The organism is Stenotrophomonas sp. ATCM1_4 (genome assembly GCF_004348115.1).
GTDB classification, from domain to species: domain Bacteria; phylum Pseudomonadota; class Gammaproteobacteria; order Xanthomonadales; family Xanthomonadaceae; genus Stenotrophomonas; species Stenotrophomonas capsici.
Genome location: NZ_QPFB01000001.1, coordinates 1257476 through 1371252 on the forward strand (window position 1 = coordinate 1257476; position 113777 = coordinate 1371252).

105 protein-coding genes, 2 pseudogenes and 2 riboswitches (1 of these 109 cut by a window edge) are annotated in these 113777 nt (G+C 67.7%); of the genes and pseudogenes, 30 read left to right on the top strand and 77 right to left on the bottom strand.

Annotated features, from left to right (window positions below; translation table 11 throughout):
* From ATCM_RS06020 to trxC, 5 genes are all read right to left on the bottom strand, one after another.
* Positions 1-772, bottom strand: partial view of an acetyl-CoA acetyltransferase gene (locus tag ATCM_RS06020; RefSeq protein ID WP_132863401.1) — the 5' portion only. Its footprint begins 734 nt before the window's first position; the window shows 772 of its 1506 coding nt (coding positions 1-772); it begins with the start codon at positions 770-772; its stop codon lies beyond the left edge, outside the window.
* Positions 769-2904, bottom strand: a complete 2136-nt coding sequence (locus ATCM_RS06025) for an acetate--CoA ligase family protein (RefSeq protein WP_132863403.1) — start codon at positions 2902-2904, stop codon at positions 769-771. Before ATCM_RS06025 ends, ATCM_RS06020 begins: the two co-directional genes overlap by 4 nt.
* Positions 2905-3211: 307 nt before the next feature.
* Positions 3212-4117: a LysR family transcriptional regulator gene (locus tag ATCM_RS06030; protein WP_165931130.1), complete on the bottom strand. Its 906-nt coding sequence runs from the start codon at positions 4115-4117 to the stop codon at positions 3212-3214.
* A 295-nt stretch (positions 4118-4412) separates the two neighbouring features.
* On the bottom strand, positions 4413-4790 hold the full coding sequence (locus ATCM_RS06035; protein WP_132863405.1) for a DUF1232 domain-containing protein: 378 nt from the start codon (positions 4788-4790) through the stop codon (positions 4413-4415).
* An 18-nt stretch (positions 4791-4808) separates the two neighbouring features.
* Positions 4809-5249 (bottom strand): thioredoxin TrxC, encoded by a 441-nt coding sequence (gene trxC, locus ATCM_RS06040; RefSeq protein ID WP_132863407.1) that lies wholly within the window; start codon positions 5247-5249, stop codon positions 4809-4811.
* Positions 5250-5605: 356 nt separating this feature from the next.
* On the opposite strand from trxC, the gene ATCM_RS06045 reads away from it, so the two are divergent.
* The 4 genes from ATCM_RS06045 to ATCM_RS06060 all read left to right on the top strand — a co-directional run bounded on the left by ATCM_RS06045 (position 5606) and on the right by ATCM_RS06060 (position 8017).
* Entirely contained in the window at positions 5606-6679 is a 1074-nt protein-coding gene (locus ATCM_RS06045) for a 3-deoxy-7-phosphoheptulonate synthase (protein ID WP_132863409.1), read from the top strand.
* A 154-nt stretch (positions 6680-6833) separates the two neighbouring features.
* Positions 6834-7277 (top strand): hypothetical protein, encoded by a 444-nt coding sequence (locus ATCM_RS06050; protein WP_132863410.1) that lies wholly within the window; start codon positions 6834-6836, stop codon positions 7275-7277.
* Positions 7278-7295: 18 nt separating this feature from the next.
* On the top strand, positions 7296-7556 hold the full coding sequence (locus tag ATCM_RS06055) for a GIY-YIG nuclease family protein (RefSeq protein ID WP_132863412.1): 261 nt from the start codon (positions 7296-7298) through the stop codon (positions 7554-7556).
* Positions 7557-7678: 122 nt separating this feature from the next.
* Complete coding sequence (locus ATCM_RS06060; protein WP_132863414.1) at positions 7679-8017, top strand: YegP family protein; 339 nt, start codon at positions 7679-7681, stop codon at positions 8015-8017.
* A 148-nt stretch (positions 8018-8165) separates the two neighbouring features.
* Here the strand turns inward: ATCM_RS06060 and ATCM_RS06065 are convergent, their stop codons facing one another.
* Together ATCM_RS06065 and ATCM_RS06070 are read right to left on the bottom strand one after the other, a co-directional pair.
* On the bottom strand, positions 8166-8783 hold the full coding sequence (locus ATCM_RS06065) for a trimeric intracellular cation channel family protein (protein WP_132863415.1): 618 nt from the start codon (positions 8781-8783) through the stop codon (positions 8166-8168).
* Positions 8784-8871: 88 nt separating this feature from the next.
* Positions 8872-8976: riboswitch (glycine riboswitch) on the bottom strand.
* A 13-nt stretch (positions 8977-8989) separates the two neighbouring features.
* Positions 8990-9079, bottom strand: a riboswitch (glycine riboswitch).
* Positions 9080-9227: 148 nt separating this feature from the next.
* Entirely contained in the window at positions 9228-10742 is a 1515-nt protein-coding gene (locus ATCM_RS06070) for an acetyl-CoA hydrolase/transferase family protein (RefSeq protein WP_132863417.1), read from the bottom strand.
* Positions 10743-11025: 283 nt separating this feature from the next.
* On the opposite strand from ATCM_RS06070, the gene glnE reads away from it, so the two are divergent.
* The gene (gene glnE, locus ATCM_RS06075) at positions 11026-13848 is read left to right on the top strand and encodes a bifunctional [glutamate--ammonia ligase]-adenylyl-L-tyrosine phosphorylase/[glutamate--ammonia-ligase] adenylyltransferase (RefSeq protein WP_132863418.1); all 2823 of its coding nucleotides are present in this window, start codon (positions 11026-11028) and stop codon (positions 13846-13848) included.
* Positions 13849-13876: 28 nt separating this feature from the next.
* Here glnE and ATCM_RS06080 read toward each other — a convergent pair whose 3' ends face one another.
* From ATCM_RS06080 to ATCM_RS06100, 5 genes are all read right to left on the bottom strand, one after another.
* Entirely contained in the window at positions 13877-14431 is a 555-nt protein-coding gene (locus ATCM_RS06080; protein ID WP_132863419.1) for a queuosine precursor transporter, read from the bottom strand.
* 371 nt (positions 14432-14802) lie between these two features.
* On the bottom strand, positions 14803-15318 hold the full coding sequence (locus ATCM_RS06085) for a hypothetical protein (RefSeq protein WP_132863420.1): 516 nt from the start codon (positions 15316-15318) through the stop codon (positions 14803-14805).
* 31 nt (positions 15319-15349) lie between these two features.
* Complete coding sequence (locus ATCM_RS06090; RefSeq protein ID WP_132863422.1) at positions 15350-15883, bottom strand: hypothetical protein; 534 nt, start codon at positions 15881-15883, stop codon at positions 15350-15352.
* Positions 15880-16749: a DUF2145 domain-containing protein gene (locus ATCM_RS06095; RefSeq protein WP_132863423.1), complete on the bottom strand. Its 870-nt coding sequence runs from the start codon at positions 16747-16749 to the stop codon at positions 15880-15882. Before ATCM_RS06095 ends, ATCM_RS06090 begins: the two co-directional genes overlap by 4 nt.
* 118 nt (positions 16750-16867) lie before the next feature.
* Positions 16868-17836, bottom strand: a complete 969-nt coding sequence (locus ATCM_RS06100) for a mitochondrial fission ELM1 family protein (RefSeq protein ID WP_132863424.1) — start codon at positions 17834-17836, stop codon at positions 16868-16870.
* Between the two features lie 131 nt (positions 17837-17967).
* Here ATCM_RS06100 and ATCM_RS06105 point away from each other — a divergent pair, with 131 nt between their 5' ends.
* Both ATCM_RS06105 and ATCM_RS06110 read left to right on the top strand, forming a co-directional pair.
* Complete coding sequence (locus ATCM_RS06105; RefSeq protein WP_132863426.1) at positions 17968-18558, top strand: malonic semialdehyde reductase; 591 nt, start codon at positions 17968-17970, stop codon at positions 18556-18558.
* A 90-nt stretch (positions 18559-18648) separates the two neighbouring features.
* Positions 18649-19359 carry a YceI family protein gene (locus tag ATCM_RS06110; RefSeq protein WP_132863428.1) on the top strand — a complete coding sequence of 237 codons (711 nt, stop codon included), beginning with the start codon at positions 18649-18651 and terminating at the stop codon, positions 19357-19359.
* A 134-nt stretch (positions 19360-19493) separates the two neighbouring features.
* On the opposite strand, the gene ATCM_RS06115 is transcribed toward ATCM_RS06110, so the two are convergent.
* A complete protein-coding gene (locus ATCM_RS06115; protein WP_132863429.1) occupies positions 19494-19814 on the bottom strand; it encodes a hypothetical protein in 321 nt (106 codons plus the stop codon).
* A 77-nt stretch (positions 19815-19891) separates the two neighbouring features.
* Complete coding sequence (locus ATCM_RS06120) at positions 19892-20203, bottom strand: I78 family peptidase inhibitor (protein ID WP_132863431.1); 312 nt, start codon at positions 20201-20203, stop codon at positions 19892-19894.
* Positions 20204-20467: 264 nt separating this feature from the next.
* Here ATCM_RS06120 and ATCM_RS06125 point away from each other — a divergent pair, with 264 nt between their 5' ends.
* Both ATCM_RS06125 and ATCM_RS06130 read left to right on the top strand, forming a co-directional pair.
* Positions 20468-21529 (top strand): linear amide C-N hydrolase, encoded by a 1062-nt coding sequence (locus ATCM_RS06125; protein WP_132863432.1) that lies wholly within the window; start codon positions 20468-20470, stop codon positions 21527-21529.
* Positions 21530-21571: 42 nt separating this feature from the next.
* Positions 21572-22354: a hypothetical protein gene (locus ATCM_RS06130; RefSeq protein WP_132863433.1), complete on the top strand. Its 783-nt coding sequence runs from the start codon at positions 21572-21574 to the stop codon at positions 22352-22354.
* A gap of 118 nt (positions 22355-22472) precedes the next feature.
* On the opposite strand, the gene ATCM_RS06135 is transcribed toward ATCM_RS06130, so the two are convergent.
* Complete coding sequence (locus ATCM_RS06135) at positions 22473-23264, bottom strand: siderophore-interacting protein (protein WP_132863435.1); 792 nt, start codon at positions 23262-23264, stop codon at positions 22473-22475.
* A gap of 85 nt (positions 23265-23349) precedes the next feature.
* Complete coding sequence (locus ATCM_RS06140; RefSeq protein ID WP_132863436.1) at positions 23350-23844, bottom strand: PadR family transcriptional regulator; 495 nt, start codon at positions 23842-23844, stop codon at positions 23350-23352.
* Positions 23845-24251: 407 nt separating this feature from the next.
* Here ATCM_RS06140 and aceE point away from each other — a divergent pair, with 407 nt between their 5' ends.
* Positions 24252-26939 (top strand): pyruvate dehydrogenase (acetyl-transferring), homodimeric type, encoded by a 2688-nt coding sequence (aceE, locus tag ATCM_RS06145; RefSeq protein WP_132863438.1) that lies wholly within the window; start codon positions 24252-24254, stop codon positions 26937-26939.
* 103 nt (positions 26940-27042) lie between these two features.
* Positions 27043-27507 (top strand): DarT ssDNA thymidine ADP-ribosyltransferase family protein, encoded by a 465-nt coding sequence (locus ATCM_RS06150; RefSeq protein WP_165931131.1) that lies wholly within the window; start codon positions 27043-27045, stop codon positions 27505-27507.
* A 407-nt stretch (positions 27508-27914) separates the two neighbouring features.
* Here ATCM_RS06150 and fliP read toward each other — a convergent pair whose 3' ends face one another.
* The 43 genes and pseudogenes from fliP to ATCM_RS06365 form a co-directional block, all read right to left on the bottom strand.
* Entirely contained in the window at positions 27915-28697 is a 783-nt protein-coding gene (gene fliP, locus ATCM_RS06155) for a flagellar type III secretion system pore protein FliP (protein WP_132863441.1), read from the bottom strand.
* Between the two features lie 2 nt (positions 28698-28699).
* A complete protein-coding gene (gene fliO / locus ATCM_RS06160) occupies positions 28700-29110 on the bottom strand; it encodes a flagellar biosynthetic protein FliO (protein ID WP_132863442.1) in 411 nt (136 codons plus the stop codon).
* Positions 29107-29454 carry a flagellar motor switch protein FliN gene (gene fliN, locus ATCM_RS06165; RefSeq protein ID WP_132863443.1) on the bottom strand — a complete coding sequence of 116 codons (348 nt, stop codon included), beginning with the start codon at positions 29452-29454 and terminating at the stop codon, positions 29107-29109. Before fliN ends, fliO begins: the two co-directional genes overlap by 4 nt.
* The gene (fliM, locus tag ATCM_RS06170) at positions 29447-30463 is read right to left on the bottom strand and encodes a flagellar motor switch protein FliM (protein WP_132863445.1); all 1017 of its coding nucleotides are present in this window, start codon (positions 30461-30463) and stop codon (positions 29447-29449) included. The genes fliN and fliM overlap by 8 nt, the downstream gene beginning before the upstream one ends.
* A 9-nt stretch (positions 30464-30472) precedes the next feature.
* Complete coding sequence (locus tag ATCM_RS06175; RefSeq protein ID WP_132863447.1) at positions 30473-30988, bottom strand: flagellar basal body-associated FliL family protein; 516 nt, start codon at positions 30986-30988, stop codon at positions 30473-30475.
* 172 nt (positions 30989-31160) lie between these two features.
* Entirely contained in the window at positions 31161-31628 is a 468-nt protein-coding gene (locus tag ATCM_RS06180) for a transposase (protein WP_132863448.1), read from the bottom strand.
* 111 nt (positions 31629-31739) lie between these two features.
* Positions 31740-32801: a flagellar hook-length control protein FliK gene (locus ATCM_RS06185; RefSeq protein ID WP_132863450.1), complete on the bottom strand. Its 1062-nt coding sequence runs from the start codon at positions 32799-32801 to the stop codon at positions 31740-31742.
* Positions 32798-33250, bottom strand: a complete 453-nt coding sequence (gene fliJ, locus ATCM_RS06190; protein WP_132863452.1) for a flagellar export protein FliJ — start codon at positions 33248-33250, stop codon at positions 32798-32800. The genes ATCM_RS06185 and fliJ overlap by 4 nt, the downstream gene beginning before the upstream one ends.
* Positions 33247-34632, bottom strand: a complete 1386-nt coding sequence (gene fliI / locus ATCM_RS06195) for a flagellar protein export ATPase FliI (RefSeq protein ID WP_132863454.1) — start codon at positions 34630-34632, stop codon at positions 33247-33249. Before fliI ends, fliJ begins: the two co-directional genes overlap by 4 nt.
* A pseudogene (locus tag ATCM_RS06200) lies at positions 34629-35168 on the bottom strand (FliH/SctL family protein); the annotation flags it as partial. The gene fliI and the pseudogene ATCM_RS06200, both read right to left, overlap by 4 nt.
* Before the next feature lie 104 nt (positions 35169-35272).
* Positions 35273-36259 carry a flagellar motor switch protein FliG gene (gene fliG / locus ATCM_RS06205; RefSeq protein WP_132866087.1) on the bottom strand — a complete coding sequence of 329 codons (987 nt, stop codon included), beginning with the start codon at positions 36257-36259 and terminating at the stop codon, positions 35273-35275.
* Positions 36260-36269: 10 nt separating this feature from the next.
* Positions 36270-37916 (bottom strand): flagellar basal-body MS-ring/collar protein FliF, encoded by a 1647-nt coding sequence (fliF, locus tag ATCM_RS06210; RefSeq protein WP_132863456.1) that lies wholly within the window; start codon positions 37914-37916, stop codon positions 36270-36272.
* 12 nt (positions 37917-37928) lie between these two features.
* On the bottom strand, positions 37929-38285 hold the full coding sequence (fliE, locus tag ATCM_RS06215) for a flagellar hook-basal body complex protein FliE (RefSeq protein WP_132863458.1): 357 nt from the start codon (positions 38283-38285) through the stop codon (positions 37929-37931).
* A gap of 226 nt (positions 38286-38511) precedes the next feature.
* Positions 38512-41982 (bottom strand): glycosyltransferase, encoded by a 3471-nt coding sequence (locus tag ATCM_RS06220; RefSeq protein WP_165931235.1) that lies wholly within the window; start codon positions 41980-41982, stop codon positions 38512-38514.
* 38 nt (positions 41983-42020) lie between these two features.
* Positions 42021-43292: a CDP-glycerol glycerophosphotransferase family protein gene (locus tag ATCM_RS06225; protein ID WP_207911781.1), complete on the bottom strand. Its 1272-nt coding sequence runs from the start codon at positions 43290-43292 to the stop codon at positions 42021-42023.
* 16 nt (positions 43293-43308) lie between these two features.
* Positions 43309-44439, bottom strand: coding sequence for a DegT/DnrJ/EryC1/StrS family aminotransferase (locus ATCM_RS06230; RefSeq protein WP_192285830.1), 1131 nt, complete (start codon positions 44437-44439; stop codon positions 43309-43311).
* An 84-nt stretch (positions 44440-44523) separates the two neighbouring features.
* Positions 44524-46038 (bottom strand): glycosyltransferase, encoded by a 1515-nt coding sequence (locus ATCM_RS06235; RefSeq protein WP_165931132.1) that lies wholly within the window; start codon positions 46036-46038, stop codon positions 44524-44526.
* On the bottom strand, positions 46035-47315 hold the full coding sequence (locus ATCM_RS06240) for an ATP-grasp domain-containing protein (protein ID WP_132863465.1): 1281 nt from the start codon (positions 47313-47315) through the stop codon (positions 46035-46037). The genes ATCM_RS06235 and ATCM_RS06240 overlap by 4 nt, the downstream gene beginning before the upstream one ends.
* Positions 47312-49822: an FkbM family methyltransferase gene (locus tag ATCM_RS06245; RefSeq protein WP_132863466.1), complete on the bottom strand. Its 2511-nt coding sequence runs from the start codon at positions 49820-49822 to the stop codon at positions 47312-47314. Before ATCM_RS06245 ends, ATCM_RS06240 begins: the two co-directional genes overlap by 4 nt.
* Entirely contained in the window at positions 49822-50274 is a 453-nt protein-coding gene (locus ATCM_RS06250) for an adenylyltransferase/cytidyltransferase family protein (protein ID WP_132863468.1), read from the bottom strand. The genes ATCM_RS06245 and ATCM_RS06250 overlap by 1 nt, the downstream gene beginning before the upstream one ends.
* 60 nt (positions 50275-50334) lie before the next feature.
* Positions 50335-51039: an acyltransferase gene (locus ATCM_RS06255; RefSeq protein WP_132863469.1), complete on the bottom strand. Its 705-nt coding sequence runs from the start codon at positions 51037-51039 to the stop codon at positions 50335-50337.
* Between the two features lie 5 nt (positions 51040-51044).
* Positions 51045-52502: a sigma-54 dependent transcriptional regulator gene (locus tag ATCM_RS06260; protein WP_132863470.1), complete on the bottom strand. Its 1458-nt coding sequence runs from the start codon at positions 52500-52502 to the stop codon at positions 51045-51047.
* Complete coding sequence (locus ATCM_RS06265) at positions 52495-52875, bottom strand: response regulator transcription factor (RefSeq protein WP_132863472.1); 381 nt, start codon at positions 52873-52875, stop codon at positions 52495-52497. Before ATCM_RS06265 ends, ATCM_RS06260 begins: the two co-directional genes overlap by 8 nt.
* 13 nt (positions 52876-52888) lie before the next feature.
* Positions 52889-54298 carry an RNA polymerase factor sigma-54 gene (gene rpoN, locus ATCM_RS06270; RefSeq protein WP_132863473.1) on the bottom strand — a complete coding sequence of 470 codons (1410 nt, stop codon included), beginning with the start codon at positions 54296-54298 and terminating at the stop codon, positions 52889-52891.
* A gap of 263 nt (positions 54299-54561) precedes the next feature.
* Entirely contained in the window at positions 54562-55194 is a 633-nt protein-coding gene (locus ATCM_RS06275; RefSeq protein WP_132863474.1) for a response regulator transcription factor, read from the bottom strand.
* 78 nt (positions 55195-55272) lie between these two features.
* A complete protein-coding gene (locus tag ATCM_RS06280; RefSeq protein ID WP_132863476.1) occupies positions 55273-55839 on the bottom strand; it encodes a PilZ domain-containing protein in 567 nt (188 codons plus the stop codon).
* A complete protein-coding gene (locus tag ATCM_RS06285; RefSeq protein WP_132863477.1) occupies positions 55836-56147 on the bottom strand; it encodes a hypothetical protein in 312 nt (103 codons plus the stop codon). The genes ATCM_RS06280 and ATCM_RS06285 overlap by 4 nt, the downstream gene beginning before the upstream one ends.
* A 4-nt stretch (positions 56148-56151) precedes the next feature.
* Positions 56152-56571: a flagellar export chaperone FliS gene (gene fliS, locus ATCM_RS06290; RefSeq protein WP_132863479.1), complete on the bottom strand. Its 420-nt coding sequence runs from the start codon at positions 56569-56571 to the stop codon at positions 56152-56154.
* Between the two features lie 89 nt (positions 56572-56660).
* On the bottom strand, positions 56661-58025 hold the full coding sequence (gene fliD, locus ATCM_RS06295; protein WP_132863480.1) for a flagellar filament capping protein FliD: 1365 nt from the start codon (positions 58023-58025) through the stop codon (positions 56661-56663).
* 230 nt (positions 58026-58255) lie between these two features.
* Positions 58256-59488: a flagellin gene (locus ATCM_RS06300; protein WP_132863482.1), complete on the bottom strand. Its 1233-nt coding sequence runs from the start codon at positions 59486-59488 to the stop codon at positions 58256-58258.
* A 275-nt stretch (positions 59489-59763) separates the two neighbouring features.
* Positions 59764-60978 (bottom strand): flagellin, encoded by a 1215-nt coding sequence (locus ATCM_RS06305; RefSeq protein WP_132863483.1) that lies wholly within the window; start codon positions 60976-60978, stop codon positions 59764-59766.
* Positions 60979-61057: 79 nt separating this feature from the next.
* Positions 61058-62260, bottom strand: coding sequence for a flagellar hook-associated protein FlgL (gene flgL / locus ATCM_RS06310; protein ID WP_132863484.1), 1203 nt, complete (start codon positions 62258-62260; stop codon positions 61058-61060).
* The gene (gene flgK, locus ATCM_RS06315; RefSeq protein WP_132863485.1) at positions 62260-64137 is read right to left on the bottom strand and encodes a flagellar hook-associated protein FlgK; all 1878 of its coding nucleotides are present in this window, start codon (positions 64135-64137) and stop codon (positions 62260-62262) included. Before flgK ends, flgL begins: the two co-directional genes overlap by 1 nt.
* A gap of 11 nt (positions 64138-64148) precedes the next feature.
* The gene (flgJ, locus tag ATCM_RS06320; RefSeq protein WP_132863487.1) at positions 64149-65339 is read right to left on the bottom strand and encodes a flagellar assembly peptidoglycan hydrolase FlgJ; all 1191 of its coding nucleotides are present in this window, start codon (positions 65337-65339) and stop codon (positions 64149-64151) included.
* A 1-nt stretch (position 65340) separates the two neighbouring features.
* A complete protein-coding gene (locus ATCM_RS06325; protein WP_225591547.1) occupies positions 65341-66453 on the bottom strand; it encodes a flagellar basal body P-ring protein FlgI in 1113 nt (370 codons plus the stop codon).
* Positions 66454-66461: 8 nt separating this feature from the next.
* Positions 66462-67151 carry a flagellar basal body L-ring protein FlgH gene (gene flgH / locus ATCM_RS06330; RefSeq protein WP_132863489.1) on the bottom strand — a complete coding sequence of 230 codons (690 nt, stop codon included), beginning with the start codon at positions 67149-67151 and terminating at the stop codon, positions 66462-66464.
* Positions 67152-67174: 23 nt separating this feature from the next.
* Positions 67175-67960 (bottom strand): flagellar basal-body rod protein FlgG, encoded by a 786-nt coding sequence (gene flgG, locus ATCM_RS06335; RefSeq protein ID WP_132863491.1) that lies wholly within the window; start codon positions 67958-67960, stop codon positions 67175-67177.
* A gap of 258 nt (positions 67961-68218) precedes the next feature.
* Positions 68219-68968, bottom strand: coding sequence for a flagellar basal body rod protein FlgF (locus ATCM_RS06340; protein ID WP_132863492.1), 750 nt, complete (start codon positions 68966-68968; stop codon positions 68219-68221).
* Between the two features lie 134 nt (positions 68969-69102).
* Entirely contained in the window at positions 69103-70323 is a 1221-nt protein-coding gene (gene flgE, locus ATCM_RS06345; RefSeq protein ID WP_132863494.1) for a flagellar hook protein FlgE, read from the bottom strand.
* Positions 70324-70352: 29 nt separating this feature from the next.
* Positions 70353-71024: a flagellar hook capping FlgD N-terminal domain-containing protein gene (locus ATCM_RS06350; protein WP_132863495.1), complete on the bottom strand. Its 672-nt coding sequence runs from the start codon at positions 71022-71024 to the stop codon at positions 70353-70355.
* Between the two features lie 26 nt (positions 71025-71050).
* The gene (flgC, locus tag ATCM_RS06355; RefSeq protein WP_132863497.1) at positions 71051-71458 is read right to left on the bottom strand and encodes a flagellar basal body rod protein FlgC; all 408 of its coding nucleotides are present in this window, start codon (positions 71456-71458) and stop codon (positions 71051-71053) included.
* Positions 71459-71469: 11 nt separating this feature from the next.
* Positions 71470-71868 carry a flagellar basal body rod protein FlgB gene (flgB, locus tag ATCM_RS06360; RefSeq protein ID WP_132863498.1) on the bottom strand — a complete coding sequence of 133 codons (399 nt, stop codon included), beginning with the start codon at positions 71866-71868 and terminating at the stop codon, positions 71470-71472.
* Between the two features lie 207 nt (positions 71869-72075).
* Complete coding sequence (locus tag ATCM_RS06365; protein ID WP_132863500.1) at positions 72076-73020, bottom strand: chemotaxis protein; 945 nt, start codon at positions 73018-73020, stop codon at positions 72076-72078.
* A 110-nt stretch (positions 73021-73130) separates the two neighbouring features.
* Between ATCM_RS06365 and flgA the strand changes: the two genes are divergently transcribed.
* The 4 genes from flgA to ATCM_RS06385 all read left to right on the top strand — a co-directional run bounded on the left by flgA (position 73131) and on the right by ATCM_RS06385 (position 75809).
* Positions 73131-73775, top strand: coding sequence for a flagellar basal body P-ring formation chaperone FlgA (gene flgA / locus ATCM_RS06370; RefSeq protein WP_132863502.1), 645 nt, complete (start codon positions 73131-73133; stop codon positions 73773-73775).
* A 65-nt stretch (positions 73776-73840) separates the two neighbouring features.
* On the top strand, positions 73841-74143 hold the full coding sequence (gene flgM / locus ATCM_RS06375) for a flagellar biosynthesis anti-sigma factor FlgM (protein WP_132863503.1): 303 nt from the start codon (positions 73841-73843) through the stop codon (positions 74141-74143).
* Complete coding sequence (locus tag ATCM_RS06380) at positions 74140-74478, top strand: flagellar protein FlgN (protein WP_132863504.1); 339 nt, start codon at positions 74140-74142, stop codon at positions 74476-74478. Before flgM ends, ATCM_RS06380 begins: the two co-directional genes overlap by 4 nt.
* A gap of 110 nt (positions 74479-74588) precedes the next feature.
* Complete coding sequence (locus ATCM_RS06385; RefSeq protein WP_132863506.1) at positions 74589-75809, top strand: ATP-binding protein; 1221 nt, start codon at positions 74589-74591, stop codon at positions 75807-75809.
* 44 nt (positions 75810-75853) lie between these two features.
* Here the strand turns inward: ATCM_RS06385 and ATCM_RS06390 are convergent, their stop codons facing one another.
* Both ATCM_RS06390 and ATCM_RS06395 read right to left on the bottom strand, forming a co-directional pair.
* Positions 75854-77584 (bottom strand): EAL domain-containing protein, encoded by a 1731-nt coding sequence (locus ATCM_RS06390; protein WP_132863507.1) that lies wholly within the window; start codon positions 77582-77584, stop codon positions 75854-75856.
* A gap of 23 nt (positions 77585-77607) precedes the next feature.
* Positions 77608-78573: pseudogene (locus tag ATCM_RS06395) on the bottom strand (sensor histidine kinase); the annotation flags it as partial.
* A gap of 395 nt (positions 78574-78968) precedes the next feature.
* Between ATCM_RS06395 and ATCM_RS06400 the strand changes: the two are divergent.
* Positions 78969-81728: an EAL domain-containing protein gene (locus tag ATCM_RS06400; RefSeq protein ID WP_132863510.1), complete on the top strand. Its 2760-nt coding sequence runs from the start codon at positions 78969-78971 to the stop codon at positions 81726-81728.
* Positions 81729-82001: 273 nt separating this feature from the next.
* Here ATCM_RS06400 and ATCM_RS06405 read toward each other — a convergent pair whose 3' ends face one another.
* The 6 genes from ATCM_RS06405 to ATCM_RS06430 all read right to left on the bottom strand — a co-directional run bounded on the left by ATCM_RS06405 (position 82002) and on the right by ATCM_RS06430 (position 86276).
* Positions 82002-82193 (bottom strand): hypothetical protein, encoded by a 192-nt coding sequence (locus ATCM_RS06405; protein WP_132863512.1) that lies wholly within the window; start codon positions 82191-82193, stop codon positions 82002-82004.
* A gap of 85 nt (positions 82194-82278) precedes the next feature.
* Positions 82279-83469: a methyl-accepting chemotaxis protein gene (locus ATCM_RS06410; protein WP_132863514.1), complete on the bottom strand. Its 1191-nt coding sequence runs from the start codon at positions 83467-83469 to the stop codon at positions 82279-82281.
* A gap of 124 nt (positions 83470-83593) precedes the next feature.
* The gene (hflD, locus tag ATCM_RS06415; protein ID WP_132863515.1) at positions 83594-84208 is read right to left on the bottom strand and encodes a high frequency lysogenization protein HflD; all 615 of its coding nucleotides are present in this window, start codon (positions 84206-84208) and stop codon (positions 83594-83596) included.
* Positions 84209-84217: 9 nt separating this feature from the next.
* The gene (gene mnmA, locus ATCM_RS06420; protein WP_132863516.1) at positions 84218-85339 is read right to left on the bottom strand and encodes a tRNA 2-thiouridine(34) synthase MnmA; all 1122 of its coding nucleotides are present in this window, start codon (positions 85337-85339) and stop codon (positions 84218-84220) included.
* Positions 85336-85803, bottom strand: coding sequence for an NUDIX hydrolase (locus ATCM_RS06425; RefSeq protein ID WP_132866088.1), 468 nt, complete (start codon positions 85801-85803; stop codon positions 85336-85338). Before ATCM_RS06425 ends, mnmA begins: the two co-directional genes overlap by 4 nt.
* Positions 85800-86276 carry a YbjN domain-containing protein gene (locus tag ATCM_RS06430; protein ID WP_132863518.1) on the bottom strand — a complete coding sequence of 159 codons (477 nt, stop codon included), beginning with the start codon at positions 86274-86276 and terminating at the stop codon, positions 85800-85802. The genes ATCM_RS06425 and ATCM_RS06430 overlap by 4 nt, the downstream gene beginning before the upstream one ends.
* A gap of 103 nt (positions 86277-86379) precedes the next feature.
* Between ATCM_RS06430 and clpS the strand changes: the two genes are divergently transcribed.
* Positions 86380-86700, top strand: a complete 321-nt coding sequence (clpS, locus tag ATCM_RS06435) for an ATP-dependent Clp protease adapter ClpS (protein ID WP_132863519.1) — start codon at positions 86380-86382, stop codon at positions 86698-86700.
* Between the two features lie 277 nt (positions 86701-86977).
* Positions 86978-89260, top strand: coding sequence for an ATP-dependent Clp protease ATP-binding subunit ClpA (gene clpA / locus ATCM_RS06440; protein WP_132863520.1), 2283 nt, complete (start codon positions 86978-86980; stop codon positions 89258-89260).
* 270 nt (positions 89261-89530) lie between these two features.
* Here clpA and infA read toward each other — a convergent pair whose 3' ends face one another.
* The 5 genes from infA to trxB form a co-directional block, all read right to left on the bottom strand.
* Entirely contained in the window at positions 89531-89749 is a 219-nt protein-coding gene (infA, locus tag ATCM_RS06445) for a translation initiation factor IF-1 (RefSeq protein WP_005409596.1), read from the bottom strand.
* A gap of 85 nt (positions 89750-89834) precedes the next feature.
* Positions 89835-90584 (bottom strand): leucyl/phenylalanyl-tRNA--protein transferase, encoded by a 750-nt coding sequence (aat, locus tag ATCM_RS06450; RefSeq protein WP_132863522.1) that lies wholly within the window; start codon positions 90582-90584, stop codon positions 89835-89837.
* A complete protein-coding gene (locus tag ATCM_RS06455; protein WP_132863524.1) occupies positions 90581-91717 on the bottom strand; it encodes a GNAT family N-acetyltransferase in 1137 nt (378 codons plus the stop codon). The genes aat and ATCM_RS06455 overlap by 4 nt, the downstream gene beginning before the upstream one ends.
* A complete protein-coding gene (locus ATCM_RS06460; protein ID WP_132863525.1) occupies positions 91714-92607 on the bottom strand; it encodes a metallophosphoesterase in 894 nt (297 codons plus the stop codon). The genes ATCM_RS06455 and ATCM_RS06460 overlap by 4 nt, the downstream gene beginning before the upstream one ends.
* A gap of 24 nt (positions 92608-92631) precedes the next feature.
* A complete protein-coding gene (gene trxB / locus ATCM_RS06465; RefSeq protein WP_132863527.1) occupies positions 92632-93609 on the bottom strand; it encodes a thioredoxin-disulfide reductase in 978 nt (325 codons plus the stop codon).
* A gap of 279 nt (positions 93610-93888) precedes the next feature.
* Here trxB and ATCM_RS06470 point away from each other — a divergent pair, with 279 nt between their 5' ends.
* Positions 93889-96246, top strand: a complete 2358-nt coding sequence (locus ATCM_RS06470; RefSeq protein WP_132863529.1) for a DNA translocase FtsK — start codon at positions 93889-93891, stop codon at positions 96244-96246.
* Positions 96247-96295: 49 nt separating this feature from the next.
* Here the strand turns inward: ATCM_RS06470 and ATCM_RS06475 are convergent, their stop codons facing one another.
* Together ATCM_RS06475 and ATCM_RS06480 are read right to left on the bottom strand one after the other, a co-directional pair.
* Positions 96296-96907 (bottom strand): hypothetical protein, encoded by a 612-nt coding sequence (locus ATCM_RS06475; RefSeq protein WP_132863530.1) that lies wholly within the window; start codon positions 96905-96907, stop codon positions 96296-96298.
* Positions 96908-96920: 13 nt separating this feature from the next.
* Positions 96921-99137, bottom strand: a complete 2217-nt coding sequence (locus tag ATCM_RS06480) for a M23 family metallopeptidase (protein WP_132863532.1) — start codon at positions 99135-99137, stop codon at positions 96921-96923.
* A gap of 281 nt (positions 99138-99418) precedes the next feature.
* Between ATCM_RS06480 and lolA the strand changes: the two genes are divergently transcribed.
* The 10 genes from lolA (at position 99419) to ATCM_RS06530 (ending at position 109882) form a co-directional block, all read left to right on the top strand.
* Positions 99419-100060: an outer membrane lipoprotein chaperone LolA gene (gene lolA, locus ATCM_RS06485; protein ID WP_132863534.1), complete on the top strand. Its 642-nt coding sequence runs from the start codon at positions 99419-99421 to the stop codon at positions 100058-100060.
* Between the two features lie 119 nt (positions 100061-100179).
* The gene (locus tag ATCM_RS06490) at positions 100180-101490 is read left to right on the top strand and encodes a replication-associated recombination protein A (RefSeq protein WP_132866089.1); all 1311 of its coding nucleotides are present in this window, start codon (positions 100180-100182) and stop codon (positions 101488-101490) included.
* Between the two features lie 39 nt (positions 101491-101529).
* Positions 101530-101916 (top strand): fluoride efflux transporter CrcB, encoded by a 387-nt coding sequence (gene crcB / locus ATCM_RS06495; RefSeq protein WP_132863536.1) that lies wholly within the window; start codon positions 101530-101532, stop codon positions 101914-101916.
* A 90-nt stretch (positions 101917-102006) separates the two neighbouring features.
* Positions 102007-103050, top strand: a complete 1044-nt coding sequence (locus ATCM_RS06500; protein ID WP_132863538.1) for a glucokinase — start codon at positions 102007-102009, stop codon at positions 103048-103050.
* A gap of 28 nt (positions 103051-103078) precedes the next feature.
* Positions 103079-104083: a N(4)-(beta-N-acetylglucosaminyl)-L-asparaginase gene (locus ATCM_RS06505; protein WP_132863540.1), complete on the top strand. Its 1005-nt coding sequence runs from the start codon at positions 103079-103081 to the stop codon at positions 104081-104083.
* The gene (locus tag ATCM_RS06510; RefSeq protein ID WP_132863542.1) at positions 104080-104817 is read left to right on the top strand and encodes a copper homeostasis protein CutC; all 738 of its coding nucleotides are present in this window, start codon (positions 104080-104082) and stop codon (positions 104815-104817) included. The genes ATCM_RS06505 and ATCM_RS06510 overlap by 4 nt, the downstream gene beginning before the upstream one ends.
* A gap of 363 nt (positions 104818-105180) precedes the next feature.
* A complete protein-coding gene (locus ATCM_RS06515; protein WP_165931133.1) occupies positions 105181-105474 on the top strand; it encodes a hypothetical protein in 294 nt (97 codons plus the stop codon).
* Positions 105474-106523, top strand: a complete 1050-nt coding sequence (gene mdtN, locus ATCM_RS06520) for a multidrug transporter subunit MdtN (RefSeq protein ID WP_132863545.1) — start codon at positions 105474-105476, stop codon at positions 106521-106523. Before ATCM_RS06515 ends, mdtN begins: the two co-directional genes overlap by 1 nt.
* Complete coding sequence (locus ATCM_RS06525; protein ID WP_132863547.1) at positions 106504-108369, top strand: FUSC family protein; 1866 nt, start codon at positions 106504-106506, stop codon at positions 108367-108369. The genes mdtN and ATCM_RS06525 overlap by 20 nt, the downstream gene beginning before the upstream one ends.
* Positions 108370-108478: 109 nt before the next feature.
* Positions 108479-109882: a TolC family protein gene (locus ATCM_RS06530; protein WP_165931134.1), complete on the top strand. Its 1404-nt coding sequence runs from the start codon at positions 108479-108481 to the stop codon at positions 109880-109882.
* Between the two features lie 67 nt (positions 109883-109949).
* Here the strand turns inward: ATCM_RS06530 and ATCM_RS06535 are convergent, their stop codons facing one another.
* Positions 109950-111302, bottom strand: coding sequence for a GntP family permease (locus ATCM_RS06535; protein ID WP_132863550.1), 1353 nt, complete (start codon positions 111300-111302; stop codon positions 109950-109952).
* 81 nt (positions 111303-111383) lie between these two features.
* Positions 111384-111962, bottom strand: a complete 579-nt coding sequence (locus tag ATCM_RS06540) for a gluconokinase (protein WP_243693967.1) — start codon at positions 111960-111962, stop codon at positions 111384-111386.
* 151 nt (positions 111963-112113) lie between these two features.
* Between ATCM_RS06540 and ATCM_RS06545 the strand changes: the two genes are divergently transcribed.
* Entirely contained in the window at positions 112114-113157 is a 1044-nt protein-coding gene (locus tag ATCM_RS06545) for a LacI family DNA-binding transcriptional regulator (RefSeq protein ID WP_132863552.1), read from the top strand.
* 219 nt (positions 113158-113376) lie between these two features.
* Here the strand turns inward: ATCM_RS06545 and ATCM_RS06550 are convergent, their stop codons facing one another.
* Positions 113377-113745, bottom strand: a complete 369-nt coding sequence (locus ATCM_RS06550; protein ID WP_132863554.1) for a hypothetical protein — start codon at positions 113743-113745, stop codon at positions 113377-113379.
* Between the last annotated feature and the right edge of the window lie 32 nt (positions 113746-113777).

Below are 113777 nucleotides of genomic sequence, written 5' to 3' on the forward strand. Positions count from 1 at the left end.
GGCGTGCGAGCGCCAGGCTGGTCACCAGCACGGCCGCCCCCTGGTTGACCTGCGGATTGGCGGTCATGCGCTTGGTGTACGGCCAGGCGATCCAGCGGTTCTGTTCCGATGGCGTGGTGACGTCGGCCGGGCTGTACGGCTCGCGCAGCCACGCGCAGGGATTGCCGGCGGCATGCCGCGCGTAGCGGCTCCACAGCTCGCCGCTCTCGCGCTGCGCCGCGGACGGAGCCTGTCCCCAGTGGGCCGTGCTGGCCGTTTCATAGAATGGATAGACCGTGGTGGGCCGGTCGCAGCCGAGCGCGGCGGCCAGCGGATGCACCAGCGTGTGACCGCGCAGCGGCGCCGGTCCATCCTCGGCCCAGTGCGTCCAAGGCAGCGTGATTCCCTGCGCGGCGGCCTTGCCGACGGTGGACTGGGATTCGGCGCCACAGATCAGCGCGACCCGGCTCTGGCCATCGATGATGCGTTCGGCAGCCTCCTGGATCAGCCGCAACGGGCTCTCGCCGCCCACCGCGCCATACGCGCGATGCGACGGGTCAATGCCCAGGCATTCGGCCAACAGGCCCGGCGCATCGCGGTAGCGCCAACTGGACAGGTTGACCACGTCCAGTGAATCGACCTGCTGCAGCAGCGGTGCACGTGCATCGTTCTCGGCCACGCGCGCGGCACGCAGCATCAGGTCGACCGGCTCCAGTCCGTCGCGTGGGTCGGCCGGGCGGTCCAGCCATTCGCCGATGCCGACGATCACCGGTTGGGTGGCAGGGCTGCTCACTGGGCCGGCTCCACTGGGGTATTCCAGACCACCAGGCCGTCCAGTGCCTCGATCCGCCCGCCGCTGGCCAGCAGCGGATTGACCTCCAGTGAGGCCAAGTCCGGCCCCAGGGCGAGGGCGGCATCCCCGATGCGCGCGATCACTTCGGCCAGCCAACGACGGTCCACGACCGGCCCGCCGCGATACCCATCCAGCAGCGCCGAGCAGCGCAGCTCGTCCAGCATTGCCAGCACATCCTCGGCGCTGACCGGCAACAGGCGCAGGCTGCTGTCCTTGAACAGTTCGACCCAGACCCCGCCCAGGCCGACCGCCAGTGTTGGCCCCCACTGTGGGTCGCGCACCACGCCCACCAGCAGCTCGATGCCGTGGCGGCGCATCGGCGAAACGAGCACGCCATCGATGCGTGCATCGGGCCGCGCGGACGCAACCGCATGGCGCAGCTGCTGGTATGCATCGGCGGCTTCTTCGACGGCCACGTCCAGGCACACGCCGCCGACGTCGCTCTTGTGGGCGATGTCGGGCGAAGCGATCTTCAGCACCACCGGGCCGTTGAAGCTGGCGGCATGGCCCTGCGCCTGCACCGGGTCGGTCGCCATCCGCGCCGGCACCACCGGCACGCCCTGGGTCACCAGGAAATCCAGCGTCTCCCGCTCCGACCGCGGGCGTTGCACGTCTTCGCCGGCCGGCAACGCGGTGCGGGATGGCTGCGGGGAAAGAGGATGTTGTCGTGCCCACCACTGGGCCTGGGCGATGGCGGCCACGCCGCGGTCCAGGCCCACGCCCAGATAGACCAGGCCATGGTGCTCGGCCAGCATCCGGCTGAAATCCGGCACCGGTCGCGGTGCGATGCTGAGCAGCACGCCGGGCGTGCTGGCGGCGGAGAACGCCTGCCCGACCTGCTGGATCACCTGCTGGCTGTAGCCATGGCGGGGCTCGGTGGGCAGGTCGTACAGGCAGGCGATCAGCCCGATGTCGGGGTCCTGGTCGAGCACCTCGATGCTGCGCGCGAACAGCGCCGGGTCGAGGATGGCCGCGCCGGTGAGATCCAGCGGGTTGTGCGGTGTGCCGAAGGACGGCATCACGTCGCCCAGCGCATCACGGCTGCGCACGGACAGCTCGGGCAGTGCCAGGCCGCTGGCTTCGGCGCGGTCGGCGGCGATCTCGCAGATACCGCCGGAAATGGCGATGGCGGCGACGTTGCCGCCACCGCGCGAACGCAGGCGCGACAGCAATGCGGCGGTGGCCACCAGGTCGTCGATCGAATGTACGCGGATGATGCCCAGCTGCCGGCAGGCGGCGTCGAACACCCGGTCATCGCCGACCAGCGAGCCGGTGTGCGCCTGCGCGGCTTTTGCCGTGACCGCGCTGGTGCCGATCTTCAACGCCACCACCGGCTTGCCGGCGGCCAACGCGCGCCGCGCGGCGGCTGCCAGCGTCGCGGTGTCGCGCGTGGTTTCCAGGAACAGGCAGATGACCCGGGTGGCTTCGTCATCGACCAGGTAGTCGACCAGGCGTGCCACGCTGAGGTCGGCTTCATTGCCGGTGGAGACGATGTAGCTCAGGCCCACGCCCTGGCGGCCGGCATGGTCAGCGATGTAGCTGGCGGTGGCACCGCTTTGCGAGATCAGCGCGACATTGCCGGTCAGGCGGGTAGGCAGGCCGATCGTCCACAGCGCGATGCGGTCGATGTAGTTGATCAGCCCCAGGCAGTTCGGCCCGAGCAGGTTGACCTGATGCTGCCGTGCCAGGCCCGCCAGCGCGGCCTGGCGTCGTGCGCCATCCTCGCCGGTCTCGGCGAAACCGGAGGTCAGGATCACCGCATTGGCGATGCCCGCCTCGTGCAGGTCGCCGAAGGTATCCTCGATGGCGTGCGCCGGCACCATCAGCAGTGCCGCGTCCACCGGTTCGCCGATCGCCCGGCAGGAGGCGGCGGCACGCAGTCCGTGGATATGGCCGCCGCGCGGGTTGACCACGTGTACTTGGCCTGCGTAGCCGAGTTCGCCGAGGTTGGCGAATGCCCCGTTGGACCAGCGGGAGCGTTCGGTGGCGCCGACCAGCGCGATGGCGCGGGGGCGCAGCAGCCCATCGAGCGAGGCAGGCGCATCGGCGTGTGCATTCAATCGTGCATTCATGGGGGAGTTCTCGTGCAATCGGGCGCCGCCGGCACGCGACGGTTGTTGCCCGCGCGGGAACGGACGCGCGTGCCACGTGCGGTAGCGGATGAGGTCAGGACACCTGAGGGGGCGCACGCCATGCGCCGGCTTGAAGCTGTTCACGCGCCTGGGCGGCATGCGTCCGGCCCGTTGTTCGGACGTGTCCGTGCAGGACGTGAACAGGTTCAAGAAGACGCGGCATGCAATGCACTATCGGAAACGGCGGGGGACGCGTCCAATACGAAAAGCATGGCCATCCAGACGTGTTTGCTCTTGCCCGCGGCGCTCAGCCGGCATCGGCGATGCCCTCGAACGCCAATGCCATGCGCCAGCACAGTTCCGTGGCCGGATGGGGAGTGCCGCGGCGGCGCGCCAGCCGCAGCAGCACCGGGCGCTGGTCGATCAACGGCCGTGCGCAGAGCTGCTCCTGCAACTGCGCGGGGGGGCGGCGGATGAAGTTCAGGCCCAGCGCCCGGTTGGCCAGGATGTGCTCCAGCCACAGGTCGCTCATCATTTCGTGGTCCACGCGCAACACCGCGCCGGCGCGTTTGGGACCGTTGAACAACTGGTCGTACAGCGGTGGGTTCAGGGCACGCTCGAAGACCAGCACCGTCCTGTCGTGCAGGTCGCGGTCGCTGACCACGTCGAGCTGTGCCAGTGGGTCGTCCCGGCGGCACAGCAGTTCGCAGCTGGACTGGGCCACGACCCGGTACTCCAGTGCCGGATCGATCACCTCGCCAACGACGAATGCCATGTCCAGCTTCTCGTCGGCCACCTTCTCGACCAGCTCCGGGCTCCAGCCGACCACGGTCTCGATGCGCAGCCGTGGATGGATCTGCGCGAAACGTTCCAGCAGCACCACGCGTTCGGCGAACAGGTGCGAATACGGTGGCAGCCCGATCCGCAGCAGCGGCCACTCCTGCTGCCGGCGCAGCAGCAGCGCGCCGGCGTTGAACGCATCCAGTGCCTGCATCACCGCCCGTGCCGGCGCGAGCAGCGCGGCCCCCTGTTCGCTCAGTGCGACGCGCCGGCTGTCGCGGATGAACAGCTCGAAGCCCAACTGCCGTTCGAGCTTGCGGATCTGCGCGGACAGCCATGGCTGGGCAACGTGCAGGGCGTCGGCCGCGCGGGTGAAGGACAGCGCGTCGGCCACGGCGACGAACATCTGGAGCAACCGGGATTCGGTACGCATGCGCGTGGCGGAGTGGCGATGGGGCAGTCCAGTATGGGGAGTCGCCCGGCAGCTGTAATGCGCGGCATCGCCAACCTCGCGTGGCCCGCATTCCTGCGTGGTTTCCACCGTTCTGTTTCGGGACAACGGGGTTACAGTCGCCATTGTTCCGTCAGGAAACAACGCCACACAAACGGCCTTGCCACGGCGTACTGCGGCAACAGCCGGACGCCAACGACCGTGGTCCGCTCCAACGATGAACGCACGGCATCGCCTGGATCAGGTTGCTACGCGCGAACGCACGTCCAGGCAGGAATCAGGCCGGCATCGACCGCCAGAGCCATGCCCCCAGCGCCGTCAGCGATGCGATCCAGACGACCAGGATGATGGCGGCCATGGCGCGGCTGACCGGCCGTGTCGCCGCGGCCGCAGCCCGCTGCCGGGCGTCATCGAGTACTTCTGCCGGCACCCGGCGCAGCACCAGCAGCAGACCGAGCGGCACGATCACCAGGTCGTCGAGATAGCCCAGGAGCGGGATGACGTCCGGGATGAGATCGATGGGGCTCAGCGCGTACGCCGCGATCCCGAGGGCGAGCAGGCGCAGCGGCCATGGCGTGCGCGGGTCGCGCGCCACGAAGTAGACGACCAGCGTCTGTCGCTTCAGCTCCTTGGCCCATTGGCGCAGACCTACCATGTGTGTTCGATGCCGTCGTCAGCGACGGGCCCACTGCACGATCTGGCTGGCCGACATCGCGCCGGGCTGGCGCGCGATCTCGCGTCCGCCCTGCAGCAGCACCATGGTCGGGATGCTGCGGATGGCAAAGCGCGCGGCCAGCGCCGGCTGCGCCTCGGTGTCGACCTTGGCCAGCCGCATGTGTGGTTCCAGCTGCGCGGCAGCCTTGGCGAACTCCGGTGCCATCTGCCGGCAGGGGCCACACCATGCCGCCCAGAAGTCGATCAGCAGCGGAATCTGCGAGCGCTGCGCATGTGCCTGGAAGGCTGCCTCATCTAGGGCGATCGGCACGGCGGTGAACAGGGCCTGGTGGCAGCGGCCGCACGCAGGCGACTGCGCCAGCCGCGTGCCCGGCACGCGGTTGATGGCATTGCAGTGCGGGCAGGCGATCTGCAGCAGGTCGGGGCTCGGGGTGCTCATCGGCATGTGGGACAGGAGTGGACTGCGCTGCAGTATGTGGCCGCCGGGGTGAAGCGCGGGCGACCGGGGGCGGCCCACGACGGCGCTGGATGAACGAAACCACCGCCGCGTCCGTTGCGGCTGTAACTGTCGCATTGCACAAAAAAGCGTGTTATCAATGCATCCCATGAACGCAGCCCGCGCCAGCTTTTACTTTTGGTATTACTTTCCGAAGCCGCTGGCGGAGGAAGGACTGCGCTCACCCTGAAGAAACCTTCAGACGCATTCCCGAAAAGCCGCCAGCGAACCTGGCGGCTTTTTTCATGCCGCCAACGCTGGGGCCACACCCTTCACGATCTGGATTGGAGACCCCCGCAATGCCCCCCCACACCGACGACCTGCGCATCCGCAAACTTGAACCGCTGACCCCGCCGGCCCAGCTGCTGTCGCTGCTGCCCTGCGACGAGGAGGCCTCGCAGACCGTGGCCGATGCCCGCGCCGCGCTGCACCGCATCCTGCACGGCCAGGACGACCGCCTGGCCGTGGTGGTCGGCCCGTGTTCCATCCACGACCCGGTCGCGGCGATGGAGTACGCCCAGCGCCTGCGCCCGCTGCGCGATGCGCTCGGCGGCGAGCTGGAGATCGTCATGCGCGTGTACTTCGAGAAGCCGCGCACCACAGTCGGCTGGAAGGGCCTGATCAACGACCCGGACCTGGACGGCAGCTTCAACATCAACAAGGGCCTGCGCGTGGCGCGCGGCCTGCTGCGCGACATCAACCGCCTCGGCCTGCCGGCGGGCGTGGAGTTCCTGGACGTGATCTCGCCGCAGTACATCGCCGACCTGGTGGCCTGGGGCGCGATCGGCGCGCGCACCACCGAAAGCCAGGTGCACCGCGAGCTGGCCTCCGGGCTGTCGTGCCCGGTGGGCTTCAAGAACGGCACCACCGGTGACGTGAAGATCGCCGCCGACGCGGTCGGCGCGGCCTCGCACCCGCACCACTTCCTGTCGGTGACCAAGGAGGGCGGCACCGCCATCGTGGCCACCCAGGGCAACCCGGACTGCCACGTGATCCTGCGTGGCGGCAAGGCGCCCAACTACGACGCGGCCAGCGTGCAGGCGGCCAGCGAGGTGCTGGGCAAGTCGCAGCTGCCGGCACGGCTGATGATCGATGCCAGCCACGCCAACAGCAGCAAGAAGCCGGAGAACCAGCCGCGCGTGATCGAGGACATCGCCGGCCAGCTGGAGGGCGGTGAGCAGCGCATCGTCGGGGTGATGATCGAGAGCCACCTGGTGGCCGGCCGCCAGGAGCTGGTCCAGGGCCAGCCGCTGGTCTACGGGCAGAGCATCACCGATGGCTGCATCGACTGGGACAGCACCGTGCAGGTGCTTGAGCGGCTGGCCGAGGCCGTGCGTGGGCGCCGCCAGGCACAGCTGGAAGCGGCCGCCTGACTGGGCCAAGCGTGACAGCCACACTGGCACGCACCGGCCAGTCCAAGTAATTTACGCGGCGGGAGGCGCAACGCCTCCCGCCTGCTGTGGTCTCAGGGGAGAGCGCCTCACGCGGCAGGAAGCCTAGAAATCACCGCTTATGGAGAAGGAAGTGATGCGTATCCGTACGTGCAGTATGGTGCTGGCAATGATGCTGGTGCCGACCGTGGCGATGGCCAAGAGGGAAGTCGTGGATTCGGGCAGTGGCTGCCTGCAGAACCTGGCGGTGAGCGGTGGCTTCACCACCGGCAAGCAGTTCCTGGCCTCCACCGACCACGAAGGCATCAGCTACCCCGAGGCTTTCCGCAAGACCGTGGCCGCGATCGAGGCCGAGGGGCTGGTGGGTGTCTCGCCGAACGAGCAGACCGGCTACATCGCCGCCGAGCAGACGGTGCGCGGTGGTGGTGGCTCCACCGTGCCGCTGCGCACCACCGTGCGCCGCCAGAACGACGGGTCCATCCGCGTTGAAGTGCGTTTCAGCATCAAGGGCGGCCAGCTGACCTCCAACAAGGCGGTGGGTGAAGGCCTGTGCAAGATCGCCGACGCGGCGAGCCTGTAACAGCGGGCGGGAGCGCGCGTGGGTAACGGTGCCTGGTTCCTGTACCTGCTGGAATGCCGCGATGGCAGCTACTACGCGGGTATCAGCACCGATGTACAGGCGCGCTTCCAGGCCCATCTGGCCGGCAAGGGCGCGCGTTACACGCGCGCGCACCCGCCACTGCGGGTACTGGGCATGCGCCCGTACGCCGACCGTGCCGCCGCCTCGCGCGCGGAATGGCAGATCAAACAGCTCCCCCGCCAGCACAAGCTGGCGTGGCTGGAGCGGGCCGGGGATTGAGGTAGAGTCTGGCTTGCAGCCGCCGTTCCGGGCGGCGCCAACGCCCGGGCAGCCGGGCACCACAGCCACGCATGCGGCTGTCCAGCGGCATGTCGGCATCGTCCTCAAGCGGAGGGTTCGTGATGGCAGGTTGGTACGAGTTGGAGAAGAGCAAGGACGGGCAGTTCTACTTCGTGCTCAAGGCAGGCAACGCGGAGGTGATCCTCACCAGCGAGCGCTACACCACGCGCGCGTCGGCCGAGAACGGCATCGCCTCGGTGCAGAAGAACAGCCCCGATGAAGCGCATTACGAGCGCAAGACCAGCAGCGATGGTCGACACCATTTCAATCTCAAGGCCGCCAACCACCAGGTGATTGGCAGCAGCCAGCTGTACGCATCGCAGGCCGCGCGCGAGGCCGGCATCACCAGCGTCAAGGGCAATGGGCCGAGCACAACGGTGAAGGACAAGACGGCGGGGTAGTTGGGTTTTGCCCTCACCCCAACCCCTCTCCCGCGTGCGGGAGAGGGGCTTTGAAACTGCAGTTGCGCCGATCACTTCAAACTGTCGTGAACCTGGCCCCTCTCCCGCACGCGGGAGAGGGGTTGGGGTGAGGGCAGCACCAGCCAGCTCAATGCACCTCGTCCTGGTACACGAACTTGGGCATCTCCCAGCGGTAGCGGATGGCCAGCAGGCGCAGTGCGAAACCGCCCACCAGGCAGCACACGATCGCGGTGTCGTCGGCCACCTGCCAGTGCAGCAACAGCAGGTAAGCCGCACCGGTGAGCAGCGAGATGATCGCGTACAGCTCCTTCTGGAAGATCAGCGGCACCTCGTTGCAGAGGATGTCGCGCAGCACGCCGCCGAACGCGCCGGTCAGCATCCCGGCGATCAGCACGATCTGCGGCGCATGCCCGGCCTCGCGCGCGATGGCGCAGCCGATCAGGGTGAAGGCGATCAGGCCCAGCCCGTCCAGCACCAGGAAGGTGCTGCGGAAGTGGTGCATCCAGCGCGCCAGCCAGGTGGCGACCAGCGCCGCGCAGACGGTGAAGCCCAGGTACTCGGGGTGTTTCACCCAACCCAGCGGGTAGTGGCCGAGCAGGATGTCGCGCAGCGAGCCGCCGCCCAGGGCGGTGACGCAGGCGATCATGACCACGCCGAACAGGTCCATGCGGCGCCGGCCGGCGGCCAGCGCGCCGGTCATGGCTTCGGCGGAAATGGCGATCAGGTAGATGAGGGAAAGCAGCATGCTGTGGGTTCCTGGCAGAGCGGTGGGGCCGGCCACGTGCCTGCCGCCACCCTTGCCTGGGCAAGGATGGGACTGCGTTGACCGGTGCCGCTCCCGCTGTCCCTTGTGCCTGAGAGTTCAGCGGCGATGGCCGCGTGCCCCTTCGGCGGATCGCGCGGACGGTGTCCGGCGACCTCTCTCCAGCTCGGCGTGTCGGATGCATGGTTGGTGGGATTCCAGCCCACCGGCCTGAGCGATCATGGGAGCCTGCGCCTTCGGCGGGCACCAGCGTGGCGCCTCTCTCCTGCATCCGGGTGCCAGTGTAACTGCTGCGTTGCAGCATGAACTGGCCGGATCTGGCAGTCCGCGCCTGTCGGTGCCCCCGCTCCCACATGAAAACAGCCGGCGGCGGGGCCGTCGGCTGCTCCGGTGCTGCGACTGCATGCCCGCTGCCGCGGGCGTTGCTCAGGCCTTCATGCTGCCCGTGTCGATGTAGCGCTGGTGCCAGGACAGCGCTTCGGGCAGCAGGTGCGGGGTGTGCTTGCCGTAGCTGTCGCGGCAGGCGCGGTCGAAGTAGTCGTTGAGCTGGTCGCGGTAGCCCGGGTGCGCGCAGTTGTCGATCACCTGGCGGGCGCGGGCACGCGGCGGCAGGCCGCGCAGGTCGGCCAGGCCCTGCTCGGTGACGATGATCGAGACGTCGTGCTCGGTGTGGTCGACGTGGCTGACCATCGGCACGATCGCCGAGATGCTGCCGCCCTTGGCCATCGACGGGCTCAGGAAGGTGGACAGGAAGCCGTTGCGGGTGAAGTCGCCCGAACCGCCGATGCCGTTCATGATGCGGCTGCCCATGACGTGGGTGGAGTTCACGTTGCCGTAGATGTCCACCTCGATCATGCCGTTCATGCCGATGCAGCCCAGCCGGCGCACCAGCTCCGGGTGGTTCGACATTTCCTGCGTGCGCATGATGATGCGGTCGCGGTAGAACCGGATGTTGCGCTTGAACTCCTCGTTCGCCTCCGGGCTCAGCGCGAAGCCGGTGCACGAGGCGTACTCGAGCACGCCGGACTTGAGCAGGTCCAGCATGCCGTCCTGGATCACCTCGGTGAACGCACTGAGTCCGCGCAGGCCACTGTCGGCCAGGCCGGCGAGCACGGCGTTGGGGATGTTGCCCACGCCCGACTGCAGCGGCAGCAGGTTGTGCGGCAGGCGGCCCTTGGCCACTTCGTGCTTGAGGAACTCGATCAGGTGGCCGGCGATCAGGCGGCTGTCCTCGTCGATCGGCTTGAACGGGCTGTTGCGGTCCGGGCCATTGGTACGCACCACCGCCACGATCTTGTCCGGGTCCACGTCCAGCGTGGTCTGGCCAATGCGGTCGTTGGCGTGGATCAGCGGGATCGGCTTGCGGTGCGGCGGCAGCGCGGTGCCGTAGTAGATGTCGTGCATGCCCTCGATGTCGGCGGGCTGCCACTCGTTGACCTCGATGATCACCTTCTTGGCCAGGTCCAGCCAGGTCTTGTTGTTGCCGACCGAGGTGGACGGCACCAGCGCGCCGTCGGCGCGGATGGCCGAAACCTCGACCACCGCGGTATCGATCTCGCCATAGAAGCCGAACCAGACATGCTGGGCGACGTGCGAGAGGTGGATGTCGATGTAGTCCAGCTTGCCGTCGTTGATGCGCTTGCGGGCATCGGGGTCGGTCTGGAACGGCATGCGCATGGCGATGCCGTCGGCCTTGGCCAGCGCGCCGTCCAGTTCGGGCGCGGTGGAGGCACCGGTCATCAGCTTGATCTGGAACGGCAGGCCCTGCGCATGCACGTCCTCGATGCGCTTGGCCAGCGCCATCGGCACCGCCTTGGGGTAGCCCGAACCGGTGAAGCCGCTCATGGCGACGGTTTCGCCCGGCTGGATCAGCGCCGCGGCTTGTTCGGCGGAGACGATGCGGTCGCGCAGGCGCGCGTCCAGGATGCGTTCGACAGACATGACGACTACGGGTTGTTGTGGGGACCGTGGATTATCGCCCTTCCCGCGGGGCAGGGGGGTTCTACCTTGGTGGGATGGTTTTTGTGGCCCGCAGGCTCTTGTACCGCCAAGTACTGTTTTGCACTGCAGCGTGCAAGTTGCTTCCGCAGGCCGCACGATCGCCCTGCATCCCGACGTGGGGGAGGGAGCAAAGCCCGCTGACAGTTCGCTGTCAGCGGGCTTTTTTAATGGCCGATCGCCGCAGATGGCGACCGCTGGCATGCGCAGATGCCAGAATCGGAGGATGGAAAATTCCCCCGCCGTAGTTCCTGAATACGTTGCCCCGGTGATTGACCGGGCCTTGGCCCGCCTCAAGCTGGCGTTGCCGGACCCGGCGCGCTGGCCGCCGTCGCAGGACGTCGAGGCGGGGCTGCGCCGGCTGGCCATCGCCAGCGACTTCGCCATCGACACGCTGTGCCGGCAGCCGGAGCTGCTGGAGTGGCTGGCCGCCCCCGATCCGGCCCCGGTCCCGTTGCCCGGACTGGACCCGCTGCAGCCCACCGCCTGGCCCACCCAGCTGCGCCGCTACCGCGCGGCGGCCTCCACCCGGTTGATCTGGCGCGACCTGCAGGGGCTGGATGACGTGGACGCCACCCTGGCCGGGGCCACCCGGCTGGCCGAGGACTGCCTGCAGCTGGCGCTGGCCGCGCTGGAGCAGGAATTCGCCAGCCGCCACGGCGTGGTGCGCAGCGCCGACGGTGGCGTGCAGCGGTTGGTGGTGTTCGGGCTGGGCAAGCTCGGCGGCGGTGAGCTGAATTTCTCCTCCGACATCGACCTGGTCTACGCCTACCCGGAAGGCGGCGAGTCCGATGGCGCGCGTCCGCTGGCGGCCGAGGAGTACTTCGCGCGGTTGGGCCAACGCTTGGCCCGGCTGCTGGATGAAACCACCGCCGAAGGCTTCTGCCACCGCGTCGACCTGCGCCTGCGCCCATTCGGCACCGCCGGGCGGGTGGCCTTGTCGTTCGCCGGCATGGACCAGTACTTCCAGCGCGAGGGCCGCGACTGGGAGCGCTATGCCTGGATCAAGGCGCGCGCGGTGGCCGGTGACATCGCCGCCGGCGAGGCCTGGCTGGAAACGCTGCGGCCGTTCGTCTACCGCCGCTACCTGGATTTCACCGCACTCGATGGCCTGCGCGAGATGAAGGCGGCCATCACCGCCGAGGTCGCGCGCAAGGACCGCGTGGACGACATCAAGCGCGGCCCCGGTGGCATCCGCGAGATCGAGTTCCTGGCCCAGGCGCTGCAGTTGATCCGCGGCGGCCGCGAGGCGGCGCTGCGCGAGCGGCGCCTGCTGCCGGCACTGCGCGCGCTGATGGATGCCGGGCAGATGGCCAAGCAGGATGGCCAGGACCTGATCAGCGCCTACCGTTTCCTGCGGCGCGTGGAAAACCGCCTGCAGATGCTGCGCGATGCGCAGACCCACAGCCTGCCGACCGACCCGCTGGACCGCGAGCGCATCGCGCTGGGCCTGGACTACGCCAACTGGGAGGCGCTGCTGCGGGCGCTGGATGCGCAGCGCCAGCGCGTGGGCACCGAGTTCGGCGCGTTGCTGGCCCCGCGCCAGGGCCAGGCCGCGCCCGATGCGCTGGCCAGCTACTGGCGCGTGCTGCCCGGTGGCGGCAGCGCCGAGGTGCTGGCCGAGGCCGGTTTCGCCGATGCGGCCGGTGCCGACCAGTCGCTGCGTGAGTTCGCCCAGTCGCTGGGCGTGAAGTCGCTCTCGGACAACGCGCGCGCGCGGCTGGACCGGGTGCTGCCGGCGCTGCTGCATGCGGCCACCCGCTCACCGCAGCCGGACGCCGCGCTGCGGCGCGTGCTCGGGCTGCTGCAGTCGATCCTGCGGCGCACCAGCTACCTGGCACTGCTGGACGAACAGCCCAGCGCGCTGACCCGCCTGGTCAACGTGCTGGCGCGCAGCGCGCTGTTGTCCGAACGGTTGGTGGCGTTCCCGCTGTTGCTGGACGAACTGCTGGACACGCGCGTGGCCGGGCCGATGCCCGGGGCGCAGGAAATGCAGGACGCCTGTTCGGCCGCGCTGGTCATCGACGACCCGGAAGCGGCGCTGCGCGCGCTCAATGAAGTGCGCCTGGCGCTGAGCTTCCGTATGGCGCTGGCCTTCCACGATGGCCGCCAGCGTGCGGTGGACTGCACGTTGCAGTTGGCGCAGCTGGCCGATGCCGTGGTGGTCACCGTGCTGGAGATGGCGCGCGCGGACATGCGCCATGCACACGGTGAGGTGCCGGGCGGGCGCTTCGCGATCATCGGCTACGGCAGCCTGGGCGGCGAGGAGCTGGGCTTCGGCTCGGACTTGGACCTGGTGTTCCTGTATGACCATCCGGCCGAGGCCGAGGAGAGCGATGGCAAGCGACCGCTGGAAAGCGGGCGCTGGTTCGCACGCCTGGCGCAGAAGGTGATGGCGCTGCTGTCGGCGGTGACCGCCGCCGGGCGCCTGTATGACATCGACGTGCGGCTGCGCCCGGACGGTGGCAAGGGCGCGCTGGTGTCTTCGCTGGCCAGCTACACCGAGTACCAGCGCGAGCGTGCCTGGACCTGGGAACACCAGGCGCTGGTACGCGCGCGCGGGGTTGCCGGCACCGGGTCGCTGCTGGCCGATTTCGAGCAGGTGCGCGATGCCACGCTGGGCCGGGCGCGCGACGCGGAAACCCTGTTCGGCGACGTGATGAAGATGCGCGGCCGCATGCGCGCCGAACTGGACCGCAGCGATGCCGGACGGCTGGACCTGAAGCAGGGTGCGGGCGGGCTGGTCGACCTGGAGTTCGTGCTGCAGACCGGGGTGCTGTCGCAGGCCGCGGAGCATCACGCGCTGTGCGGGCCCCGCCAGACCCCACGCCTGATCACCGCCCTGGCCGGCGTCGGTTGGCTGCAGGAAGACACCGCGGCGGCGCTGCACGATGCGCACGCGACGCTGCTGGACGTGGGGCTGGGCTGCACGTTGGACCGGCGCCCGCGCATGGCGGTGCCGACGGCGGAGATCCAGGCCGCCTGTGCGGCGATCACCGCCGCGGCGGTGGACAAGGGCCTGGTGTTCCCGGGTGGCGCCGGGGAGTGAGGCACGCCGGCGGCGAGGCGCCTGGCGGTTACTGCTTCACCGGTGCCATCTTCCACAGCAGGGCACGGAACGGCGCCAGCAGGCACAGGCCGATGCCGAGCTTGACCAGCCAGTCGCCGACCGCCCAGCTGACCCACGGCAACTGCGAACCGGCGAAGGCGATCGACCAGAAGATGGCCGTGTCCAGCGTGGCGCTGCAGGTGGTGGCCACCATTGGCGCGCGCCACCAGTTGCCCACGCGCAGGCGGTCGAACACGGTGATGTCCAGCAGCTGCGCGCAGATGAAGGCCAGGCACGAGGCCACCGCGATGCGCGGGGTGGCGATCCAGACCGACAGCACCACCGCCACCGCGAAACCGGCCCAGGCCACGCGGCGCGCGGCCTGCGGGCCGAAGCGGCGGTTGATCAGGTTGCTGACCAGGAACGCGACCGGGTAGCTGAAGGCACCCCAGGTCAACCAGTCATTGATCGGGTACTGCACCAGCACATTCGAGCCCAGCACCACGGCGCCCATCGCCAGCACTGCCAGCAGCAGCGAGGTGGGGGTGAGCGGGGCGAAGCGGATGGACGGATGTGGGGACATGGGTACTACGGGCAGCACCGTGAGGCGCCGTATCGACAAGGGAGAGGAGGGCAGCCGCGCCCGGACGGGCAGCAAGGCAGGCGCGCATTGTACCCGCAGGTTGCTGGCCACCATGTAAAGGCGGCCCAGACCTCGTCGCCAGGGGATGCGCACAAAGCCCCTCTCCCGCCTGCGGGAGAGGGGTTGGGGTGAGGGCAGCTTGAGCAGGGGGCCGCCGGGGGTCAAACCCCTCCCCAACCCTCCCCTCCGCCTACGGCGCAAGGGTGGGGGCCAAAGCGGCTTTTGCCGCAATCTGAAAGACCATGCGGAACCACCCCCTCCCTTGCGCCGCAGGCGGAGGGGAGGGCCGGGGAGGGGTAAGCCTTCCCCCGTCAAAGCACCTGCGTGCGGCTGTCGTCGGAGGCTTCGACGGTCGGCACGAAGGTCAGCACCGCGCCGTCCTCGGCGCGCAGCATCCAGCCGGCGCCCTGCGGGCTGGGGGTGAAGGCGACCCGTTGGCCGACGTTGAAGTTGGCGGCCGGGTTGTCCTCGCGCTGCGGCCAATGCAGTTGCGCGGTGTTCTCCGCGTTGCTCGGGTCTTCCAGCGCGACGGTGCGGCCGCCATCGGCTGCTTCGGTGATCGACTTCACCTGCATGTCCGGCAGCGGGCCGGCGGTCAGGCGCCGTGCCTGGCGGTCATTGCGCGCCCGGGTGGACGACTCGCCGGCCTTGCCGCTCACGCCGGCGGCAAGGAACAGCGGCGCCGATACCAGCATCGAGGCGCCCGCAGACACCACCAGCGTGCTGATCTCGGACTTGTTCATGCCTTCGCCGGCGCGTGCCGGCGCCACCGCCAGCAGGCAGGTCACGGCGACGCTGGCGACAAACAGGGTAAGCGGGGTCTTCATGGGAATTCCTGGGGAAAGAAAAACGACGGGTTCACAACGTGCGGGTGCGGCTTTCATCCACCGCCTCGATGCTCGGCACGAACGCCAGCGCCGTGCCCTCGGTATCACGCAGCATCCAGCCGGCGCCCTGCGGGCTGGGCTGGAAGGCGATCATCGCCCCCACGCGGAAGCCGGCCGCGGGGTCGTCCTCGCGCTTGGGCCATTCCAGCGTGGCGCGGTTCTCGGGATTGCCGGGGTCTTCCAGCGCCACCCGGCGGCCGCCATCGGCCGCGGTCTCGATCGACTTGACCTCCAGGTCCGGCAGGTGCCCGGCCCTGAGGCGGCGCTTCTCCCCGCGGCGCTCGCGCGATGCCTTGGACATGTCGGCCGCGCCGCGCACGCCGGCGGCCGACAGGAACATCGGCCCGGACACCACCATCACCGCGCTGAAGCCGGCCACCAGCACCGAGCCCTGCGAGCCGTTGAGGTTCAGTCCGTCCATGCCCGCCTGTGCGGGGGCGCTGGCCAGGCCCAGGCTGGCGACGACGGCGAAGGCGAGTGCGCTGCTGCGGATCAGGTGCTTCATGGGGAGGACGCCTGTCGTGGGGACGCCATGCCGGTCACCGCCGGCACCGGGGTCTGGTGGGGGATGGACAACTCGCGTTCCAGCGCGCCGCTGCGGTGCAGGAAGTCGAACACCGACTCCACCGTCACCACCGAATAGTTGCCGGAGATGCGTTCGCTGGCCGGATGGTCGGTGACGGCCACGTTGTCGGCGAAGAACCGCGCACCCAGGCGCTTGCCGATGCCGATGTGCATGCGGCTGGGCGTGTAGCCACGCTGCTTGAGCCAATCCAGGGTGCGCTTGCGGTCGTCCAGCACGGTGCCGTCGCCGGACTGCGCCATCGCCGCGGCGGTGACCTCCAGGATCCACTGGTTGGAATTCTGGTACTCGGTGCTGCCGGGGTAGGCCAGCATGCTGTAGCGCGGCTCATGCAACGCACGGGCCTGCGGCGCCGCGCCGGCCAGCAGCGCCTTCAATGCGCCGCGCACCGCCGGCGTCGGGACGCCCACGCGCAGGTCGGTGGTGATCGAGCTTTCGCCGACCAGGTTGACCAGGCCTTCGCGGTACAGGTCGGAGTGGTCGGTCTTGCAGCGGTTGAGCAGGTGCACCACGTCCCAGCTGCCCTGGTCATTGCGGACCAGGAAGGCCAGGTGGCTGTGGCGCAGGCCGTACTTGCTCAGGTCCTGGCCGCCGCGCGCGGCCAGCACCACGTCCACGTCGGGCAGGGCATCGAGCGTGTCCGCGGTGACCGCGGCCATGTCGAACATCGCCGCGATGGTGGTCGGCGGCGGATAGCGCGGTGCGCAGGCCTGCTGGGCAAAGGCCGGTGCGGTGAGGGCGGACAACCCGATGCAGGCGGTCAGCAGGCGTGTTCTGCAATGTTTCATTGGCGCGCATCCTTGCATGGCATTCGAAAAGGAATCGTTAGTTCAGGGGCTGCCGGCACGGCCGCCTTGCGTTCGCGCAGACCGTGGCACCGGGCCACGTGCGGTGGGGCATGGCCGGTTACAGGCCCAGCCGTGCGCGGACGTCGGCCGCGATCCGTGCCGTCTCCCGCAATGGCTCGACGTCCTGTGCGGGCGGATCAAGCACCGCCAGGCCGTCCAGCAACCGCCCGCGTTCGCGCAACGCGGCCTGGAAATGCGCCATCCGCCCCTGCGCGCGCTGTCCCAGCAGCACGCCTACCGGCACCCGCGTGGCGCAGGCCTCGGACAGCAGGTTCACCGAGTCCGGCGTGCACACGATGCGGTCGGCCCAGCCCAGCAGCCCCGCATAGGGGTTGGACCCATCGCCGCCATCGCTCCAGATCACCCCGGGCACGTCGTCGAAGGCTCGCAGCAGGGCCTGTGTGGTCGCCCGCGGGGTGCGCCGCGAGGTGGTCGCCAGCACGCTGCCGCCGTCGGCGCGGATGCGCGCGGCCAGTTGCGCGAACAGCGGCTGCAGGTCGGCGTCCTGCCACGGCGCATGGTCGGTGGGGCCACCGACGAGCAGCGCGGTGCGCGGGCCGGGCAGTTGTTCGAAGCTGGAGAACGCCGCGCGGCCCCAGGCCAGCCAGTCGTCGTTGACCGGGTTGAGGCTGCCCAGCAGGGTGAGCACGTTGTCGCCGCGCAGGCGGTCATGCTCGGGCACCACCACCAGGTCCCAGTGGCGCGCGCCGATGCGCGGGTCCAGGATCTGCACGGTGCGGGTGCCGCGGCGGCCCAGCAGCCGCAGCGCCGCTGCGGCCTGCCGGCCACAGCCGATGGCCAGCCCCGGCGGGTTGCCGGCCAGCTCGGCGAAGGTGGGGCCAAAGCCGTGCGCGGCGCCGGGCAGCAGCCGCGGCGACAGCCAGCGCCAGGGCGCCTGCGGCTGCAATGCCAGCCGTTGTTGGCCACCCAGGCGCAGCGTCGATGCCAACGCCACGGCCTGGCGCACGTTGCCGGCGCGGCCGTCGGTGATCGTCCAGGGAAGCGTCGATCGTTTCGCGTATGGCATTAATTCGTTTCAGTAAGTCTGGGTGTTGCAACAGTCGGGGCGTTCTACACTGCGTCCTTGCATCGACGTTGCCATTGTCCGGGGCTTTCCGGCGCAATGCACGACCGTAGCCCTTTCACCACGGAGTTTCCATGTCCGACATCTTCAACGATGCCGCGCTTGACCAGCTGTTCCGCACCGCCCGTACCCAGAACGCCTTCCAGGACCGCCCGGTCGAGGACAGCCAGCTGCGTGCCCTGTACGACCTGCTGAAGTGGGCGCCGACCTCGGCCAACTCGAGCCCGGCACGCTTCGTGTTCGTGAAGTCCGCCGAGGCCAAGCAGAAGCTGGCGCCGGCCCTGTCCGAGGGCAACCTGGCCAAGACCCTGGCCGCGCCGGTCACGGCGATCATCGGTTTCGACCAGGATTTCCACGAGAAGCTGCCGTACCTGTTCCCGCACGCCGACGCCAAGTCCTGGTTCGACGGCCCGCGCGAAGGCCGCCACGAGGCGGCGTTCCGCAACGGCACCCTGCAGGGTGCCTACCTGATCCTGGCCGCCCGCACGCTGGGCCTGGATGCCGGCCCGATGTCCGGCTTCGACCCGGCCAAGGTGGACGAAGCGTTCTTCGCCGGCACTGCCATCAAGTCCAATTTCCTCGTCAACCTGGGCTATGGCGACCCGTCCGGCGTGTTCCCGCGCCTGCCGCGGCTGTCTTTCGACGAAGCCGCGCGCATCGAGTAAGTGTTGCACCGGCGGCGTCCCTCACATCGGGCAACGCCGGGTATGTTGAAACTGCCTGCATTCCCCATTCCCGTCCTCAAGGAGAGTTCCATGTCCAACCTGTCCAAGCTGTTGCTCCCGCTGGCGCTGGCCGCCGCCATCACCGCCTGCTCCAAGCCGGCCGACCAGGCCGCCGCACCGGCCGCCACCCCGGCTGAAACCGCTGCGCCGGCCGAAGCCGCCGCCGCTGCCCCGGCCGCCCCGGAAGCGGCCGCCATCCAGGTTGCCGCCGGCACCTACAAGCTCGACCCGACCCACACCGACGTGCTGGTGCAGTGGAACCACCTGGGCTTCTCCAACCCGACCGCGCACTTCGGCAACGCCGACGGCACCCTGGTGTACGACGCCGCCGACGTGACCAAGTCGACCGTGGAAGTGACCCTGCCGCTGTCGGGCCTGAACAGCTTCACCGCCAAGTTCGACGAGCACCTGCGCAGCGCCGATTTCTTCGACGCCGCCAAGTTCCCGACCGCCACCTTCAAGAGCACCAAGGTGGAAGCGGCCGGCACCAACAAGCTGACCGTCACCGGTGACCTGACCGTCAAGGGCGTGACCAAGCCGGTCGTGCTGGACGTGACCGTCAACGGTGCCGGCGAGCACCCGATGGCCAAGGTGCCGGCCGTCGGCTTCGACGCCACCGCCACCCTGAAGCGCAGCGATTTCGGCATGGGTGCCTACGTGCCGAACGTCGGCGACGAGATCAAGGTGCGCATCACCACCGAAGCCCTGATCCCGAAGGCTGAAGAAGCCAAGGCCGAGTAATCGGCTCCGGCCCCGGCCGGCATGCGACATGACAAAGGCCCGCCAGCAATGGCGGGCCTTTGTTCTGGATGGGAGCAGTGCCGCTGCCGTCCCTTTGCCGCAGGCAGGGCGAGGGCCGGGGATAGGTAACGCGCTTACTCGCAGCGCACCGCGGTGATCATATTCCCCGCATCCACGTACACCCGCAGGCGGTCCTGGCGGATGTCGCGCGAGACGATGGTGCCCGGGCCGATCGGGTTGACCAGGCCGGCGCCACTTTCCTGCTTCAGGCGGCGGATGGTGGGTTCGTCGTTGGTCTTGCCCACGGCCCACTGCACGCCGGCATCGCTGCAGCGACCGAAGTCGGTGTCGCGCGCGGCCGACGGGGTGGGCGTGCTCTGGCAGGCACTCAGGCCGGCTGCCAGCACAGCGGCAACCAGCAGCGTACGAAGGGAAGTGGCGCGCTCCATGGGCATTCCAATGGCAACAGGGGCGCTGAGCATAGCAGCGCCATTTTGTACGGATGCCGTCCGGCGCGGCGGCCGGGCGGCGATTACTCGCAGCGCACGGCGGTGATCACGTTCCCGGCGTCCAGGTACACCCGCAGGCGGTCCTGGCGGATGTCGCGCGAGACGATGGTGGTCGGCGTGATCGGGTTGACCAGGCCGGCGCCGCTTTCACGCGAAAGCCGGCGCATGGTGGCCTCGTCGCCCGGCTGCCCCACCGCCCATTGCAGGTCGGTCGCGCTGCAGCGGCCATCGCCGGCGATGGTCGGCCCGGGCGTGGTCAGGCAGCCACCCAATGCCGCAGCGAACACGATGGAAGCGGCGGGCAACAACGCCTTGTGGATGCGGAACAGGTTCATGCGTGGACCCGGGAGTCTGCGGCCGGAGGTGGTTGGGCCGAGCATACCAGCCGGCAATGGCCGCACGATTGATCCGAAACAATGTGTGCGTGCGTGAGATTCCCCACCATCCCGAACGACGCCGCTTCTGCGGTTTCAACCTGCACGCGGCAACGGGTTGCGAAGCCGATCACACCCGCGCATTCGGCGCCGCCTGCGCGCAACACATTGGTGGCATGATCCGGCCTGCATGCAATGTGCTGTTCAACTTTAGGGGAGTGATCCATGAAGCGCATCAGACGATCCATTGCCGCTGCCTGTGCCACGTTCCTGTGTGGTGCACTGGCCCTTCCGCAGGCCGAAGCCTGCACACGTTTCGTCTATCACGGTGCCAACGGTGAAGTGATCACCGGGCGCTCGATGGACTACAAGATCGACACCGGCACGCACCTGTGGACCTTCCCGCGCGGCATGAAGCGCAGTGGCGAAGCCGGGCCCAACTCGCTGCAGTGGACCTCACGCTACGGCAGCGTCATCGCCAGTGCCTACGACATCTCCACCACCGACGGCATGAACGAAGCCGGGCTGGTCGCCAACCTGTTGTGGCTGGCCGAATCGGAATACCCCGAGCGCACCACCGGCAAGCCGGGCCTGAGCATCGCGGCGTGGACGCAGTACGTGCTGGACAACTTCGGCAGCGTCGACGAAGCGGTGAAGGCGCTCTCACGCGAGCCGTTCCTGCTGGTCTCCGACAGCCCGCCCGGCGAGCAGCGCATGGCCACGCTGCACCTGTCCATCTCCGATGCCAGCGGCGACAGCGCCATCATCGAGTACATCAAGGGCAAGCAGGTCATCCACCACAGCCGCGACTACCAGGTGATGACCAACTCGCCGATCTTCGAGGAGCAGCTGGCGCTGGAAAGCTACTGGCGGCAGATCGGCGGCACCGTGATGTTGCCCGGCACCAACCGCGCCTCCGATCGCTTCGCGCGTGCGTCGTTTTACGTCAACGCCATTCCCAAGGCCGAGGACCCGGTGGAATCCATCGCCAGCGTGTTCAGCGTGATCCGCAACGTGTCGGTGCCGTACGGCATCACCACGCCGGACCAGCCCAACATCTCCTCCACGCGCTGGCGCACCGTGGCCGACCAGAAGCGCCTGCTGTACTTTTTCGAATCGGCACTCACGCCCAACGTGTTCTGGGTGGACATGAAGAAGCTCGATTTCAGCGAGGCCAGCGGCAAGGTACGGCGGCTGGACCTGGGCGAGTTCCAGCGCACCACCTACGCCGGTGAGGCGAATGACCAGTTCAAGGAAACGCCCGCGTTCCGCTTCCTGGGGATCTGAGCGGCGGTGGCCACGGATGTGTTTCGACAAGGAGGGCATGGCATGCGGCATCTGGCCGTTCATCGTTGCATTGCAGTGGCGCTGTTGGCCGCAGGCGCGCTGCCTGCGGTGCAGGCGCAGGAGGCCGCGCAGGACGGCCGCTGGCGTTTCCAGGCCACGCCGTATGTGTGGATGAGTGGCCTGGAAGGCCAGGTGCGGCCGTTCCGCAGTGCGCCGGCCGCCGACGTGGACAAGTCGTTCGCGGAGTTGTTCGAGAGCCTGGATGCGGCGGCCTTCGTCACCGCCACCGCGCGGCGCGACCGCTTCGTGCTGCAGGCCGACCTCACCCACGCCTCCACGTCCGACTCGGCCGTACTGCCGATGGGCCTGTCGGCGCGGGCGAAGGTGCGCCAGACCTCGGCCTCGCTGACCGCCGGCTATGCCTTCGCCCCGACCGAGGCGGCCGGAGTGGACCTGATGGCGGGACTGCGGCATTGGGATGTCAGCACCGCGGTGGACGTGACCGGCATCGGTTCGGCACGGTCGAAGTTTTCCTTCGTTGACCCGGTCATCGCCGCGCGCTGGCGGCAGGCCGTGGCACCGCGCTGGTCAACGTTGGTGTACGCCGATACCGGCGGTTTCGGCGTGGGATCGGACGCGACCTGGCAGGTGCTGGCGCTGGCCAACTACCAGGCCCGTGACAACCTGTTCCTGTCGATGGGCTACCGCCACCTGAGCGTGGATTACCGCGAGCACGGGCGGCGGCTGGACGTGGACCTGTCCGGCCCGATGCTGGGCCTGACCTTCCTGTTCGGCAAAGGACACGGCGCGGCCGCCTTGCCGTGAGGCAAGGCCGCACATGACTGCCCCCTCCCTTGCGCCGAAGGCGCAGGGGAGGGCTGGGGAGGGGGCTTCTGACGAAGCAGCCGAACACGCCGGCCGGAAGGTGCCCGCGCTGCGCCCCTTACTCCACGTCGCTCGGGTCCGCCTTCCAGTAACCGGTGGCGCGGATCCAGTCCTTCGGCACCTGCAGGTGGCCTTCCACGAACTTGCGCATCATCCGTGCGCGCTTGGACTCGGTGGCAATCCAGTAGAACGCGTCGCCGTCGGGCTGTTCGAAATCCACCAGCGCGTCTTCCAGCAGCGTGCTGCTGGCCGCATCGAAGCCATTGCGCTCGAACCACGACACAGTGACCTGCGCAGCGCTGTGCAGCGGCTGGCGGTCGCCCTCTTCCGGAATCTCGATGAACACCTCGGCCACTGCACCTTCGGGCAACTCCTCCAGGCGGCGAGCAATGGCGGGCAGGGCGGTTTCGTCGCCAATCAGCACATAGGCGTCGTAGTCATCGGCGATGACGTGCGAGCCACGCGGGCCGGCCACCACCAGTGCATCGCCGGCCTTGGCATGCGCGGCCCACTGTGTGGCCGGGCCGTCGCCGTGCAGCACGAAGTCCAGCACCAGCTCGCCGGCGTCGGCGTCGTACAGCCGCGGGGTGTAGTCGCGGGCCGGCGAGGGCAGCTGGCCTTCCGGGTAACGCGGGCCCTGCTCGGTCAGCACCGGCAGCACGAACTGGCCTTCGGCGTTGGGGAAGAACAGCTTGACGTGGTCGTCCGGTGCGCGGCTGTCGAAGCCTTCCAGCGCATCGCCTCCCACCACGATGCGCTGCATGTTCGGGGTCAGGCGTTCGCTGCGCAGCACCTGCAGGTGGCGGAAGCGGGGAGTGAAGCGGATCAACTGGGTTTCATGCGAGGACATGGCAGTACCTGGGGTCAATGACGGCATGGGCCGGGGTGACCTGGCTGGATCGCTCTGGCTGGGTCGTAACGAAAGGGGGGAGGGCTTACTCGGGCGGGGTATCGCGCACCAGCGCGGTGGCCTCGTCCAGCAGTGCGGTGATGCGTTCGACGTCGGCACCCTGCCAGCGGCCATGGCGCTGCATCATCGAATGGGTGAGTTCGCGCATGGCTTCGCGCACCGACGGCGGCAGGTTGGCCTTGGTGATCACGCGCGCGCTGTGGCGCGCGCGCAGCAGGGCGTCGTCCACCTCGCCCTGGCGCAGCTTCAGCTGGGCCTGGCCGACAGCGGTGATGTGGTAGCGCTTGCGGCCGCCTTCCTCCTCGGCCTGTACCCAGCGCTGGTTCTCGAAGTCGGCCAGCAGCGGGTACACCGAGCCGGCGCTGGGCGTGTACACGCGCATGAACATCTCGCTGACCTGCTGGATCAGCTCGTAGCCATGGCGCGGCGCCTGGCCGATCAGCGACAGCAGCAGCAGGCGCAGGTCGCCCCGGCCCAAGGGGCGGGGGGAAGGGCGGCGACGGGGTTCGGTGGCGCTCATTGGGTCTTTTCGATATATCGAAACGTGCGAAACGATATATCGAAAACTCCGGCCGGGCAACACCCGGCGCCTGCGGGCGGCCAGACAGAGCGTTTCGCCAGCGGGATGCAGCACGCTGGTCGGAAATTGCTGCGATGCAGCATGGCCGCGCCTGTCACGCCGCTGACCCGCTGCGCTGCCAGCCTGCAGCCGCGTCGCTGCCTTGGTTCTGCCGCAAGGCCCTCCCGGGGTTGTCCCGTGGTGTCCCTGATCCAGCTGCATCGCTGTCGTCATCTGTCTTGCGGACACTGGCTTTTACGCCTCCATACGTATGCGTAGCCCGCTTGGCAAGGGGTCGGGTGCGCTACACTTTGGAGTTCAAAACAACGAACAAGCGCGCGTGTGCGTGCAGCAACTTGGGAGCGCTAATGAACTGGTTGAATGAGGTGCTGAACAACGACCCGAACCCCCTGGAGACCCAGGAGTGGATCGAGTCGTTGAAGGCCGTTATCGATGTCGAGGGCCCCGAGCGCGCGCATCAGTTGCTGGAAGGCATGGTTGAACTGACCCGTCGTTCGGGTGCGTTCCTGCCGTTCTCGCCCACCACCGAATACGTCAACACCATCGAGCCGCAGCTGGAGGCCAAGAGCCCCGGCAACGCCGAGCTGGAATGGCGCATCCGCTCCATCATCCGCTGGAACGCGATGGCCACCGTGGTGCGCGCCAACCGCAAGCCGGGTGACCTGGGCGGCCACATCGCCTCGTTCGCCTCCGGCGCGACGCTGTACGACGTGGGCTTCAACCACTTCTGGCGCGCCCCGAGCGACACCCATCCGGGCGACCTGCTGTTCATCCAGGGCCACAGCGCCCCGGGCATCTACGCGCGCGCGTTCCTGGAAGGCCGCATCGACGAGCAGCAGCTGGACAAGTTCCGCATGGAAGTGGACGGCGGTGGCCTGTCCTCCTACCCGCACCCGTGGCTGATGCCGGACTTCTGGCAGACCCCGACCGTGTCGATGGGCCTGGGCCCGCTGGCCGCCATCTACCAGGCGCAGTTCATGCGCTACCTGGAAAACCGCGGCCTGATCGAGAAGAGCGACCGCAAGGTATGGTGCTTCATCGGTGACGGCGAGTCGGACGAGCCGGAAACCCTGGGCGCCATCGCCCTGGCCGGCCGCGAAGGCCTGGACAACCTGATCTTCGTGGTCAACTGCAACCTGCAGCGCCTGGACGGCCCGGTGCGCGGCAACGGCAAGATCATCCAGGAACTGGAAGGCGTGTTCCGTGGCGGCGGCTGGAACGTCATCAAGTTGCTGTGGGGCTCGTACTGGGATCCGCTTCTGGCCAAGGACACCAACGGCGTCCTGAAGAAGCTGATGATGGAAACCGTCGACGGCGAGTACCAGAACTGCAAGGCCTTCGGCGGCGCGTATACGCGCGAGCATTTCTTCGGCAAGTACCCGGAAACCGCCGCGATGGTGGCCAGCCTGTCCGACGACGACATCTGGCGCCTGAACCGTGGTGGCCACGACCCGCACAAGGTATACGCCGCCTACCACCAGGCCGTGAACACCAAGGGCATGCCGACCGTGATCCTGGCCAAGACGGTCAAGGGCTACGGCATGGGCAGCGCCGGCGAGGCACTGAACCCCACCCACCAGACCAAGAAGCTGGACGACGAAGCGGTGCGTCACTTCCGCGACCGCTTCAACATCCCGGTTACAGACGAGCAGCTCAAGGACGGCCAGGTGCCGTTCTACCACCCGGGCCCGGATTCGCCGGAAGTGAAGTACCTGCAGGAGCGTCGTGCTTCGCTGGGTGGCTACCTGCCGCAGCGTCGCCAGAAGGCCGACAAGTCCTTCACCGCCCCGAAGCTGGAAACCTACGAGCGCCTGCTCAAGGAATCCGGCGAGCGCACCTACTCCACCACCATGGCCTTCGTGCAGACGCTGAACATCAGCCTGCGTGACAAGGAGCTGGGCCCGCGCCTGGTGCCGATCGTCGCCGACGAGGCGCGCACCTTCGGCATGGAAGGCCTGTTCCGCCAGATCGGCATCTACGCCCCGTACGGCCAGAAGTACAAGCCGGTCGACGCGGACCAGCTGATGTACTACCGCGAGGACCAGAGCGGCCAGGTGCTGCAGCAGGGCATCAGCGAGCCGGGCGCGATCGCCTCGTGGATGGCGGCCGGTACCAGCTACTCGGTCAGCAACGTGCCGATGCTGCCGTTCTACATCTACTACTCGATGTTCGGCTTCCAGCGCGTGGGCGACCTGGCCTGGCAGGCGGCGGACATGCGTACCCGCGGCTTCCTGCTCGGCGGCACCGCCGGCCGCACCACGCTCAACGGCGAAGGCCTGCAGCACGAGGACGGCTTCAGCCACATCGTGGCCGGCGGCATCCCGAACGTGCGCAGCTACGACCCGACCTTCGGCTACGAAGTCACCGTGATCCTCCAGCATGGCACCAAGGCCATGATGGAAGACCAGATCGACGAGTACTACTACATCACCCTGATGAACGAGAACTACACCCACCCGGCCATGCCGGAAGGTGCAGCCGAGGGCATCATCAAGGGCATGTACCTGCTCACCGACGCCGGCAAGCCGAAGAAGGGCGAGCTGCGCGTGCAGCTGCTGGGCAGCGGCACCATCCTGCGCGAGGCCATTGCAGCGGCCGAGCTGCTGGACAAGGATTTCGGCGTCACCGCCGACATCTGGAGCTGCCCGAGCTTCAACGAACTGCGTCGCGACGGTTTCGACGCCGAGCGTTGGAACCGCCTGCACCCGGAAGCCGAACAGCGCAAGCCGTACGTCACCCAGCTGCTGGAAGGCCGCCAGGGCCCGGTCATCGCCGCCACCGACTACGTGCGCGCCTACACCGACCAGATCCGCGCCTTCGTGCCGGGCACCTACTCGGTCCTGGGCACCGACGGCTTCGGCCGTTCGGACACCCGCGCCAACCTGCGTCGCTTCTTCGAGGTTGACCGTTACTACATCGCGCATGCGGCGATTGCCGCGTTGGCGAAGGATGGGAAGATGACGGCTAAGGATGTTGCGAGGGCGATCAAGCAGTATGGGATTGATCCGGAGAAGAGTAATCCTGTTGGGGTTTGATTAATTAAGAGAGCGGCCATAGGCCGCTCTTTTTTCTATGGCCTTGGGCAGCACGCGCAAGGGAATTGCATCGAGTCGAATTGAACGAGCTCAGGGGGAGCCAATGCCCGACCGTTTTGCATTTAGGCAAGTGGATCAACGCGATCTTGCGACTTTCTTCAGAGATGGTGAGGTTCGCGCGAAGCTTCATGAGGATCCACAAGCATGCCATCAAACGAGCTACGGCAACATCGTCCAAAGGCGGAGCTCAAATTTGGTGGAAATGCCTCATGGCGGGGTGGTTAATAATTACGTTGCCTTCTATCTATCTCCCGTGACGGCGTTTACGTACGCAATCCATCAAGGCAGGGTGGAGGTCAGATCGCCATCCGATCATTTACTCGGTATGTCTGAGCTTTCTCAACGCGCATTTCTCGTCGCAAGCGTGTCAACGCTCTTCAGGAACTATCCGCATGTTTGCTTTAGTAATTACGCGCTGAATACCAATGTGCCTTTGCCTGTGGTAATGGCTGATCAGAATCAATTTGAAACACATGTAAACTGGTCGGGTAATCCCCCCGCAGATTAGCTGACGCCAAAAGTGGAATTTTCTCGTACCCTTGAGCCACCTTTCTTTGCTTGTGCAAAGAAACCTGGCGCAAAGAAAGCACACCCTGTCTACGCGCCTTCCGCGCTGCGCGCTCCAGGTCCACTGCGCTGTCGGGATTTTTCGACGGGACGTCCCTGTCCCGTCGAAAAACGACGTGCATCCATGCACGTCGCCCCTGCGGGGTCTTGTCCGTCAGCTCCGTCGCTACGGAAGGGAACCCGGCACGTCAAAATCCACGGCAACGGCAACGGCAACGGCAACGGCAACGGCAACGGCAACCGCCGAAACCAAACTCAAACCCAAGAAGCCGCCGTCGGTTGCTGGGCCGGAAACAACGAAGCCGCGAGGTGATCGCGGCTTCGTGCAATGACTCCATGAGCGGTGGCTCAAACGGCGTTGAAGCTCGCAGCAAGCGTGCCGACCACCAGCACCCAACCGTCCACCAGCACGAACAGCAGGATCTTGAACGGCGCCGACACCAGCATCGGCGAGAGCATCATCATGCCCATCGACATCAGCACGCTGGACACCACCAGGTCGATGATCACGAACGGGATGAAGATCAGGAAGCCGATCTCGAAGGCGGTCTTCAGCTCACTGGTCACGAACGAGGCGACCAGCACCGGGAACGGGATCGCATCCGGGCTGGCATAGGCGCCATGACCAGCCAGGCCGGCGAAGGTCAACAGGTCGGTTTCGCGGATCTGCGCCAGCATGAAGGCGCGCAGCGGCTCGGTGGTCAGCGTCCAGGCGGTCTGGAAGTCGATCTGGCCATCCAGGTACGGCGCCATGCCGGTGGACCACGCTTTGTCCCAGACCGGCATCATGATCATCGCGGTCAGGAACAGCGACAGGCCGAGCAGGATCTGGTTGGATGGCGTCTGCCCGGTGCCCAGCGCCTGGCGCAGCAGGCCCAGCACGATGATGATGCGGGTGAAGGCGGTCAGCACCAGCAGCATTGACGGCAGCAGGGTGATCGCCGTCATCAGCAGCAGCGTCTGCAGCGGCAGGCTGACCGGCGCGCCGCCGACCTTGCCGACGTTCACGTCCGGAAGCGACGGCAGCTGCGGCGCGGCGGGCGCTGCCCAGGCGAACAACGGCAGTGCCAGCAGCGCCAGCAGCGCGAACAGTTGCCAGCAGGTGCGGGAGTTGAAGCGGTGGACCGGCATGATCAGGAGTCCTTGCGCAGCTTCTGTGACAGCAGCTGGGCGAAATTCGGGAGTTGTTTGAGGTTGGGCAGCGTCGGTGCCGGTGCCTGCGGCAACGGCTCGGGCAAGGCATGCAGGGTGCTGATGCCGCCGGGGCTCACGCCCAGCAGCAGCTGCTGGCCGTTGACGTCGACCACCACCACGCGCTCCTTGGCGCCCACGTTGAGGCTGGCGACCATCTTCAGGCCCTCGGCCGGGCGGAACTGGCCGCCGGGCAGGCGCTTGAGCAGCCAGCCCAGGCCGACGATCAGGCCGAGCACCATCAGCAGCATGAACACCGCGCCAAACAGGCTGGGCGTGGTCGCGGCATGCTGGCCGACCGGCGTGGCCAGCTTGCCGGCGGCCGGTGCGACGGCGGCGAGCAATGCGATCAACGCAGTCTCCGGATCCGCTCGCTGGGGCTGACCACGTCGGTCAGGCGCACGCCGAAGCGGTCGTTGATGACCACGACCTCGCCATGCGCGATCAGGGTGCCGTTGACGAACACGTCCAGCGATTCGCCGGCGCCACGCTCCAGCTCCACCACCGAACCCTGGTTGAGCTGCAGCAGGTTGCGGATCGGCAGGCGCGCGCGGCCTACTTCCAGCGACAGCGTGACCGGAACGTCCAGGATCACGTCCAGGTCCAGGTCGGTGCCGTTGCCGCCGTCGGCCTGCAGGTTGGCGAACTGCGCCGGGGTGGCGGTGTTGCCGGTCGCGTTGGATTCGATGTCATTCATTGGATGTTTCCTGGATCACTGGAACGTTGGGTCGCTTGCCCGGGGGATGGGTGGCGATGATCTTGATCGCGTTGCGGTCGTTGGCCACGCCGAACTCACCGGTGAACACCGGGATGCCTTCCACGCACAGCGGCACCTGCTTGGGCATGTCGATGGGCAGGATGTCGCCGATCTTCAGCTTGGTCAGTTCGCGCAGGCTCATGCGGCGGCTGGCCAGTACGCTGGACAGCTCCACCTCGGCGGTATCGAGTTGCTCGCGCACCATCACCGCCCAGCTCTCGTCGCGGTCGTTGCGGTCGCTCTGGATGCCGGCGTCGAGCAGTTCGCGGATCGGCTCCAGCATCGAGTACGGCAGGGTGATGTGGATGTCGCCGCCGCCGCTGTCCAGCTCCACGTGGAAGCGGCTGACCACCACGTACTCGCGCGGGCTGACGATGTTGGCGAAGTGCGGGTTGATCTCGGAGTTGATGTAGTCGAAGTCGACGTTCATCACCGGACCCCAGGCCTCGCGCATGTCGGCGAAGGTCTGCTTGAGCATCAGCTGGATCACGCGCATCTCGGTGGCGGTGAACTCGCGGCCCTCGATGCGGGTGGGGTAGCGGCCATCGCCACCGAAGAAATTGTCGACGATGGCGAACACCAGGGTCGGCTCGAACACGATCAGCCCGGTGCCGCGCAGCGGCTTGAAGCGGATCAGGTTTAGGTTGCTGGGCACGTACAGCGAATGCAGGTAGTCGCCGAACTTGATCAGCTCGATGCCGCGCACCGACAGCTCGGCCGAGCGCCGGATCAGGTTGAACAAGCCGATCCGCCACAGGCGGGCGAAGCGCTCGTTGACCATCTCCAGGGTCGGCATGCGGCCGCGGATGATGCGGTCCTGGCTGGCGAAGTCATAGGAGCGGGCCTCGCCCGGCGCCGGGCCGGGGTCCACGGTGTTGACGCTGCCCGAGTCGACGCCGTGCAGCAGGGCATCGATCTCGTCCTGGGACAGCAGGTCGTTGATGCTCATGGCGGCGCCTTATTGGGTGACGAAGCTGGTGAACAGCAGTTCGTCGACGCTGTTCTTGCCGGTCTCGGCCTTCATCAGCTTCTGCACCTCGACCAGCGCGGCGGCCTGCAGCTTCTCCTTGCCGGCACGGTCGGCGATCTGCGCCGGCTCGACCTGGGAGAACAGCATCAGCAGCTTGGCGCGGATGGCCGGGGCGTGGGTCTGCAGCGCCTGCAGGGCCAACGGGTCGCGGGTCATCAGCTGCACCTCGACCTGCAGGTAGCGCGGGCCGTCGATGGAACCGTTGAGGTTGACCACGAAGGCCGGGTCCAGCGCGAAGTACTGGGCCGGGGCGGGCAGGGCCGGGGTTTCCACCTTCGGCGTGCTGGCAGGCGCGTTGTCCCGGGTGTAGTACCAGACGCCGCCGCCGGCGGCACCGGCGGCGATCACGGCGATGAGCGCGGTGATCAGCAGCGGACGCTTGGACTTGCCGGGGGCGTCCTTGGCGGTTTCGGGTTTACGGGTTTTGTCTGCAGCAGCCGCCACGTTGAACTCCTCAGGAATGCTGAGTCCATACATGCAAGCGGCGTGCCGTAGCGCGGGCGTCAGGACCTTGGCGCGTCGTCGGCTGTGCGCCGGGAGGCGCTCCATCGTAGGAGCGGCCTTGGCCGCGAAGCCGGGGCGGCTGGCATTGCATGCCGCGTGTCAGCAGGCGCTCCTACAGCCAGATCGCGTTCCAATAGGGATAGAAACGAGGCGAGCTGACCAGCCCGGCCCTGACCGGGTTCATGAGGAGGTAGCGGGCGACTGTCCGGAGATCCTCTTCCCGGCGCAGGGCACGGTCATGAAAAGCACGTGCCCAGACCGGACGCTCGACGGTGGCCGGAAGGTGACGCGTGGTGTTGGCCTTGAGCCGGGCGATGGTCCTGCCTATCGGTTCGAGCCCGTTTGGCGCGATCAGGCCATGCCAGTGGTCCGGCATCAGCACCCAGGCCATCAGACGGGCATGGGGCCAGTTGCCAGGATCGTGGATGGCGCGTGCGACGTGGGCGGCAAGGGCGTGTTGGCCAAACAGCGCAATACGGTCTCGGGTGGTGAAGGTGATCAGGCTGATCTGGCCGATCTGGGTGGTCCGGCCGCGGCGCAACGCCTTGTGGCCAGGGGGTTGTTCGGGTGACAAGGGCATGCCCCAGCGTGATGTGGTGGCTTGCCGCTGGATGTCGGGCGATGTGGCGGATAGCAGTCGGGAAGCATTGCCGGCTTCGCGGCCAAGGCCGCTCCTACCATGGGGGAGGCTTTACGCGTAGGCGTCGAGCAGGCCGCGCAGGCGCAGGGTCTGCGGCCGGGCGACGGGCAGGTCCGTGCTGTCCTGGGCATGTCCGAGATCACCACCGCTCCCGTGTTGGCCTTCCTGCTGCGGGGATTGCTGGCCGACGTCGGCATGGGCCAGTTGCAGGCCCTGCTCGCCGAGCATCTCGCGCAGGCGCGGCAGGCTGTTCTCCAGCGCCTGGCGCACTTCCGAATGGGCGCTGGTGAAGCTGGCATGGACGCGGTCGCCGTCCAGCTGCAGCTTCACGTCCACCTGGCCCAGGTCGTGCGGCGTGATACGGATCTGCGCGTGGCCGATCTTCTGCTCCGCCAGCCAACTGACGCGGGCGCCGATGGCGTCGTCGAAGTCGTCGCCCTGCAGGTCGGGGGTGGGCGTGGGCGCCTCCAGCCGGACAGCGCTGGTGCGCAGGTCCGGGCCGTTCTGCAGTTGCAGCAGCTGGTTGAAGGCGGTGGACTTGGGATCGACGTTGATGTCGACGTCGATGCCCTTGTCGCCGCCGGTCTTGTCGCCGATGAGGGTCTGCTCGACCTGTTCCAGCGTGGCGGTAAGCTCGGCACTCTCCGCAGCAGGCGTCGCCGCGATGCTGGCGGCGGTGACGGGCAGGGTCGCGGTCGGCGCAGCGTTGGCCGGCGCCGGAGCGGGGGGCTGGACCGGCGCCGGGACGGGGGCCGGTTCAAGCGGCGCGGCCAGCAGGGCGGTCAGTCCCAGTGGCGGCCAGGGCGCGTCTTCCACCGGCGCGTCCTTGTCGGGCGTGGCGGGTGTGTCGGTCGCCGGGCTGGCCTCTGTGGCAGGGCTTTCCGTCTCGCTGGCTGCGTCGGCGTTGCCTTTGGCGGGGGCCGTACTGGTGTTGCCGTCCTCGGCAGCGACGCCGCTGTTGGATGCCTGCGCGGGGGCGGGCTTGTCCTGCAGCAAGGCATCAAAGCGGGACGGCTTGCCGCCGTCGCTGCCGCCACTGGCGCGGTTGCTGCCGGTGCCCGTGCTGCTGGCGGTGTCGCTGCTGACCAGTGAGGCAGTGCCGAGCACGTTCATGCGCCGCTCCCGTCATCGCCGTTCCTGGCTTCGCGGGCGCGGCGGGCGCCGAGATCGTCCATCTCGCGCTGGTCGCGGCGGTTCTCTGCCTGCTTTTCCTGCGCGCGGTAGCTGGCCGCCAACTGCTCCAGCACCTGCTTGTCGCGGCTGGCAAGCAGCAGGCGGGCGCGCTCGGCGTCCACGCGCTCGCGGTTGCTGTCCACGGTGCGGCTCTGCGCCTGCACCGCGTTGTCCAGGCGGTCGAGGAACGCGCGGCGGTTGAGCAGCTGCGCGGCGCTGGTGGTGGCCAGCTGCGCCGAGGCGTACTCGTCGGCGTACTGGCGCAGCTCGGCCAGGCGGCTCTGGTGCATGTCCAGGGCCTGCTGGCGCTCGGCCAGGGCCTTGGCGACTTCATCTTCCTTGTCCTGCGCGCGGCGCAGCAACGGGTCCAGGCGACGGGACGGGCTCATGCGGGCTTCTCGCTATCTACCAGTTGTTGCAGGGCATCGAGGCTGTGGGACAGGTCGGCCGAGGCGTGCACGTCCTGGCCGAGGAATTCCATGATTTCCGGCCAGCGGTCCAGGGCCTCGTCGGTGACCGGGTCATTGCCGCGCTGGTACGCACCAATGGCGATCAGGTCGCGGTTGGCCGAATAGGCCGAGACCAGGCGCTTGAGCTTGCGGATGCGCGCGCGCCAGACATCGTCGGCGATGTCCTGCACCACGCGGCTGACCGAGGACTCCACGTCGATGGCCGGGTACAGGCCGCTGTCGGCGACCCGCCGCGACAGCAGGATGTGGCCGTCGAGGATGGCGCGGGCGGCATCGGCGATCGGGTCCTGCGGATCGTCGCCTTCGGTCAGCACGGTGTAGAAGGCAGTGATCGAGCCGCGGCCCTTGGCACCGTTGCCGGCGCGTTCGACCAGCGCCGGCAGCTTGGCGAACACCGATGGCGGGTAGCCACGGGTGGTCGGCGGCTCGCCGACCGACAGGCCGATCTCGCGCTGGGCCTGGGCGAAGCGGGTCAGCGAATCCATCAGCAGCAACACGTTCAAACCCTGGTCGCGGAACCACTCGGCGATGGCGGTGGCACGGTAGGCGCCATGCAGGCGGGCCAGCGGCGGCCGGTCGGCGGGACTGGCCACCACCACGGCGCGGCGCAGGCCTTCCTCGCCCAGCGTGGTTTCGACGAAATCGCGGACTTCGCGGCCGCGCTCGCCGATCAGGCCGACCACGATCACGTCGGCGGCGGTATAGCGGGTCATCATGCCCAGCAGCGTCGACTTGCCGACGCCGGAGCCGGCGAACAGGCCGACGCGCTGGCCGCGGCCGATCGGCAGCAGTGCATTGATCGCGCGCACGCCCACGTCCAGCGGCTGGATGATGGGTTCGCGCGCCAGCGGGTTGATCGCCACGCCGGCCATGCCGACGTTGCCTTCCGCCCGGATCGGGCCCTTGCCATCCAGCGGCACGCCATCGCTGTCGATAACGCGGCCGAGCAGGCCTTCGCCCACTTCCACGCCACCGCGCTTGTAAGAAGGAACTACCCGTGCGTTGGGCAGCAGGCCATGCAGTTCGGCGCTGGGCATCAGGTAGGTGCGGTCGCCGGAGAAGCCGACCACTTCGGCATCCACCCAACCGCCATCGATGACCTCGACCTTGCAGCTGGCGCCCATCGGTGCCTCGCAGCCGACCGCTTCCAGGGTCAGGCCGATGGCCCGGCGCAGGATGCCTTCGCGCACCAGGCCATGGCCGGCACCTCCGGTGCCATCCAATGTGATGCCATCCAGGCGCGCGGCCAGGCGCAGGTTGCGTGCGGCCGCCCATTCGGCCGGGGCAGGGGACAGGCTCATGGGGTGGCTCCGGCGCGGCGCAGCACGGTGCCCAGCGCCGCGCGCAGGCGCGCGTCGAGGGTGCCGTCGATGCGCACAGACTCGGCGTGCACGCGCAGGTCGCCGCGGCTGAGGCTGGTATCCGGGGCCAGGCGCTGGCCCTCGGGCAGCGCCAGCAGGGCGCTGATGGCGGCGATGTCGTCCGGGTGCAGGCGCACCTCGACCTCGCGCTGTGCGCCGCTGACGGTCTCCAGTGCTTCGTTGACCAGCGCCGCCAGCAACGACGGGTCGGCTTCATAGGCCCGGCCGATCAGCGCCCCGGCGATGCGCACCGACAGTTCGCCGAGCGCGCCGACCACCTCGTTTTCCAGCCGCACCAGCGGCCGGCTGAAGTTGTCCAGGATGCCTTCGATCTGGGCGATCAGGCGCCGCACTTCGGCCTGTCCCTGGGCGTAGCCTTCGCCGTGACCCTGCTGGAAGCCTTCTTCCTGCGCGGCATCGCGAATGGCCTGCACTTCCTCCAGGGTCGGCAACTGCAGCGGTGGCGGTGCCGGCTCGTGCGCGGTGATGGTCTCGATCTCGTCCGGCACGCCCATGGGCGCCGGCTGCAGGGGCGCCGAGCCGCGGGTGAGGTCCGGGGCGTGCCAGCGCACGACGTTGCTCACAGCATGGCCTCCGCGCTGCCGCCGATGGTGACGGTGCCTTCATCGGCCATGCGCTTGACGATGGCCAGGATCTCGCGCTGCGCGCCTTCCACGTCGGACAGACGCACCGGGCCGCGTGCCTCCATGTCCTCGAGCAGGATTTCGGCGGCACGCTGGGACATGTTGCGGGTGATCTTGTCGCGCACCTTGATGTCGGCGCCGCGCAGGGCCAGGCCCAGGCGCTCGCCGCTGACCTCGCGCAGCACCAGCTGCATCTCGCGGTCGTCCAGGTCGACCAGGTCGTCGAACACGAACATCAGGTCCTGGATGCGGCTGCCCAGCGGGGCGTCCACGCGCGCGATCTCGGTCAGGATCACCTGGTCCTGGCCGCTGTCCATGAAGTTGAGGATGTCGGCCGCGCACTGCACGCCGCCGATGCTGGACGATTTCAGGTTCTGGTTGCCGGCGAACTGGCGCTCCATGATCTCGTTCAGTTCGTTCAACGCATTGGGCGGGATGCCGTCCAGGGTGGCGATGCGCAGCAGCACGTCCACGCGGGTGCGCTCGGGCAGCAGCTTGAGCGCATCGGCGGCCTGGTCGTTCTCCAGGTGGGCCATGACGATGGCGATGATCTGCGGGTGCTCGTTGCGCACCAGGTCGGCCACCGCGCGCGGGTCCATCCACTTCAGCGCATCCAGGCCGGTGGTGTTGCGGCCGAGCAGGATGCGGTCGATCAGACTGCTGGCCTTGTCGCTGCCCAGCGCCTGCACCAGCATGTTGCGGATGTAGTCGTCCGAGCCCACCGACAGCGAGGTTTTGTTGCCCAGCTCGGCGCCGAAGTCGTCCATCACCTGCTGCACCTGCTCGCGGGTGACGTCGCTGAGGGTTGCCATGGCGATGCCGATCTTCTGCACCTCCTTCGGCTCCATGTGGCGCAGCACCTCGGCCGCGTCGGCCTCGCCCAGCGAGAGCAACAGCACGGCGGCGCGCTGCACGCCGGACATCTGCAGGGTGTCAGTCATTGGCCACCCATCCCTTCACCACCTGGGCGACGCGCTTGGAGTCGGAGCGGACCGCCTCGCGCGCCATGCGCAGGCGTTCCTCGTAGGCATCCACCGGCAGCGCCAGCGGCGCGGAGCCGTCGAGCTGCAGACGGTCGTTGCCGAGGGCATCGGGCATGCGCAGGTCATCGTCCATCACCTGCACGTCGGCGCGCAGCGGGTCCTCGTCCCTGGCCAGCGCCTTGGGGGGACTGGAGATCTGGCGCAGGGCCGGGCGCAGCACGCCGAACAGCAGTGCCAGCACCACGATCGCGCCCAGGCCCATGCGCAGCCAGTCGCGCAGCTGCGGGTTCTCCCACAGCTTGGGTTCTTCCACCGGCAGGGCCTCGCGCACGAACGGGGCATTCATCACCGACACGGTGTCGCCGCGTTCGGCGCTGAAGCCGACCGCCTGCTTCACCAGTGCCTCCACGCGGGTCAACTCGGCCGCACTGAGCGGCTGGTCGACCGTCTTGCCGTTGCTGCCGGCGCGCGGCACGTGGTCGACCAGCACGGCGACGGACACGCGGTTGACCCGGCCCGCCGGCTGGCGGGTGTGCTGCAGGGTGCGGTCCAGCTCGTAGTTGCGGGTGGCGTTCTTGGAGGTTTCGGTCGGTGCGGCGGCGGTGGGCGCCGGCGCGGCGGCGGGGCCGGGCGGGGTGTTGCTGGCCGCGCCGGGCACGCCTTGGGGGCCGGCCACGTTGCTGGTGTTCTCGCTGATCTGTTCGCTGCGCACCTTCTGCGGCTCACCGTTGTACAGCTCACGGGCCTCCTCGGTGACCGAGAAGTCCATGTCCACGCTGACTTCCGGGTTGACCCGGCCGGCACCGGTCATCGGCTCCAGCAGCTCACGGATGCGCTGGTTGTAGGAGTTCTCCAGGCGGCGCACCTGGTCGAACTGGGCGGCGTTGAGCGCGGCATCGCTGTTGGGGTCGGCGATGGTGAGCATGCGGCCGCTCTGGTCGACCACGGTCACCCGTTCCGGGGCCAGGTCCGGGATGCTGGAGGCCACCATGTGCACGATGGCGTCAACCTGGTTGCGTTCCAGCTGCTGGCCGCCACGCAGTTCCAGCACCACCGAGGCGCTGGCCACGTCGCGCTGGCGGGTGAACGCGCTGGGCTTGGGAATGGCCAGGTGCACGCGGGCGTCACGCACCGGGCGCAGGCTGGTGATGGTGCGGACCAGCTCGGTTTCCAGCGCGTGCTGGTAGCGGGCGTTCTCCACGAACTGGCTGACGCCGAAACCGGGGTCGCGCTCCATCAGCTCGAAGCCGAGCCGCCCGCTGTCGGTCAGGCCGGAGCCGGCCAGCTTCAGGCGCGCATCGTGCACGTTGGCTTCCGGCACGGTGATGGCGCCGGTGGCCGCATCGAGCTTGAAAGGGATCTGCGCCGCCCGCAGCAGGTCGGTGGCCTGGGCCGTGGCCTTGTCATCCAGGCCGGTGTACAGCGGCACCATCGGTGCCTTCTGCGACCAGAAGAACACGAACAGGCCCGCCGCCACGGCAACGGCGATCATGGCCATCAGGCCCAGCCGGCGGGTGATCTGCAGGCTCTGCAGACGGTCGAACCAGGCCCCGGCCTGCTCGGTGTTCAACGATTCTTTGGACAGCGCGAATGCCATGCGTCTGGATCCTTACAGCGGCATGTTCATCACGTCCTGGTAAGCCTGGACGAGACGGTTGCGGACTTCCACGGTGGCGCGGAACGCCAGCTGGGACTGTTGGGCGGCGACCATCACCTTGGCCAGGTCGGCGCCGGGCTCACCGCGTTCGAAGGCGGCCGCCAGCTGGCCGGACTTCTGCTGGGTTTCGTTGACGCTCTTCAGTGCGCCCTGCAGGGTCTGGCTGAACGACGGTGCATTGACGGCGTTGCCCCCGGTCAATCCCTCGATGGCGTTGCTGCGCGGCAGGTCGCCGGTCGGCGCCACCTGGCCGACCTGGTTCTGCAGGCTGCGGATCTGGGAAAGGACGGAGGTGATGGAGTGGGACATCGAAACGGGTTCCGGTAGCAGTCGATCTGCAGGGGAGGTTGCAAGTTGCGTGCCGGAACCCGGAGGCCTTGATCTACGTGAATGAGGATGGCGCGGCGTCGGGAAACCGACGGGTTGATGGCGCACGACGGTTCGCCGACTGGCCGTCTGGGTGTGGATGCCGCCGTAACGACGAACGCCCGCGCGGGGCGGGCGTCGGGGCGGCGACGGATTCCAAGCACGTGGCTCAGGGCAGCCAGGCGTTACGCCATTCCTGCAGGTTCGCCCCCTCCAGCATCCAGTCGCGGTGCACGGCCTCGCGCAACCGAGCACCCGCCTGCGCGCTGGCAGCGGGGTCGGAGAGATGGTCGCGGATGGCCGCCACCCATTCGCGGTGACGGTTGCGCACGCCGGTGACCGGCAGTGACGGGTCCCGGTACGGTCCGACGTCGCTGCACACCACCGGCACGCCGCAGGCACCGTACTCGAGCAGGCGCAGGTTGCTCTTGCAGGTGTTGAAGCGGTTCTCCTCCAGCGGCGCGATCGCCAGGTCCAGCTGCAGTCCGGCCAGCGCACGCGGGTAGAGACGGATGTCCACGCCGGAATGGAACTCGGCCACGTACGGCAACAGGCGTTCCGGGCACATGCCGAAGAACACCCAGTCCACGTCCGCGGCAAGTTCGATGACGGCATCGGCGACCAGTTCCAGGTCGCCGGTATGGCCGACACCACCGGCCCAGCCGACCCGGGGCTTGCCCGGGGCAGGACGCGGCGGATGAGGCAGCGCCGTCCACCATGCAGGTGGCAGCAGGTTGCGTACCACCCGGATATCGGTGTGCAGGCCGTGCAACGCCTCGGCCAGCTGCGGCGTGGACACCACGCAGCGGTCCACCATTCCCAGCGCCCGGCGCATGCTGCGCAGGACATCCTTGGGCATGTGCTCGCGATGGATGTTCTTTAGCGGCAGGTTGGGCAGGTAGTCATCGATCTCGTAGACAGTGAAGGCCCGCGAAAAGCGGCGCATGCGCTGGATGCTGGCCAGGTCCGCGTCGCTGATGCGGCGCTGCAGGATGACCACGTCCGGATCGATGCGCGCCTGTTCGACTGGATCCAGCACGGTGGCGTACAGGACCCCCTCGGCCAGGCCGGCCTGCTTCAGTGCCTCCAATGGCTGGATCACGCGGTAGTGGCCGCTGCCCCAGGGGTCGGCTGGCTGCGCGAGGAGGCGTGGCAGCGGGCGCCAGGGCAGGGGCTGCCAGGAGAAATCGGATTCGCCGAGGCGGAAGCCGCCCGGGACGTCCAGGCGCAGGCTGGGGTTGTAGGCCGGATCGTGGGCGAGTGCGGGCAGCCAGCGCTCCAACAAGGCCGACTCGGCGGGTTCGGGCAACGGCGCGGCCTGGACCGAATGCAGCAGCAGGGCATCGGGCGTCCACACGGTCAGGTAGCCGCGTTGACGCGCGCGCAGGCACAGGTCCACGTCGGCGCCGTGATCGGCGAAGGTGGCGTGGTCGAAGCCGTCCAGCCCGGCGAACAGCTCCGCGCCGATCAACAGGCAACTGTCGGACACGGCCGTGTAGTCCTGCGCGACCTGCAGGCGGTGCATGTAGCCCGGCGCGTCCATCGGCATGCCGGCGAAGGCCCGCCCGCCGCTGCCGAGCAGGCCAGGCACCAGGCCTGCGTGGGTAATGCTGCCATCGGCGGCGATGGTCTTGCCGCCGACGACGCCCACCTCGGGGCGAAGTGCATGGTTCAGGAGCGCGTCCAGCCAGTGCGGCTGCAACGCGGCCACATCGGCGCGCAGGAACAGCAGGAACGGGCTGCTCGCCTGCCCGGCGGCGACATTGCAGGCGGCCGCGTGCGGCAACGGTGGGTCAAAGGCAAAGGCGCGGATGCGACCCCCGGCCAATGGTTCGACCTGCTGCATCCATTGGCTGGCGTCGGGCCCGGCGCCGTTGTCGATCAACAGCAGCTCGTAGTGCGGGTAGGCGGTCTTCTCCAGCAGGGAGACCACGCAGCGCTCCAGCGACGCCAGCACGGTGTCGCGGGAAACGACCAGGATCATGGTGACCGGCGGCTGCGCCCGGTGGCCATGGTCGACCCCGTACAGGCCGTTGCCGCGCGGGGTGACCACTGCATCGGGGTATCCCCGTGCGTGCAGGTGCGCGGTGATGACCTGTTGCCGGGCAGCGTCGTCGGCACGGGGCGGGGCGCAGCTGAGCAGGGGTTCGGGGATATGCGTGATGCCTTCCAGCCCGCCGTGCTGGACCAGGCGCAGGATCAGGTCGAGTTCGGCTGCAGCACCTGCATCGGCATCCAGCCCGCCGATCGCCAGCGCGGCATGCCGGCGGAACAACCAGTGCCCCGCCAACTGCGTCGGGTTTTCCAGCAGCAGGTCCAGGTTGATTCCTGGCCGCAGCGAGGGTGCCAGGTTGTGCTGCGCATCCACATGCCACTCGTCGCAGTACAAGGCGCGTGCGGGGGCATCATCGTGGGCGAGCGCCGCCAGCAGCCGTCGCAGGCCGGCAACATGGAACTCTGCACCGGCCTCCACGAACAGCACCCAGTCGGCAGGGCTGGTGCGCAGGGCCTCGTCCAGCGTGGTCCCGGCAGCGAGCCGGCGGTACGCCGGGTCCAGTCCATCGGGCGCGTGCCCGGCGCCGAGGATGCAGCGGCAGACCACCTCGGCGGTGCGGGCTTGCAGTGGCAGGCTGCCCAGCGTCCTACGCAGGGCACTGGCCGGCTGGCCGTCCGCGCGGATCACGATCTCCACGCTGTTGCGTGGAAGCTGCTGCAACGCGGTGTCCAGCGCCTGGCGCTGCGCGGGGTTGAGCTGGCGACGTGCCTGCCAGTCGTGCAGCGGCCAGCGTGCCTGCGTGATCAGCAACGCCTGTTCCAGCGCCGAGACCAGGTCCACCTTTTCCGCCGGCCGGTGCCCGTCGAGCGGTGCAATGGTTACTTGACGGGTGTCGCCGCCGCGATACCAGCCCAGATTGCGCAGCGCCTGGCGGAATGCCTCGTGCCAGTTCTCGGCGACACCGGGGCGATCCCGTCCGCGCTGGCTGAACTGGTGGCGCGAAATACGGAAGTCGACCAACGGGCGCGCACTGATCGCCACCGGGCCCTGATGCAGCAGTTTGACGTACATGGCCACGTCGGCCAGCCAGGCAATGTGGGTGCCGTCGAGCGTGGCCAGCTGCTCGCCCATCGCCAGCAACGGGGCGCGCCGGCACAGCGCGACGCTGGGCTCGCCAAGGAAGTTGAGGGTGTGGTCACCGAAGAAGTCGATCAGGTCGCGGCCGTCGATGCATACGTCATGGTTGGCCGGGAAAGCAGTGGGAAGCTCATCGGGCAGGGGCATCCCGGCCTCATCGATGAGCCGGCGACGGGTGGTTGCCAGCGCAAGGCCCGGAACGCGCTCGAACGACTCCAGCAGGGTTGCGATGCAGTCCTCGTGCAGCACGTCGTCATCGTGCAGGAACTTGATGTATTCGCCTTCGGCCAGGCTGATCGCACGCGCGGTGCTGCGCACCTCCCACAGGCGGGTGGGGTTGCGCGAGTAGCGCACGGGGAAGTCCACCCGTGCAGCGAATGCCTCCACGGCCGTCTGTACGTAACCGGCAGCCGAATCGTCGCAGACCACAATCTCCAAGGGGCGATGGGTCTGTCGGCGCACGCTTTCCAGGGCCTGCAGCAGCCAGCGGGCCTTGTAGGCCGGGATCACCACGCTGACCAGCGGAGCGGGGGAGGGTGGCGGGTTCATTGGCATCGGGCAGGGCTGTTTGCAGCGATCGCGGCGTGGATCCGTTGCACCACACGGTGGGAGTTGTTGGCATCCAGGTGCTGGAAGAACAGGCGACGGGCGGTGAGGTAGCGCTCGTCCGGTGGGTGCTGTGGTTGTGCGAGCGCGGCGTCCAGCGCGGTGAGCAGGGCCGGGAAGGTGGTGGTCATCGGCCCCGGGAACGCCAGCTCCAGGTCGTACAGCAGCCCGTTCTGGCGGGTGCGGTAGTGCTCCAGGTCATAGGCGAAGCCGAGCACCGGCAGGTCCAGGTAGAGCGCATCGATGTAGACCGACGAGTAGTCGGTGATCACCAGCGCGCTTTCGCGCAGCAGCGGTGCAATTTCCTGGAAGTGCGCGTGGCCCAGGTCCAGCAGTACATCACCATCGAGATGGCGGGCCGGGTCCAGTGGCGCCGGCGCGTTGACCAGATAGTGGCCGCGCAGGCCGAGCACCGCGTCATGGCGGCGCAGTACCTGCTTCAATTGCGTGACCTCGTCATCGCTGAAAAGGTATGCCCGTTCGGTGGCGACGCTGGCATCGCGGTAGGTAGGCGCGTACAGCACCAGGCGCCGTCCGCCGCGCAGCGCCCGTACCCGGCTGGCTTCCTCGCGCAGGCCAACCGGCAAGGCGTCCTCGGCGATGCGCAGGAAGTCGTTGCGCGGCAGCCCGGTGACCCAGACATGCGTCGGCGGCAGCGGATGGAAGATGGCCGCCATCGCATAGGCATCGATGGCCGAGGAGGCCACCAGCCCGGTGTAGAAACGGCGTTCGCGGCGCCGATGCCGGTCGCGGTCGCCGTGCTGGCGCTGGTCCGGGTTGGCCAGTGCGAACAGCCGCTTGAGCGGAATGCCGTGCCAGAGGTTGATAGTGACGCGCCGGTGCAGCCAGGGCCGAGGCGCAGCGTAGCGACCGTTGCGCCAGGGCAGTGACATGTCCAGGGCGGTGGAGTTGGTCAGCAGCAACACGCCGCAGCGGGCGAGCGCCCACAGGCCGGCCAGCGAGTCCAGCCGGACCACGCGGACGTGCGCATCATCGTGTACGTCCGGCGGCCGTTGGCCGCCACGCACAAACACCCGGCAATGGACGCGCGGGTCGTCCTTCACCTGCTCGAAGACCGCGCGCGCGTTCTCGATGAACTGGCCGGGCTTGAGCGGATGGTCGAAGAATGCCCAGTGATCGCTGCGCTTGGGGACCAGCAGGTCCAGCAGCCGCCACGCCAGCAGCAGCGGCTTCCCCAGCCATGCGGGCATCACGGCCAAGCTTCCATCACGCGGCGCGGACCCGCGCATGTGCGGTCAGCAGGTCGCAGATCCGGTCCACCTCGGCGTCCGGGAGGTCCGGGTGGATCGGCAGGCACAGCACCTGGCGGGCGGCGGTGTGCGCCACCGGCAGGTTGTCCGGCGCCGCGGACGGAAAGCCGCGGTACATCGGGAACTCGCTGATCAGCGGGTAGAAGTAGCGTCGTACCAGGATGTTCTCGGCACGCAGCAGGTGGTACAGCTCGTCGCGCTGCAACGGGTAGTCGTCGCCGACCAGCACCGGGAAGTAGGCGTGGTTGTGACGCACGTCCGATGGCCGGGACAGGCATTTCATGCCGGCGATCCCCGCCAGGCGCTGACGGTACAGCGCATCGATGGCCGCGCGTCGTTCCAGCGCCCGGTCGATGTGCTTGAGCTGGAGCAGGCCGAACGCGGCGCTGACCTCGTTCATCTTGCCGTTGATGCCGGGCGCCACCACGGTGGTCTCGTTGACGAAGCCGAAGTTCTTCAGGTGATCGATGCGCTGCTTGGTGCGGGCATCCGGGCAGATGATGGCGCCGCCTTCGAAGGTGTTGAACACCTTGGTGGCATGGAAGCTGAGCACCGACAGGTCGCCGTGCCGCAGCACGCTGCCACGGGTATCGCCGACGGCGAAGGCATGCGCGGCGTCGTAGATCACGCGCAGGTTGTAGTTGTCGGCGATGCGGCCGATGGCATCCACGTCACAGGGCGTGCCGTAGCAATGCACCGGCATGATGGCAGTGGTCTGCGGCGTGATCGCCGCCTCGATCCGGGCCGGATCCAGGTTGAAGGTGACCGGGTCCACGTCCACGAACACCGGCTTGATGCCGTTCCACAGCAGCGAATGGCCGGTGGCCACGAACGAATACGGGGTGGTGATCACCTCGCCGGTGATGCGCAGTGACTGCAGCGCGGTGACCAGCGCCAGCGTGCCATTGGCGAACAGGGCGATGTGCTCGACCCCGAGGTAGGCGCACAGGGCCTTTTCCAGCGCCTGGTGCATGCTGCCCCCGTTGGTCAGGATGCGGCTTTCCCAGATCCGTTCCAGGTAGGGAACGAATTCCTCCAGCGGGGGCAGCAGGGGGCTGGTGACCGGGATTGGCTTCTTGGTCGTCATCGCAGGCGGGCCCGGGGGCATGGCTTCGGCGGATTGCCGGCGAGCAGGGACATGCAACTCCCGTGCCTGCGGGGGCGGCGCCGGTCAGTTGACGGCCAGTCCCATGCCACCGGCCTCGGCCGAGAACAGCAGGCTGCCCAGCGACGAGCGCAACGGGAGCGAGGCAGGCCATCCGGGCGGCACCATCGCCGGGCCGATCCGGTAGCGGCCATGGATGCCGTCAGCGGTGCGATAGTGCAGGACCAGCCCGTACAGATTGCCGGGCTTCCAGTCCGGCGCCCGCATGTCCAGCCGATAGCGCCAGCGGTGCTCGGCGGTCCTGCCTTCGGGCTGGAACGCCCAACTGCCTTCGCCCTGGATCGCATGCAGCTCGAACCAGACCTGGCAACCGGCCATGATCCGGTCGTGCAGGTCCAGGGTCAGGTCCAGGCTGTCCTCGTCCAGCGAGATGTCCCGGAGGCGGAAGAAGCCGATGTTCGGGAACTCCAGGCGCATCGCGCTACGCGGCAGGGCGATCTCCGGGTTGTCCAGGAAGGGTTGCTTCCAATAGCAGGCACCCTCGATTTCCGCGATCCAGCCCCGTTCGCTGGTCACGCCGAGCAGGAAGCACAGGGCTTCGACCTCGCCGCGCCTGATCAGCTCCAGGTAAAGGCAGCGCCTGGCACCGAGCGCCCTGCAGTCCAGCTCGCCATACAGCGCGAGTAGTTCTTGCATCTGCGCGATGAACACCTTGCGAAAGCTCGGAGACGCCACGATGCCAGGCGCGGCGTGCAGGGCACGCTGCAGGTTGGCCACGGCGATCGCGCGCCGGTAGCCGGCCGCTGCGGGAACGTCATCGAAATCATGCCACTCCAGCTTCATCGAGCGGATGCGGTCGATGAAGTTGTCGGCCTGGCGGATGTTCTGGGAAATGGACGCAATGGCGCCCTCGGGGCGCCGGCGCCAGTGGTACACCAGGTCCGGGATGATCACCGTGCGCTGGCTGTACCAGTACGCGCGGTGGACGAACGGGCGGTCCGCGTAGAGCAGGCCCGGGACCATGCCCAACCCGTTCTCCCGCAGGAAATCGGTACGGAATACCTTGTTCCAGTAGAAGCAGTCGTGGATGACGTCGGGGAATCCGTCCACCGAGTCGAAGCTGCGGCGCCGCGACCAGACATACGGCTCATACAGGAATGCCACCGACGAGAGCTTGCCGTCCTGCAGCCGCGCCGCCCGGCCGATGACGATGTCGGCGTCGGCCTGCACGGCCTGTTCCATCAGCAGGCGGTACCCATCGCCGGTGACCACGTCATCGGAGTCAACCAGCGCCACGTAACGACCACGCGCCAGCGACACGCCGAGGTTGCCTGAAACCGCGCCACCTTCGTTGTGTTTGCTGATGCAGCGGAAGTTCGGGTGGCGCGCCTCGTATTCCCGGCAGATCGCGAGGCTGTCGTCGGAGCTGGCATCATCGATGGCGATGACCTCGATGTTGCGATAGTCCTGTTCCAGCAGCGAATCAAGGCACTCCCGCAGGAACGGGGCGGTGTTGTAGACCAGCACCACGATCGACAGCAGCGGAGCCGCGTCGGGGCCGGGCAGCGCGGGCTGGGTCATGCACGAACCTCCCTCAGCTGCTCCACTGCATCCACATCGAATACCGGGATGCCACGCGTGGAAGCCACGTCGGCGCGCTCGCGGTAGGCATCGTCGATGAAGATGGCGGATTCGCCTGGCGGGATCACGGCGCTCTTGGGCGAGCCATCGCGCAGGTGCACGATCCGCTCGAACAAGTCCGCGCAGATGCGATGCCGTGCGAGCGTCCGCACCGGCTCGGTGGCGTGCCGGGTCACCAGCACCACCGGGATTCCCCGCGTGTTCCATTGGTACAGCAGCGCCATCACCTGCGGCTCCGGCGCACCCCGCACCAGCAGGGTGTCGTCCAGGTCCAGGTAGACACGCTCATAGGCCAGCTTCGCCCGCCAGCGGTTGCCGAGCGCGCGGTCCATGACCAACGGGTAGTGCTGGGGCATGACCGTGAAGGGCTTTCCCAGGTAGGCGTAGATGCCCAGCAACGGATAATTGATGCCACGCATGCGGTTCAATGCCATCGAGCCGGCGATGCGGGGGGCGACTTCCAGCAGCTTGGGCACGCCGTGCCGGTCACGTCGGGCCTGGAAGAACCAGGCGCCCTTCAGGCGCAGTTCCGCAGCGATGGCCAGTGCCATCGCCTCCAGCTCGGGGTCCGTGGCCACCGGCTCGGTGCGCACGCTGATCCCGGATTTGACCCGCCCGCGTACCCGCGCAGCGGCATGCAGCAGGGTGCCGTCGGCGGTGGAGATGCAGTCCACGGTGTACTCGGTGCCGGGCAGGTATTCGCTGAACACGTACTCGATGCCACTGCCGGCCAGCCGCCGATGGCGTTCGTCGTTGTCCACCCGCTCGGCGCCCTGGCTGCCCTGGCCGACTGCCGGCTTGGCGAAGATCGGGTAGTCGGCGCTGCCCAGTTCGACGCGGCGCGGCACGATGCCCAAGCCCTGCAACCGCCCGTAGGTCAGGTTCTTGTTGCGGCAGATCGCGGCCATGGCCGGCTCGGGCACCATCGCCGGGGCATGCAGCCGCTGCTGGTTGTCGGCGAGCACGGGGATCACGCTGTCATGCGCCGGCACCACCAGATCGATGCTCCATGCATCGATCAGTGCGTTGAGCTGGGAAACCAGCTCGGCCGAGTCGGCCTGTGCGGTGATCTGGCGGTACCGCGCATAGACGAACTCGCCATGGTCCGAGACCGACGAAGCACCGTGCAGGCAGACGTCCTTGGCATGGCGCAGGGCGGCATGGATCTCCAGGCCGATCTCCGAGCCACAGGGGAAGACCAGCACGTTCACCGTCATGCCCGCGGGTCCTCGCAGGGCTGGGCCAGCAGGACGGCTTCCCAGCCCTGTGGCAACTGCACCCACTTGAAGTTGAAGCGGTAGGGGATGCCGAGTCCGGCAATGAAGCGGGGGATGGTCAGCACGTCGTCCCACTTGTGGTACAGGCACAGCGCCAGCTTGGGGCGGAACCGGCGGATGGTCTGCACGGCCCCCAGCAGCGCGGGGATCTCCGATCCCTCGATGTCCATCTTGATCAGGTCCACGCGCTGCAGCCCGTGCTGGGCGACATAGTCGTCCAGGGTGATGGTGGCGATGCGTTCGCCCGGGCCGTCCCCGGCACCGACCGATGTGGCACCTTGCAGCCTGGCCTGCCTGATCAGCAGCGAGCCATCGCTGTGGTCGGACAACGCCCGCTTGTTGAGCACGACCCGGTCGGCCACGCCGTTGAGGTGCAGGTTGTGCTCGAACAGGGCGATGTTCTCGTCCAGCAGCTCGAAGGCGTGCACCTGGCAATCGTTGCCGGTCTTGGCGCAGAACAGGACGGCGGTGTCGCCGATGAACCCGCCGGCATCGATGATGACCTCGCCCGGGCGGACGCGGAAATCCTCACTCTGGTACTGGTCGAACAGGATGTCGTGGATGCTCAATGCCCACGCATAGCTGGCCAGGCGGAAGTCATGGCCCTGCGGGCGAAGGTCCTGCAGCACGTACTGGCCGTCACCGATGGTGATCGGCGGGCGGGGCTCGGCGCGGATACGATCGACCTCGGCGAGGTAGTGCGCCAGTTCCCCCGGGGCAACGCGGTCGATGCCGGCCCAGCGCTTGAGGAACCAGACCAGGAAGCGCTCCTGCTCGGGGGGGCTCAGCCGCTCGTACAGCAGCGTCGAGATCGCCTCGGCGTCCGCCAGATAGCGTTGAATCAGGCCTCGCAGGCGCGCATCGTCTTCCGCCGGGCCGTTGCCAGCCAGTGCCACCAGGTCGGACAGGAACCGGCTGCGTGACGGGAACGGTCCGAAGAACGCATCGACGACGCGCTCGGCGGCGCTGCCGTCGTTGAGCGCGCAGAAGCGCTCCCGGAAGGCCGCGTAGCGGTCCGCGTGGGTAGCCTGGACGGCGGGCAGGTCCGCCAACAAGGCCACCAGCTCCTCGGTGCTGCGTGCGATTGGCCCGGGCAGGTCCTGGGCCATGTCCAGGTAGAAGCCGCGGACCTGTTCGGCGTAATGCTCCAGGTCGTAGCAATAGAACAGGATCGGCCGGCCAGTGGTGGCGTAGTCGAAGAAGATCGAGGAGTAGTCGGTGATCAGCACGTCGGCGATCGCGCACAGCTCGCTGGCATCGTCCACCTGCGATACATCGCGCACATTGGCCGGAAGCGTCAGTTCCTGCAGCCCCGTGCTGACCAGGTGGTGGCCGCGCAGCAGCAGGATCTCGTCCGGAGCCAGGGCCGCGGCGACCTTCACCAGATCCAGTTGCAGGTCGAAGTCGAACTGCCAATGCCCGACCTGCTGGCTGTCGCGCCAGGTGGGGGCATACAGCACGAAGCGATGACCGGAGGGCAGCGCGAGCCGGGCGAGGGTGTCCTCCCGTGGGCTGACCGGGGCTACCAGTGGATCGGCCACGGGGTAGCCGGCTTCCAGGATCGGGCCGTCGTAACGGAAGGCCCTCCGGAGCACATCGCTGGAATAGCGGTTCTCGCTCAACAGCAATGTCCAGGCACGGGATTCGCGGTACAGGTTGTCGCGTGCCTCCACTTCCGGCCCGGTCACCGTGATGTCGTAGCCCAGCCGCTTCAACGGCGTGCCGTGCCAGGTCTGCAGGTAGCGTGTCTGCGGCTTGCGCCCGTGCGCGGTGAACAGGATGTTGTTGACACGGTACTTGGCCTGCGCGAGCAGGCGGAGGTATTCGGCGGAGCCGCGGATCACCCGCTGCGGGTTTCCCGGGATCTGCTCGTCTCCGTTGTAGGCCCAGACGCAGCGCAGGTCCGGGCGCATCCGGCGCAGTGCCTCGTAGATGTAGCGCGGGTTGCCGGCGTATGCCCTGCCGAAGAAGCTCTCGAACAGGACCAGGTCCTCCTGCAAGGGCAGTTGTTCGAGCAGGGAGGGAAATGCAGCGCGCAGGTTCTCCGCTTCGACGGTCATCGCGTGCTGCTCCAGCGGCGCGGTGAACAAGGCCAGCGAGCTGGCGCTGTCGCTCAGGTAGGCCGACAGCCCATGGGCCTGCACGGCATCACAAAAAAAGTGGCGGTCCGCGCCATCAGCGGTGATTCCGACCAACTGCTGGAACTGACCCGTATTGCCTACTTCGATCTGCACATCCCAGCGCTGGGGGGTATCTTCCAGCAGTGCCGGGCCGGGCAAGCGCGAGCGCGCGGCATCGCCTTCGAGCAGGATGTCCAGCGGCACGCAGCGCTTGCCGTCACGGCGGCGCAGGCGAAGGGCACTGATGCCACGCGGGGCCGGCTGCAGGTGAAGCCACAGGTCGCGGCCCTCGCCGGCAAGGGCGTGGATATGGAAGACAGGCAGCATCAGCGCACTCCGGCGAGCAGGGCAGTGGCCTGCGGTGCATTGTCGGCAGGTGGTGGGTCCAAGCCATGCAGGCGGATGCGTGCCTTGAGGGCGGAGCTGGAGATGTCCTCGGTGCGCGGCAGATAGCGGACCTGGCAATGGCGGGCCAGCGCATCGAAGTGCCCGGTCCAGTCCGAGCCCATCACCAGGATGTCCGCGCCGTAACGCTGGATGTCGATGGCCTTCTGCTCCCAACTGTCCTCGGGGAAGACATCGTCGACATAGCGGATCGCGCGCAGCACGGCCTCGCGGTCGGCGTAGCACTGGGTTGCGGTCTTTCGCTTGATGGCGTTGAACCGGTCCGAGGACAGGCCGACCAGCAAGTGGTCGCCCAGTTCCCGGGCACGACGCAACAGGTTCACGTGCCCCACGTGCAGAAGATCGAACGTCCCGTAGGTCAGAACAAGCGCCATGATGTGCGATTCCAGACGGCCATGATTGCCTTGTGACAGGCAAGATCCGTGCCGTGGGCGTCAATCGCGGGTGGCGTTCCAGTAGGCAGAGCGGGGGACGCTGTCCCCATCGGGCTTGTAGGGCGGCTGCGCCATTGAAAGGTGCGGACGTTCCCAGGCGACGTCGCGACGCACCACCCGTGCCGGTGTACCCACGGCCACGCAGTTGTTCGGGATGGGCCCGGTGACCACGCTGTCCATGCCGATCACGCTGCCATCGCCGATCCGCGCGCCGCCCAGGCAGCATACTCCGAACGCCAGCCAGACATGGGCGCCGATGACGATGTCCTCGACCGGGTTGATGCGCTGGCCGGTGTGGATATCGAAGATGGGGTGGGCATCGTCACCGCGCAGCTGTACTTCCGAGGCCAGCATGCAGTCGTCCCCCACCGTCACCCGGCCGCCTTCGCTGGTGGCGATGAAGGTCCGCGCCGTGGTGGTTACCCCGGCACCGATGGTGATGACGCAATCCTCACCGAGGCGGATGAGCGCGGACAAGCTGCCGGCGGGGCCGGCGGCGCCGATCCGGCAGTGTGCATTGGAGCCGTGGAACTCGACGGCGGTGTTCACCAGGCGCGCACGCGGGTCGATTTCCAGCGTGCAGTTGTGGCCTTTGAACACGGTGGTCAGGCTGTTCAGCCCGACCGGCGCGATGACGCGGTTGCCACGTTCATCGCGCAGCTCACTGCGTTCGGGCGCGGCGAGTGTTGCTTGCCTGGAATCCATCACGATCAGTCTGCTACCTGTTCCCGCTCGATCCCGTACTTGCGCAGCTTCTCCACCAGGGTGGTGCGGCGCAGGCCCAGCAGTTGGGCGGCATGGGCGACCACGCCCTGGGTGCGTTCCAGCGCCTCGTTGATCAGGGTCAGCTCGATGCCGGTCATGTGGTCGCGCAGGTCCAGCCCCTCGCTGGGCAGGCTGGCCGGCTTGAACGCCGCCGCCTTGGCCTGCGTGGCGGTCGGCGCACGGGCTGCCGCCAGCACCGCCTGTACCGCCGGCTCATCGACCGGGTTGGCCGAGGCCGCCATGTTGCCGTCGCCGCGGTAGCGGCTGGGCAGGTCCTGCACGCGCACCAGCCCGCCCGGGTGCAGGACGGCCAGGCGCTCGACCAGGTTGGTCAGTTCGCGCACGTTGCCCGGCCAGGGATAACCGGCCAGCGCCAGCAGGGCCTCGTCGGCGAAGCGGACTTCGCCGCGGCCGGTGCGGGCCAGCTGGGCCGCGATGGTCTGCACCAGTGCCGGGATGTCGGCGGTACGCTCGCGCAACGCGGGCACGTCGATCGGGAACACGTTCAGGCGGTAGAACAGGTCCTCGCGGAACTTGCCTTCGTTGATGCGCGTTTCCAGGTCACGGTGGGTCGCGGCGATCACCCGCACATTGCAGCGGATGGTCTGGTTGCCACCGACACGCTCGAAGCTGCGCTCCTGAAGCACGCGCAGCAGCTTGACTTGCATCGGCAGGCTCATGTCGCCGATCTCGTCCAGCAGCAGGGTGCCACCCTCGGCCATCTCGAAGCGGCCCTTGCGCGCGGTCAGCGCACCGGTGAAGGCGCCTTTCTCATGGCCGAACAGCTCGCTTTCGAGCAGGTCCGGCGGGATCGCGCCGCAGTTGATCGCCACGAACGGCCCATCACGGCGCGGTGAGCGCTGGTGGATGGAGCGCGAGACCACTTCCTTGCCGGTACCCGATTCGCCCAGCACCAACACGGTGGTGTCGAAGTTGGCGACCTGCTCGATCAGCTGGCGCAGCTCGGTCACGGCCGGGCTGGTGCCGGTCGGGCCGTTGTCGTCGATGGCGCTGGACTGGTGCTCGGTGTCCAGCCGCTTGAGGCTGGCACGGCGCAGCAGGGCTTCCACCTGCGCCAGGCGCATCGGCTGCTCCAGCGGCCAGACATTGGCTTCGTGCAGGCCGTAGTGGCGCGAGAACGCCAGCGGGTCACCTTCGCCCAGCAGGACCGGCGGCGGCAGCGGCGCGGCGGCCAGCCAGTTGAAGAAGCCGGCGGCCAGATCGGCGTCTTCCAGCGTGCCGACCACCACGGCCATCCAGTCATTGCTGCGGTGGCGGCTGGTGTCGATGTCCTGCGCGTCGCTGACCCAGCGCGGGGTGAAGTCCATGAACTCCAGCAGGGACAGGGTCCGCTCGGCGCGAACCGCGTCGGCATCGATGACGAGGATGCGTGACTCACTCATCGCCTTGCTCCTTGAGGGCCTCCAGGATCGGCATGACTTCCTGGATGTAAGAGAGTTTGCTGACGAAGTTGTCGGCGCCGGCGCGCAGGGCGTGCTCGCGGTGCTCGGAATCGTCGAAGTGGCTGGCGATGACGATGTACGGCGCGTCATCCTGGGTCTTGATCAGGCGCGTGGCCTGCAGCCCGCCCATCTCCGGCATGGCCAGGTCCATCAGTACCACGCGCGGGCGCAGCGTCTCGGAGCGTTCGATGGCCTGCAGGCCGTTGGCGGCGCTGCCGATCACTTCCAGCCATTCGATGCGGCGGAAGTGGCGCATGGCGGCGTTGATGAAGCCTTCGTGGTCATCAACCAGCAGTACGGTGAGCTTGCTCATGGAATTCCTTTGTTCAGCCCGCGCGGGCCAGCAGCGGCTTGGTGCCCTGGCGGCGGCGATCGCGTGCCGGGGCGATGTCGAGTTGTTCGCGATATTTTGCGACGGTACGACGTGCGATGTTTACCCCCTGGCGCGAGAGCAGGCCCGCGATGGCCTCGTCGGCCAGCGGCCGGCCGGCCGGCTCGGCGTCGATCAGGCGCTTGACCATGGCCTTGACCGCCTGCCCGGAGACGCTGGCGCCCTCCAGGCGGACGGCGAAGAAATGCTTCAGTTCGAAGGTGCCGCGCGGCGTCTGCAGGTACTTGCCGGAAGTGATGCGCGAGACTGTGGACTCGTGCATGCCGATGCTGTCGGCCACTTCCTTCAGGGTCAGTGGCGCCATTGCCTCATCGCCCTGGACCAGGAACGCGGCCTGGCGCTCGACGATCACCCGGGCGGTGCGGATCAGGGTGTCGTAGCGCATGGACAGGCCGCGGGTCAGCCAGCGGGCTTCCTGCAGCATGTCGCGCAAGGGCTGCGCGGCCTCGCTGCCGTTGTCGGCCAGGGCGCGTTCGTAGCCGGCGTTGATGGCGATGCGCGGGGTGGTGGCGGGGTTCAGCGCGACGCGCCATTGCCCGTCCGCGTGCCAGGCCACCACGTCGGGGAGGATGGCCTCGTCCTGCTGCGGCTGCAGGCTGTCCCCCGGCCGCGGTTGCAGCGACAGGATCAGCCGGAACGCCTCGAGGACGTCGTCCTGCTCGGCATCGAGTGCAACGGCCAGGGCGGCGTAGTCATGGTTGGCCAGCAGTTGCAGGTCGGCATCGAGCAGGCGCGCGGCCAGGTGGCGCGCCGGCACCACGCCGGGCAGCGCTGCCAACTGTGCCAGCAGGCACTCGCGCAGGTCGGTCGCCGCCATGCCGGCCGGCTCGCCGTGCAGCAGGCGCTGGCGCACGGCTTCCACGTCGCTGGCGGTGCGGTCCAGGCGCGCACTGGCCAGGCGGGTCAGCTCGGCCAGGGCGCCCTGCAGGTAGCCGGCGTCATCGCAGTGCTCCAGCCAGAAGCTGGCGATGGCCAGGTCGGATGCGTCCAGCTCCAGGGCCAGTGCATTGAGCACGCGCAGCTGCGGGTCGGTGGACTCGCCGGCGGCGATGCGCGCCATGCGGTCATCCTCACCGTCATTCCAGCCGCCGCCGGCCACGTCCCACATCGAGCTCTCCGGCAGTTCGTCGAACGCGGCCGTTTCCACCTGCGCGTCGTTGCCATTGGCCGTGGCCGGGCTCTCTTCCTGCTCGTCCTGCAGCTCCAGCAACGGATTGCTTTCCAGCGCCTGGCGGACTTCCAGCTCCAGCTGCATGCCATTGAGCTGCAACAGGCGGATCGACTGCAGCAGGGCAGGCGTGAGGTGGAGCTGCTGGCCCAACTGGGCAGAGAGTGTGGCTTTCATGCGATTCCCCGGCGGCGCTGTGTGAAGGCCGCGTTGTGGAACGCATCTTGCGTGGCGGAGTGCCGACGCTGAAATCAGGGAGGCCCTGAGGGCTGTCCTGATTAACCCCACTTTGCGTAGGGGGAAACCTTACAAATCGTCATTTTTCTGGCGCGACGAGCCGCGGAATTCCAGATAGGTCATTGATTCTTATCGAAGTGCCAGTAAGTGGCGACGGAAATTCGAATCTGTGACAACGAACATGCTCGGTCAGTGACCTGACGTCAGCCAAGATCCTTCTCGTGCCGCACGGCGAACAGCAACAGGTCATTCGCGCGCCGGCAGCCCAGCGCTTCCATCATGCGGGCGCGGTGGGTTTCCACCGTCTTGACGCTGATGCCCAGCTCGGCGGCGATCTCCTTGGTGGTCTGGGCACTGCCCAGCCGACGCAGGATCTGCTTCTGCCGTGGCGAGAGCGCGGCGATGCCCGTGGGCCGCTCGCGGTTGATCAGCGGGGCCAGCATCTTGGCCGAGATGTGCGGGCTCAGGAACACCTGTCCGGCGTGCGCGGCGCGCAGTGCCAGCTCCAGTTCGGCCGGAGCGGCGTCCTTGACCACGAAGCCGACCGCACCGCGGTCCAGGGCGTCGCGGACGTGGCCGGCATCGTCGTGCATGGACATCATCACCACCCGCGCCTGCGGCTGGCGGGCACGGATGTCACTGAGGGCTTCCAGACCGGTACGGCCCGGCAGCGACAGGTCCATCAGGATCAGGTCGGGAACGTGCAGCAGGGCGAGGTCCAGGGCCTGCGCGGCGTCGCTGGCTTCGGCGACCACCTGCACGCCTTCGAAGCTCTGCAGCAGCCTGTTCAGTCCCGCCCGGACCAGGGTGTGGTCATCGACAATGAGAACGCGCACGTGGAACGGTCTTCCCCCTAGAAGTCCCCCACCTTAGCCGAGCGCGACGTGTGACGCCAGTCAACTAAAGGAGGGCAATCAACGATTGCGGCGGCTGTCGGCGATCTGCCGCCGATGCAGGCGGAACAGGTGCCGTTCGACCGCTGCGTTCAGGTTGTCGCCCAGGCCGGTGAAGCCCAGCCACAACCGGCTGCCGCCCTCAAGGGGGGCCTCGGCCAGCACGGTGGCGGGCAGTTCGATGTGGTCGGGCAGCCAGTCGGCCGGCTGCAGCTGGATCACCCCGGCGCTGCCGGGTGCCAGTGCGGTGGTTTGCTCGAGATCCAGGCGCAGGCCATGCCGTGACCAGTGCACCGCTCGGACTGGCAGGGCCGGGTTGGCCTGCTGCAGCAGGCGGCCGAGCAGGACCAGGGCCAGGTCCATGCGGGCCTCCAGGCGCTGCAGCTGCGCGCTGGTGTCGCTGCGCTCGTCGCCGTCGTCGCTGCTGCGCGAATCCTCGACCAGCGCGACGCTGCGTAGCAGCATCTCCGAGGTGCCCGGACGGGCGACGCGTGCTCCGGCCGTGAACTGCACCGGCACGACGACATCGCAGCTGAGCGTATCGTCGAACAGGGTGCCTTCGGCAGCGGCGGCGCCGTCGTGGCTCATGCCAGCGTACCGGCCTGCAGGTAGGCGTTCGCCGCGCGGGTGGATTGCCGCTCGGCACGCAGGTACTGGGCCGCTTCATCGCGTAGCTGGCGCATGCGCGTGGTCAGCGAGAGCTGCTGTTCGAGCAGGTTCTGCAGCGCCTGCGGAGCACTGTGGGCGCCATGGGCATGGAGGTAGTCGCGCACGCGCTGGTCGTGTTCGCCGACGATGCGCTCGGTGGTGGCATGGTCCTCGGCCGCGATCGCGTTCTTGATCAGGTCCAGGTCCACGTGCAGCGCCTGCAGCAGGGCGCTCGCGTCGTTGTTCATGGCATCAGGCTCCGGGTGCGGTGGGCAGGGTGCGCTGTTCCTGGGGAATGGCGTTCCATGCGCTCTCGATCTCGCCGATCAACGACAGCGACTCCTGCAGCGGTACCGCGTCGTTGTTGAGGTTGGCTTCGGTCAGGCGCTGCATGACGTAGTCGTAAAGGGCCGACAGGTTGCCGGCGATCTCGCCGCCGGCTTCGTGGTCCAGCGAACCATTCAGGTGCCCGATGATCGCACAGGCTTCACCGATCGCCTTGCCTTTCAATGCCTGGTCGCCGTTGGCCAGGCAGGCTTCGGCGCGACGGATGCGCTCGCCCGCGCCTTCAAGCAGCAGGGCGACAAGGCGGTGCGGGTCCGCGTCGACGACGCGGCTGGTGACGCCGACCTTGCGGTACTGCTCGGCATAGTGGCGGTTGGCACCGTACATGGGGTTCTCCTTGGGGCTTCGTCATGGCCGGGCCGGCGCTGGCGAAAAGTGGTCGTATTGGTGTGCGTGGGGAAGGGGCTGCCGGCCGGTCAGCTCTTCTTGTTGAGCGCGCTGATCTGCTGGCTGAGGTAATCGCTGGTGCTCTGCATCTTCGCCACCACCGTGTCCATGGCGGTGAACTGGGCGGTATACCGCGCGGAGACCTTTTCCATCCGCGCATCCAGGTCGTCCAGGTCCTTCTCCAGCTTGCTGATCTGCTTGGTCAGCGAGTTGGTGCGCAGGGTCAGTGTGCCGTTGCTGCCCAGGTTGGTCTTGAGCATGGCGCTGAGGCTGGAGGTGAACGAGCCGTCGCTGCCCAGCAGCTTGCGGGCGGCGGAGGGGTCCTCGGCGACCTTGGCGTCGAACGTGGTGGTGCTGAAGGCCAGGGTGCCGTCCTTGTTGACGGTCACGCCCAGGGCCTTGAGGTCGAGCATGCTGCCGCTGGCTTCGCCGCGCAGCTGCTGCTGCAGGCCGCGTACCAGCGAGTCACCGGTCAGCGCGGAGGCCTTGTCGTTGGTGGCGTCGTAGGCGCTGCTGCTCTTGAGCAGGCCGACCGTGGTGTTGTAGGCGGCAACGAAGGCCTGGGTGTTGATCTTCAGGCCGGAGTTGTCCGCAGCCACCGTCAGCGTGCGCTTGGTGCCTTCCTCGGCCTTGTTCAGGGTGAGGGTGACGCCAGGCAGCAGGTCGGTGATGGTGTTGCTGCTGGACTCGCGCTCGAAGCCGTCCACCCGCACCAGTGCGTTGGCCGGTGCGATGTTCTCGGTCATGCCGCCGCTGGTGCCATCCCAGGTCAGCGCCGACAAGCCACCGTTGCCGCCGCTGGCGGTGACCGTCAGTGCGCCTTCGGTGCCGCCATTGACCGCATTCATCACCAGGTGCTGGCCGTCGTTGGCGGTGATGATGGTGGCGTTGACCCCCTTGCCGCCAGCGGCCTTGTTGATGGCGGCGGCGATCTGCGTCAGCGTGCTGCCCTCGGCGATGTCCACGTCCAGCGTCTCTTCGCCCCAGGCGAACGTCAGCTTTCCGTCGCCTACCTTGGCATCGGCGCCGAACGCGCCGGAGCTGAGCTTCTGGCTCTGCGCCAGCCGCACCACTTCGACCTCGTAGGTGCCGGCGGTGGCGCTGGTCTTGCCGTTGGAGTCGGTCACCACCGTGGCGCTGAAGCTGGTGGCGGTATCGCTGATGCTGGTCTTGTAGGCGCCGTTGGTGGCGCTCTTGGCCATCGCTTCCAGCGCCGACTGCAGGCTGCTCAGCGAGTTCTTGATGTTGCCCAGCGCCGAGAGCTGGGTGGTCGCCTTCGTGCCCTGGTTGTTGATGCGGGTCTCGGCCGGCTTGCGTTCGGCAGCCACGAGCTGGGCGACGAGGGTCGGGATGTCCAGTCCGGAGCCGACGGCAGCGAGGGATGAGGAGGCCATGTAGTTTCCTTGGTCGTGGCGTGCGGACGCCCGTACAGGCATCCTCGATATCGGCACGCCCGTGCCGTTTCTTTAGGCGGGCGCGCGCAGGGCTCCCCGTGTGGATGCAAGTGGCGTGCCGTTGCCGCAGGCCGGCCCCCGGCGCCGCCAACGCACAAACCCCCGCCTTGCGGCGGGGGTCTGCGTTTGTTGCTGCCTCCAGGGCCGCCTTGCGGCGGCGCCGGCGGTGATCAGCCCAGCAGGCTCAGCACGTTCTGGGTGGAGCTGTTGGCCTGGGAGAGCATCGCGGTGCCGGCCTGCTGCAGGATCTGCGTGCGGGTCAGCTCGGCGGTTTCCTTGGCGTAGTCGGTGTCGCGGATGCGGCTGCGCGAGGCCGACAGGTTTTCCGAGGTGGTGGACAGGTTGGAGATGGTCGAGCTGAAGCGGTTCTGGATCGCACCCATGTCGGCGCGCGAGCTGTTGACCGCGGTCAGGGCCTTGTCGACCACTTCCAGCGCCTGCTGGGCACCGATGAAGGTGGAGATGTCCAGGGTACCGGCGACCTTCTGGCTGGACACGGCGGTGGCGTCCTGGGCGGTGAAGGCGGTGCCGCCGGAGGTCAGGCCGGTCGCCTGGCCGGTGGTGGCCGGGCTGATGGTGCCGAAGGTGAAGCCGGTGGTGAACTGGTTGCCCTTGACCGCCTTCAGGCTGATCGCGCCGTTGCTGTCGACTTCGGCGTAGACGCCGCTCTGGTCCATCTTGTCGTTGATGGCGGCAGCCACCTTCTTGTTGATGGAGGTGGTGCTTTCACCGGCTTCGAACTTCACGTCCTCGATGGTGATGTCCTTGGCGCTGCTCGCGCCAACGGCCTGCACGCTGACCTTGATGCCGGAGATCTTGCCCGCGGCGGTGGCGGCGGCGCCGGAGGCAACCACGCTGACGGCGGTGGTGTCGGCGGCGAAGTTCATCTTGCCCAGGGTGTCGATGTTCGAGTCGACGATGCTGTTGATGCCGATGGTCTGGCCGGAGTCGGCGCCGACCTGGAACAGCGCGCCGGAGAAGCTGCCGTCCAGCAGTTTGGTGCCGTTGAAGTTGGTCTGGTTGGCGACGCGGTCGATTTCCTTCAGCAGCTGGTTCACCTCCGAATTCAGCGCTTCGCGGTCGGTGGTCGAGTTGGTGGCATTGGACGACTGCACGGCCAGCTCGCGGATACGCTGCAGGTTGTTGCCGATCTCGACCATCGCGCCTTCGGCGGTCTGGGCCAGCGAGATGCCGTCGTTGGCGTTGCGGGTGGCAACGTCCAGGCCGCGGATCTGGGTGGTGAAGCGCTCGGAGATCGCCAGGCCGGCGGCGTCGTCCTTGGCGCTGTTGATGCGCAGGCCCGAGGACAGGCGCTGAATCGAGGTGGCCAGGCTGGTGCCGCTGGTGTTCAGGTTGCGCTGAGCATTGAGCGACATGATGTTGGTGTTGATGACTTGTGCCATGATTCGGATTCCTTTTTGGCGTTTGATCCGGCAGCTCAACCTGACCGGTACTGGATGCAGTGGGGGTGGCGTAGGGCGCCGCAGTACCGCTGCTGATATCAATAACGGCACACACCCCGGCAGCTTTAGGCCCCGACGACAAGGTTTTTTTCCGCCGGGCAGGGCGCCGGAAAAAAGCAGCTGGCAGTGCTGGCAAGCGGGTGCTCCGGCATGGTCGCCCCCAACGAAAAGGCCCCGGCATGCCGGGGCCTTTCCTGTTTGCCTCGCTGCAACGGTTACTGCTGCAGCAGGCTCAGCACGCTCTGCGGCTGCTGGTTGGCCTGTGCCAGCATGGCGGTACCGGCCTGCTGCAGGATCTGCGTGCGGGTCAGCTCGGCGGTTTCCTTGGCGTAGTCGGTGTCGCGGATGCGGCTGCGCGAGGCCGACAGGTTTTCCGAGGTGGTGGTGAGGTTGGCGATGGTGGAGGTGAAGCGGTTCTGGATCGCGCCCATCTCCGCACGCGAGTTGCTGACCGCGGTCAGGGCCTTGTCGACGATCTCCAATGCGCGCTGCGCGCCTGTGAAGTCGCGGATGTCCAGGTCCTCGGCATGCTGGGTGGACATGGTGGTCGGCACCGTCAAGGCACCGCCGGTGTAGGTCAGGCCGGTGCCGCCGGTCAGCGTGCCGAGGTTGGCGGCGGTGATGGTCTGGCCGGCCTTGAGCGACTGGAAGGTGAGCTCGCCGGTGGTGCCGTCCACCGAGGCGTACAGGCCGGTCTGGTCCAGCTTGTCGTTAATGGCCTGGGTGAGCTTGCGGTTGATGTCGGCGGCGGTGTCACCCACGTCGACCTTGATGTCGTCGATCTTGATCTGGGTGGCGCTGCTGGCACCGGCGGCCTGGACGCTGATGGTGATCCCGGACACCTTGCCGACGGCGGTGCCGGAGGCGGCCGAGGGCACCGCACCGATGCCGGTCATGTCACCGGCGAAGCCGGCCGTGCCGATGGTGTCGGTGTTGACGTCGACGATGCTGTTGATGCCGATGGTCTGGCCGGCGTCGGCGCCGACCTGGAACAGGGCCCCGGCGAAGCTGCCATCCAGCAGCTTGGTGCCGTTGAAGTTGGTCTGGTTGGCGACGCGGTCGACCTCCGAGAGCAGCTGGCGCACTTCGGCGTTCAGCGCCTCGCGGTCGGTGTCGGAGTTGGTGGCGTTGGCCGACTGCACGGCCAGCTCGCGGATGCGTTGCAGGTTGTTGCCGATCTCCACCATCGCGCCTTCGGCGGTCTGGGCCAGCGAGATGCCGTCATTGGCATTGCGCACGGCCACGTCCAGGCCACGGATCTGGGTGGTGAAGCGCTCGGAGATGGCCAGGCCGGCCGCATCGTCCTTTGCGCTGTTGATGCGCAGGCCCGAGGACAGGCGCTGGATGCTGGTCGCCAGGCTGGTGCCGCTGGTGTTCAGGTTGCGCTGGGCGTTCAGCGACATGATGTTGGTGTTGATGACTTGTGCCATGGGACTTCTCCGTTGTGTTCTATGCCTGCATCAGGCGATGCGGTGATTCGGTTTGGCAGTGCGGCTGCCGTCAGGTGGGTCAGCGGATCATGTTGAACAGCGACATCGACTGCATCTGGGTGAAGATGGTCTGGGCCGCCTGGAGCGCCGCACCCTCGAGCTTGTATTGCCCGATGGCCTCGGCGTAATCGACGTCGCGCAACTGCGACAGCGAGCTTTTCAGGGTGACGGTGTTGGCCTCGCGCAGCGAGGCGGCGTCGTCGATGGTCTTCAACTGCGCGCCGCCGGCGGCGCGTGCATCGATCATCGCCTCGGCCGCGCGCGAGACATCACGCAGGCTCGCTTGCAGCCCGTTCTGCTGCGCGGTACGGCCGGCTTCGGTGGACACGTCCATGTCCAGTGCCTGCACCAGCCGGTCGATGGTGGAGAACACGTCGCGGCTCTGGGCCTGCCCGGCGCTGAACTCGTCGCCCGCCGCAGGCTCGCCCTCGATGCGCATGCGCAGCCCCCCGAAGGTGATGTCGTCGCCGCTGGTGTACGTGCCGGTGCTGACCACGGTGTTGCTCGCGTCGACGATCTCGTAGCTGTCGGCGGCGGTGAAGCGAACGGTATAGCTGCTGCCGTCCCAACTGCCGGAACCGTCGCGGCTCAGGTCGGTGAGCACGCCCTTGCCGGTGTTGGTGGCCGCAGCGCTGCCGTCGACCGTCCCGTCGCCGGTGCGGATGCGCAGGAAGATCTCGCTGCCGGGCTGCGCGTCGCTGACGAACGTGCCCGGCGCCACTTCGACCTTGCGCTGGATCTGGTCGCCGTTGTAGGTGACCACGCCATTGCTGAGCGTGAACGGGGCATCGCCATCGGAGGCCCCGCCGAACAGGTAGCGGCCATTGCCGTCGGTGGTGTTGGCCAGCGCCAGCATCTGTTGCTTGATCGACTTCAGCTCGCTGGAGACAGCCTTGCGGTCATCGCTGGACAGCGAGGCGTTGTTGGCCTGGATGGTCAGGTCGGAGATGCGCTGCAGCAGTTCGCCGGCCTGGGCAAGGGCGTTCTCCTGCAGCCCCAGCCGGTTCTGGACGGTGTTGGCGTTGGCGCCAAGCTTTTCCAGTTCGGCCAGCATGCGGTCCATGCCGACCGCGGTACCGGCGCCGACCGGGTCGTCCTTGGCAGTGACGATCTTGCTGCCGGTGGAGAGCTGCTGCTCCAGGTGCGACAGCTTGCTCTGCTTGGACTGCATCAGCGCCACCGAGCGGTCGTAGATCATGCTGCTGGAGATGCGGGTATTCATCAGCCCACCGCCCTGAGGATTGTCTGGAACATGTTTTCTGCCGTGGAGATCAGCTGCGAAGCAGCCTGGTAAGCCTGTTGCAGGCGGAGCATGTCGGCCGCTTCCTCATCCAGGTTCACCCCGGACACCGAGTCGCGCGCGGCCTGCGCGTTGTCGTTGATGACCTGCTGGGCCTGCAGCGAATATTCGGCCGAACGTGCCGCCGCACCGACCTGGGTGGTCAGGCCACCGAGGGCACCGTTGAGGGTGACGGTGCCGCCGCTGAGCGCCTTGGCATCCTCCACGCCGGCCAGGCGCGAGGCGTTGCCGTTGTCACTGGAGCCGGGGGCGGTCTTGCCGATGGTGAAGGTGTCACCGGCGGCGGGCTTGCCGTCCAGCACCAGGCTCCAGCCGTTCGCGCTGATGGCCTGGCCTGGCGTGTAGGTGAAGGGACCGGCGCCGTCGATGGTGTACTGGTTGGCGTCGATGAACTCGATGCTGGCGGGGTTGAGCAGGGCCGGGTCGGAGGCGTCGAGCACATCCAGCTTGCCCAGCACGCCGGTGCCGGTGTTGGCCAGGTCCGCTCCGGCCTTGACCGGGTTGGCCGCGGCGATGCGCGAGGGATCGGTGATGGCCACCGATAAACCGGTGATCGCCGCGCCGGTGGGCTGCAGCAGGAAGCGATCATTCAATCCCGGGGTACCGCCCACCTCGAAGCGCACGCCATTGACCACGAACGGGTCGGCGGCGGTGCCGGTGCCGGTCATGGCGACGCTGGCACCGGTGTCGGCGCGGGTGGCCTCCCAACCGGTGCCGTTGTACTTGAGCAGGATGTTCTGGCCATCCAGGGCGGCCAGGTCGCCATAACTGGCGGTCAGGGTGGCGCTGCCGGTATTGCCGCTGTGCGCGCTCACCTTGGGCGTGCCCAGGTTGAAGAAGTCCGTGCCCATGTCCCCGTACAGGTCCATGCCCTCGGCGTGGGCCTGGTTGAACGTGGTGGCCATGCCGACGGCGATCCTTCCCAGTTCATTCTGGGCAGGGGTGAGGACGCGGTCGCGGAACTCGAGCATGCCGCCGATCTGGCCACCGAGCGCATTGCCATCCAGCACGATGGTCATGCCCTGGGTCTTGATCGCCAGCTGCAGGCGCTCGGGCTGGTAGGGATCGGCGGCGGTGGTGATCTGCGAGGCGGTCGAGCCGACCACCAGCGCCTGGCCGCCGGCCGAATAGACATTGGTGATGCCGCCATCCTGGATCACCGCCGTACCACCGGTGTAGCCGACCAGCTGGGTGATCAGCTGGTCGCGGCGGTCCAGCAGGTCCGGCGCGGCGGCATTGCCCTTGCTGCCGATCGCACCATTGAGCTGGGCGATCTCGGCGGCCAGCCGGTTGACCTCGGTGGTCGCGGCCAGCAGCCCGTTGTTCACCTCGCTGTTGAGGCTGTCCAGGCTGTTGTTGAGCTGCTTGAAGCGATCGACCAGGGTGGACGCGCTGTCGAGCATGTCGCGGCGTTCGGTGGTGGCCGCAGCGTTGGAGGACAGGCCGTTGACGGCATCGAAGAACTTGGACCAGACCCCGGTGACGTTGGTTGCGGTATCGGAGAGCAGCGCATCGACGCGATCGGACAGCGTGGACAGCTTTTCCAGCCGCGCCAGTTCGCCGCTGCTGTCCAGCAGCCGCGAGATGGCGAGCTGGTCGGCGACGCGACGGATGTCCACGATGCGGGTACCGGTGCCTACATCGCCATAGCCGACGTTGACCGAGGGTGCCGTGGCGAAGTCCACGGTCTGCCGGCTGTATCCGTCGGTCTTGATGTTGGCGACGTTGTTGCTGACCGTTGCCAGGGCGCGCTGGAACGCGATCAGGGCACTGGTGCTGGTGGAAAGAACACTGGACATGGACGTCTATCTCAACGACGGGTGAGGCCGGTCAACCCGGCGGCGGAAGCGAGGGTCTGGCCGAAGCGGTTGCCGACTTCGGCAATCGCACCGACCGCGCGGTCGATGGTCGGGCCGGCGGCAATGGCGGCGATCTTGGCGGCGTAGGACGGGTCGGTCGCATAGCCGGCACGCTGCAAGCCCTGTGCGAAACCACGCACGTCGCCACCGGCCTTCAGCGCGGCCTGGTAGCGCGGGCTGTTCTTCAGCATCCGCACGTAGTCGTTGAAGCTGTCGGCCACCGAGCCATAGGCACGGAAGCTGGCGCGTTCGGAGCGGCGCTGGCCGTCCACGTACTCATGCGTACCGGCGCTGGCGCGCTCACCGCTCCAGCCGGTGGCCTTGATCCCGAACAGGTTGTGGCTGCTCTGGCCGTTCTCCCGCTTGATGTGGCGCTTGCCCCAGCCGGTCTCCAATGCCGCCTGTGCGACCAGGGCGCGCGGGTTCACGCCCAGCTCCTGCGCGGCACGCTGCGCGTGCGGCCAGATGCTGGCGACGAACCCTTCCGGCGTATGCGTGCCCAGGCTGCTGGCGGCCAGGTTGGCCTGCGTCGTGTCCACGGCGTCACCGCGTTCGGCGGCGGTCATCGCGCTCCAGCGGTCATCGGCCGTTGTCCATTCGGCCTGCGCCGGCATGCCGCTGCCGTCATACGGATGGGCGCTGCCCAACGCGGCGTGCAGCTCGCCGGTGTCACGCCCGGCGATCAGGTCCAACGCCTGCGATTGCGGGGCAAGATAGGCGGCGCGTTCGCTGGCGTCGAGCGCGGCGAACGGGTCTTCGCCGGGGCCGGGCTGCAAGGGCAGGGCAGGCGGGCGGATGTCTGGCGCGGCCAACTGGTAGGCGCGTGCCGCCGCGGCAGGCGTGATCGCCGGATCCACCGGCGCTGCGGTGGCCTGCTGTCCGCCGCCCAACTGCCTTGCGATCATCGCCGACAGGCCCAGGCCGCGCCCCCGCGTCATCGCCTCGGCGATGCGCTGGTCGTACATCTCGCGGAACATCTGGTTCTCGCCGGGGAACAGCGAGTCGCCGAAGCTGGCCTCGCGCATGCTCTTGATCAACATCTGCGCGAACTGGCCTTCCAGCTGGCGCGCGACCTTGTCGATCTTGGCCGGATCGTTGGCCGTGGCCGGGTTCAGCTCGAACGGCGCAGGAGCGATACGCATGTCAGATGACCTCGAGATCGGCGCTCAATGCACCGGCCTGCTTGAGGGCTTCCAGGATGGCGATCAGGTCGCCCGGTGCCGCACCCACCTCGTTCACGGCTCGCACGATTTCGTCCAGCGTCGCACCGCCGTCGAAGCGGAACATACGGCTGCCTTCGTTGCTGGCGGTGATGGTCGATTGCGGGCTGGCCACGGTCTGGCCGTTGCCGAACGCATTGGGCTGGCTGACCTGGGTCGATTCGCTGACGGTCACCGTCAAGGAACCGTGCGAGATCGCCGCCGGGCTGACGCGCACCTGCGAGCCGATGACCACGGTGCCGGTGCGGGAGTTGACCACCACGCGCGCCGGCGCGGTGCCGGGGGACAGTTCCACGTTCTCGATGCGCGCCAGCATGCCGATGCGCGCGCCCGGATCGGTGGGGGCCTGCACCGCCACGGTGACGCCGTCGACCGCGCGCGCCGCGCCTTCGCCAAAGGTGGCGTTCAAGGCGCTGACCATGCGCGAGACGGTGGTGAAATCGTTCTGGTGCAGGTTCAGGGTGATCTCCCCGGAAGCACCGAACACATCGGGCAGGGCACGTTCGACCGTGGCGCCGTTGGGCACGCGCCCAACGCTGGGAATGTTCACCGACACGCGTGAGCCGTCCTTGCCCTGCGCGCCGAAGCCACCCACCACCAGGTTGCCCTGCGCGATCGCATAGACCTGGCCGTCGGCACCCTTCAGCGGCGCCATCAGCAGCGAGCCACCACGCAGGGAGACCGCGTTGCCCACCGAGGACACGGTGATGTCGATGGTCTGGCCGGGCTTGGCGAACGGCGGCAGCTCGGCGTGGATCGCCACCGCGGCGACGTTCTTCAACTGCGGGTTGACGTTGGCCGGCACGTTGACGCCCAGCTCGCCCAGCAGGTTCTTCAGGCTCTGCACGGTGAACGGGGCCTGGCTGGTGCGGTCGCCGCTGCCGTCCAGGCCGACGACCAGGCCGTAGCCGACCAGGGCATTGCCGCGCACGCCGCCGACCTGCGCCAGGTCCTTGATGCGTTCGGCGTGGGCGGGCAGGGCACAGCCCACCACCAGGGTGAGGAGCAGGCAACGGAAGAGGGAAACGGTTCGCATGGTCATGCTCAGAACAGCGCGAAGGCGGAGTTGAAGAAGCGGCCCAGCCAGCCCATGGCGTTGGACTGGGCAACCGCGCCGCGACCGCCGTAGGCGATGCGTGCATCGGCGACCTTGCTCGAGGCGATGGTGTTGTCCGGCGCGATGTCGGCGGCGCGGACCACGCCCTGGATCTGCACCAGTTCATCGCCCTGGTTCAGGCGCAGGTTCTTCTGGCCCTGCACCACCAGGTTGCCGTTGGGCAGGCGCTGGATGACGGTCACCGTCAGGCTGCCCTGCAGGCGGTTGCTCTGCGCGCTGTTGCCCTTGCCGTTGAAGTCGCGCGAGCTCTCTGCCGAGGCTCCCAGGATGTCCTTGCCGCCCAGCGTGACCGGGGCACCGAACAGGGTCGGCGTGCCGACGTCCAGCTTGGAGTCCTTCTGGATCGCGGTGCTGGCCGTGGTGGTGGCGGTGGTGTTCTCGATCAGGGTGATGGTCAGCAGGTCGCCGACGTCACGTGCACGCCGGTCGCCGTACAGGTTCAGTCCCGGGCCAGCGGCATAGATGGCGCCGGCGGTGGGGGCCGCGGAGGGGGCGATGACCGGCTGGATCGGCGCCATCGGCGCGTAGGGGCGCACGTCGCCGGCCAGCGTGCAGCCGGCGCTGAGCACGGCGCACAAGGCGACGGGAAGCTGACGGAAGAATGGGGTGCGGCTCATGGCATTGATCCTGTGGCGACCGGTCAGACGTTGCTGTTGAGGTAGCCGAGCATGGCGTCGGTGGTGGAGATGGCCTTGGCGTTCATCTCGTAGGCGCGCTGGGTCTCGATCATCGCCACCAGCTCTTCCACCACGTTGACGTTGCTGCCTTCCAGTGCACCCTGCACCACGGTGCCCAGCCCGTTGAGGCCAGGCGTGCCGTTCTGCGCCGGCCCGGAGGCCGTGGTCTCCACGTACAGGTTCTCGCCCTTGGCCTGCAGGCCCGCCGGGTTGATGAAATCAGTCAACGTCAGCGAGCCGATCTCCACCGATGCGGCCTCGCCGGCCATCTTCACGCTGATGGTGCCGTCGCTGCCGATGGTCAACGATTGGGTGCCCTCGGGAACCTGGATGCCCGGCTGCACCGGGTAGCCGCTGTTGGTGACCAGCTCCCCCTGCGCGTTGATCTGGAAGCTGCCGTCGCGCGTGTAGGCGGAGGTGCCGTCGGGCATCATCACCTCGAAGAAGCCACGACCATTGACCATCACGTCCAGCGCCTTGCCGGTCTGCTGCTGCGTGCCCTGGTCGAAGTTCTTGGACGTGGCGACCACGCGCACACCGGTCCCCAGCTGCAGGCCGGTGGGCAGCTGGGTCTGCGCCGAAGAGGAACCGCCGGGCTGGCGTACCTGCTGGTAAAGCAGGTCCTCGAAGCTGGCACGGTCGCGCTTGAAGCCGGTGGTGTTGGTGTTGGCCAGGTTGTTGGAGACCACGGACATGCGCGTCTGCTGCGCATCCAGCCCGGTCTTGGCGACCCACAATGCCTGATTCATGACGCGTTCCTCTGCTGCTGATGCCGGCCGATGCGGCCCTTGCCAGGTTCAATGCATGGGCCGTGCCAAAACCGGCGACGGGATGCCGTCGCGAGCAGATCACCGGCGGCAGCGGCCTGGTCCGCGAAGCAGGAAGCCGCCGAACCGCACGCATAAAAACGCCCGGACGCGATCTGCGTGCCCGGGCGACAGGGAACAACGACAACGTGATCGACTGCGGCCGGGATCAGATCCCGGCCGCGTGAGCCAATGGCCCGATCAACCGTTCAAGCGCAGCAGGGTGTTCGCGCTGCGCGCGTTCTCGTCGCCGTGCTTGATGACCTTCACCTGCATTTCGAACTGGCGCTGCAGCTGGATCATCTGCACCAGCGCGCCGGCGGCATCGACGTTGCTGGATTCCAGCATGCCGCTGTCCAGCGCCTTGCCCTGGCGTTGCGCGAAGGGCTGGGTGGGGTCGGTGTTGCGCATCAGCCCGTCCAGGCCGCGGGCCAGGCGTTCGTCGGGCGCCTCGACGACCTTCAAGCGTCCGATCATCGCCATCGTCTGCGGGCCTTCGCCCAACGGGATGATCGACACGGTGCCGTCGTGGCCGATCTCCATCGCCTGGTGCGGCGGAATGGCGATCGGGTTGCCGTTGTCGTCGAGTACGGTGTTGCCTTCGGCGGTGACCAGTTGGCCGTTGGGCGTCATCGACAACGCGCCAGCGCGGGTGTACGCCTCACTGCCGTCGTTGGACTGCACCGCAAGCCAGCTGCCCGGCTGCAGCGAAAGATCCAGCGCGTTGCCGGTGATCTGCTGCGCGCCGATGCGACGATTGAAGCCGGCATCCACGTGCAGTGCGTCCACGCGCGAGGCGTAACCCGGGCCCTGGATGCGGAATGCCTCGGTGTTGGCCAGCGCTTCCTTGAAGCCCGGCGTGTCGGCATTGGCCAGGTTGTGCGACACGGTCCCCTGCGCCTGCAGCGAGGCGCGGGCGCCGGTCATGGCAACGTAAAGGGCTTTGTCCATTCGGGGGCAGGGAACAGGAAGTAGGGAAGGGGAGGCGGTGCGTCACCGGCAACGGGAAAAGGCGGGTGGGCGGTGGCTCCAGGCGATACCTGAGGCCCTCAACCCACCACCACGTCCTGTTCCCGATCCGGCGGTTAGCGGATGTTGATGACGGTCTGCGTGATCTGGTCCTGCGTCGAGACCATCTGCGCATTGGCCTGGAAGTTGCGCTGGGCCACGATCATGTTGACCAGCTGTTCGGTCAGGTCGACCGTGGACGCTTCCAGCGAGCCGGACTGGATCTGGCCCAGGTCGGAGGTGTCCGGTGCGCCGGTGCGTGCGATGCCGGACGCATTGGTCTCGGTCCACACGTTGTTGCCCATGCTCTGCAGGCCCTGCGGGTTGTTGAAGTTGGTCAGGGCAACCTGGCCGAGCGCGGTGTCGGCGCCATTGGAGTAACGCGCGTAGACCACGCCGGTGGTGTCGATGCTGATTTCGGTCAGCTTGCCCGAGGCGTAGCCGTCCTGGCGGGTGTCGCGCAGCGCGAACTTCTCGCCGTACTGCGTGGAGCCGCTCACGTCCAAGGTCAGGTTGAGCACGCCGGCGCCGGTGGCGGGCGTGAACGGATCCAGCGTGATCTGGCCGTTGGCCGGATTCAGCAGCGCACCGCTGTTGGAGAACTCCAGCGTGGTCGGCGCACCGACGGACTGGCCGTCGACATAGTTGTAGACCTGCCACTCGTTGGCGTTGGCACCCTTGACGAAGTAGGACGTCTGGGTGTGGCTGACGCCCAGCGAGTCGTACACGGTCACGCCGCCGGTGGACTGGTTGTAGCTGTTGGAGTTGCTCGGGTCGAACGTTGCGATGGTCGGTTCGCTGGCGTTGGCCGGCAGGGTGAAGGCAAGGTTGACCAGGCCGGTCTGCTTGGGCGCGCTGTCGGTGGCCAGCACCTGCAGGTCGGTCAGCGTGCCGTCGAAGCGGGTGCCATCGGCGCTCGGCGCGTAGACCTGAAGGCGTGCGCCCTGCGGGTTGACGACATAGCCGCTCTTGTCGGTCTGGAAGTTGCCGGCGCGCGAGTACACGCGCGTGCCGTTCATGCTCAGCGTGAAGAAGCCTTCGCCCTCGATGGCCATGTCCAGGCTGCGCCCGGTCTGGTCGATGTTGCCCTGCGAGAACTGCTGCGCCACGCCACTCAGGCGCACGCCCGAACCGATCGCATTGCGCGAAAGCCCGTAGCTGGTCGAGTTGAACAGGTCGACGAACTCCGCACGCGACTCCTTGAAGCCGGTGGTGTTGACATTGGCGATGTTGTTGGCGGTGACGTTCAGGTCGGCGTTGGCGGCGTTGATGCCGGACAGCGATACGTTGAAGCCCATGGTGGTAACTCCTGGCGGGTTCGGGGGGCTCAGCTGACGCGGAGCACGTAGTCGAGCGGGGCAGTGCCCAGGCCCTTGAGGTTCAGGTAGAGGCCGTCGGAACCGACGGTCACGCTTTCCACCTCGGCCTGCACGTAGGTGTTCAGCTTGGTCGAGGCGCCGCTGCTGTCCGAGTGGGTGGCGGCGATGGTGTAGCTGCCGGCGGGCATGCGGTTGCCGCTGGCGTCGGTGCCGTCCCACTGGAAGTTGACCTCGCCGGCGGCGTCGGCCGGCACGCTCAGCGTGGTGACCTTCTGGCCGTTCGCATCGGTGATCTCGACGGTGACGGTGCCGGCCGATGGGGCCGCCACGGTGCCGCTGGTACCCCCTTCGCCTTCGAGGCTGAACTTGGTCGAAGGCACCATCACCTCGTGGCCAACCAGCGAGGCGCCCTTGAGGATCTGGTCGCTGGACATCGCCGACTGGAAGGTCTTGACGGTGGTGTTCAGGTCGGTGATGCCCTGCACGGTGGACAGCTGGGCCATCTGCGACACCATCTGGCTGTTGTCCATCGGCTTGGTCGGGTCCTGGTGCTGCAGCTGGGTGGTCATCAGCTTCAGGAAGTCGGCCTGGTCGAGGCTGTCGTTCTTCTTGGTCTTGGCATTGGCCGTGGCGTTCAGGCCGAGCGAGCCGTAGATATCGGAGGAGACGCTGGTGGTCATGTCGGTGGGTTCCGGTTGGGCGGGCGTCAACGGCCCATCGTCAGCGTGGCCAGGGCCAGTTCCCTGGCGGTGCTGAGCATCTCCACGCCGGCCTGGTAGTTGCGGGAGGTCGAGATCAGGTTGACCATCTGCGCCACCGGATCGACGTCGGGCGAGTAGACGTAGCCGTCGCCGTCGGCCAGCGGGTGGTTGGGTTCATATCGCTTGATCGGCGCCGCATCGCTCTGCGTGACTTCCTTGACCTGCACGCCGGTGAGGTTGGGATCGGTGCGGCTGGTCACGGCCTGGAACACCGGTTCCAGCGGCTTGTACACCGCCTCCGGCGAACCGGCGATGGAATCGGCGTTGGCCAGGTTGGAGGCGATGGTGCTCATGCGCACCGACTGCGCCTGCAGCGCGGAGCCGGCGATGTCGAAGATCGGCAGGTTGCTCATGGCGTCGTTCCTTACTGGCCGGTGATGGCGGTGAGCATCGTGCGCACCTTCGATTCGACGAAGCTCAGCGAGGCGCGGTATTCCAGTGCGGCGCGGCCGTAGGCGGCGCGCTCGGCGTCGGGGTCGACGGTGTTGCCATCCAGACTGGGCTGGGCCGCCTCGCGGGTGATCTGGAACGGATTCAGCCCGTCCCCGCCGATGGCGTAGTGCTGTTCGGCCGTGGCGGCCAGCTGGCCATTGCCGGCCATGCCCTGGGCGTGGCGCAGGGCGGCATCGAAGTCGATGTCACGCGCCTTGTACCCCGGCGTGTCGGCATTGCTCAGGTTGCTGGCGATCAGCTTCATGCGCTGCTCGCGCAACGGCATGGCCTGGGCATGGATGCCCAGATAGTCGGAAATCAGGTTGGCCATGTGGTGGCTCCCACGGAACGTTGCCGGGGAAGCTGCAAGCCGCGTGCCAGAACGCCCAGCACGGGCCCGCTCCGGCTCGGCCCGCCTCAGTCACCTATCGGGCAGCAGGTCAGCCAGGTTGCGGGGAAAGGCAGGAAGCCGTTCCCTTCCCCCGCCTGCGGGGGAGGGTGCCCGAAGGGCGGCAGGGGACGCGCTTCCGGCCCCGGCTCAGGCCGCTTCAGCTACGTGCCGGAGGCGCTGCAGCACGAAGTCGGCCAGTTCGTGCGGGCTGTACTTGGCGACGAAGGCGTTGGCCCCGACACGCTCGACCATGGCGTTGTTGAATACGCCGGACAAGGAAGTGTGCAGCAGCACGTACAGGCCCGACAGGCCCGGATGGCGGCGGATTTCCGTCGTCAGCGTGTAGCCGTCCATGGCCGGCATCTCGATGTCGGAGATGACCATGGCATAGCGTTGCGCCGGGTCTTCGCCGGCGGCCTGGATCTGCAGCAGGTGCTCCAGCGCCTGCTTGCCGTCGGACAGCAGGGTGGCGGTGACCCCCAGCTGGTCCAGCACGCTCCGGATCTGCTGGCGGGCCACGCGCGAGTCATCCACGACCAGTACCTGCATCGGCGGGGCGTCGGCCGGCAGCGCCATCGATGGATCCAGCACGGCTTCGCCGCGGACCTGGGCAATGTCGGCCAGCACGCTTTCCACGTCGATGACCTGGATCAGCTCGCCCTGGAAGCGCGTCACCGCAGTCAGGTAGGTGGACTCGGCGCCCAGCTCCGGCGGCGGCTGGATGTCCTCCACCGCGATGTTGACGATCCGCTCCACGCCGCTGACCAGGAAGCCCTGCACCGAGCGGTTGAATTCGGTGACCACCAGGTAGCCCGGGGCAGTATCGGCTTCCGGCTCGCGCTCGGGGTGGCCGATCGCCAGGCCCAGGTCCAACACCGGCACCGAGCGCCCGCGCACGTCGGCGACGCCGGCGAACTGGCCGGGAAGGCCCGGCACCTGGAACAACGCAGGGCGTCGCAGCACTTCCTGCACCTTGAACACGTTCACGCCAAAAAGCTGACGGCCGCCAAGGCGGAACAGCAGCAGCGCGAGGCGATTGTGGCCGGCCAGCCGGGTGCGCTGGTCGATGCGATTGAGCAGGTCTTGTGACATGCCGCCTGTATCGGCGCGGGTCGGGGACAACTTGAGGCCGGCCTGGGCCGGGTTCTGGCACGCCGCTTGCCTGTGACCGGGCTGGAGTCGTTTGTCCGGAGCCCAGATCCATGCGCCTGTTCCTGTTGGCCAGCCTGCTGCTGCCGCTGAGTGCCCTTGCCACCGAGTTCCAGCCGGTGGAGAGCATCCGTGTGGCGGCGTTGTCGACCCTGGCGACCGGGGAGCAGGGCGAGGCCGGGGTCGACGCCGGCCTGCGCATGCCGCGCTGCGCGCAGGGGCTGCGGGCCCAGGCCACGGCCAACACCACGGTGGAAGTGAGTTGCCCGGACGCCGGTGGCTGGCGCCTGTTCGTGCCGGTCAAGGTGCGCCGCGAGCAGGCCGTGCTGGTGCTGGCACGCGGCGTGGCCGCTGGAGAAACCCTGGCCGCGGCCGACATCAGTACGGTCCGGCGCGACACCGCGCGGATCGCCGGCGCGGTACTCTCGGCGCCTGAACTGGCGGTGGGACGGGTTGCGCGGCGCACCTTGAGTGCCGGCAGCCTGCTCTCGTCCAGCGACCTGGTGGCCCAGCGGATCGTCCGTCGGGGCGACAGCGTCGCCCTGGTCTCGCGGCGGGGCGGGGTGGAAGTCCGAATGGCGGGCCGTGCCCTGGGCGACGCCGGCGAGGGCGAGCGGGTGTCGGTTGAGAACCTGTCTTCACGCCGGGTGATGCAGGGTGTCACCACGGCGGCCGGCGATGTGCTGGTCAGCCGGTAAATTTCGCTAAAGAACCCCCGGCCGCTGCCGTTATCGTTTTCGAACCGAATCAGGAATCCCATCACATGAGCCAGAAAATCGACGGCGGAATCGCAGCAGCGGCGCAGATGCGCAGTATTGCGGTCAACACCCGGGTCGCCCCGGCCGGCGAGTCCAAGGCCCAGGCGGTGCAGGCGGCCGATAGTGTCCGCCTGACCGGTGAAGCCACCCAGTTGCAGGCCATGCAGCGCGAGCTGAGCAACGCCTCGGCCATCGACCCGGCCCGCGTGCAGGCCGTGCGCCAGGCGCTGGAGAACGGCAGCTACCGGATCAACCCCGACGCCATTGCCTCGCGCATGCTGGACCTGGACCGGCAGCTGCAGGGATGAACCTCACCATGGCCGATCCGCTGCAGCGGTTGAGCGAGGCGCTGGAAGGCGAGCAGCGCGCCCTGGTCGAGCATGACGTGCCGGCACTGGTCGCCGCGACCGGCCGGAAGCTCGAAGCCCTGCGCGAACTGGAGCGCAATCCGCCGCTCAACGCTGCCGGTCGCCTGAAGGAACTGGCCGAACGCAACCAGGCCAACGGCGTACTGCTGTCGCGCCGCCGCCGCGAGGTCAACTGGACCCTGCGCCAGCTCGGTCGCAGCGAAGATGCCCCGGCATACGACGCCAAGGGCCAGACTGAAACCCTGCAGGCACGCCGACCGTTGGCAGTGGCCTGAGTCCGGCCGCCCGCTGCGGCGGCTGTTGAAGCGCGCAAACGCGCAGTCCGGCAGCAAACGCCTGCCGGCATCCGGCTATAGTGACGGCCCCGTTTCAGTGCCGTACCGCCGTGACCCAGATCGATACCCCTTCCCTGGCCCCCCTTCCGTCGTCGGCCGCCCTGCGCGCCCTCGGTGAGCGGGTCAAGCATGGCCTGCTGGTGTTCAACAACCGGCTGGAGGTGAGCATCGCCAATGCGCTGGTGCGTGAACTGTTCGGCGTCGATGAAGCCGGCAGCAGCGGCCTGGCCCGCGAGCTGGAACGGCTGTTGCCGTCCTTCGCGATCCCGCAGGTCCGCGAGAGTGGCAACTGGAATGGCAGCCTGCCGATCGGCGAGCGCGTGATCACCGTGCACCTGCACCATCATGCCGACGCGGCCGGGGAATCCTTCCTGGCGTTGTTCCAGCAGGTGGATGGCCCGGAGGACTACGAGCGCGAGCTGCAGCAGCGCCACGCCGAGCTGCGCCAGGCCTACCTGCGCCTCAACGGTGCCCAGGAGAAGCTGCTGCAGTCGGAGAAGATGGCCTCCATCGGCCAGCTGGCCGCGGGCGTGGCCCACGAGATCAACAACCCGATCGGTTACGTGCATTCCAACCTGGGCAGTCTGCAGGAATACCTGCGCAGCCTGTTCACCGTCATCGAGGCCTACGAGCGCGCCTTGCGCGCGCCGGACCCCAAGGCGCTGATCGCCGAGATCGATGACATCCGCGACCGCCTGGACATCGACTTCATCAGCCGCGATCTGCCGCAGCTGATGGCCGAATCCCGCGAGGGCATCGAGCGGGTGACCCGCATCGTGCGCGACCTGAAGGACTTCTCGTACTCCGGCCGCGACGAGTCCTGGAAGCTGGCCGACCTGCACGCCGGCCTCGAGTCGACCATCAACATCATCTGGAACGAGCTCAAGTACAAGGTCACACTGGAGCGCCATTACGGCGAGCTGCCGATGATCGAGTGCCTGCCTTCGGAGTTGAACCAGGTCTACATGAACCTGCTGCTCAACGCCGGCCACGCCATCGCCGAGCGCGGCAACATCATCGTCAGCACCGGGGTGGAGGGCGAGGAGGTCTGGGTGCAGTTCGAGGACGACGGCGCCGGCATCTCGCCGGAACTGCGCCAGCGCATCTTCGACCCGTTCTTCACCACCAAGCCGGTCGGCAGCGGTACCGGCCTGGGCCTGTCGATCTCCTACGGCATCATCAACAAGCATCACGGCCGCATCGACGTGGAAAGCACGGTTGGCGAAGGTTCGCGCTTCCGCATCGTGCTGCCGGTCCGCCAGCCCAAGTAGCAGCACCCCCGGGCGCGAAGCCGAACCGCCCGTCCACGCCGGCGCTACGTCGGAATCCCGCCGCGCTTCTCGTCGTGGGTGCGGAAGGCCTGGCGGATGTGCTCGCGAAGCTCGTCGTCGTTCCACGGCTTGGTCAGGAAGCGATAGATCGCGCCGCGGTTGATCGCGTCGGTGACGGTGTTCAGGTCGGTGTAGCCGGACAGCACCAGCCGGATCGTGTCCGGGTAGAGCATCTTCACCCGGCCCAGGAACTCGGTGCCGCTCATGTCGCTCATGCGCTGGTCGGACAGGATCACCTGCACGTCGTTGATCGCCAGCAGGTCGAAGGCGTCACGCACGTTGCCGGCGGCCAGGATGCGGTAGCCGTCGCGGCGGAACAGGCGCACCAGCGAACGCAGCACGTTCTCCTCGTCATCGAGCAGCAGCAGGGTGCGGTCCGGGCGGGTCTCGGCGAAGGCTTCCGGGCGCAGGTAGCGACGGCGCAACGTCATGCCGGCCGCGTCGGAGGACATCGGCTCGCCGAACAGGTAGCCCTGGAACACATCGCAGTCATTGCGGCGCAGGAAGCCGAGCTGTGCCTGCGATTCCACGCCATTGGCGATCACGGTCATGCCCAGCTGGTGGCCCATGGCGATGATGGCGCGGCTGATGGCCGCCTCGCGGTTGGCCGCCGGCGCGCTCTTGATGAAGCTGCGGTCGATCTTGAGCTTGTCCACCGGATAGCGGACCAACGCGCTCAGGCTGGAATCACCGGTGCCGAAGTTGTCCAGGCACAGGCTGATGCCTTCATTGCGCAGGTTGGCCAGGGTCTCGTGGACGAAGTTGACGTTGTTGGTCAGCGCGCTTTCGTTGATCTCCAGGGTCAGCATGCGCGGGGGGACGCCGATGCCCTGCAGCAGCGCCATCACCTCGGTGAAGAAGTTCGGGCGCAGCAGCTGCAGGGTGGAGACATTGACGGCGACGTTGAAGTCCTCGAAGCCCTGGTCGCGCCACAGCCGAGCCTGGCGCAGGGTCATCTCCAGTACCCACGCGCCGATCTGCACGATGATCCCCAGCCGCTCGGCGGTGCGCATGAAGCGCTCGGGCACCAGCATGCCGAGGGTGGGCGACTGCCAGCGCAGCAGCGCTTCCATGCCGACCACGTGGCCGTCGCGCGCGCTCACCAGCGGCTGGTAGCGCAGGCGCAGCTCGCCGTTGTCGATGGCATCCACCAGTTGCCGCGAAATGATGCTCTCGCTGTGCGCGCTGCTGGGCTTGTGCAGCACGTGCACGTGCACCGCGTTGCCGCCCTCGCGCGCGGCCTGGTGCAGCGCATCCTCGGCCAGGTCCAGCAGGGTGGTGGGGTTGGTGGCATGTTCGGGGCACAGCGCCGCGCCGATCTTGCCGGTCAGGAACAGGGTGTACGGCAACACCGACAGGGGCAGCTCGATCTGCTGGCGCAGCTGCTCGGCCAGCTCCTCCGGTGGCGGCACATTGCCGCCGCGCTCCACCGCGATCAGGAATTCATCGCTGCCGTGCCGCCACAGCTTGCCGCGGCCATCCAGGAAGTTGCGCAGCCGGTCGGCGATCAGCACCAGTGCCTGGTCACCCACTTCGGCGCTCATGTTCTCGTTGACCGAGGCGAAGTGGTCGATGTCCAGGTGCAACAGCATCATCGACGGGCCGTTGCGGCGAGCGGACTCGACCATCGCGGCGAACTCGGGATTGCCGGCGCCGAGGCGCACGGGGCGCACATCGTTGCGATCGGCAAGCACGGCGGCGGGGGAATTCCACATCGGCGGGGGTCCTGGAAAATCGGTCAATGCGGGAGCGCGGGGCAGGGCAGGTGCAGGTCGATGCAGGTGCCTTCGCCCGGCGCGGTTTCGATGCGCAGGCGGCCACCGGCACTCTGCGCGCGTTCGCGCATCACGATCATGCCCAATCCGCGCGGTCCGTTGGGGTCGAATCCCTCGCCATCGTCGATCACCCGCAGGTGCAGGCCGCCTTCGGGGGCGTCCTGCAGCAACAGCGAGACCTGGCTGGCACGGGCATGGCGCAGCGCATTGGTCAGCCCTTCCTGAGCGATGCGGAAGCAGGCCTGCTCCACCTCGTTGCCCGGGCGCTGGCTGAGCGTGCGCACGTCCAGCAGCAGCTCCACCGGCGTGGAGCGGAACAGCATGCCGGCCTGCCAGCGCAAGGCAGCCTCCAGTCCGAGCGCGTCCAGCTGCGGCGGGCGCAACAGCATGGACAGGTTGCGCAACCGGATCACGGTGCTGTCGGCCAGTTCGATGATCTGGTCGATGTCCTCGCGGCGGCGTTCGGCCAGCTCTTCCTCGCGGGCGGCGAAGGCAGCCAGCTTCATCGCGGTGATCGCCTGGCCGATGTCATCGTGCAGGTCACGGGAAATCGAGCGGCGTTCGTCCTCCTGCAGCGAGAACAACCGCCCGGCCATGGCCTGCAGTTCGGCATTGCTGGCCGCCAGCGCGGCGCGTCCCTGTTCCAGCTCGCTCAGGTCACGGATGACGAAGCGCTCGGCGGCCTGGCCCTCATGAACCACCGGGCCCGCGCTGAGCGATGCCTGGAACGCACCGCCGCACGGGTGATGCAGCAGCAGGCGCGCGAGCGAGGGCTGTTGGGTACGCGCGGCGCGCAGTTCCGACAGTGCGGTGGCGGGCATCCCGTTGCGGATCCCGAGCATGCGCCCGGCAGAGGCGTTGGCATACAGCACCTGGTCGGCGCCAGCGATGATCACCGCGTCGGGCAGGTTGTCACTGATCTGCCTGAAGGAAGAGGGCCCCGCCGGTGGGGTGGGGTCCTGCCGCATGCCGGACGGACGGCACAGCCAGCCGATCAGGATCCCGCCGACGGTCAACGCCACTGCGATGAACATCACATTTTCTGAAGCGCTGCCGGCGACCAGTCGCATGAACAGAAATGCCATGGCCAGCACCAGCCCGCACACCCGCAAAAGCACGCGGTGCTGTCGCTGGAGGCGACGGACAGGCACGGACGCGGGTGGAATGGGGGCCTTGCCGGCTTCCATGTTCGACATGCTGGGTATGGATTGCGTGATGTCATCTTAACGAGTTGTCCGGGTGCCGCGCGACGTAATGCTCAATTCCACCGGATTGCTGCCGTTATCACTCCTGTCCCCGGATTCCCGGGCAGGAGAAAGAGCGCGTGGATCGCGGGGTAATCGCAAGCCTGCTTAACCACCCATTGAACGCGGCCCTGGTGCTGCTGGACGTGGATGGACAGCCCTTGGCGGCCAACGCCAAGGCCAGGGAATTGCGCCTGCACGAACGCTTGTCGCGCTATTGCGCGCAGTTGGCGGGCTGCCGGGCGCAGGCGCCCGGGCAGAAGGCGGTCAGCTGCCCGTTGCCGGATGGCCAGGCGCGGCTGGATGGCTGGCTCAGCGCCATCCACGATCCGGGCGGGAGCCTGCTCGGCTACCTGTATTCGTACTCCACCGACGCCTCCGCGCACGCCGCCCAATGGCTGGCGGCCATGGAAGCCGGTGGCAACGTCGCCTGGGACTGGGACGTGGCCGCCGACCGGCTCACCCGCCGCGGACCGCACGGAACCCACACCGAGCTGCGGCTGATGGACAGCGTGCATCCGGACGAACAGCCGCTGCTGCGCCAGTCCATCGCCGCGCACCTGCACGACCCCGCGCAGCCCTTCGCCTGCCAGTTCCGCATCCGTGACGCCCAGGGCCAGTGGCGCTGGGTGCTGGACCGCGGCAGGGTGGTGGCGCACGCGGCCGACGGCCAGCCGCTGCGCATGGCCGGCACCTACACCGACATCCAGCCACTGAAGGCGCTGGAAGACGACCTGCGTGCGCAGCACGCGCTGCTGTGCCGCGCCCAGCGCGTGGCCGGCATGGGCAGCTGGAGCTGGGATTGCGGCCGGCAACGGATGCAGTGGTCGCCCGAGAGCCACGCCGCGATCGGCGTGGAGGCAGGCTCCCTGTCATCGGGCTGGGGCTGGATGCGGCAACTCGGGCGCGACGCCCGTCGTCACCTGCTGACGGTCTGGCGACGCCTGCATGCCGACCCGCAGGCCACCGAATTCGAAGTGTGCTGGGGCCGCGAGCCGGTGCTGCAACAGCAGCTGCGGGTCTGGTTGGAACCCGAGCACGATGCGTCCGGGCGGCTGCGGCGCGTGGTTGGCCAGGTACAGAACATCAGCGGCCAGCACCGTACCGACGCATTGATCCGTTGGCGCACCGAACTGCTCAATCGCGTATCCGCGCTGGGCAGGATCGGTGGCTGCGAGATCGACGCCAGCACCCGCGAGATGCAATGGACCGAGGAGTGCTACCGCATCCATGGCCTGCGCAAGGCGCCGGTCACGCTGGATCAGGCGCTGGGCCTGTACACGCCGGACTCGCGCGACAGCTTCGAGGCGGCCCTGGCGCGCATCGCCCAGGGCGGGCTGCCCGAGCAGTTGGACCTGTGCTTCTATCGCCCCTCCGGGCAACGTGTCTGGGTGCAGGTGCTGATCGAGCTGGACCGCCGCGACGGCCTGCCGGAGCGCCACGTGGTGCTGTTCCGCGACATCACCCGCGAACGCGAGGCCGATGAGCGCCTGGAACTGCTGGCCCACTACGACCTGCTCACCGGTCTGCCGAACCGCATGCTGCTGCGCGAGCAGGCCTCCGAGGCCATCCTCGAAGCGCGCGAGCGCGGCGCGGTGCTGGCCATGCTGTTCGTCGACCTGGACGGCTTCAAGGGCATCAACGACACCTTCGGCCATGCCACCGGCGACATCCTGCTCAAGGCCGCGGCCTCGCGCCTGCACCAGAACCTGCGCAACGCCGACCTGTTCGCCCGCTTCAACGGCGACGAGTTCATCGTCGTGCTGCGCAACCTGGCCGAGCCGGAGGACGCCGGCCACGTGGCCCGCAAGCTCATCGCCTCGTTGGCCGAGCCGCTGTATCGCGAGGACGCCACCCTGAAGGTGGGCGCCAGCGTGGGCATCGCCCTGCTGGACGAGACCCGCAACGATTTCGACACCTTGCTGCGCGCGGCCGATGCGGCCATGCATGCCGCCAAGGAAGCCGGCCGCAACACCTACCAGTACTACAGCCAGGATGCGCTGGCGCGCACCCAGCGGCTGCTCGAGATCGAGCACGCATTGAACGGTGCACTGGACCGGGACGAGTTCAGCCTGGCCTACCAGCCGCTGATCCACACCCGCGAAGGCCATGCGCCGTCCATCGAGGCACTGCTGCGCTGGAACACTCCGCGCATCGGTCCGTGCAGTCCGGCCGAATTCATCCCTATCGCGGAGAAGTGCGGGGAAATCATCCGCATCGGCGATTGGGTCCTGAACGAGGTATGCCGCCAGGCCGTGGTCTGGGAGCAGGCCGGGCTGCGTTTTGACCGCATCGCGGTCAATGTCTCGGCCATCCAGTTGCGCGAGCGCGGCTTCGCCGAGCGCGTGATCGCGATTTGCGACCGTCACGGCTGGTCGCCGCGGCGCCTGGAGCTGGAGCTGACCGAGTCGGCCCTGATCCGCGACACCGAGGCCCTGCGTCAGTGCTTCGACGTGTTCGAGCAGCATGGCGTGCCGCTGGCGGTGGATGACTTCGGTACCGGATTCTCCAACCTGCATTACCTCAACCGGTTCCCGGTGCAGCGGCTGAAGATCGACCGCAGCTTCGTGCAGGGCATGCTGCATGACGCCGGTACCGCCGAGGTCACCCAGGCCATCGTGCACCTGGGCCACGCGCTGGGCATGCGGGTGGTGGCCGAAGGCGTGGAAACAACCGCCGAGGAAGCCATGCTGCGCCGGCAGGGTTGCGACGAGCTGCAGGGCTACCTGTACTCCAAGCCCTTGCGTTCACGCGAGATGATGCGCTGGCTGCGCGAAGGGGGCTGCGACACCAGCACGCCTCCTCCGGCCGAACACACTCGGATCACCGCCACCCTGTGAGCGCGCAGGCCCGGTAGGCGCGCCCTCGGGCGCGAAACCACGATTGCTTCCGGAGCCGGTAGCCGCATTGCGTTACCGACGCACATCGTCTGCATCAACACCGGCATCGCGGCCAAGACCGCTCCAACAGCACTGACACGGTAGGAGCGCCCTCGGGCGCGAAACCACGGCTGCAACCAAAGCCCAGGCGCGCTTCCGGCTTCCCCGGCCTACTGCCCCAGGGCAGCGGCAAGTCCCGCAGCCGCGGCGACGACGCCCCGCGTCCGTCGCCGCCTAGACCACCGCCAGGTCCCACTGGATGCTGGTCACCAGCCAATCCTCGCTTGCCACGCCAATCCGTGCATCGCGGTACAGCGCCATCAGCTCGTCGCGGCTGGACTGCTCCAGTCGCTGCAACTGTTCGGCGCGGCTCAGACAGGAGGAGGCGGCCAAGACCGCCCCGTCATCGGCTGCTTGGTGGCTCATCCGGGTCTCCCGTGATCCGCCCAGCGACGGACATGACAAAGCCCCGGCTTTCGCCGGGGCCGGGTTCTGGACGCCTGGTGGGGTATCAGAACAGCTCAACCGTACCTGCGCCCATGCTCTGCTGGGTCACCGGCTTGTGCGGCGGGCGCTCCCACTCGCTGCGCAGCTCGCGCAGGCGGCTACCGGTGCGCTGCAGGGCGTTGACCAGTTCGCCATCGAACACGCCGCCATTGCGGTGCAGCAGCTCCTGCAGGGCCACGGCTTCGCGGTTGATGGTGCCCAGGCGGTCCAGGTGGGTGTGCACGCCGCCCAGGGTCTGGGTGGCGATGTCCTCGAACTGCAGCGCACGCACCGCTTCGGCGACGCTGCCATCGATGGCGCGGCCGCACTCGGAGATCTCGCGCATGCCGTCGCCCAGCGACGCGTTGATCGCGGCCACGTTGTCGAGCATGGCGGCGGCTTCGTGGCGGGCTTCACGCGAGCGGTCCATGTCGCGCGAGGCCATGTGTGAGACGGTCTCGCGCACCTTGGCGATGGCGTCCTTGGAGCTGTGGGCCAACTTGCGGATCTGCTCGTTGAAGGTGGTCGAACGCTCGGACAGGTTGCGCACCTCGTCGGCAACCACGGCGAAACCACGGCCGGCTTCGCCGGCGCGGGCCGCCTCGATCGCGGCATTGAGGGCGAGCAGGTTGGTCTGGTCGGCGATGGACTTCACGTCCTCCAGCAGCGAGAAGATGCCATCCAGGTGCTGGGCCATCTGGTCGATGTGCTGCACGGTGGTGCTGCTCTGGCCGCTGACTTCCTCCAGCGCCTCGACCAGCTGTTCCATCTGCTGGCTGGCGTGCTGGGCGAAACGGGCTACGTCCACGCCGGCGCTGCCGTCTTCACCGGCACGGTCGACCACGCGGGCCAGTGCCTGGCTCTGCTGGCGCGACTTGCGGTTCATCGCATCGAAGCTGCTGCCCAGCCCGGCGACGGCCTGGCGGATCAGTTCGCGAGCGCGCTCGACTTCATTGCGCGAACCTTCGATCTCGTTGCTGACGAAGCTGCGCAGCTCGTTGAGCAGCATGTCCTGTTCGCGCATCACGCGGGCATGCTCGGGCGAGCGTTGGGTCTGCGAATGCACGCTCCACCAGGCAAACACCAGCCAGCTGAGCACCATGGTGGTCAGGATTGCCCAGAGCACCGCGGCGGGCCAGGTGAATGCCACGGCGAGCGGCAGCAGGAAAGTAAGGACCAGGGGGGCGGCCAGGCGGATTGCAATACGTGCGTACATGGACGTTCTCGGGAGAGTCACGGTTGCTGTATCGGCCGTGGGCAGGGTGTCTTTAGCCCTGCGCGCGCAATCCGGGGACATCGGCGTGAAGGCCTGCGGCCGGGGAGGGCGGCAGGCCGTTGCCTCAACGCACGCGGCGCTCGATGGCTTCGAGCATGCTCCGGCGCGAGAACAGGAAATCCCAGTAGGTGCCGCCCAACTGGCGCCACAGCACCGCCGAGCGCACCGCCGCCAGCAGCAGCGCCCGGATCTCCGAGACCACCGCAGCCTGGCCGAGGTAGTGCGGGTTGCCCTGGACCATGATCCGCGGCTTGAGCTGGCTGATGGTGTCGGCATACAGGGTGCCCATGGCCATCAACACGTCCGGGTGGCTGCTGTCGCCCAGCTCCAGGGCGCGGTCGGCGGTGCGGCGGATGCCGGCGGTCACCTTGTCCACGGCCGCGTCCTCGCGGACGAAGCGGCGCTCCAGCTGCATCACCGACAACGCCAGGCGCGGCAGCAGGTCGTCCTTGCCCTGGTTGCGGAAGTAGTCGCGCACCAGGCGCAGGCCCGGCTCCACCTGCGTGACACTGCCGTACACCGCAGCCGGGGAGGCCGCGTCGATGCGCATCACGCTGTCCATCGCGGTCCGCACGATGGCGTTGTCCGAATGGCCGGTTTCGGCGATGCGACGTACCTGCTGCAGCGCCTGGGCAATGCCGGCCACGGCAAGCACGCGGTCATCGATGGAAAAACTCATGGTTACCTCTCAAGGGGAAACGGGAACGCCAAGCCGGCGTTCCAAGGGAGCATCGGTGGCGGCGATCACGGCGCCCCCCAGGCACTCGGCGCCGTCGTACAGCACCAGCGACTGGCCCGGGGTCACCGCCCGCTGCGGGCGGGTGAAATGCACGTCCAGCGTGCCATCGTCACGTACCTGGACGGTACAGGGCTCGTCCGGCTGGCGGTAGCGGGTCTGGGCGGTGCAGTCGAAGCGCCGTGCCGGGGGCGCGCCGGCAATCCAGTGCATGGCTTCGCTGCGCAGCCAGTTGGACTGCAGCCACGGGCTGTCATGGCCCTGGTCCACGTACAGCACGTTGCGCGCCACGTCCTTGCCGACCACGAACCACGGCGCGGCCGGACGGCCACGCACGCCGCCGATGTTCAGGCCTTCGCGCTGGCCCAGGGTGAAGTAGAACACCCCCGGGTGGCGGGCGATGACCTGGCCGTCCGGGTCCTGGATCTCGCCCTCGCGGGCGGGCAGGTACTGGCCCAGGAACTCGCGGAAATCGCGTTCGCCAATGAAGCAGATGCCGGTGGAGTCCTTCTTGGCATGGGTAGGCAGGCCGGCCTCGCGGGCGATGCGGCGCAGTGCGCTCTTCTCCAGGTGGCCGATCGGGAACAGCGTGGCCGCCAGCTGGGCCTGGCCCAACTGGTGCAGGAAGTAGCTCTGGTCCTTGCCGCGGTCGGCGCCGCGCAGCAGTCGCCAACGGCCGCCGGACTCCACCACCTGGGCATAGTGGCCGGTGGCGATGCGCTCGGCGCCCAGCTCGCGGGCCGCGTCCAGGAAGTGCTTGAACTTCACCTCGCGGTTGCACAGCACGTCCGGGTTGGGCGTGCGGCCGGCCGCGTATTCGGCGAGGAAGTGCTCGAACACGCCCTGCCAGTATTCGTTGGAAAAATCACGGAAGTGGAACGGGATGCCCAGCCGGCCACACACCGCCACCGCGTCGCGGCGATCTTCCCCGGCGCGGCAATGGCCGCTGCCGTCATCGGCCCAGTTCTGCATGAACAGGCCGGCCACGTCCAGGCCGTTCTGGACCAGGGTCAACGCGGCGACGGACGAATCCACGCCACCGGACACCCCTACGACTACACCGGGACTACTCACTGCACCTGCCTCAACATCGACAACGGATAACGCTGGCCAGCCAGCCAATCGGAAACGGTCTGCCAGACCAGCGGACTGCGCAGGCGGGCCATGTCGGCCTGCAGCGCGGTCGGGGTGAGCCACAACGCCTGCACGATGCCGTCGTCCAGCGCCTGCTCCGGGTGGTGGCGCAACGGCTCGGCGGCGAAGGCAAAACGCAGGAACGGCGTGCCATCGCCGGCCACCCACTGGTAGGTGCCGATGAAGCCGGTCAGCTTCACCTCCCAGCCGGTCTCCTCGCGGGTTTCGCGGATGGCGGCTTCCAGCAGGGTTTCACCGGCCTCCAGGTGGCCGGCCGGCTGGTTCAGCACCCGCCGGCCGCCTTTTTCCTCTTCCACCAGCAGCAGTTGCCCCGCGCGGGAGACAACGGTGGCCACGGTCACGCGTGGCGACCAGCGCGGGGGCTGCGCGGTGTCCACGCTCAGTATTCGTCCGCCTTGGTCAGCTCCAGCTCGATCTCGTCGGCGCTGGCCGAGGCCGCGTCGATGGCATCGGAAAGCTGCTTGGCAGTGGCGTCGGCGTCGATCTTGACCACGAACACCGCCAGGTCCTGCTGTTTCACCCAAGCGCCCAGCTTGGAGGCATTGGAGTCCTCGAGCAGGCGGTTGGCGACGCTGGCCGGGAAGTCTGGGCTCGGCGACTTGTAGCCGGGCGACCAGATCTCGCGGACGTTGTGGGTGCCGTAGGACTCGACGTTGGAGCGCACGTAGACCAGCTGGGTACGGTTGTTGTCCAGCTCGAACACCAGCCGGTAGTCACCGTCCTCGTCGACCTCGTACTTGTACTCCAGTGAATCCAGCAGGCGACCGATGGCACGGTCCGGTTCACCGGCGACTGCGCTTCCTGCGGCTGCGGTCATCAGTGCTGCGATGACGATGCCGGTTACAGACTTCTTCATGTTTTCCCCGTCAGTGGTTGGTTGACCTGCAAATTGTGCGGGGGGCAGGGGGGTGTCGTCCAATGGCTGAAGGTCGAAGCCGGCAAACCGCTATAATTGCCCGATGCCCCAGAAGCCCCAACATGACAACGAGCACGGCCTGCTGGTTGCCCCCGGCAAGCCCGAGATCGCGCCGCCGCCGCAATATCAGGTGATGCTGCTCAACGACGACTACACCCCGATGGACTTCGTGGTGACGGTGCTGCAGAACTTCTTCTCGATGGACCTGGACAAGGCCACGCAGGTGATGCTGCACGTCCATACCCGCGGCCGCGGCATCTGCGGGGTGTACAGCCGTGAGGTGGCCGAGACCAAGGTCGCCCAGGTCAACGAGTTCTCGCGGATGAACCAGCATCCGCTGCTGTGCACGATGGAGCGCGCCTGAGCCGCCCGCGGTCGCCGCGTGCGCACCTGCCTGCCGGGCCGGTTTTCCAGGGCGCCGGCTGTGTCCCCGATGGGAAACACTTTCCCGCCTGCGCCACCGCTGGCCGCCCCTCGCGGCGCAACGGCCGTCACGCCTTGCTCTTGAAGCTGAATGCCGGATTCACCGGGTGAACGAATCCCCACTTCCTGCTGACGTGGCCTCTACATGAACGCCGCTAGGGTGCTGGAAAACGTGCAGTCAGGCCGCATATTGTCAGCAACCGGAACCGGAGTGCCTCATGTTCAGTAAAGACCTCGAGCAGACCATTGGTCAGTGCTACAAGCGCGCCCGGGAAGCCCGTCATGAATACATGACGGTGGAGCACCTGTTGTTGGCCCTGCTTGAGAATGCATCCGCCCAGGCCGTCCTGAAGGCCTGCGGAGCCGACCTCGAGCGCCTGCACAGCGAACTGGAGAAGGCGATCAATGCCTCGGTCTCGCTGCTGGCCGAAGACGATGGCCGCGATACGCAACCCACCCTGGGCTTCCAGCGCGTCCTGCAACGTGCCGTCTACCACGTGCAGTCCTCGGGCAAGAAGGAGGTCACCGGCGCCAACGTGCTGGTGGCGATCTTCGGCGAGAAGGAATCCCACGCCGTCTACTACCTCAACCAGCAGGACGTGACCCGGCTGGACGTGGTCAATTACCTGTCCCACGGCGTGGCCAAGAGCGGCGACGAATCGGACATGTCCTCGCCGCTGGAAGGCGAGGGCCGTGCCGAGGGCGGTGAGGGCGAGCCCAAGGGCGATTCGCTGACCGAGTTCGCCAGCAACCTCAACGAGCAGGCCAAGGCCGGTCGCATCGACCCGCTGGTCGGCCGGCGCGACGAGATCGAGCGCACCATCCAGGTGCTGTGCCGTCGCCGCAAGAACAACCCGCTGTACGTGGGCGAGGCCGGCGTGGGCAAGACCGCCATCGCTGAAGGGCTGGCCAAGCGCATCGTCGATGGCGAGGTGCCCGAGGTGCTCGCCGACGCGGTGATCTATTCGCTGGACCTGGGCGCGCTGGTCGCCGGCACCAAGTACCGCGGTGACTTCGAGAAGCGCCTGAAGGGCGTGATCGGCGCACTGAAGAAGATCCCCAACGCGGTGCTGTTCATCGACGAGATCCACACCATCATCGGCGCCGGTTCGGCCTCGGGCGGCACCATGGACGCCTCCAACCTGATCAAGCCGGCGCTGGCCTCGGGCGAGCTGCGCTGCATCGGTTCGACCACGTTCCAGGAATACCGCGGTATCTTCGAGAAGGACCGCGCCCTGGCCCGTCGCTTCCAGAAGATCGACATCGTCGAGCCGACGGTGGGCGAGGCCTACGAGATCCTCAAGGGGCTGCGCCCGAAGTACGAGGCGCACCACGGCGTGACCTATGGCGATGACGCGCTGCAGGCCGCGGTGGACCTGTCGGTCAAGCACATCGGCGACCGCCTGCTGCCGGACAAGGCCATCGACGTGATCGATGAGGCCGGCGCCCGCCAGCGCCTGCTGCCCGAAGGGCAGCGCAAGTCGCACATCGACATCGAGGAAGTGGAGACCATCATCGCCAAGATGGCGCGCATCCCGGCCAAGCAGGTCACCGCCACCGACAAGGACGTGCTCAAGCACCTGGAGCGCAACCTGAAGATGGTGATCTTCGGCCAGGACCCGGCCATCGACAGCCTGGCCTCGGCCATCAAGCTGTCGCGCTCGGGCCTGGGCAACCCGGACAAGCCGATCGGCAACTTCCTGTTCGCCGGCCCGACCGGCGTGGGCAAGACCGAGGTCACCCGCCAGCTCGCGCTGCAGCTGGGCATCGAGCTGGTGCGCTTTGACATGAGCGAGTACATGGAGCCGCATTCGATCAGCCGCCTGATCGGTGCGCCCCCGGGCTACGTCGGCTTCGACCAGGGTGGCCTGCTGACCGAGAAGATCGTCAAGACGCCGCACTGCGTGCTGTTGCTGGACGAGGTGGAGAAGGCGCACCCGGACATCTTCAACATCCTGTTGCAGGTCATGGACCGCGGCATCCTTACCGATACCAACGGCCGTGAAGCCAACTTCAAGAACGTGATCCTGGTGATGACCACCAATGCCGGCGCCACCCAGGCGGCACGTCGCTCGATCGGCTTCACCAAGCAGGACCATGCCACCGATGCGATGGAAGTGATCCGCAAGAGCTTCACGCCGGAGTTCCGCAACCGCCTGGACGCGGTGGTGCAGTTCCAGCCGCTGGGCTTCGACCACATCCTGCGCGTGGTGGACAAGTTCCTGATCGAGCTGGAGATGCTGCTGCAGGACAAGCACGTCTCGCTGTCGGCCACCCCGGCCGCCCGCGACTGGCTGGCCCAGCACGGCTTCGACCCGGAGATGGGTGCCCGCCCGATGAGTCGCGTGATCCAGGACAAGATAAAGCGTCCGCTGGCCGACGAGCTGCTGTTCGGCAAGCTGGTGGACGGCGGCAAGGTCAGCATCGACGTGCGCGACGGCGAGTTGATCGTCGAGACCCAGGCCGAGCCGGAGCACCTGCTGCCGGCCACGGTCGAGTAAGCCGGGCGACTCACCCCGGACACCCGATGCCCGCATCCAACGATGCGGGCATTTTTGTGGGACGGGCAGGAGTGGCCTTGGCCGCGAAGCCTTGAATGCGTCACCGCAGGAAGATCCTATACGCCCATCCTCGGCCCGCTTTCCGCGGCGAACCTGAGGCGGGGCCAGGCATTGCCCGCTCCGCGGCCGGGGCCATTCCTGCGGAATTTCGCCACGCAAAAAAGCCAGCGCGCGGGCTGGCTTTCCTGGCATAACGCCCGGCTTACCGCATTACTTCATGCGGTAGGTGATACGGCCCTTGGTCAGGTCGTACGGCGTCATCTCGACCTTGACGCGATCGCCGGTCAGGATGCGGATGTAGTTCTTGCGCATGCGGCCGGAGATGTGGGCGATGATTTCATGCCCATTTTCCAGGCGAACGCGGAAAGTGGTGTTCGGCAGCGTCTCACTGACGGTGCCTTCGAACTCGATGGAGTCGTCTTTCGACATGTAGTCCTGTGCGGTTCTGCGGACGGCCCCGAGGGCCTAAGGGCGGGCATTTTACGCCGCCGGGCGGATTCATGCAAAGTTTGCGTTAAACGCCGGCCGGTTCAGCCAGCGTGCTGGCGGGGAATTCCCCGAAGCCACGTGTCCACGGGCCAACATCGGCCGGTTCGCGGACCAGTCGCCGCACCTGGGCCAGGAACGGCGCCCGTTCCAGCCGTTCGGCGCCCATCCGCACCAGGTGCGGGTTCTCGACCTGGGCGTCGATCAGCGGCCAGCCCCAGCCGGACAGCGTCCGGGCCAGCGCGGCCAGGGCGATCTTGGAGCCGCCAGTGCGGCCACTGAACATGCTTTCGCCAAAGAACATCCGCCCGATCGCCACGCCGTAGATACCGCCGACCAGGGCATCCCCGTCGTAGACCTCCACGGAGTGCGCGTAGCCCAGCCGGTGCAACTGGAGGTAGGCCGCGAGCATGTCGTCGGTGATCCAGGTGCCGTCCTGGCCCGGGCGGGGCGCCTGCGCGCAGGCCTGCATCACCTCGGGGAACGCGGTATCGGCGCGGACCCGCCAGTCGCTGCCGCGGAGTGCGCGACGGAAGCGCGAGGACAAATGGACCCCGCCGGTACGGAACACCATGCGCGGGTCCGGCGACCACCACAGCAGCGGCTGGCCGTCGGAAAACCACGGGAAGATCCCGCCCGCATAGGCGTTGAGCAGGCGTATGGGGCTCAGGTCACCGCCGACGGCGAGCAGGCCGTCGGGTTCGTGCAACGCCAGCTCGGCCGGGGGGAACGGCGAATCGCTGGCCTCGTCGAGCAGGTAGGGGCCTTTCGGGGTCATGGCCGGGGTTCGTCGGATTTGAAGGGTGAGTGATGCTGCAGCGCCTGCGCGTAGCGGGCAGCATCCTCGCGCTCGCGGGCACACCAGTCGCGCAGGGCCTGCCGGAACTGCGGGTGGGCGATCCAGTGGTGGCTGCGCACTTGCGTGGGCAGGAAGCCACGGGCCAGCTTGTGTTCGCCCTGCGCACCCGGCTCGAAGCGCTGCAGGCCTTCGCGCAGGCAGTACTCGATGCCCTGGTAGTAGCAGGTTTCAAAATGCAGCCCGGGCAGGGCCGCGCCGCCCCAGTAGCGCCCGTACAAGGTATCGCCGCCGCGCAGGCACAGCGCGCCGGCCACCGGTTCGCCATCCTGCAGGGCCAGGAACAGCACCAGCTGGCGCGGCAGCTGCATGGCCAGGTGGCGCAGGAAGGGCAGGGTCAGTGCCGGCGCGTTGCCGTATTCGGCAAAGGTCTGCAGGTAGAAGCCGTGCATGGCACGCAGCTCGTCGGCACTGGCTTCGTTTCCGTGACGCGTCACGAAGGTGATCCCGGCGCGGGCGACCTTGGCGCGCTCCTGGCGGATGTTCTTGCGTCGCTTGTGGTCCATCGCGACAAGGAAGTCATCGAAGGCCTGCCAGCCCGGCTCGCGCTGCCACTGGAACTGCACGTCGGTGCGCAGCAGCCATTGCCCGTCGAAGCACGGCGTCTCCCCGGGCAGGTGGAAGTTGATGTGCGCGGACGAAAGCTGTTCGGCTTGCACGTGCGCGACGATGGCATCGCGCAGGGCGCGGCGGTCCTGGTCATTGCGTGCCAGCAGCCGCGGCCCGGTCACCGGCGAATACGGCACCGCGCCCAGCCACTTGGGGAAATAGTCCAGGCCATTGCGCGCATAGGCATTGGCCCAGGCGTGGTCGAACACGAACTCGCCGTGTGAGTTGTACTTGCGGTAGCCCGGTGCGGCAGCGACCAGTGCGCCATCACGCCACAGGGTCAGGTGCTCGGGTTGCCAGCCCCAGTCCGGGCGCAGGCAGCCGTGTTGTTCCAGGCCGCTCAGAAACGCGTGGCTGATGAACGGATTTCCGCCGTCGTGCAGGGCATCCCACACGACCGTGTCAATCGCGTCCAGCGAGGAAATGGCGCGCAGCTGTAGGCTCATGGCTGGAATTGCAGCACGTCGATGGTGGGCGGGTTGAACAGGCGCAAGGGCAGGCCGATCTCCCCCAGGCCCCGGGTGGTGAATACCCGCACCGGGCCGGCAGGTGCGCGCGCGATCTGTTCGCCGCGATCAAAGTCGTATTGGGTCGGGATGACCCGGCGGTACAGCCACGGGATACGGATCTGTCCGCCATGGGTGTGGCCGGCAAGCACGATGGCGGCATCGGCCGGACGTAATCCCATGGCGCTGTCAGGGTTGTGGGCGATGACGATGGCCGGACGGGTAATGGCGTCGGCGACGCGCAGGAATGCGGGATCGTCCTTTCCGGCCCAGCGATCGCCGAGCCCCGCCCATTGGCGGCCCTGGCTGTCGGTGACGATCTGGCCTTCGATGACCTGCACGCCATGGTGGCGCAGGGCCGTGCGCAGTGGCAGATCGATATCCGGACCGGGGGCTTGCTGGTCATGGTTGCCCAGCACGGCGTAGGCCGGTGGCTTCAGCCGGGCCAGTGGCGCGAACAGATCCTGCAGTTCGCTGGCCTTGGGTTCGTAGGTCAGGTCGCCGGCGATGACCACCGCATCGACGGGCAGTGCATTGATCCGGTCGACCACCCGTTCCAGAAAGGCGCGGTTCTTGTACACGCCCAGATGGATGTCACTGATCAACGCGACCCGCGCGGTGACACCGGTGCCGGGCAGGGTGGTCTGCTCGACCTGGATGATCTGCGGTTCGATGAAGCGCGCCCAGGTGAACACGCCGCAGCCCAGCAGCAACAGCGCGAGCAGCCAGCGATGGCGGCCGCCAGGCCAGCGCCACGACAGCCAGGCAATGGCAGGGAAGACCAGCCAGCTGCCGTGAAACAGCAGCTGCTTGATCAGCACCCTGTCCATGCCGGCAGCCGTGGCGGTCCGCGGTCAGAGGCTCTGCGCGTCCAGGAAACGTTCGGCGTCCAGTGCGGCCATGCAGCCGAAGCCGGCCGAGGTGATGGCCTGGCGGTAGTGCTGGTCGGCCACGTCGCCGGCGGCGAACACGCCTTCCACGGAGGTCTGGGTGGCGTTGCCGCCCAGACCCGAGCGGATTTCCAGGTAGCCGTTGTTCATCGCCAGCTGGCCCTTGAACAGGTCGGTGTTGGGCTGGTGACCAATGGCCACGAAGAAGCCGTGCGCGTCGATGTCGCGAGTGCTGCCGTCCTGGGTGGACTTCACGCGCACGCCGGTCACGCCCATCTCGTTGCCGAGCACTTCGTCGACCTGGTGGTGCCAGACGGTCTCGATCTTGCCGGCGGCCACCTTGGCGAACAGCTTGTCCTGCATGATCTTTTCCGCCTTCAGGGTGTCGCGGCGGTGCACCAGGTAGACCTTGCGGGCGATGTTGGACAGGTACAGGGCCTCTTCCACGGCGGTGTTGCCGCCGCCCACCACGACCACGTCCTGCTCCTTGTAGAAGAAGCCGTCGCAGGTGGCGCAGGCCGAGACGCCGCGGCCCTTGAAGGCTTCCTCGGACGGGATGCCCAGGTATTTGGCGGTGGCACCGGTGGCGATGATCACCGCGTCGGCGGTGTACTGGGCGTTGTCACCGGTCAGGGTGAACGGACGCTTGGACAGGTCGGCGGTGTGGATGTGGTCGAACACCACCTCGGTGTCGAAACGCTCGGCGTGGGCCTGCATGCGCGCCATCAGGTCCGGGCCCATCAGGCCATGCGCGTCGCCCGGCCAGTTGTCCACTTCAGTGGTGGTCATCAGCTGGCCGCCCTGCTGCAGGCCGGTGATCACCAGCGGCTTGAGGTTGGCGCGGGCGGCATAGACGGCGGCGGTCCAGCCGGCCGGGCCGGAGCCCAGGATGATCAGCTTCTCGTGGCGGGAGGGCAGGGACGGGTGGCTGGGAGTGCTCATGTATACTCGCGAAAGTTCAGGGTTGGCGGCCCGTTGGCGTGCTTCCGCAACTGTCCGGGCAAGCCCATAGAGTGGCGGTCGGCTCCCGGTGAATCAAGGCACGTGAATGGAATGGCGCGGCCCGTCGGATACAGTCTCCCTTCTTCCTCCCAGTTGGCTTGCCCTTGTGCGGCGGGTTTCTGACGCGTTCCGTACGTGTGCATCGTCGACGGGGTGAAACACAGCGGTCCGTCGTTTAATATCAATCACTAACCGTGCATTTCTAAGGTCTGGTCAAAGGTGGCGAAACAGGTCCCGGAACGTGGCAAGAACCCCAGCGCCGGCAATGCCGCGCGCAAGCCGGCCGCCGCGGCGGACAAGCCGCGGCGACACAAGTTATGGCGTGACCTTGCGCTGATCGCGATTGCCCCGGCGCTGCTGTATCTGCTGGCAAGCCTGTTCACGTATTCCCCCGCGGACCCGGGCTGGTCGCAGTCCGGCTCGGTGGTCGCACCCGTGCACAACATGGGCGGCAGGGTCGGCGCGTACATCGCCGACGTGATGCGCCAGCTGTTCGGCTACGTGGCCTACCTGATCCCGCTGATGCTGGCGGCGGTGGCGTGGATCGCCATGTTCGGCCTGAACCGCGAGGAGCGCGGCCAGGACGACCTGGGCCCGGCGCTGCGGTTGGTCGGCATCGTCGGCTTCCTGATCGGCGCGACCGGCTTCCTGTACCTGCGCCTGCCGCCGGGGGATGTCGCCCGTGCCGGCGGTGGCCTGGGCGTGCTGGTCGGCAAGTCGCTGCAGACCGGCTTTGGCCCGGTTGGCAGCAACCTGTTCCTGCTGGTGCTGCTGCTGACCTCGATCACGCTGGCGACCGGGCTGTCCTGGTTCGTGGTGATGGAGAAGATCGGCAAGTGGGTGATGGCGCTGGGGCCGATGTTCGAGAAGAAGAAGGAACAGGCCAACGAGTGGCAACAGACCCGTGCGCTGCGCGAGGAACGCGAGGAAGTGCGCAAGGTCGACGCCGAAGTGCGCGCCAAGCGCGAGCCGGTGAAGATCGAACCGCGCCCGGCGCCGGTCATCGAGAAGAGCGACCGCGCCAAGCGCGAGACCCAGATCCCGATGTTCCAGGGCGTCAATGGCGATGGTTCGGACCTGCCGCCGCTGGCGCTGCTGGATGACCCCAAGCCGCAGCCCAAGGGCTACGACGAGCAGACGCTGGAAACGCTGTCGCGCCAGATCGAGTTCAAGCTCAAGGACTTCCGCATCGACGCGCAGGTGGTGGGCGCCTATCCGGGCCCGGTGATCACCCGCTTCGAGATCGAGCCGGCACCGGGCATCAAGGTCAGCCAGATCAGCTCGCTGGACAAGGACATCGCCCGCGGCCTGTCGGTCAAGTCGGTGCGCGTGGTCGACGTGATCCCGGGCAAGTCGGTGATCGGCCTGGAAATCCCCAACGTCACCCGCGAGATGATCTTCCTGTCCGAGCTGCTGCGCTCGAAGGAATACGACAAGTCCGCCAGCGTGCTGACCCTGGCGCTGGGCAAGGACATCGCCGGCCGCCCGACCGTGGCCGACCTGGCACGCATGCCGCACCTGCTGGTGGCCGGTACCACCGGTTCGGGCAAGTCGGTGGCGGTCAACGCGATGGTGCTGAGCCTGCTGTACAAGGCCAGCCCGAAAGACCTGCGCATGCTGATGATCGACCCGAAGATGCTCGAACTGAGCGTCTACCAGGGCATCCCGCACCTGCTCGCGCCGGTGGTGACCGACATGAAGGAGGCCGCCAACGGCCTGCGTTGGTGCGTGGCCGAGATGGAGCGCCGCTACAAGTTGATGAGCGCGGTGGGCGTGCGCAACCTGGCCGGCTTCAACAAGAAGATCAAGGACGCCATCGACGCCGGCCAGCCGTTGATGGACCCGTTGTTCCAGCCAAACCCGGAAATGGGCGAGGCCCCGCGTCCGCTGGAGCCGCTGCCGTTCATCGTCATCTTCATCGACGAATTCGCCGACATGATGATGATCGTCGGCAAGAAGGTCGAAGAACTGATCGCGCGCCTGGCGCAGAAGGCGCGTGCGGCCGGTATCCACCTGATCCTGGCCACGCAGCGCCCGTCGGTGGACGTGATCACCGGCTTGATCAAGGCCAACATCCCGACCCGCATCGCCTTCCAGGTCAGTTCGAAGATCGACTCGCGCACCATCCTGGACCAGTCCGGCGCCGAGGCCCTGCTGGGCAACGGCGACATGCTGTACCTGCCGCCGGGCACCGCCATGCCGGACCGCGTGCACGGTGCCTTCGTCTCCGACGAGGAAGTGCATCGCGTGGTCGAGCACCTCAAGGCCAGCGGTCCGGCCGAGTACATCGAGGGCGTGCTGGACGAGGTGCAGACCATGGGCGACGGCGTGGTGGTCGGCGCCACCGGCCTGCCGGAAAGCAGCGCCGCCGGCGACGAGTCCGACCCGTTGTACGACGAGGCGTTGCGGATCGTCACCGAAACCCGTCGTGCGTCGATTTCCGGCGTGCAGCGGCGCCTGAAGATCGGCTACAACCGTGCCGCGCGCCTGATCGAGGCGCTGGAAGCCGCCGGCGTGGTCACCCCGCCGGAGCACAATGGCGACCGTACCGTGCTGGCACCGCCGCCGCCGAAGTAAGCCGGCGGGGCAGGGCAGGCCGCCAGCGGGCGGCCTGCATGCCGGCGTGTCAATCGCCGGCGGTGAAATCCATCGACTTGAACAGGGCCGCCAGGGCCTGACCGTCCTCGCTGCTGTGCGGGGACCGCGTGGACAGCCAGTGCACGTAGGCCACCGAGCGGTCATCGTTGCCCGCCACCAGGATCAGCTGGCCGGTGGTGCCATTGCGGATCATCGAGGCAGGGCGCTTGCTGGCTTCGGTTTCGGCCAGTGCCAGTTCGCCATGGGGCAGGGCCTGGGTTTGAGCGTGCTTCAGCGTGAACACGACGCTGGCATCGGGGGCGGCAGGCAGCAGCTGCGGCGGGCTGTCCGGATCCACTACCAGGCCGCGTTCCCGGGCCGCCTCACGCAGCGGCACCTGTTTGACCTCAAGCACGTAGTCGGCGAGTTCACGCCAGCCTTCGACCTGTCCCACCGTCGCGTGGGTCGGCTTGCCGGCGCGGGCGAAAGCGATGATGCACAGGGTGCCGGCCTCGCGTTCGGCGTCGGTGATCTCCAGCTGGCGCAGTCCGGTCGGGGTTTGGAACGATACTCCGCAGTCCGGTCGATCAACACGGGTGGCGGCGGCATGGCAGGCCAATGTGGTCAGCAACAGGCCGCCGCACAGCAGGAGGGTTCCCACGCGTTGGATCATTTCAGGTCTCCGGGATTTCCTTGTACTCGGCATGCACCTGGGTGGCGTCATTGAGCACGTAGTACGCATGCTGGAAGCCCTGCTGGCGGAAATCAAAGTGCAGCTGGGCCGGATTGATTGATCGGGTGACGTTGCGCTGCGCGGTCTCGGCGATGCCGCCATCAGCCCAGGAGTTGATGCTCAGCTTGCCCAGAGGAACAAGCTTCTTCTGCTTGTTCTCGGTGTAGCGCTGCTTGCTGGCCCAATAGTAGCCCGAGCCGTCACAGGTGTTGAAGGGATCGCTCTGCAGCAGCGGACTGTTCTGGTCATCGGTGAATGTCAGCCCGCGGTAAGCACCATATTGCCGGTAGTTGTTCCGACCGGTCAGCTGGATGAGGCCGCGTCCCTTGAATCGCACACCGTCCCCCACCTCGGTGTTGCCCAGCTTGCGGCCTTGGTCCGTGCCCGGTTCATACTTGTCGAAATAGGAGTCGCCCCCCCCTTCGACCATGAATTCCAAGCGGCCCGTTTCGGCGGTCAGCTGCCCCCACAGGTGCGCGGTACGCACACGCGTGGCTGCGATGCCGTACTTGCGGGCCATCTTCTGCATGTTGACGTGTAAACCAGCGGGGCGGCGGGTAGAGGCGGTTGTGAGGCGTGCGGTGACGTCGGCCCAGCTCACGGCCACGACTTCCCTGCCGCCTTCGCGCAGAGTCTGGCGGATCATCCGCGTGGCTTCTCGCTGGCTGAGCCACCCACACTTGCGGAAGTGCTGGATGAAGCGCTTGGGATGGAAGTGCCAATGCGCCGCGTTCAGGTTGGGAATGGCGGCATCCTCCCAGAACGCCAACGCTTCGACATGACGTTGGAATTGCGGGAAGTCCGAGGCGGACAGGTAGGTGCTCGCCCCCATCGTCGGTGCGCTGCCGCGTGCAGATCCAGGACCCTCGATCTTCAGCCATCCCCAGCGCGTTTCTATCCCGCTGCGTTGCCATTCAGTCGGGAACTTGCATACCAAGCCCTGCAGCTTGGGCTGCAATGCGGCATCACGCAGACGCTGCTCGGCCTGTTCGGCGGTCGGCGCAGGTTCGCCTTCGCGCTCAAGCAGGCGCCGTACCGCAGCCGCATCGCAACGGCTGTCGTTGTCCTGGAAGTCTTCCACGATGGCCCAATGTGCCCATCGCGGTGCATCGGCGTCGCTGAACTTGTGCACATTGGCGGCGTTGAGATTCACCCAGCCCGTAGTGGAGCCCGTGGAGATCTGGCGCCAATGCGGCGTGTCGGCCGGAGTGAGGGTGTCCGGACCGCCCAGGGTGCGGCCAAAGCGCAGCAGCTCGTAGACCGCAGCCCTGTTCGGCACCGCCGCTGCGCGGGCGTTTGAGTACGCGGTAACCGTGGCACCTGCGGTGTCATACAGGTTGTACTCGGCGTCAACTTCGGCCAGTTGGGTGCCGATGCGGGCGCCGTCCAGGTCGTAGGTCGTTACCTGTGCGTCGCCCCCATAGGCGCTCTGCGCATTGGCAGGAGCGCTGTAGCGGATGCCGACCACGCGTTCGGCCCCCAACGCCGCGCCCGTACCTGCGGTGCCACTGGTGGCATTGAGCGCCGGCCGGCTCGGGAAGACCGGGGTATCCGCCGGCAGGTGGAAGTAGACCTCGCCGAACACGGCGTCGGTGCGGCCGTGATTGGCGACGTTGACGTCGCCGGATGCCCGTCCCAGCAGGCGAGCCAGGTTGGCGTCGTCGCAGATGATCTCAAAATGGATGAGATCAGCCTGGCCGTCGATCGAACCGGCATCGCCAATCTCCACCTTGCGGTAGATGCGTCGGCCAACCACGACGTTGGCGGTGCGGATGCGGGTCAGGTGCATGTAGATCGAATAGAACTGGACCTGGGTTTCCTGGTTGCCCGTGGCGCCAATGGCGGTGTCATGGCGGATGACGACGCAACCGTTGTCGGACCACCCCAGATATCCCTGCGCATGAGCATCCACTTCGGCCGGGGTGCCGGGGCGTGCGGTCGCTGCCCGGACATACACCACGGTGCCATCGGCAATGGCACGGACCGGCTCACGGCCGTTGCCGCGCGCGGGAGCGCGCAGGTGCAAGCCACCATGCCAGGAGAGCTTGTTGCTGACCGGATAGTGCCCGTGTTCCACGGTCGACATCGCGGCATCTAGAAAGCGGGCGTCGTCGTCGGTGTCGGCGCGGGCTGGAAGAAACGGGGGACTGATGATCATGGGCATTCCTTTGCACGACGGTCCGGACCTGCAATGACACGGAGAACGTCGTTGTGATCGTGTAGTTCAGCAAGGCAGATGACGCGGTACTGACCGACTGGCCAAGCACCGGCGCAGAACATACCCCGGATAGTGTGGTCAGTGCTTTCACATTTCGTTGACATCCGCTGATCGCCCGCGCTCGGCGCACGCGGGAAGGCGCATAATTGCGCTATCACCCCATTCAGAATCGGGCGGGCAGACTGCGCCCTGGTTCATCACTTCCGGTGCAGACTCCCCGCATGAACACGAATTTCCGCCGCCATGTCATCACCACCGCGCTGCTGCTCGCCGGCGCTGCCAGCACCTCGGCCTGGGCCGGGGCACGTGACGACCTGAGGTCCTTCACCAACGGCCTGCGCGGCCTGGACGGGCAGTTTGCCCAGCAGGTGTTCGACTCGCGCGGCCGGGTCAAGGAGTCGTCCAGCGGCCGCGTCGCACTGTCGGCGCCGCGCCTGTTCCGTTGGGAATACACCCGTCCGCACCCGCAGCTGATCATCGCCGACGGCAGCAAGGTGTGGGTCTACGAGCCGGACCTGGAGCAGGCCACGGTGACCCCGCAGGGGGCCGAGGAACAGAACAGCCCGCTGGTCGCGCTGATCAACCCGGCCCAGCTCGAGCGCCAGTACGACGTCAGCGAAGAAGCCGCGCCGCGCGATGGCATGCAATGGCTGTCGCTGACGCCCAAGCGCGAAACCGAGACCAACTTCCAGTCCGCCTCGCTGGGCTTCGCCAATGGCGGGCTGGCACGCATGGAGGTGGTGGACGCGGTCGGCCAGCGCACGGTCATCAATTTCACCGACTGGAAGAAGAATCCGGGCTTTGCCGCCGGTACCTTCCGCTTCGTGCCGGGCAAGGACGTGGACGTGGTCGGCGAGCGCTGAGCACCACGTCGGGCCGCGAGCCCGGGTTGCGCCCGCGTTAGAATGCGGGCGTGGCCAGATCCAGAAACATCTTCATAGACGACGCCCCCGCCGACCTGCTGAGCGCGGACCGCGAAAGCATGCGCCCGCTCGCAGAGCGCATGCGTCCGCGCGCGCTTGACGAGATGGTGGGGCAGAAACGCCTGCTGGCGCCGAACACGGCGCTGCGCCGCGCGGTGGAGTCCGGCCGCGTCCATTCGATGATCCTGTGGGGGCCACCCGGCTGCGGCAAGACCACCCTGGCACTGCTGCTGGCGCAGTATGCCGACGCCGAGTTCAAGGCGATCTCGGCCGTGCTGTCCGGCTTGCCGGAGGTGCGCCAGGTGCTGGCAGAGGCCGCCCAGCGTTTCGCCGGCGGCCGTCGCACGGTGCTGTTCGTCGACGAGGTGCATCGCTTCAACAAGGCCCAGCAGGATGCGTTCCTGCCGCATATCGAGCGCGGCACCATCATTTTCGTCGGTGCCACCACCGAGAACCCGTCCTTCGAACTTAACTCGGCGTTGCTGTCGCGCTGCCGCGTGCACGTGCTGGAGTCGGTATCGCCGGAGGACGTGGTGGAGGCGCTGGAGCGGGCGTTGGGTGACAGCGAGCGCGGGTTGGGCGAACAGGCCATCCGCGTCACGCGCGAGTCGCTGCTGGAAATCGCCCGCGCCGCCGACGGTGACGTGCGTCGCGCCCTGACCCTGCTGGAGATCGCCGCCGAACTGGCCAGCGGCGAAGAGGGCGAGATCACCCCGGAAACCCTGCTGCAGGTGCTGGCCGACCGCACCCGCCGCTTCGACAAGGGCGGCGAGCAGTTCTACGACCAGATATCGGCCCTGCACAAGTCGGTGCGCAGCTCCAACCCGGACGGCGCCATCTACTGGCTGGCGCGCATGCTCGACGGCGGTTGCGACCCGTCCTATATCCTGCGCCGGATGACCATCATGGCAGTGGAGGACGTTGGCCTGGCCGACCCACGGGCACTGGAGATGGCGATCAATGTCTGGAGCGCCTACGACCGGATCGGGCCACCGGAAGGCGACATCGCGCTGTCCAACCTGGCCATCTACCTGGCCAGCACCGCCAAGTCGAACGCCAGCTACATGGCTTTGAACAAGGCCCGTGCCGACATCGCCGAACTGGGCACGCAACCGGTGCCCCTGCACCTGCGCAACGCACCGACGCGCTTGATGAAGACCTTGGGCTACGGCCAGGGCTACCAGTACGACCACGACGTCGAAGGCGGCATCGCGCTGGACCAGACCGCCTTCCCGGACGAGATGGGCGAACGCGTCTATTACGCCCCGGCCGAACGTGGCCTGGAGATCAAGCTGAAGGAAAAGCTGGACCGGCTGCGCGCGGCGCGCGAGCAGGCCCGTGCCCAGCGCAAGCCAGGCGCCGATCGATGAGCGGTGCGGTAGCCGGGCATGCAGGGGAGGACTAGGCGGATGTGGCTTTCTTTCCTGGCCATCGGCCTCGGGGCGGCCATCGGGGCGTGGCTGCGGTTCGGCCTGAGCGTGTGGTTGAACCCGATGCACCAGAACCTGCCGATGGGCACGCTGGCGGCCAACCTGATCGGCGGCTACGTCATCGGGCTGGCGCTGGCGTTCTTCAGCTCGCGGCCTGAACTGGCGCCGGCGTGGCGGCTGTTCGTGGTCACCGGGATGTTGGGCGGCCTGACCACCTTCTCCACGTTCTCCGCCGAAGTGGTGGACCAGCTGCAGCGCGGACACCTGGGCTGGGCGCTGGCGACCATCGGCCTGCACCTGGGCGGCTCGCTGTCGATGACCGCGCTGGGCTGGTGGTCGTGGCGGGCCCTGCGCAACCTGACTTGAGGCCGCTTTCCAAACCGGGAAAGCATGACGCATCATTCCGCATCGATTGCCAGAGCATCTGAATGACATGCTGTACAAGCAGGAACAGGAATGAGCAGGCCTGAGGTAGAGCCCGCCGAACGGCACCCCGCGGAATCATCCGCGTTTCCCCCGACTTCTTCCTGTGTCATCGGTGCCGATGTAGGCGGGACCTATGCCCGCCTGGCCTGGGCCGAACTCCGCCCGGGGATGCCGCCGCGGATCCGCGACTTCCGCAAGTACACCTGCGCCGAACATCCCAGCCTGGCCGCGATCCTGCGTGACTACCTGCAGCAGGTGCGGCAGTCGCCCGACGCGCCGGCGCTGGACCACGCGGTGGTGGCGATCGCCGGCATCGTCGATGGCGATGCCCTGCTCAACGTCAACCTGCCGTGGCCAGTCTCGATCGCGCAGACGCGCCAGGACGCGGGGCTGGCCAGCCTTGAACTGATCAATGACTTCGTCGCGGTGGCGCAGGCGATGCCGCCCGCCGAGCGCGACAGCCTGCACCTGGTGTGCGGCGACGCCAGCGCCGACGCGCGCGGGCCGGCACTGGTGCTGGGCCCGGGTACGGGACTCGGCGTTGCCGTGCGCCTGGTCGGCGGATGGCCCTCGGTGCTGGCGAGCGAGGGCGGCCACGCGGCGCTTGCCGCCGCCACACCGCTTGAGCAGGACGTGCTGCGCCTGTTGTCGCAGCGCTATGCCTACGTGGACAGCGAGCGCGTGCTGTCCGGGCCCGGCCTGATGACGCTATATGACTGCCTGTGCGAACTGCGTGGGCAGCCGGTGCGCTGGCAGGCCCCCGATGCACTGGTCCAGGCCAGCCGCAACGGTGATGCCCTGGCCGCCGAATGCGTGGACACCTTCTGTGGCTGGCTGGGCAGCCTTGCCGGCGACCTGGCCCTGACCTTTGCCGCGCGTTCGGTCTACCTGACCGGTGGCGTGGCTGGCCACCTGGCCGCGGAACTGCATGGTGGCACGTTCGAACGTCGCTTCCGTGCCAAGGGAGGGCTGTCGCCCGCGCTCGCGCATACGCCGGTATGGCGCGTGGAGCACGGTGAACTGGGCGTGCTGGGAGCGCTGGCCTGGCACGCCGAGCAGCACGCGCGCATCTGAGATCCGCAACAACGAGGGAGTTCCGGGCATGAGTACACGCAGGCAGTTCCTGCAGACATCACTGCTGTTGGGGGCCGCCGGTGCGGCACCGGGGTTGCTGGCCAATGCGCCCGCCGCGACCGGTGCACGGGTGGTATCGACCTGGGATTTCGGCGTGGGTGCCAACCAGGCGGCGTGGAAGGTGCTGGCCGCTGGTGGCAGCGCGCTGGACGCCGTGGAAGCCGGGGCACGCTGGGCCGAGAGCGACCTGTGCAACCCCACGGTCGGGCGGTGCGGCAACCCCGACCGCGATGGCGTGCTGACCCTGGACGCCAGCATCATGAACGGTGATGGCCGCTGTGGTTCGGTGGCCGCGCTGGCCGATATCGGCCACCCGATCTCGGTCGCCCGCGCGGTGATGGAGAAGACGCCGCACGTGATGCTGGTGGGCGAGGGCGCGCAGCAGTTCGCCGTGCAGCAGGGTTTCCCGAAGCAGAACCTGCTCACTGCCGAGGCCGAACGGGCGTGGCGCGAGTGGCTCAAGACCGAACACTACGCCCCGCAGATCAACGCCGAGCGCCGCGGCCTGCCCGGTGACAAGAACAACCACGACACGCTGGGCATGCTGGCCATCGATGCCAACGGACAGATGGCCGGTGCCTGCACCACCAGTGGCATGGCCTTCAAGATGCACGGCCGGGTCGGCGACAGCCCGATCATCGGTGCAGGGTTGTATGTCGACAATGAAGTCGGTGCAGCAACCGCCTCGGGCATGGGCGAGGAGATGATCCGCAACGCGGCCTCGTTCCTGGTGGTGGAGCTGATGCGCCAGGGGTTGTCGCCGGCCGAGGCGTGCCGTGAAGCGATCGCGCGCGTGGTGCGCAAGCGCCCGGAGGCCAGCCGCACCCTGCAGGTCTGCTTCCTGGCGCTCAACCGCAATGGTGAAGTCGGTGCCTACGCGCTGCACCGCGGCTTCGTCTACGCGGTCTGCGACGCCAAGCGCCAGGATGCACTACTGGATTCGGACGCGGTCTACACGAGCACGCAGGCGTGAACCCATTGCGCCTGCTGGAGATCGCCTGCAATTCGGCCGCCTCGGCGCTGGCGGCGCAGCAGGGCGGGGCGGACCGCGTCGAACTGTTCGAGAACCTGGAACAGGGCGGTACCACGCCGTCGTACGGCACACTCGCCGTCGCGCGCGACCGCCTGCAGATTCCGCTCTACGTGCTGGTACGCCCACGGCCGGGGGATTTCCATTACGGGCCGCTGGAAGCGGAGATCATGCTGCGTGACATCGCCGCGTGCCGCCAGCTTGGTTGCGATGGTGTCGTGATCGGTGCGCTGGACGCCGATGGCGGCATCGACCTGCCGCTGTGCCGGGAGCTGGTCAATGCTGCCGGACCGATGGGGGTCACGTTCCATCGTGCCTTCGACGCGGCGCGTGACTTGCCCGCCGCCCTGGAGCAGGTGGTCGGCCTGGGCTGCGAGCGTGTGCTCAGTTCCGGCGGACAAGCCGGTGCGCCGGCCGGCGTGACCATGCTGGCGGCGTTGGTGCGCCAGGCCGGTACGCGGCTGTCGGTCATGGCGGGTGCCGGCCTGACCGCTGCGAACATCGGTGCGGTCGCGCGCGAAAGCGGGTGCCGGGAACTGCACGCGTCGGCCAAGGCCGTGCGACGCTCGGCGATGCACCATCACAACCCGGCGCTGGTCGGTTTGGAGCGCGACTGGCTGCAGAGCGACGCGAGGCAGGTAGCGGCACTGCGGCAGGCGTTGTCGTCGCTGGATTGAGACAGGGCGCGGGGGATCTACGCGCCTGAGCCGTAGCCGCCGCTGCCATGCAGGGCACCGGCGACGATGACCTCCAGGGCAGCGTCCATCACGCCGGACCATCGGTGTCCACGCCGGGTGCGGCGATCCCGTGGACATGCTGCCAGTTGCGAGGAGCCAACGCCGCCTCAGTGAGGGCGCGCGGCGCTTCCACGCCGCGCTGGACCGGCCAGACGAATCCGCTATCGATGCATGCGGATTTCGTCCTGCTGTTTCGGCGCGGCCGGGAGTAAAAAGTGCTGAACCCTGGACCTGGTGAAGCGCCATGAACGTGTACGTGCGGCTGCCAGCTGCGCTTGCTGACGATGCGGCCGGATCGGCATGATGCTGTGTTGGCAGACCCGCGTGCGTCGCAACGCGATGAAGCAGGGCGGCCCGTTGCTGCTGGTCCCCGCGCTGGCCGGTTGCCATGCCGAGGGCAGCCCGAGCCTGGCGATCTTCGGCGCCTACTTCCCCGGCTGGCTGGTGTTGGCCGCCACGGCCATCGTGCTGGGCGTGCTGGCCAGGGCGCTGGTCCTGCGTGCACTCGGGCCGGGGCGCGTGCCGTTTCCGTTGTGGACGTTCGCGGCCATCGGGTTGATTGCAGCGTGCCTGCTCGCATGGGCGGTGGGGCCCTGATGCGCGCCGCCGAAGCCATCGGTCCCTCCCCGTGGACACGTCGCGTCGCGCTGCTGTTGATCGTGGTGGCGCTCGTGCTGCTGCTTGGGCTGTTGTATCGCGCGTACCGCCTTCCTTCCACCGACGCGGCAACCCTCGATGCCGAGGTGGTGCACATCGCACCGGAGGTCGGTGGGCGCCTGGTCGAGTTGCGCGTGCAGGAGAACAGCACGGTGGTGCGCGACGAGGTGCTGTTCCGGATCGACGCGGCCCCGTTCGTTCATGCCGTTGGCGCCGCCCGCGCCGAACTGGCACTGGCCGAAGCCAATCTGGCGACCCAGCAGCGCGTGGTCGCCAGCCAAGGCGCCACCGCCGCGATTGCCGCGGTGCCGGCCCGCAAGGCGCAGACCGGCACCGGCCTGGCGCGGCGCACGGTGGAACGGCTGCGCCCGTTGGCACGCGATGGGTACGTGCCGTGGCAGCAACTCGATCAGGCAGAACTGACCGCCAGCGACGCGCAGCGGACGCTGGAGCAGGCGCGCCGGCAGCAGACCTCGCTGCAACAGGCGGTGGATACCACCGCCGCCGCGCAGGCGGCCGTGGAGGCGCGGCGCGCCGCCCTGGCCGAGGCCGAGCGGGCGTTGCGGCTGACCACCGTACGTGCGCCGCACGCCGGACACGTGGCCGGCCTGGACGTGACGACTGGCGAAGTGCTTGCGCCCTCGCAACCCGTGTTCACCCTGATCACCAACGAGCAGTGGTTTGCCAACGGCAATTTTCGTGAGACCGAGCTGCAGCGCATCCCGCTGGGCGCATGTGCGACGGTGTACTCCATGATCGACCGGTCACGCCCGTTGCGGGGCAGGGTGGTCGGGATCGGCGCGGGGGTGCTGGACAGCGCCAAGGTGGATGTTCCGCGCAATGTGCCGTACGTGGAACGCTCCCTGAACTGGGTGCGGGTCGCCCAGCGCTTCCCGGTGCGGGTAGCGCTGCAGGACCCACCGGCGGGGCTGATGCGGCTGGGAGCCAGCACCGTCATCGAGATCGGCCATGGCAATGCCTGCCGCTGAACCGGCGCGCGGTCGCTTCCTGCCGCGACTGCGCGACATCGTCTCGCCCCGGCCCGGCCGTGCCGCATTCGCCGTGCGCATCGCGCTGATCTGTACGTTGACCGTGCTGGTCGCCGAGATCAATGGCATCCCGGAGATCGCGCTGGCCGCCTATATCGTGTTCTTCATGAACACTGTGGACCGCACCCGCAGTGTGCTGGCCGCGACGCTGTTCCTATTGCTGACCAACGTACTGATCGGCACGTTGATCCTGGTCGCCGGGCAGGTGCTGGATTGGCCGCCATTGCGGCTGCTGGCGATGGCCGGGTTCTCGGTGGCGCTGCTGTTCCTGGCCTCGGCCAGCCGGCTCAAGCCGCTGGCACCGATCATCGCGATGATCCTGGTCTACGCCCTGGATGCCATCGGCCGCTTGCCCGGCGCGGAGCTGGCAACGCGTGCCTTGCTCTACGCCTGGTTGCTGATCGCACTGCCCAGTGCGGTGACCCTGGTGGTCAACCTGTTGATCGGGCCGGCGCCGGTGCCGCTGGCCCGGCAAGGGATGGCGACGGCGCTGCGCGACACCGCGAAACTGTTGCGCCAATCAAACCCCGACACCCGAGCCCGTCTGCAGGCTCAGCGTGGCCAGGGATCTGCGGCGGTGCTGGCGTTGCTGCATGTTGCCGGCCTGGGCAAGGAGGCCCCGGTTGGCACACTGGTGGCCTTGCGTGCGGCGGCCGGCACGACCGAGGCCCTGCTGATGCTGGGCCTGGCCATCGATGCAAGTGAGGGTGTTCCCGATGCCTGGAAACACGGCGCCGCCGAAAGGCTCGACGGGATGGCCGCGATCCTCGCTGCCGGCAGCCATCCCGTCGACATCACCGCGGTTGCCTTCGATACGCAGTGCGCCAACATGCCGGTGGCGCTGTTGCAGGACTTCAATGCCTTGCTCGTGCAGTTCGCGACCGATGCATCGGACGGCGCCAACGCACCACCCGCAGCATCGTCCGGCTTCCTCGCCGCCGATGCGTGGACCAACCCCGCGCATGTACGCCACGCCCTGAAGGTGACCGCCGCGGCGATGCTGTGCTACCTGTTCTATTCGGCCACGGAGTGGCAGGGCATCCATACCAGCCTGATCACCTGCTACATGGTCGCGTTGGGCAGCACCGCGGAAACCACCGAGAAACTGCTGCTGCGCATCACCGGCGCCGTGGCCGGTGCGATCGTCGGCCTGGCGTTGATCGTCTGGGTACTGCCCGGGCAGGATGACATCGGTGGGTTGCTGGCGCTGGTTGCCGGCGCGGCCTTCATCGGTGGCTGGATCGTCGCCAGTGGGCCGCGGGTCGGCTACATCGGCTTCCAGTTCAGTTTTGCCGTCTTCCTGTGCGTGATCCAGGGCGCCGCGCCCGCATTCGACCTGGCGGTGGCGCGCGATCGCATCGTCGGCATCCTGATCGGCAATGCGGTGGTCTACCTGATGTTCGCCCATGTCTGGCCGGTCAGCATCGCCGGCACCATTGATTCCGCCAGCGCGGCACTGCTGCGGCAGTTGGTGCGGCTGGCGCGGATGCCTGCCGACATCACGCTACTGAAAGCACTGGCCGCTGTGCGCGCGCAGGCGCAGGCCATTGCCCACCAGCTGGAGGTGGCGGGGCTTGAACCTCGCCGGTTGCGCAAACCGGCGGCATGGTTCACGCAACACCAGCAGGTGTTGCGCGAGGCCGCCGCAGCCGAACAGCACCTGCTGCTCGAACCGGCCGCTGCGGAGGCGTGCGTCCAACAGCTGCAGCAGTTGGCTGACGCGCTGGATCACTCGCCCTCCGGCGACGCCATCGATACGCCGGGAGCCGCGCGTCATGCGAATTGAGGCCTGCCTCCTGCCGTTGTTGCTGTCCGCGTGTGCCAGTACGGGGATCGACCGTGCACCGTTGCAACCGGATCGCCCGTGGGTGCCGCACACGGATGCGGACGGAGGCTTGTCGGTACGGCCGACCGACGCTGCCGTGCTGCAGCACGGCTTCACCTTGCCGGCCAATCCCTCGGTCGACCTGCCCGGGGGCGCAGCACCGGTGACCGGCAAGCGCTATGCATTGGCCGACTTGATCGATCTGGCCCAGGAATTGAACCCGGAGACCCGCATTGCCTGGAACCAAGCCCGCGATGCCGCCCTGGCCGCCGGCATTGCACGCAGTGCCTACCTGCCACGTCTCACCGCAAGCGTACTGGCCGGCGCGCAATCCAAGCATGGCGGCAGTGCCGCACTTGGGCAGTCGATCGACCCGCGCAATCGCGCCAATGGCTCGTTGGCGGTGCTCTCCCTGCAATGGCTGCTGTTCGATTTCGGCCAGCGCGAGGCGTTGGTGACGGTGGCCGACCAGCACACGGTGATTGCCAACATCCAGTTCACCCAGGCCCACCAGCGGCTGATCCATGCGGTGAGCCTGGCGTTCCTTCGTCATGCCACCGCCCGCACACGTATGGATGCGACGACGGCTTCGCAAGCCGATGCCAAGGGCCTGCTGGCCGCCGCACAGGCGCGCCTGCAGCATGGGCAGGGCACGGTGATGGACGTAGCGCAGGCACGGCAGCAGGTCGCGCAGGCCGCCTTGGCACAGGTCGCGGCGCAGGGGGAGCAGGAAGAGGCGTATCAGCAGTTGTTGGCCACCATCGGTATTTCGCCGTTGGCCACGCTGGAGATCGCCGATGCGCCAGCCCGTCCGGTGTCGCACGTGGACGAGGCGCTGCTTGATGACGTGGTGCGCAGCGCGCTGCAACGACGGCCGGACGTGTTGGCCGCCGTCGCGGCGCAGCAGGCGGCCAGTGCCGGCGTTCGTGCGGCCCGCGCCGACTTCCTGCCGCGGCTGTTCGTTTCGGCCTCCGGCTCGCGCCGCAATGGCGACATGGACATCTCCGCCGTGCCGTCGGTGGGCGAGCAGGCCCCGACGGTCAACCTCCTCTCCAGCCACCGTTGGAGCAGCAGCCTGCTGTTCGGCCTGAGCGTGCCGTTGTACAGCGGTGGTGAACGAAACGCGCGGCTCGCACAGGCACGCAACCGTGCGGCGATGGTGGCGAACAGCCTGGACCGGGTGAAGCTGGATGCCGTTGCCGAGATCGTTGCCGCCCACTCGCGGCTGCGTACACGGCTACAGGCGACAAACGCGGCGCAGGCGCTGCTGGAGGCATCACAACTGGCCCATGACGCCGCCAGCGCGGCCTACCAACGAGGCGTTGGCAGCCTGACCGACGTGCTTGCCGCGGACCGCGAGCTGCTGCAGGCCCGTATCTCCCTGGCCGATGCTGATGGCGCCGCTCGCGCGGCTTCGGTCGATCTTGCGCTGGCCTGCGGGAACCTGGGCACGGCACCGGGGCAGGGGGATTGAATGCCTATTCGTGACGCATCACGTTATTTGCCGCGATACGTCCCCGGGTGCCGGGCAGGACAAAGGCTCAGACCACCAGCGATAGCAGCAGGATGAAGCCCAGCCCGATCACCGACAGCAGGGTTTCCATCACGGTCCAGGTCTTGAACGTCTCGGTCACGCTCATGTTGAAGTACTGCTTGACCATCCAGAAACCGGCATCGTTGACGTGCGACAGGATCACCGAGCCCGCGCCGGTCGCCAGGACCAGCAGTTCCCGATTGACGCCGGGCATGCGTTCGATCACCGGCACCACGATGCCCGCACCGGTGATGGTGGCCACAGTCGCCGAACCGGTGGCGATGCGGATCAGGGCGGCCACCAGCCAGGCCAGCACGATCGGCGAGATCCGCGCCTGCACGGCCAGATGCCCGATTACGTCCCCCACGCCGCTGTTCACCAGCATCTGCTTGAAGCCGCCGCCGGCCCCGATGATCATCACGATGGCCGCGGTCGGGGCCAGGCTCTTCTCCAGCAGGCCGAGGATCCGCCGGGCGTCGCGCCCGCGGGCATGGCCGAAGGTGTAGAGCGACACCAGCAACGCCAGCAGCAGTGCAGTGATCGGGTGCCCGATCAGGTCCAGCCAAGCGCGCACAGCGTGACCATCGGGCAGCGCCACGTCGGCGCCGGTCTTGAGCAGCATCAGGGCCACTGGCAGCAGCACGGTGAGCAGGGTGACGCCGAAGCCGGGCAGGGAGCCCGCCGCCGATTCGCGGACGGCATGCACCAACAGGTCTTCCGACGCGTGGCCGGGGATGCGCTTGGCAATCCAGCTGCCATACAGCGGCCCGGCGATGGCCGCGGTGGGCAGCGCCACCAGCAAGCCGTAGAAGATGGTGGTGCCGATGTCGGCACCAAACACGCCGATGGCCATCAATGGGCCCGGGTGGGGCGGCACCAGCCCATGCACGGCCGATAGGCCGGCAAGCAGCGGGATGCCGACCTTGACCAACGCCACGCCGCTGCGACGGGCGACGATGAACACCAACGGGATCAGCAGGATGAAACCAATCTCGAAGAACAACGGGATGCCGACCAGGAAGGCGGCCAGCATCATTGCCCAGTGCACGCGTTGCTTGCCGAACGCGCGGATCAGGGTCTCGGCGATCTGATCGGCGCCGCCGGAATCGGCCATCATCTTGCCGAGCATGGTGCCCAGCGCCAGCACCACGCCGACGAAACCGAGCACCCCGCCAAAGCCCTCCTGGAAGGAACTGACGATGGTGGCCACCGGCATGCCCGCACTGAGCCCCAGGAACCCGGCGGCGATGATCAGGGCAACGAAGGGATGCAGCTTCAGCCGCGTGATCAGCAGGATCAGGCCGATGATGGTGACCACCGCATCCAACAACAGATAGGTCTCGTGCGACATACCGGGCATGCAAGTTCCAGGCGGCAAGGGCGCAGGAGGCGCCGGGGATGGGATAGCGCTATCTTTCGTGATCGACCGGACGTGCTGCGATCAACGGGAATGCCGTCGCCACCAGAGGTCGGCAGCCTCGGCGAGTTCGTCCACCGGGCGGGTGGCGTCCAGGCGGAGGGTCAGGGGTTCGTCCAGTGGCGGCTCGAGCGTTGCGAACTGGCTGTCGACCAGGCTCGCCGGCATGAAATGGCCCGGCCGGTGGGTCACGCGCTCGGCGGCAGCTTCGCGGCTCAGCTCCAGGAACACCACACCGAGCGCCGGTACCGCCAGGCGCAAACGGTCCCTATAACTCCGCTTCAGCGCCGAACAGGTCAGTACTGGCTTCAAACCGGCAGCAGCTGCCTGCCGCAGCTGGTCGGCCAGGGTGTCCAGCCATCCGGCGCGGTCCGCGTCGGTGAGCGGGATGCCGGCCCGCATCCTGGCGATGTTGGCGGGCGGGTGGAAAGCATCACCCTCGATGGCAAATGCACCGTCGCGCAGGCAAAGCGCACGGCTCACGCTGGACTTCCCACAGCCGGAAACGCCCATGATCAGCAGGGCATCGATGCCGGAATGACTGCCATCCTGTTTCGAGATAGCGCTGTCTTCTGAGATTGAAGCCATTGGCACCACGGGCATTGCTCCGGTTTCAAGTCACTTCAGGGAGGGCGTCAGCCGCTGGAAGGCCGAGCCGGGCAATAAGGACAGGTACCAACCACCCCGCTGCAATTGCCCGGCATTCAAGACAGCGCTACCTTAGACACAGTCTTTTCGCTTGGCAAACTGTCTGATGACGGCCGGGAACAGTGGCAGGAAACACCGCAGGACTTCCCGGGCCACCGGCCGCGTCACGCTGGACCAGGTAGCCCACCATGCCGGCGTCAGCCCGATCACCGCATCACGTGCACTACGCGGCGTGGCTTCGGTCGCGCCCGACCTGATCGACCGGGTACGTCAGGCAGCCGATGCACTCGGTTACGTGGCCAACCCGGCCGCCCGTGCCCTGGCCTCGCAGCAGAGCCAGAACGTCGTCGTGCTGGTGCCTTCGCTGGGCAACCAGTTGTTCATCGACATGCTGGAAGCCATCCACGCCGTCATGCAGCCGCACGGCCTGGAAGTGCTGATCGGCAACCATCACTACGACCGCGACGAAGAAGAGAAGCTGCTGCGCAACTACCTTTCCTACCAACCGCGCGGCCTGCTGCTCACCGGCTTCGATCGCACCGAATCCACCCGTCGCCTGGTCGAGGCCAGCGCTGTGCCCTGTGTCTACATGATGGATCTGGACCCGGGGGCCGGGCTGCATTGCGTGGGGTTTTCGCAGGTGAGGGCAGGGGAGACGGCGGCCCGGCACCTGTTGCAGCGCGGACGCAAGCGCCTGGCCTACGTGGGCGCGCAGTTGGACCAGCGCACCCTGCTGCGTGGCGAAGGCTACCGTCGCGCCCTGCAGCAGGCCGGTTGCTACGACCCTTCGCTGGAAGTGCTCACCCCGCGTTCCTCGTCGGTCGGGCTGGGCGGCGAGTTGTTCGGCCAACTGCTGGCCAATCATCCCGACGTGGACGCGATCTTCTTCGGCAACGACGACCTGGCGCAGGGCGCGTTGCTCGAGGCGCTGCGCAAGGGCATCCGCGTTCCGGAACAGGTCGCCGTACTGGGATTCAACGACCTGCCCAGTTCGGAGTTCATGGTTCCGCGGCTGTCCAGCATCCGCACGCCGCGCAAGGCCATCGGCAGGCATGCGGCCGAGCGGTTGCTCGACCTGATCCACGGCAGGATGGTTGACGCACCCATGCTGGATCTGGGATTCGAACTGATGGTGCGGGAAAGCAGCTGACCTGCCCGCGATTACTGATTGTATTGAGGACGCGTTGGCGTCCGCAAAGGGACGATTCCGCGATCAAGGCTTGGCACGATCAGGCTGGCCCAGCGATCATTTAAGTGACTCGTCACTTAAATTGATCCGTAGAGGGCGGTAATGATTGGTCGATGACGAGGAAGTTGGCCGGCAGCCAGCAGCTAGGCAATTAACGTGATTCGTCACTAAATTTCCAAATCAGCAGCGTTCGCCAGGCACGTTCTCCCAGCCGCCCGGGATCTTCCGGAACGGTATGCCATCGATGCAACGCCACGAAGCGCGCTCCCTGGCGTCCTGTTCGGCGCGTTGGCGCGCGTTCTGGACATCCTGTAGGTGTTCAACCGGATCGTCGGCTGAGACGTCAACGGGCAACGCCGGGATTGCCGGTGAAATCCGGGCGTTTCCAGCGCGCTCGAACCGCGCATTCCACGCAATCTGCGTATCGATGTGCTGCTTGATCCCGAAAGCAGCCAGCGCGAGCAGGACGGCGGCGATGAAAAGCAGCCACGGAAAGCTCCAACGCCGAGGCTTGAGCGGTGGCAGGCAATCCGGCCGTTGTCGTTCCATGAACCCACCTGGATTTCATCCTGGGCGGATTG

Coding starts and splice junctions, on each gene's coding strand:
- ATCM_RS06025 (WP_132863403.1), bottom strand. CDS start 2,904: ATGAATGCACGATTGAATGCACACGCCGATGCGCCTGCCTCGCTCGAT.
- ATCM_RS06030 (WP_165931130.1), bottom strand. CDS start 4,117: ATGCGTACCGAATCCCGGTTGCTCCAGATGTTCGTCGCCGTGGCCGAC.
- ATCM_RS06035 (WP_132863405.1), bottom strand. CDS start 4,790: ATGGTAGGTCTGCGCCAATGGGCCAAGGAGCTGAAGCGACAGACGCTG.
- trxC (WP_132863407.1), bottom strand. CDS start 5,249: ATGAGCACCCCGAGCCCCGACCTGCTGCAGATCGCCTGCCCGCACTGC.
- ATCM_RS06045 (WP_132863409.1), top strand. CDS start 5,606: ATGCCCCCCCACACCGACGACCTGCGCATCCGCAAACTTGAACCGCTG.
- ATCM_RS06050 (WP_132863410.1), top strand. CDS start 6,834: ATGCGTATCCGTACGTGCAGTATGGTGCTGGCAATGATGCTGGTGCCG.
- ATCM_RS06060 (WP_132863414.1), top strand. CDS start 7,679: ATGGCAGGTTGGTACGAGTTGGAGAAGAGCAAGGACGGGCAGTTCTAC.
- ATCM_RS06065 (WP_132863415.1), bottom strand. CDS start 8,783: ATGCTGCTTTCCCTCATCTACCTGATCGCCATTTCCGCCGAAGCCATG.
- ATCM_RS06070 (WP_132863417.1), bottom strand. CDS start 10,742: ATGTCTGTCGAACGCATCCTGGACGCGCGCCTGCGCGACCGCATCGTC.
- glnE (WP_132863418.1), top strand. CDS start 11,026: ATGGAAAATTCCCCCGCCGTAGTTCCTGAATACGTTGCCCCGGTGATT.
- ATCM_RS06080 (WP_132863419.1), bottom strand. CDS start 14,431: ATGTCCCCACATCCGTCCATCCGCTTCGCCCCGCTCACCCCCACCTCG.
- ATCM_RS06085 (WP_132863420.1), bottom strand. CDS start 15,318: ATGAAGACCCCGCTTACCCTGTTTGTCGCCAGCGTCGCCGTGACCTGC.
- ATCM_RS06090 (WP_132863422.1), bottom strand. CDS start 15,883: ATGAAGCACCTGATCCGCAGCAGCGCACTCGCCTTCGCCGTCGTCGCC.
- ATCM_RS06095 (WP_132863423.1), bottom strand. CDS start 16,749: ATGAAACATTGCAGAACACGCCTGCTGACCGCCTGCATCGGGTTGTCC.
- ATCM_RS06100 (WP_132863424.1), bottom strand. CDS start 17,836: ATGCCATACGCGAAACGATCGACGCTTCCCTGGACGATCACCGACGGC.
- ATCM_RS06105 (WP_132863426.1), top strand. CDS start 17,968: ATGTCCGACATCTTCAACGATGCCGCGCTTGACCAGCTGTTCCGCACC.
- ATCM_RS06110 (WP_132863428.1), top strand. CDS start 18,649: ATGTCCAACCTGTCCAAGCTGTTGCTCCCGCTGGCGCTGGCCGCCGCC.
- ATCM_RS06115 (WP_132863429.1), bottom strand. CDS start 19,814: ATGCCCATGGAGCGCGCCACTTCCCTTCGTACGCTGCTGGTTGCCGCT.
- ATCM_RS06120 (WP_132863431.1), bottom strand. CDS start 20,203: ATGAACCTGTTCCGCATCCACAAGGCGTTGTTGCCCGCCGCTTCCATC.
- ATCM_RS06125 (WP_132863432.1), top strand. CDS start 20,468: ATGAAGCGCATCAGACGATCCATTGCCGCTGCCTGTGCCACGTTCCTG.
- ATCM_RS06130 (WP_132863433.1), top strand. CDS start 21,572: ATGCGGCATCTGGCCGTTCATCGTTGCATTGCAGTGGCGCTGTTGGCC.
- ATCM_RS06135 (WP_132863435.1), bottom strand. CDS start 23,264: ATGTCCTCGCATGAAACCCAGTTGATCCGCTTCACTCCCCGCTTCCGC.
- ATCM_RS06140 (WP_132863436.1), bottom strand. CDS start 23,844: ATGAGCGCCACCGAACCCCGTCGCCGCCCTTCCCCCCGCCCCTTGGGC.
- aceE (WP_132863438.1), top strand. CDS start 24,252: ATGAACTGGTTGAATGAGGTGCTGAACAACGACCCGAACCCCCTGGAG.
- ATCM_RS06150 (WP_165931131.1), top strand. CDS start 27,043: ATGCCCGACCGTTTTGCATTTAGGCAAGTGGATCAACGCGATCTTGCG.
- fliP (WP_132863441.1), bottom strand. CDS start 28,697: ATGCCGGTCCACCGCTTCAACTCCCGCACCTGCTGGCAACTGTTCGCG.
- fliN (WP_132863443.1), bottom strand. CDS start 29,454: ATGAATGACATCGAATCCAACGCGACCGGCAACACCGCCACCCCGGCG.
- fliM (WP_132863445.1), bottom strand. CDS start 30,463: ATGAGCATCAACGACCTGCTGTCCCAGGACGAGATCGATGCCCTGCTG.
- ATCM_RS06180 (WP_132863448.1), bottom strand. CDS start 31,628: ATGCCCTTGTCACCCGAACAACCCCCTGGCCACAAGGCGTTGCGCCGC.
- ATCM_RS06185 (WP_132863450.1), bottom strand. CDS start 32,801: ATGAACGTGCTCGGCACTGCCTCACTGGTCAGCAGCGACACCGCCAGC.
- fliJ (WP_132863452.1), bottom strand. CDS start 33,250: ATGAGCCCGTCCCGTCGCCTGGACCCGTTGCTGCGCCGCGCGCAGGAC.
- fliI (WP_132863454.1), bottom strand. CDS start 34,632: ATGAGCCTGTCCCCTGCCCCGGCCGAATGGGCGGCCGCACGCAACCTG.
- fliG (WP_132866087.1), bottom strand. CDS start 36,259: ATGTCCGGCGTGCAGCGCGCCGCCGTGCTGTTGCTCTCGCTGGGCGAG.
- fliF (WP_132863456.1), bottom strand. CDS start 37,916: ATGGCATTCGCGCTGTCCAAAGAATCGTTGAACACCGAGCAGGCCGGG.
- fliE (WP_132863458.1), bottom strand. CDS start 38,285: ATGTCCCACTCCATCACCTCCGTCCTTTCCCAGATCCGCAGCCTGCAG.
- ATCM_RS06225 (WP_207911781.1), bottom strand. CDS start 43,292: ATGCCCGCATGGCTGGGGAAGCCGCTGCTGCTGGCGTGGCGGCTGCTG.
- ATCM_RS06230 (WP_192285830.1), bottom strand. CDS start 44,439: ATGACGACCAAGAAGCCAATCCCGGTCACCAGCCCCCTGCTGCCCCCG.
- ATCM_RS06235 (WP_165931132.1), bottom strand. CDS start 46,038: ATGACCCAGCCCGCGCTGCCCGGCCCCGACGCGGCTCCGCTGCTGTCG.
- ATCM_RS06240 (WP_132863465.1), bottom strand. CDS start 47,315: ATGACGGTGAACGTGCTGGTCTTCCCCTGTGGCTCGGAGATCGGCCTG.
- ATCM_RS06245 (WP_132863466.1), bottom strand. CDS start 49,822: ATGCTGCCTGTCTTCCATATCCACGCCCTTGCCGGCGAGGGCCGCGAC.
- ATCM_RS06250 (WP_132863468.1), bottom strand. CDS start 50,274: ATGGCGCTTGTTCTGACCTACGGGACGTTCGATCTTCTGCACGTGGGG.
- ATCM_RS06255 (WP_132863469.1), bottom strand. CDS start 51,039: ATGGATTCCAGGCAAGCAACACTCGCCGCGCCCGAACGCAGTGAGCTG.
- ATCM_RS06260 (WP_132863470.1), bottom strand. CDS start 52,502: ATGAGTGAGTCACGCATCCTCGTCATCGATGCCGACGCGGTTCGCGCC.
- ATCM_RS06265 (WP_132863472.1), bottom strand. CDS start 52,875: ATGAGCAAGCTCACCGTACTGCTGGTTGATGACCACGAAGGCTTCATC.
- rpoN (WP_132863473.1), bottom strand. CDS start 54,298: ATGAAAGCCACACTCTCTGCCCAGTTGGGCCAGCAGCTCCACCTCACG.
- ATCM_RS06280 (WP_132863476.1), bottom strand. CDS start 55,839: ATGAGCCACGACGGCGCCGCCGCTGCCGAAGGCACCCTGTTCGACGAT.
- ATCM_RS06285 (WP_132863477.1), bottom strand. CDS start 56,147: ATGAACAACGACGCGAGCGCCCTGCTGCAGGCGCTGCACGTGGACCTG.
- fliS (WP_132863479.1), bottom strand. CDS start 56,571: ATGTACGGTGCCAACCGCCACTATGCCGAGCAGTACCGCAAGGTCGGC.
- fliD (WP_132863480.1), bottom strand. CDS start 58,025: ATGGCCTCCTCATCCCTCGCTGCCGTCGGCTCCGGACTGGACATCCCG.
- ATCM_RS06300 (WP_132863482.1), bottom strand. CDS start 59,488: ATGGCACAAGTCATCAACACCAACATCATGTCGCTCAATGCTCAGCGC.
- ATCM_RS06305 (WP_132863483.1), bottom strand. CDS start 60,978: ATGGCACAAGTCATCAACACCAACATCATGTCGCTGAACGCCCAGCGC.
- flgL (WP_132863484.1), bottom strand. CDS start 62,260: ATGAATACCCGCATCTCCAGCAGCATGATCTACGACCGCTCGGTGGCG.
- flgK (WP_132863485.1), bottom strand. CDS start 64,137: ATGTCCAGTGTTCTTTCCACCAGCACCAGTGCCCTGATCGCGTTCCAG.
- flgJ (WP_132863487.1), bottom strand. CDS start 65,339: ATGCGTATCGCTCCTGCGCCGTTCGAGCTGAACCCGGCCACGGCCAAC.
- ATCM_RS06325 (WP_225591547.1), bottom strand. CDS start 66,453: ATGCGAACCGTTTCCCTCTTCCGTTGCCTGCTCCTCACCCTGGTGGTG.
- flgH (WP_132863489.1), bottom strand. CDS start 67,151: ATGAGCCGCACCCCATTCTTCCGTCAGCTTCCCGTCGCCTTGTGCGCC.
- flgG (WP_132863491.1), bottom strand. CDS start 67,960: ATGAATCAGGCATTGTGGGTCGCCAAGACCGGGCTGGATGCGCAGCAG.
- ATCM_RS06340 (WP_132863492.1), bottom strand. CDS start 68,968: ATGGACAAAGCCCTTTACGTTGCCATGACCGGCGCCCGCGCCTCGCTG.
- flgE (WP_132863494.1), bottom strand. CDS start 70,323: ATGGGCTTCAACGTATCGCTGTCCGGCATCAACGCCGCCAACGCCGAC.
- ATCM_RS06350 (WP_132863495.1), bottom strand. CDS start 71,024: ATGACCACCAGCGTCTCCTCCGATATCTACGGCTCGCTCGGCCTGAAC.
- flgC (WP_132863497.1), bottom strand. CDS start 71,458: ATGAGCAACCTGCCGATCTTCGACATCGCCGGCTCCGCGCTGCAGGCG.
- flgB (WP_132863498.1), bottom strand. CDS start 71,868: ATGGCCAACCTGATTTCCGACTATCTGGGCATCCATGCCCAGGCCATG.
- ATCM_RS06365 (WP_132863500.1), bottom strand. CDS start 73,020: ATGTCACAAGACCTGCTCAATCGCATCGACCAGCGCACCCGGCTGGCC.
- flgA (WP_132863502.1), top strand. CDS start 73,131: ATGCGCCTGTTCCTGTTGGCCAGCCTGCTGCTGCCGCTGAGTGCCCTT.
- flgM (WP_132863503.1), top strand. CDS start 73,841: ATGAGCCAGAAAATCGACGGCGGAATCGCAGCAGCGGCGCAGATGCGC.
- ATCM_RS06380 (WP_132863504.1), top strand. CDS start 74,140: ATGAACCTCACCATGGCCGATCCGCTGCAGCGGTTGAGCGAGGCGCTG.
- ATCM_RS06390 (WP_132863507.1), bottom strand. CDS start 77,584: ATGTGGAATTCCCCCGCCGCCGTGCTTGCCGATCGCAACGATGTGCGC.
- ATCM_RS06405 (WP_132863512.1), bottom strand. CDS start 82,193: ATGAGCCACCAAGCAGCCGATGACGGGGCGGTCTTGGCCGCCTCCTCC.
- ATCM_RS06410 (WP_132863514.1), bottom strand. CDS start 83,469: ATGTACGCACGTATTGCAATCCGCCTGGCCGCCCCCCTGGTCCTTACT.
- hflD (WP_132863515.1), bottom strand. CDS start 84,208: ATGAGTTTTTCCATCGATGACCGCGTGCTTGCCGTGGCCGGCATTGCC.
- ATCM_RS06430 (WP_132863518.1), bottom strand. CDS start 86,276: ATGAAGAAGTCTGTAACCGGCATCGTCATCGCAGCACTGATGACCGCA.
- clpS (WP_132863519.1), top strand. CDS start 86,380: ATGCCCCAGAAGCCCCAACATGACAACGAGCACGGCCTGCTGGTTGCC.
- clpA (WP_132863520.1), top strand. CDS start 86,978: ATGTTCAGTAAAGACCTCGAGCAGACCATTGGTCAGTGCTACAAGCGC.
- infA (WP_005409596.1), bottom strand. CDS start 89,749: ATGTCGAAAGACGACTCCATCGAGTTCGAAGGCACCGTCAGTGAGACG.
- aat (WP_132863522.1), bottom strand. CDS start 90,584: ATGACCCCGAAAGGCCCCTACCTGCTCGACGAGGCCAGCGATTCGCCG.
- ATCM_RS06455 (WP_132863524.1), bottom strand. CDS start 91,717: ATGAGCCTACAGCTGCGCGCCATTTCCTCGCTGGACGCGATTGACACG.
- ATCM_RS06460 (WP_132863525.1), bottom strand. CDS start 92,607: ATGGACAGGGTGCTGATCAAGCAGCTGCTGTTTCACGGCAGCTGGCTG.
- trxB (WP_132863527.1), bottom strand. CDS start 93,609: ATGAGCACTCCCAGCCACCCGTCCCTGCCCTCCCGCCACGAGAAGCTG.
- ATCM_RS06480 (WP_132863532.1), bottom strand. CDS start 99,137: ATGATCATCAGTCCCCCGTTTCTTCCAGCCCGCGCCGACACCGACGAC.
- lolA (WP_132863534.1), top strand. CDS start 99,419: ATGAACACGAATTTCCGCCGCCATGTCATCACCACCGCGCTGCTGCTC.
- ATCM_RS06490 (WP_132866089.1), top strand. CDS start 100,180: ATGCGCCCGCTCGCAGAGCGCATGCGTCCGCGCGCGCTTGACGAGATG.
- crcB (WP_132863536.1), top strand. CDS start 101,530: ATGTGGCTTTCTTTCCTGGCCATCGGCCTCGGGGCGGCCATCGGGGCG.
- ATCM_RS06500 (WP_132863538.1), top strand. CDS start 102,007: ATGAGCAGGCCTGAGGTAGAGCCCGCCGAACGGCACCCCGCGGAATCA.
- ATCM_RS06505 (WP_132863540.1), top strand. CDS start 103,079: ATGAGTACACGCAGGCAGTTCCTGCAGACATCACTGCTGTTGGGGGCC.
- ATCM_RS06515 (WP_165931133.1), top strand. CDS start 105,181: ATGCTGTGTTGGCAGACCCGCGTGCGTCGCAACGCGATGAAGCAGGGC.
- mdtN (WP_132863545.1), top strand. CDS start 105,474: ATGCGCGCCGCCGAAGCCATCGGTCCCTCCCCGTGGACACGTCGCGTC.
- ATCM_RS06525 (WP_132863547.1), top strand. CDS start 106,504: ATGGCAATGCCTGCCGCTGAACCGGCGCGCGGTCGCTTCCTGCCGCGA.
- ATCM_RS06535 (WP_132863550.1), bottom strand. CDS start 111,302: ATGCCCGGTATGTCGCACGAGACCTATCTGTTGTTGGATGCGGTGGTC.
- ATCM_RS06540 (WP_243693967.1), bottom strand. CDS start 111,962: ATGCCCGTGGTGCCAATGGCTTCAATCTCAGAAGACAGCGCTATCTCG.
- ATCM_RS06545 (WP_132863552.1), top strand. CDS start 112,114: ATGACGGCCGGGAACAGTGGCAGGAAACACCGCAGGACTTCCCGGGCC.
- ATCM_RS06550 (WP_132863554.1), bottom strand. CDS start 113,745: ATGGAACGACAACGGCCGGATTGCCTGCCACCGCTCAAGCCTCGGCGT.